Origin of the sequence: Phenylobacterium haematophilum, assembly GCF_014196295.1 — a bacterium.
In the GTDB taxonomy this organism is placed as follows: Bacteria; Pseudomonadota; Alphaproteobacteria; order Caulobacterales; family Caulobacteraceae; genus Phenylobacterium; species Phenylobacterium haematophilum.
In genome coordinates, this window is sequence record NZ_JACIDK010000004.1 from 1 (window position 1) to 109,732 (window position 109,732).

At 68.6% G+C, this 109,732-nt stretch carries 107 protein-coding genes and 1 tRNA gene (1 of these 108 cut by a window edge); 48 read left to right on the forward strand and 60 right to left on the reverse strand.

What is annotated here, in order from left to right; all coding sequences use genetic code 11:
• From GGQ61_RS14105 to GGQ61_RS14125, 5 genes are all read left to right on the forward strand, one after another.
• A partial coding sequence (locus tag GGQ61_RS14105) for a carboxyl transferase domain-containing protein (protein WP_281372635.1) occupies nt 1-165 on the forward strand: 165 nt, incomplete at its 5' end.
• 10 nt (nt 166-175) lie between these two features.
• The gene (locus GGQ61_RS14110; RefSeq protein WP_183773880.1) at nt 176-2,152 is read left to right on the forward strand and encodes an acetyl-CoA carboxylase biotin carboxylase subunit; all 1,977 of its coding nucleotides are present in this window, start codon (nt 176-178) and stop codon (nt 2,150-2,152) included.
• Nucleotides 2,149-2,547 carry a MerR family transcriptional regulator gene (locus tag GGQ61_RS14115; RefSeq protein WP_183773882.1) on the forward strand — a complete coding sequence of 133 codons (399 nt, stop codon included), beginning with the start codon at nt 2,149-2,151 and terminating at the stop codon, nt 2,545-2,547. Before GGQ61_RS14110 ends, GGQ61_RS14115 begins: the two co-directional genes overlap by 4 nt.
• On the forward strand, nt 2,544-3,578 hold the full coding sequence (gene bioB, locus GGQ61_RS14120; RefSeq protein ID WP_183773884.1) for a biotin synthase BioB: 1,035 nt from the start codon (nt 2,544-2,546) through the stop codon (nt 3,576-3,578). The genes GGQ61_RS14115 and bioB overlap by 4 nt, the downstream gene beginning before the upstream one ends.
• A gap of 184 nt (nt 3,579-3,762) precedes the next feature.
• On the forward strand, nt 3,763-4,809 hold the full coding sequence (locus tag GGQ61_RS14125) for a LacI family DNA-binding transcriptional regulator (protein WP_183773886.1): 1,047 nt from the start codon (nt 3,763-3,765) through the stop codon (nt 4,807-4,809).
• Here the strand turns inward: GGQ61_RS14125 and GGQ61_RS14130 are convergent.
• A complete protein-coding gene (locus GGQ61_RS14130) occupies nt 4,772-5,779 on the reverse strand; it encodes a LacI family DNA-binding transcriptional regulator (protein ID WP_343056145.1) in 1,008 nt (335 codons plus the stop codon). The two genes, GGQ61_RS14125 and GGQ61_RS14130, sit on opposite strands and share 38 nt — an antisense overlap.
• 331 nt (nt 5,780-6,110) lie before the next feature.
• Between GGQ61_RS14130 and GGQ61_RS14135 the strand changes: the two genes are divergently transcribed.
• Nucleotides 6,111-7,442, forward strand: a complete 1,332-nt coding sequence (locus tag GGQ61_RS14135) for a PQQ-dependent sugar dehydrogenase (protein WP_183773888.1) — start codon at nt 6,111-6,113, stop codon at nt 7,440-7,442.
• A gap of 79 nt (nt 7,443-7,521) precedes the next feature.
• Here GGQ61_RS14135 and GGQ61_RS14140 read toward each other — a convergent pair whose 3' ends face one another.
• Nucleotides 7,522-8,220, reverse strand: coding sequence for an SDR family NAD(P)-dependent oxidoreductase (locus tag GGQ61_RS14140; RefSeq protein WP_183773890.1), 699 nt, complete (start codon nt 8,218-8,220; stop codon nt 7,522-7,524).
• A gap of 51 nt (nt 8,221-8,271) precedes the next feature.
• Complete coding sequence (locus tag GGQ61_RS14145) at nt 8,272-9,444, reverse strand: acetyl-CoA C-acetyltransferase (protein ID WP_183773892.1); 1,173 nt, start codon at nt 9,442-9,444, stop codon at nt 8,272-8,274.
• Between the two features lie 137 nt (nt 9,445-9,581).
• On the opposite strand from GGQ61_RS14145, the gene GGQ61_RS14150 reads away from it, so the two are divergent.
• The gene (locus tag GGQ61_RS14150; RefSeq protein ID WP_183773894.1) at nt 9,582-10,160 is read left to right on the forward strand and encodes a pyridoxamine 5'-phosphate oxidase family protein; all 579 of its coding nucleotides are present in this window, start codon (nt 9,582-9,584) and stop codon (nt 10,158-10,160) included.
• Nucleotides 10,161-10,200: 40 nt separating this feature from the next.
• Here the strand turns inward: GGQ61_RS14150 and GGQ61_RS14155 are convergent, their stop codons facing one another.
• The 8 genes from GGQ61_RS14155 to GGQ61_RS14190 all read right to left on the reverse strand — a co-directional run bounded on the left by GGQ61_RS14155 (nt 10,201) and on the right by GGQ61_RS14190 (nt 17,230).
• On the reverse strand, nt 10,201-11,277 hold the full coding sequence (locus tag GGQ61_RS14155) for a phosphotransferase (RefSeq protein ID WP_183773896.1): 1,077 nt from the start codon (nt 11,275-11,277) through the stop codon (nt 10,201-10,203).
• Nucleotides 11,274-11,618 carry a nuclear transport factor 2 family protein gene (locus GGQ61_RS14160; RefSeq protein WP_183773898.1) on the reverse strand — a complete coding sequence of 115 codons (345 nt, stop codon included), beginning with the start codon at nt 11,616-11,618 and terminating at the stop codon, nt 11,274-11,276. Before GGQ61_RS14160 ends, GGQ61_RS14155 begins: the two co-directional genes overlap by 4 nt.
• The gene (locus GGQ61_RS14165; RefSeq protein ID WP_183773900.1) at nt 11,619-12,851 is read right to left on the reverse strand and encodes an FAD-dependent oxidoreductase; all 1,233 of its coding nucleotides are present in this window, start codon (nt 12,849-12,851) and stop codon (nt 11,619-11,621) included.
• A gap of 89 nt (nt 12,852-12,940) precedes the next feature.
• On the reverse strand, nt 12,941-13,609 hold the full coding sequence (locus tag GGQ61_RS14170) for a class I SAM-dependent methyltransferase (protein ID WP_183773902.1): 669 nt from the start codon (nt 13,607-13,609) through the stop codon (nt 12,941-12,943).
• Between the two features lie 66 nt (nt 13,610-13,675).
• Nucleotides 13,676-14,587: a hypothetical protein gene (locus GGQ61_RS14175; RefSeq protein WP_183774923.1), complete on the reverse strand. Its 912-nt coding sequence runs from the start codon at nt 14,585-14,587 to the stop codon at nt 13,676-13,678.
• Complete coding sequence (locus GGQ61_RS14180; protein WP_183773903.1) at nt 14,584-15,516, reverse strand: glycosyltransferase family 2 protein; 933 nt, start codon at nt 15,514-15,516, stop codon at nt 14,584-14,586. Before GGQ61_RS14180 ends, GGQ61_RS14175 begins: the two co-directional genes overlap by 4 nt.
• A gap of 4 nt (nt 15,517-15,520) precedes the next feature.
• Nucleotides 15,521-16,666: a GNAT family N-acetyltransferase gene (locus GGQ61_RS14185; protein ID WP_183774839.1), complete on the reverse strand. Its 1,146-nt coding sequence runs from the start codon at nt 16,664-16,666 to the stop codon at nt 15,521-15,523.
• Between the two features lie 66 nt (nt 16,667-16,732).
• On the reverse strand, nt 16,733-17,230 hold the full coding sequence (locus GGQ61_RS14190; protein ID WP_183773904.1) for a GAF domain-containing protein: 498 nt from the start codon (nt 17,228-17,230) through the stop codon (nt 16,733-16,735).
• Nucleotides 17,231-17,298: 68 nt separating this feature from the next.
• Between GGQ61_RS14190 and GGQ61_RS14195 the strand changes: the two genes are divergently transcribed.
• From GGQ61_RS14195 to trhA, 4 genes are all read left to right on the forward strand, one after another.
• Nucleotides 17,299-18,501, forward strand: a complete 1,203-nt coding sequence (locus tag GGQ61_RS14195; RefSeq protein WP_183773905.1) for a M24 family metallopeptidase — start codon at nt 17,299-17,301, stop codon at nt 18,499-18,501.
• 155 nt (nt 18,502-18,656) lie between these two features.
• Complete coding sequence (locus tag GGQ61_RS14200; RefSeq protein ID WP_183773906.1) at nt 18,657-21,377, forward strand: TonB-dependent receptor; 2,721 nt, start codon at nt 18,657-18,659, stop codon at nt 21,375-21,377.
• A gap of 58 nt (nt 21,378-21,435) precedes the next feature.
• The gene (locus GGQ61_RS14205) at nt 21,436-21,819 is read left to right on the forward strand and encodes a DUF3597 family protein (protein WP_183773907.1); all 384 of its coding nucleotides are present in this window, start codon (nt 21,436-21,438) and stop codon (nt 21,817-21,819) included.
• Between the two features lie 268 nt (nt 21,820-22,087).
• On the forward strand, nt 22,088-22,750 hold the full coding sequence (gene trhA / locus GGQ61_RS14210; protein WP_183773909.1) for a PAQR family membrane homeostasis protein TrhA: 663 nt from the start codon (nt 22,088-22,090) through the stop codon (nt 22,748-22,750).
• Between the two features lies 1 nt (nt 22,751).
• Here trhA and GGQ61_RS14215 read toward each other — a convergent pair whose 3' ends face one another.
• Complete coding sequence (locus tag GGQ61_RS14215; RefSeq protein ID WP_183773910.1) at nt 22,752-24,308, reverse strand: PAS domain-containing protein; 1,557 nt, start codon at nt 24,306-24,308, stop codon at nt 22,752-22,754.
• 185 nt (nt 24,309-24,493) lie between these two features.
• Here GGQ61_RS14215 and GGQ61_RS14220 point away from each other — a divergent pair, with 185 nt between their 5' ends.
• The 5 genes from GGQ61_RS14220 (at nt 24,494) to GGQ61_RS14240 (ending at nt 29,123) form a co-directional block, all read left to right on the forward strand.
• On the forward strand, nt 24,494-25,129 hold the full coding sequence (locus GGQ61_RS14220; protein WP_183773911.1) for a response regulator: 636 nt from the start codon (nt 24,494-24,496) through the stop codon (nt 25,127-25,129).
• 96 nt (nt 25,130-25,225) lie between these two features.
• Complete coding sequence (locus GGQ61_RS14225; RefSeq protein WP_183773912.1) at nt 25,226-26,521, forward strand: DUF1254 domain-containing protein; 1,296 nt, start codon at nt 25,226-25,228, stop codon at nt 26,519-26,521.
• Complete coding sequence (locus GGQ61_RS14230; protein WP_183773913.1) at nt 26,518-27,294, forward strand: DUF2092 domain-containing protein; 777 nt, start codon at nt 26,518-26,520, stop codon at nt 27,292-27,294. Before GGQ61_RS14225 ends, GGQ61_RS14230 begins: the two co-directional genes overlap by 4 nt.
• A 10-nt stretch (nt 27,295-27,304) precedes the next feature.
• Complete coding sequence (locus tag GGQ61_RS14235; protein WP_183773914.1) at nt 27,305-27,871, forward strand: hypothetical protein; 567 nt, start codon at nt 27,305-27,307, stop codon at nt 27,869-27,871.
• Nucleotides 27,872-28,178: 307 nt separating this feature from the next.
• Nucleotides 28,179-29,123, forward strand: a complete 945-nt coding sequence (locus tag GGQ61_RS14240; protein ID WP_221221049.1) for a formylglycine-generating enzyme family protein — start codon at nt 28,179-28,181, stop codon at nt 29,121-29,123.
• On the opposite strand, the gene GGQ61_RS14245 is transcribed toward GGQ61_RS14240, so the two are convergent.
• Nucleotides 29,120-29,902, reverse strand: coding sequence for a hypothetical protein (locus GGQ61_RS14245; protein ID WP_183773915.1), 783 nt, complete (start codon nt 29,900-29,902; stop codon nt 29,120-29,122). The genes GGQ61_RS14240 and GGQ61_RS14245 overlap by 4 nt on opposite strands.
• 256 nt (nt 29,903-30,158) lie before the next feature.
• On the opposite strand from GGQ61_RS14245, the gene GGQ61_RS14250 reads away from it, so the two are divergent.
• The 5 genes from GGQ61_RS14250 to GGQ61_RS14270 all read left to right on the forward strand — a co-directional run bounded on the left by GGQ61_RS14250 (nt 30,159) and on the right by GGQ61_RS14270 (nt 33,409).
• Nucleotides 30,159-30,587, forward strand: a complete 429-nt coding sequence (locus tag GGQ61_RS14250) for an EF-hand domain-containing protein (RefSeq protein ID WP_183773916.1) — start codon at nt 30,159-30,161, stop codon at nt 30,585-30,587.
• Between the two features lie 19 nt (nt 30,588-30,606).
• Complete coding sequence (locus tag GGQ61_RS14255; protein WP_183773919.1) at nt 30,607-30,969, forward strand: DUF1622 domain-containing protein; 363 nt, start codon at nt 30,607-30,609, stop codon at nt 30,967-30,969.
• Between the two features lie 140 nt (nt 30,970-31,109).
• Nucleotides 31,110-31,712 (forward strand): DUF4136 domain-containing protein, encoded by a 603-nt coding sequence (locus tag GGQ61_RS14260; protein WP_183773922.1) that lies wholly within the window; start codon nt 31,110-31,112, stop codon nt 31,710-31,712.
• 27 nt (nt 31,713-31,739) lie between these two features.
• Entirely contained in the window at nt 31,740-32,603 is an 864-nt protein-coding gene (locus tag GGQ61_RS14265; RefSeq protein ID WP_183773925.1) for a bile acid:sodium symporter family protein, read from the forward strand.
• A 101-nt stretch (nt 32,604-32,704) separates the two neighbouring features.
• Nucleotides 32,705-33,409, forward strand: coding sequence for a DUF3313 family protein (locus GGQ61_RS14270; protein ID WP_183773928.1), 705 nt, complete (start codon nt 32,705-32,707; stop codon nt 33,407-33,409).
• On the opposite strand, the gene GGQ61_RS14275 is transcribed toward GGQ61_RS14270, so the two are convergent.
• From GGQ61_RS14275 to GGQ61_RS14305, 7 genes are all read right to left on the reverse strand, one after another.
• Entirely contained in the window at nt 33,410-33,970 is a 561-nt protein-coding gene (locus tag GGQ61_RS14275) for a gluconate 2-dehydrogenase subunit 3 family protein (RefSeq protein ID WP_183773931.1), read from the reverse strand.
• A complete protein-coding gene (locus tag GGQ61_RS14280) occupies nt 33,970-35,700 on the reverse strand; it encodes a GMC oxidoreductase (RefSeq protein WP_183773934.1) in 1,731 nt (576 codons plus the stop codon). The genes GGQ61_RS14275 and GGQ61_RS14280 overlap by 1 nt, the downstream gene beginning before the upstream one ends.
• A 334-nt stretch (nt 35,701-36,034) precedes the next feature.
• A complete protein-coding gene (locus GGQ61_RS14285) occupies nt 36,035-36,391 on the reverse strand; it encodes a c-type cytochrome (RefSeq protein WP_183773937.1) in 357 nt (118 codons plus the stop codon).
• An 18-nt stretch (nt 36,392-36,409) separates the two neighbouring features.
• The gene (locus GGQ61_RS14290) at nt 36,410-37,465 is read right to left on the reverse strand and encodes a sugar phosphate isomerase/epimerase family protein (RefSeq protein WP_183773940.1); all 1,056 of its coding nucleotides are present in this window, start codon (nt 37,463-37,465) and stop codon (nt 36,410-36,412) included.
• Entirely contained in the window at nt 37,462-38,607 is a 1,146-nt protein-coding gene (locus GGQ61_RS14295; RefSeq protein WP_183773943.1) for a Gfo/Idh/MocA family protein, read from the reverse strand. The genes GGQ61_RS14290 and GGQ61_RS14295 overlap by 4 nt, the downstream gene beginning before the upstream one ends.
• Nucleotides 38,607-39,515, reverse strand: coding sequence for a sugar phosphate isomerase/epimerase family protein (locus GGQ61_RS14300; protein ID WP_246370929.1), 909 nt, complete (start codon nt 39,513-39,515; stop codon nt 38,607-38,609). Before GGQ61_RS14300 ends, GGQ61_RS14295 begins: the two co-directional genes overlap by 1 nt.
• Before the next feature lie 85 nt (nt 39,516-39,600).
• The gene (locus tag GGQ61_RS14305; RefSeq protein ID WP_183773949.1) at nt 39,601-40,881 is read right to left on the reverse strand and encodes an MFS transporter; all 1,281 of its coding nucleotides are present in this window, start codon (nt 40,879-40,881) and stop codon (nt 39,601-39,603) included.
• Between the two features lie 185 nt (nt 40,882-41,066).
• On the opposite strand from GGQ61_RS14305, the gene GGQ61_RS14310 reads away from it, so the two are divergent.
• On the forward strand, nt 41,067-42,074 hold the full coding sequence (locus GGQ61_RS14310; protein WP_183773952.1) for a LacI family DNA-binding transcriptional regulator: 1,008 nt from the start codon (nt 41,067-41,069) through the stop codon (nt 42,072-42,074).
• Between the two features lie 22 nt (nt 42,075-42,096).
• Here the strand turns inward: GGQ61_RS14310 and GGQ61_RS14315 are convergent, their stop codons facing one another.
• A complete protein-coding gene (locus tag GGQ61_RS14315; RefSeq protein WP_183773955.1) occupies nt 42,097-42,762 on the reverse strand; it encodes a nucleotide-binding protein in 666 nt (221 codons plus the stop codon).
• A 265-nt stretch (nt 42,763-43,027) separates the two neighbouring features.
• Between GGQ61_RS14315 and GGQ61_RS14320 the strand changes: the two genes are divergently transcribed.
• Nucleotides 43,028-43,513: a 2TM domain-containing protein gene (locus GGQ61_RS14320; protein WP_183773958.1), complete on the forward strand. Its 486-nt coding sequence runs from the start codon at nt 43,028-43,030 to the stop codon at nt 43,511-43,513.
• Between the two features lie 168 nt (nt 43,514-43,681).
• The gene (locus tag GGQ61_RS14325) at nt 43,682-44,170 is read left to right on the forward strand and encodes a globin (RefSeq protein WP_183773961.1); all 489 of its coding nucleotides are present in this window, start codon (nt 43,682-43,684) and stop codon (nt 44,168-44,170) included.
• A 102-nt stretch (nt 44,171-44,272) separates the two neighbouring features.
• Here the strand turns inward: GGQ61_RS14325 and GGQ61_RS14330 are convergent, their stop codons facing one another.
• Complete coding sequence (locus tag GGQ61_RS14330; protein WP_183773964.1) at nt 44,273-45,061, reverse strand: SDR family oxidoreductase; 789 nt, start codon at nt 45,059-45,061, stop codon at nt 44,273-44,275.
• On the reverse strand, nt 45,058-45,387 hold the full coding sequence (locus GGQ61_RS14335) for a nuclear transport factor 2 family protein (RefSeq protein WP_183773967.1): 330 nt from the start codon (nt 45,385-45,387) through the stop codon (nt 45,058-45,060). The genes GGQ61_RS14330 and GGQ61_RS14335 overlap by 4 nt, the downstream gene beginning before the upstream one ends.
• A 99-nt stretch (nt 45,388-45,486) precedes the next feature.
• Between GGQ61_RS14335 and GGQ61_RS14340 the strand changes: the two genes are divergently transcribed.
• The 3 genes from GGQ61_RS14340 to dmeF all read left to right on the forward strand — a co-directional run bounded on the left by GGQ61_RS14340 (nt 45,487) and on the right by dmeF (nt 47,788).
• A complete protein-coding gene (locus tag GGQ61_RS14340; RefSeq protein ID WP_246370931.1) occupies nt 45,487-46,467 on the forward strand; it encodes a LysR family transcriptional regulator in 981 nt (326 codons plus the stop codon).
• A gap of 98 nt (nt 46,468-46,565) precedes the next feature.
• On the forward strand, nt 46,566-46,841 hold the full coding sequence (locus GGQ61_RS14345) for a metal/formaldehyde-sensitive transcriptional repressor (RefSeq protein ID WP_183773970.1): 276 nt from the start codon (nt 46,566-46,568) through the stop codon (nt 46,839-46,841).
• Nucleotides 46,842-46,849: 8 nt separating this feature from the next.
• A complete protein-coding gene (dmeF, locus tag GGQ61_RS14350) occupies nt 46,850-47,788 on the forward strand; it encodes a CDF family Co(II)/Ni(II) efflux transporter DmeF (protein ID WP_183773974.1) in 939 nt (312 codons plus the stop codon).
• Nucleotides 47,789-47,852: 64 nt separating this feature from the next.
• Here dmeF and GGQ61_RS14355 read toward each other — a convergent pair whose 3' ends face one another.
• Entirely contained in the window at nt 47,853-48,632 is a 780-nt protein-coding gene (locus GGQ61_RS14355; RefSeq protein WP_183773977.1) for a 3-keto-disaccharide hydrolase, read from the reverse strand.
• 161 nt (nt 48,633-48,793) lie between these two features.
• Complete coding sequence (locus tag GGQ61_RS14360; protein ID WP_183773980.1) at nt 48,794-49,291, reverse strand: phosphate-starvation-inducible PsiE family protein; 498 nt, start codon at nt 49,289-49,291, stop codon at nt 48,794-48,796.
• A 255-nt stretch (nt 49,292-49,546) separates the two neighbouring features.
• Between GGQ61_RS14360 and GGQ61_RS14365 the strand changes: the two genes are divergently transcribed.
• Nucleotides 49,547-49,822 carry a hypothetical protein gene (locus tag GGQ61_RS14365; protein ID WP_183773982.1) on the forward strand — a complete coding sequence of 92 codons (276 nt, stop codon included), beginning with the start codon at nt 49,547-49,549 and terminating at the stop codon, nt 49,820-49,822.
• Here the strand turns inward: GGQ61_RS14365 and GGQ61_RS22725 are convergent.
• The 3 genes from GGQ61_RS22725 to GGQ61_RS14380 all read right to left on the reverse strand — a co-directional run bounded on the left by GGQ61_RS22725 (nt 49,819) and on the right by GGQ61_RS14380 (nt 54,062).
• Nucleotides 49,819-50,394 carry a YkvA family protein gene (locus GGQ61_RS22725; protein WP_183773985.1) on the reverse strand — a complete coding sequence of 192 codons (576 nt, stop codon included), beginning with the start codon at nt 50,392-50,394 and terminating at the stop codon, nt 49,819-49,821. The two genes, GGQ61_RS14365 and GGQ61_RS22725, sit on opposite strands and share 4 nt — an antisense overlap.
• 79 nt (nt 50,395-50,473) lie before the next feature.
• Entirely contained in the window at nt 50,474-52,501 is a 2,028-nt protein-coding gene (locus tag GGQ61_RS14375) for an amidohydrolase family protein (RefSeq protein WP_183773988.1), read from the reverse strand.
• A gap of 91 nt (nt 52,502-52,592) precedes the next feature.
• Nucleotides 52,593-54,062 carry a S10 family peptidase gene (locus GGQ61_RS14380; RefSeq protein ID WP_183773991.1) on the reverse strand — a complete coding sequence of 490 codons (1,470 nt, stop codon included), beginning with the start codon at nt 54,060-54,062 and terminating at the stop codon, nt 52,593-52,595.
• A 335-nt stretch (nt 54,063-54,397) separates the two neighbouring features.
• Here GGQ61_RS14380 and GGQ61_RS14385 point away from each other — a divergent pair, with 335 nt between their 5' ends.
• Entirely contained in the window at nt 54,398-55,885 is a 1,488-nt protein-coding gene (locus tag GGQ61_RS14385; RefSeq protein ID WP_183773994.1) for a S10 family serine carboxypeptidase-like protein, read from the forward strand.
• A 15-nt stretch (nt 55,886-55,900) separates the two neighbouring features.
• On the opposite strand, the gene GGQ61_RS14390 is transcribed toward GGQ61_RS14385, so the two are convergent.
• From GGQ61_RS14390 to GGQ61_RS14415, 6 genes are all read right to left on the reverse strand, one after another.
• Entirely contained in the window at nt 55,901-57,589 is a 1,689-nt protein-coding gene (locus GGQ61_RS14390; protein ID WP_183773997.1) for a M61 family metallopeptidase, read from the reverse strand.
• Nucleotides 57,589-58,539 (reverse strand): ornithine cyclodeaminase family protein, encoded by a 951-nt coding sequence (locus tag GGQ61_RS14395; RefSeq protein WP_183774000.1) that lies wholly within the window; start codon nt 58,537-58,539, stop codon nt 57,589-57,591. Before GGQ61_RS14395 ends, GGQ61_RS14390 begins: the two co-directional genes overlap by 1 nt.
• A complete protein-coding gene (locus tag GGQ61_RS14400; protein WP_183774004.1) occupies nt 58,539-59,846 on the reverse strand; it encodes an APC family permease in 1,308 nt (435 codons plus the stop codon). The genes GGQ61_RS14395 and GGQ61_RS14400 overlap by 1 nt, the downstream gene beginning before the upstream one ends.
• A complete protein-coding gene (locus GGQ61_RS14405) occupies nt 59,843-60,820 on the reverse strand; it encodes an ornithine cyclodeaminase family protein (protein WP_183774006.1) in 978 nt (325 codons plus the stop codon). Before GGQ61_RS14405 ends, GGQ61_RS14400 begins: the two co-directional genes overlap by 4 nt.
• 106 nt (nt 60,821-60,926) lie before the next feature.
• Entirely contained in the window at nt 60,927-63,899 is a 2,973-nt protein-coding gene (locus GGQ61_RS14410) for a TonB-dependent receptor domain-containing protein (protein ID WP_183774009.1), read from the reverse strand.
• Nucleotides 63,900-64,142: 243 nt separating this feature from the next.
• Nucleotides 64,143-65,297, reverse strand: a complete 1,155-nt coding sequence (locus GGQ61_RS14415) for a pyridoxal phosphate-dependent aminotransferase (protein ID WP_183774012.1) — start codon at nt 65,295-65,297, stop codon at nt 64,143-64,145.
• A 163-nt stretch (nt 65,298-65,460) separates the two neighbouring features.
• Between GGQ61_RS14415 and GGQ61_RS14420 the strand changes: the two genes are divergently transcribed.
• From GGQ61_RS14420 to GGQ61_RS14435, 4 genes are all read left to right on the forward strand, one after another.
• On the forward strand, nt 65,461-65,943 hold the full coding sequence (locus tag GGQ61_RS14420; RefSeq protein ID WP_183774014.1) for an Lrp/AsnC family transcriptional regulator: 483 nt from the start codon (nt 65,461-65,463) through the stop codon (nt 65,941-65,943).
• Between the two features lie 160 nt (nt 65,944-66,103).
• Nucleotides 66,104-67,357, forward strand: coding sequence for an aminotransferase class V-fold PLP-dependent enzyme (locus tag GGQ61_RS14425; protein WP_221221050.1), 1,254 nt, complete (start codon nt 66,104-66,106; stop codon nt 67,355-67,357).
• Entirely contained in the window at nt 67,357-69,072 is a 1,716-nt protein-coding gene (locus tag GGQ61_RS14430; RefSeq protein WP_183774016.1) for a M61 metallopeptidase family protein, read from the forward strand. Before GGQ61_RS14425 ends, GGQ61_RS14430 begins: the two co-directional genes overlap by 1 nt.
• Entirely contained in the window at nt 69,060-70,562 is a 1,503-nt protein-coding gene (locus GGQ61_RS14435; RefSeq protein WP_183774018.1) for a S10 family peptidase, read from the forward strand. The genes GGQ61_RS14430 and GGQ61_RS14435 overlap by 13 nt, the downstream gene beginning before the upstream one ends.
• Here the strand turns inward: GGQ61_RS14435 and GGQ61_RS14440 are convergent.
• The 3 genes from GGQ61_RS14440 to GGQ61_RS14450 are packed head-to-tail and all read right to left on the reverse strand — an operon-like array spanning nt 70,559 to nt 73,315.
• On the reverse strand, nt 70,559-71,128 hold the full coding sequence (locus GGQ61_RS14440) for a TetR/AcrR family transcriptional regulator (RefSeq protein WP_183774019.1): 570 nt from the start codon (nt 71,126-71,128) through the stop codon (nt 70,559-70,561). The genes GGQ61_RS14435 and GGQ61_RS14440 overlap by 4 nt on opposite strands.
• 48 nt (nt 71,129-71,176) lie before the next feature.
• Nucleotides 71,177-72,208 carry a glutathione S-transferase family protein gene (locus GGQ61_RS14445; RefSeq protein WP_183774021.1) on the reverse strand — a complete coding sequence of 344 codons (1,032 nt, stop codon included), beginning with the start codon at nt 72,206-72,208 and terminating at the stop codon, nt 71,177-71,179.
• 12 nt (nt 72,209-72,220) lie between these two features.
• Entirely contained in the window at nt 72,221-73,315 is a 1,095-nt protein-coding gene (locus GGQ61_RS14450; RefSeq protein ID WP_183774023.1) for an MBL fold metallo-hydrolase, read from the reverse strand.
• Between the two features lie 87 nt (nt 73,316-73,402).
• On the opposite strand from GGQ61_RS14450, the gene GGQ61_RS14455 reads away from it, so the two are divergent.
• Nucleotides 73,403-74,305, forward strand: a complete 903-nt coding sequence (locus GGQ61_RS14455) for a haloalkane dehalogenase (protein WP_183774026.1) — start codon at nt 73,403-73,405, stop codon at nt 74,303-74,305.
• 10 nt (nt 74,306-74,315) lie between these two features.
• Nucleotides 74,316-74,732: a DUF1330 domain-containing protein gene (locus GGQ61_RS14460; protein ID WP_183774029.1), complete on the forward strand. Its 417-nt coding sequence runs from the start codon at nt 74,316-74,318 to the stop codon at nt 74,730-74,732.
• Here the strand turns inward: GGQ61_RS14460 and GGQ61_RS14465 are convergent.
• The 7 genes from GGQ61_RS14465 to GGQ61_RS14495 all read right to left on the reverse strand — a co-directional run bounded on the left by GGQ61_RS14465 (nt 74,729) and on the right by GGQ61_RS14495 (nt 84,509).
• The gene (locus tag GGQ61_RS14465; RefSeq protein WP_221221051.1) at nt 74,729-75,160 is read right to left on the reverse strand and encodes a hypothetical protein; all 432 of its coding nucleotides are present in this window, start codon (nt 75,158-75,160) and stop codon (nt 74,729-74,731) included. The genes GGQ61_RS14460 and GGQ61_RS14465 overlap by 4 nt on opposite strands.
• Nucleotides 75,161-75,162: 2 nt before the next feature.
• Nucleotides 75,163-76,845 carry a sulfatase-like hydrolase/transferase gene (locus GGQ61_RS14470; protein ID WP_246370933.1) on the reverse strand — a complete coding sequence of 561 codons (1,683 nt, stop codon included), beginning with the start codon at nt 76,843-76,845 and terminating at the stop codon, nt 75,163-75,165.
• 76 nt (nt 76,846-76,921) lie between these two features.
• Nucleotides 76,922-78,631 carry a gamma-glutamyltransferase gene (gene ggt / locus GGQ61_RS14475; protein ID WP_183774032.1) on the reverse strand — a complete coding sequence of 570 codons (1,710 nt, stop codon included), beginning with the start codon at nt 78,629-78,631 and terminating at the stop codon, nt 76,922-76,924.
• 58 nt (nt 78,632-78,689) lie between these two features.
• Nucleotides 78,690-81,860 (reverse strand): TonB-dependent receptor, encoded by a 3,171-nt coding sequence (locus tag GGQ61_RS14480; RefSeq protein WP_183774035.1) that lies wholly within the window; start codon nt 81,858-81,860, stop codon nt 78,690-78,692.
• Between the two features lie 71 nt (nt 81,861-81,931).
• A complete protein-coding gene (locus tag GGQ61_RS14485; protein ID WP_183774038.1) occupies nt 81,932-82,948 on the reverse strand; it encodes a FecR family protein in 1,017 nt (338 codons plus the stop codon).
• On the reverse strand, nt 82,945-83,451 hold the full coding sequence (locus tag GGQ61_RS14490) for an RNA polymerase sigma factor (protein ID WP_183774041.1): 507 nt from the start codon (nt 83,449-83,451) through the stop codon (nt 82,945-82,947). Before GGQ61_RS14490 ends, GGQ61_RS14485 begins: the two co-directional genes overlap by 4 nt.
• Before the next feature lie 737 nt (nt 83,452-84,188).
• The gene (locus GGQ61_RS14495) at nt 84,189-84,509 is read right to left on the reverse strand and encodes a LytR/AlgR family response regulator transcription factor (RefSeq protein WP_343056146.1); all 321 of its coding nucleotides are present in this window, start codon (nt 84,507-84,509) and stop codon (nt 84,189-84,191) included.
• Nucleotides 84,510-84,610: 101 nt separating this feature from the next.
• On the opposite strand from GGQ61_RS14495, the gene GGQ61_RS22035 reads away from it, so the two are divergent.
• The 3 genes from GGQ61_RS22035 to GGQ61_RS22045 are packed head-to-tail and all read left to right on the forward strand — an operon-like array spanning nt 84,611 to nt 85,784.
• Nucleotides 84,611-84,814: a hypothetical protein gene (locus tag GGQ61_RS22035; protein WP_221221052.1), complete on the forward strand. Its 204-nt coding sequence runs from the start codon at nt 84,611-84,613 to the stop codon at nt 84,812-84,814.
• The gene (locus GGQ61_RS22040) at nt 84,814-85,119 is read left to right on the forward strand and encodes an amidohydrolase family protein (protein ID WP_221221053.1); all 306 of its coding nucleotides are present in this window, start codon (nt 84,814-84,816) and stop codon (nt 85,117-85,119) included. Before GGQ61_RS22035 ends, GGQ61_RS22040 begins: the two co-directional genes overlap by 1 nt.
• Nucleotides 85,116-85,784: an amidohydrolase family protein gene (locus GGQ61_RS22045; protein WP_221221054.1), complete on the forward strand. Its 669-nt coding sequence runs from the start codon at nt 85,116-85,118 to the stop codon at nt 85,782-85,784. Before GGQ61_RS22040 ends, GGQ61_RS22045 begins: the two co-directional genes overlap by 4 nt.
• Nucleotides 85,785-86,139: 355 nt before the next feature.
• On the opposite strand, the gene GGQ61_RS14505 is transcribed toward GGQ61_RS22045, so the two are convergent.
• A tRNA-Ile gene (locus tag GGQ61_RS14505) sits at nt 86,140-86,215 on the reverse strand.
• A 151-nt stretch (nt 86,216-86,366) separates the two neighbouring features.
• Here GGQ61_RS14505 and GGQ61_RS14510 point away from each other — a divergent pair.
• Entirely contained in the window at nt 86,367-87,107 is a 741-nt protein-coding gene (locus GGQ61_RS14510) for an SIMPL domain-containing protein (RefSeq protein WP_183774047.1), read from the forward strand.
• Nucleotides 87,108-87,137: 30 nt separating this feature from the next.
• On the opposite strand, the gene GGQ61_RS14515 is transcribed toward GGQ61_RS14510, so the two are convergent.
• From GGQ61_RS14515 to GGQ61_RS14525, 3 genes are all read right to left on the reverse strand, one after another.
• Nucleotides 87,138-87,596, reverse strand: coding sequence for a hypothetical protein (locus tag GGQ61_RS14515; protein WP_183774050.1), 459 nt, complete (start codon nt 87,594-87,596; stop codon nt 87,138-87,140).
• Nucleotides 87,596-87,952 carry an aspartate 1-decarboxylase gene (panD, locus tag GGQ61_RS14520; RefSeq protein WP_056025476.1) on the reverse strand — a complete coding sequence of 119 codons (357 nt, stop codon included), beginning with the start codon at nt 87,950-87,952 and terminating at the stop codon, nt 87,596-87,598. Before panD ends, GGQ61_RS14515 begins: the two co-directional genes overlap by 1 nt.
• A gap of 230 nt (nt 87,953-88,182) precedes the next feature.
• Nucleotides 88,183-89,019 (reverse strand): alpha/beta hydrolase, encoded by an 837-nt coding sequence (locus tag GGQ61_RS14525; RefSeq protein WP_246370936.1) that lies wholly within the window; start codon nt 89,017-89,019, stop codon nt 88,183-88,185.
• A 125-nt stretch (nt 89,020-89,144) separates the two neighbouring features.
• Here GGQ61_RS14525 and GGQ61_RS14530 point away from each other — a divergent pair, with 125 nt between their 5' ends.
• Together GGQ61_RS14530 and GGQ61_RS14535 are read left to right on the forward strand one after the other, a co-directional pair.
• Complete coding sequence (locus tag GGQ61_RS14530; protein ID WP_183774055.1) at nt 89,145-89,690, forward strand: YbhB/YbcL family Raf kinase inhibitor-like protein; 546 nt, start codon at nt 89,145-89,147, stop codon at nt 89,688-89,690.
• A gap of 98 nt (nt 89,691-89,788) precedes the next feature.
• Complete coding sequence (locus GGQ61_RS14535; protein WP_183774058.1) at nt 89,789-91,045, forward strand: serine hydrolase domain-containing protein; 1,257 nt, start codon at nt 89,789-89,791, stop codon at nt 91,043-91,045.
• Here GGQ61_RS14535 and GGQ61_RS14540 read toward each other — a convergent pair.
• The gene (locus tag GGQ61_RS14540) at nt 91,042-91,401 is read right to left on the reverse strand and encodes a hypothetical protein (RefSeq protein WP_183774061.1); all 360 of its coding nucleotides are present in this window, start codon (nt 91,399-91,401) and stop codon (nt 91,042-91,044) included. The genes GGQ61_RS14535 and GGQ61_RS14540 overlap by 4 nt on opposite strands.
• Before the next feature lie 146 nt (nt 91,402-91,547).
• On the opposite strand from GGQ61_RS14540, the gene GGQ61_RS14545 reads away from it, so the two are divergent.
• Nucleotides 91,548-91,769 (forward strand): flagellar basal body rod C-terminal domain-containing protein, encoded by a 222-nt coding sequence (locus GGQ61_RS14545; protein ID WP_183774064.1) that lies wholly within the window; start codon nt 91,548-91,550, stop codon nt 91,767-91,769.
• A 37-nt stretch (nt 91,770-91,806) separates the two neighbouring features.
• Nucleotides 91,807-92,427 (forward strand): TIGR02466 family protein, encoded by a 621-nt coding sequence (locus tag GGQ61_RS14550; protein WP_183774067.1) that lies wholly within the window; start codon nt 91,807-91,809, stop codon nt 92,425-92,427.
• On the opposite strand, the gene GGQ61_RS14555 is transcribed toward GGQ61_RS14550, so the two are convergent.
• The 4 genes from GGQ61_RS14555 to GGQ61_RS14570 all read right to left on the reverse strand — a co-directional run bounded on the left by GGQ61_RS14555 (nt 92,424) and on the right by GGQ61_RS14570 (nt 97,565).
• Complete coding sequence (locus GGQ61_RS14555; protein WP_183774069.1) at nt 92,424-93,344, reverse strand: hypothetical protein; 921 nt, start codon at nt 93,342-93,344, stop codon at nt 92,424-92,426. The two genes, GGQ61_RS14550 and GGQ61_RS14555, sit on opposite strands and share 4 nt — an antisense overlap.
• 108 nt (nt 93,345-93,452) lie before the next feature.
• Nucleotides 93,453-95,390, reverse strand: a complete 1,938-nt coding sequence (gene rpoD, locus GGQ61_RS14560) for an RNA polymerase sigma factor RpoD (protein WP_183774072.1) — start codon at nt 95,388-95,390, stop codon at nt 93,453-93,455.
• Nucleotides 95,391-95,469: 79 nt separating this feature from the next.
• A complete protein-coding gene (gene dnaG, locus GGQ61_RS14565; RefSeq protein WP_183774074.1) occupies nt 95,470-97,371 on the reverse strand; it encodes a DNA primase in 1,902 nt (633 codons plus the stop codon).
• A 44-nt stretch (nt 97,372-97,415) separates the two neighbouring features.
• Nucleotides 97,416-97,565, reverse strand: coding sequence for a hypothetical protein (locus GGQ61_RS14570; protein ID WP_183774076.1), 150 nt, complete (start codon nt 97,563-97,565; stop codon nt 97,416-97,418).
• Between the two features lie 120 nt (nt 97,566-97,685).
• Between GGQ61_RS14570 and GGQ61_RS14575 the strand changes: the two genes are divergently transcribed.
• Complete coding sequence (locus GGQ61_RS14575; protein WP_183774079.1) at nt 97,686-98,621, forward strand: DUF808 domain-containing protein; 936 nt, start codon at nt 97,686-97,688, stop codon at nt 98,619-98,621.
• Here the strand turns inward: GGQ61_RS14575 and sigJ are convergent.
• The 4 genes from sigJ to GGQ61_RS14595 form a co-directional block, all read right to left on the reverse strand.
• Nucleotides 98,615-99,487, reverse strand: a complete 873-nt coding sequence (gene sigJ, locus GGQ61_RS14580) for an RNA polymerase sigma factor SigJ (RefSeq protein WP_183774082.1) — start codon at nt 99,485-99,487, stop codon at nt 98,615-98,617. The two genes, GGQ61_RS14575 and sigJ, sit on opposite strands and share 7 nt — an antisense overlap.
• An 11-nt stretch (nt 99,488-99,498) precedes the next feature.
• A complete protein-coding gene (locus GGQ61_RS14585; protein WP_246370937.1) occupies nt 99,499-100,050 on the reverse strand; it encodes a hypothetical protein in 552 nt (183 codons plus the stop codon).
• Nucleotides 100,050-100,442: a hypothetical protein gene (locus GGQ61_RS14590; RefSeq protein ID WP_183774085.1), complete on the reverse strand. Its 393-nt coding sequence runs from the start codon at nt 100,440-100,442 to the stop codon at nt 100,050-100,052. The genes GGQ61_RS14585 and GGQ61_RS14590 overlap by 1 nt, the downstream gene beginning before the upstream one ends.
• A 72-nt stretch (nt 100,443-100,514) precedes the next feature.
• Nucleotides 100,515-101,210, reverse strand: coding sequence for an HAD family hydrolase (locus GGQ61_RS14595; RefSeq protein ID WP_183774089.1), 696 nt, complete (start codon nt 101,208-101,210; stop codon nt 100,515-100,517).
• 220 nt (nt 101,211-101,430) lie between these two features.
• Here GGQ61_RS14595 and GGQ61_RS14600 point away from each other — a divergent pair, with 220 nt between their 5' ends.
• Both GGQ61_RS14600 and carA read left to right on the forward strand, forming a co-directional pair.
• Nucleotides 101,431-102,564, forward strand: a complete 1,134-nt coding sequence (locus GGQ61_RS14600) for a response regulator (protein WP_183774091.1) — start codon at nt 101,431-101,433, stop codon at nt 102,562-102,564.
• A 157-nt stretch (nt 102,565-102,721) separates the two neighbouring features.
• Nucleotides 102,722-103,903, forward strand: coding sequence for a glutamine-hydrolyzing carbamoyl-phosphate synthase small subunit (gene carA / locus GGQ61_RS14605; protein ID WP_183774092.1), 1,182 nt, complete (start codon nt 102,722-102,724; stop codon nt 103,901-103,903).
• A gap of 37 nt (nt 103,904-103,940) precedes the next feature.
• Here the strand turns inward: carA and GGQ61_RS14610 are convergent, their stop codons facing one another.
• The 3 genes from GGQ61_RS14610 to GGQ61_RS14620 form a co-directional block, all read right to left on the reverse strand.
• On the reverse strand, nt 103,941-104,411 hold the full coding sequence (locus GGQ61_RS14610) for a YbjN domain-containing protein (protein WP_183774095.1): 471 nt from the start codon (nt 104,409-104,411) through the stop codon (nt 103,941-103,943).
• Between the two features lie 67 nt (nt 104,412-104,478).
• Complete coding sequence (locus tag GGQ61_RS14615; protein ID WP_183774096.1) at nt 104,479-105,204, reverse strand: anti-sigma factor; 726 nt, start codon at nt 105,202-105,204, stop codon at nt 104,479-104,481.
• Nucleotides 105,201-105,716 (reverse strand): sigma-70 family RNA polymerase sigma factor, encoded by a 516-nt coding sequence (locus GGQ61_RS14620; RefSeq protein ID WP_183774099.1) that lies wholly within the window; start codon nt 105,714-105,716, stop codon nt 105,201-105,203. Before GGQ61_RS14620 ends, GGQ61_RS14615 begins: the two co-directional genes overlap by 4 nt.
• Nucleotides 105,717-106,095: 379 nt before the next feature.
• Here GGQ61_RS14620 and GGQ61_RS14625 point away from each other — a divergent pair, with 379 nt between their 5' ends.
• Entirely contained in the window at nt 106,096-106,302 is a 207-nt protein-coding gene (locus GGQ61_RS14625) for a cold-shock protein (protein ID WP_183774102.1), read from the forward strand.
• 237 nt (nt 106,303-106,539) lie between these two features.
• Nucleotides 106,540-109,732 carry the 5' portion of a carbamoyl-phosphate synthase large subunit gene (gene carB, locus GGQ61_RS14630; RefSeq protein ID WP_183774105.1) on the forward strand. The gene runs 98 nt beyond the window's last position, so only the first 3,193 of its 3,291 coding nucleotides appear in the window; its start codon is at nt 106,540-106,542; its stop codon lies beyond the right edge, outside the window.

The window sequence follows — 109,732 nt, forward strand, 5'->3', positions numbered from 1 at the left end:
TACAAGCAGCGCTTCGCCAATCCGTTCGTCGCCGCTTCCCGCGGCTACATCGACGATGTCATCATGCCGCACTCCACTCGCCGGCGCATCGCCAATGCGCTGAAGAACCTCCAGGGAAAGCAACTCGCCAATCCCTGGAAGAAACACGACAACATCCCGCTGTAGGTCGCGCTTTATGTTCACGAAAATCCTGATCGCCAACCGCGGCGAGATCGCGGTTCGCATCATCAAGACCTGCCGCCGGATGGGCATCGCCACGGTCGTCGTCTACTCCGAGGCCGACGCAGACTCGATGGCCGTCGAGATGGCCGACGAGAGCGTCTTCATCGGCGGCTCGCCCGCCGCCGAGAGCTATCTGGTCGCCGACAAGATCGTCGCCGCCTGCCGCGCCACCGGCGCCCAGGCTGTGCACCCGGGCTTCGGCTTCCTTTCCGAGAACGCCGGCTTCGCCAAGCGGCTGGCCGACGAGGGCATTGTCTTCATCGGTCCCAACCCCAAGGCCATCGAGGCCATGGGCGATAAGATCGAGAGCAAGAAGTTCGCAGCCAAGGCCGGCGTCTCCACGGTCCCCGGACATGTCGGCGAGATCGACGACGTCGCCCACGCCCTCAAGATAGCCGCCGACATCGGCTATCCGGTGATGATCAAGGCCAGCGCCGGCGGGGGCGGCAAGGGCATCCGCGTCGCCTGGAACCAGCAGGACGTGGAAGAAGGCTTCCCGGCCGTCCGCGCCGAGGCCAAGGCCAGCTTCGGCGACGACCGGATCTTCATCGAGAAGTTCATCGAGAGCCCGCGCCACATCGAGATCCAGGTCCTCGGCGACAAGCACGGGAACGTGGTCCACCTGTTCGAGCGCGAATGCTCGATCCAGCGCCGTAATCAGAAGGTCATCGAGGAGGCCCCCTCCCCGCTGCTGGACGAGGCCACCCGCGCCGCGATGGGCGCGCAGGCCGTCGCCCTGGCCCAGGCCGTCAACTACGACAGCGCCGGCACCGTCGAGTTCGTCGCCGGTCAGGACAAGAGCTTCTTCTTCTTGGAGATGAACACTCGCCTGCAGGTCGAACATCCGGTCACCGAACTGATCACCGGCGTCGACCTGGTCGAGCAGATGATCCGCGTGGCCTACGGCGAGAAGCTCGCCTTCCAGCAGTCGGACCTCTCGATCAACGGCTGGGCCATCGAAAGCCGCATCTACGCCGAAGACCCCTATCGCGGCTTCCTGCCGTCGATCGGCCGCCTGGTCCGCTACTCGCCGCCGCATGAGGGCGAGGCCGGCGCCGCCAAGGTCCGCAATGACGCGGGCGTGCGCGAAGGCGACGAGATCTCGATGTTCTACGATCCGATGATCTCCAAGCTCTCGACCTGGGGGCCGGACCGCAAGGGCGCCATCGCCGCCATGGGCCGCGCGCTTGAGGACTTCCACATCGAGGGCCTGGGCCAGAACATCCCGTTCCTGGCCGCGGTCATGGACCAGGAGCGGTTCGTCTCCGGCAAGCTCTCGACCAACTACATCAAGGACGAGTTCCCCGACGGATTCCACGGCGTCGAGCCGACGGCCGCGCAGCGCGACCTTATGGCCGCGACGGCCTGCGCCATGCACCGCCGCCTCACCGCCCGCTCCGCGCCCCAGCTGGTGCGCGAGGAATGGGTGGTGATCGCCGGCCCCGACCATCGCAAGGTCCGCGTCACCAACGGCGGCGACCACGTCACGGTCGCCTTCGAGGACGGCCGGGCCCTCCAGCTCACCGAGATCAACTGGCGTCCGGGCCTGCCCCTCTTCAAGGCAAAGCTCGACGGTCGCCCCTTCACCGCCAGCGTCAAGCCGGCGGCCGAGGGCTTCATGATCCGCCACCGGGCCGCTCTCGCCCACGTGCTGGTGCTGACCCCGCGCTCGGCCGAGTTGCACCAGAAGCTGCCGCCCAAGCAGGCGGCCGACACGTCCAAGATGATCCTCTCGCCGATGCCCGGCCTCGTCGTCAGCCTCGACGTCGAACCGGGCCAGACTGTCCAGGCCGGCCAGGCCGTCGCCGTCGTCGAAGCCATGAAGATGCAGAACATCATCCGGGCCGAGCGCGAGGGCGTGGTCAAGACGGTCGGTCCCAAGGCCGGCGACTCCGTCGCCGCCGACGAAGTCCTCGTGGAGTTCGCATGATGCAGCCCCCCAGCCACGCCCACAGCATTCCGCTCGGCGAAGTGATGCGCCGCCTCGACCTCACGGCCCGGGCGATCCGCTATTATGAGGAGCTCGGCCTGGTCCAGGCCGGCCGCGACCAGCTCAACCGCCGCCGCTACGACGAGGACGCGCTCGCGCGGCTCGGCGCCATCGCCGAGTTCCGGCGTGCGGGCCTGTCGCTCGACGACATCGCCGCCATCCTAAGCCGTCAGGACGCCGGCGGCGACCGTAGCGCCCACATCGACTACGCCGTCTCACGCCTGTCGGAACGCCTGAAGGTGCTGGAACAGGAACGCCGCGAGGCAGAGGCCGCGCTCAGCGCCCTGCTCGTGCACCGCCAGACCGCCCCCTGGCCGCAGGAGATGCGGGCATGAGGTTCGATCCCGCAGAGCCGCGCCACGACTGGACGCTGTCCGAGGTCGAGGGTCTGTTCGAGCTGCCGTTCATGGAGCTGGTGTTCGAGGCGGCGGCGGTGCACCGGACCTGGTTCGACCCGAGCGAGGTGCAGCTGTCGCAGCTGCTCAGCGTCAAGACCGGCGGCTGCGCCGAGAACTGCGGCTACTGCAGCCAGAGCCAGCACTTCGACACCGGCGTGAAGGCCGGCAAGCTGATGGACGCCACGACCGTCATCGCCGCGGCGATGGAGGCCAAGGCCGGCGGGGCCCAGCGCTTCTGCATGGGCGCGGCCTGGCGCGACCTGAAGGACCGCGACGTGCCGAAGGTGGCGGCGATGATCTCGGGCGTGAAGGCGCTGGGTCTGGAGACCTGCGCCACGCTCGGCATGCTGACCCGCGACCAGGCCCAGTCGCTGAAGGACGCCGGCCTCGACTACTACAACCACAACCTCGACACCGGCCCCGACTACTACGACCAGGTGGTCACCACCCGCACCTACCAGGACCGGCTCGACACCCTGGAGGCCGTGCGCTCGGTGGGCATGAACACCTGCTGCGGCGGCATCGTCGGCATGGGCGAGACCCGCACCGACCGCGCCGGCCTGCTGCACGCCCTGGCCACCCTGCCCGAGCATCCGAACTCGCTGCCCATCAACGACCTGATGCCGATCCCCGGCACCCCGCTGGGAAACTCCGAGGCGGTCGATCCGCTGGAGTTCGTGCGGATGATCGCCGTGGCCCGCATCGTCTGCCCCAAGACCGTGGTCCGGCTCTCGGCCGGCCGCGAGCACATGTCCAGAGAACTGCAGGCGCTCTGCTTCCTGGCCGGCGCCAACTCGATGTTCATCGGCGGCAAGCTGCTCACCACCGCCAACCCCGACAAGGACACCGACGCGGCTCTGATGGCCGACCTCGGCCTGCGCCCCATGACGATGGGCGAGCCGCGCCAGCGCGTCGACCTGTCGGAAGCTAGGCATGGCCTAGTCGGCGCCGACGCCGACATCGCCTGACAAAGTGCGGCGGGTCCCGGGGGCATCCGGGACCCGCCAGTTTTTGCGCGGGTTGGCGCGCGGCGTAGACACACGGTTCTGATAACGTTGTCAATCACAACCTAAGAGCGCCGCTCGACAACACCGGCTTGTCGCCGAATGCAAAGCGCGCGAGAGCTTTCCTTCCGTTCGGCTGGAGATTGGCTTGTCCCGGCAACCGACGATCAAGGACGTCGCCACCAAGGCCGAGGTGTCCTTCAAGACGGTCTCGCGGGTGCTGAACCGCGAGCCCCACGTCCGCAAGGAGGTTCGCGATCGCGTGCTGGCCGCGGCCGCCGCCCTCGATTACCGGCCCAACAACGCCGCCCGCGGCCTGACCGGCGGCCGCTCGCGCCTGATCGGCTTTCTCTACGACAATCCGAACTACAGCTACGTGACCCAAGGCGAGGCCGGCGCCCTGCTCCGTTGCCGCGAGGCCGGCTATCATCTGGTCGTGGAACCGATCGACTCCCAGGCCGACGTCGCCCGGCAGATCGAGCAGATTATCTCCAGCCTACGCCTCGACGGCGTCATCCTCACCCCGCCGATCAGCGATGCCCCAGCCGCCCTGGCGACGCTCGACAGGCTCGGCGTCGCCCATGTCCGCATCGCCCCCAGCGCGGCGCGCGAGGCCGCCCCCTGCGTCTTCATCGACGACGAGGCCGCCGCTTACGCCCTCACCCGCCACCTGATCGAGCTCGGCCATAAGGCGATCGGATTCGTGCAGGGCCACCCCGATCATGGCGCTTCGCGGCAGCGCCAGGCGGGCTTCGAACGAGCGATGGCGCAGGCCGGACTCGCCATTCCTGCTCAGCTCATCGCCCAGGGCTACTTCACCTTCGAGTCCGGCATGGCGGCCGGAGAAGCGCTGCTCTCGCAGCGTGAGCGTCCGACCGCCGTCTTCGCCGCCAATGACAAGATGGCGCTCGGCGTCCTGGCCGCCGCCCGCCGGCTGGGACTATCGGCGCCCGCCGATCTCGCCCTCGCGGGCTTCGACGACAATCGCGTCTCACGTCTCAGTTCGCCGCAGCTCACCACCGCCCACCAGCCGGTCGACGTCATGTGCGCGGCCGCCGCCGACATGCTGGTCGCGCTCGCTGGAGGGGAGACGCTGGACCAGCCCACGCTGCAACTACCGTTCGAGATCGAGGTCCGCGCATCGAGCGCGGCGCCGCCTAGAGCGCCGCTGTCGAGCCCCGCATCAGCAGTGTGAAGTCGAGTTGCTGGGAACGGGCGGTCAGCTCGCCGGTCTCCACCATGTCGATGATCGCGGCGGCCGCGGCCGCGCCCATCGCCCGCACCGGTTGGCGCACCGTCGTCAGTTGCGGCCAGGCCAGTTCGGCGATCTCGCCCCCATCGAAGCCGGCCACCGAGAGGTTCCCCGGCGCCGACAGCCCCAGCCGCTGGGCCGCGGCCATCACCCCCAGCGCCATGTCGTCGTTGCCAGCGAAGATCGCGCTCGGCGGCTCAGCCAGGCGCAGCAGAGCTTCACCCGCCGCCTCGCCGCTCTCGAACATGAAATCGCCGCCAGCCTCCAGCTCGGGATCGTTGGCCACGCCGCGCTCGGCCAGCGCCCGGCGATAGCCGGCGAGCCGCCAGGCCGACGCTCCGTGGCCGGCCGGGCCGCCGACAAAGCCGATGCGACGATGTCCGAGATCCAGCAACGCCGCTGTCATCGCCCGGGCCGCCTCCATCTCGTCGATCGCCACGCACGCGCCGCGTGCGGGCTCGACGCTCGGCGCCAGCCGCGCATAGGGCGTGCGGGCGCGCTCCAGCGCGTCCAACGCCGCCAGGTTGTCGCTCATCGGCGGCGCCAGCAGAAAGCCGTCCGGCCGCAACGCCGCCAGCGCCGACGTCACCGGCGCGTCGGTCACTTCGTCGCCCTCGTCGTAGGGCTGAACGACCAGGTGATACCCCGCCGCCCGGCAGCGCTCGACCGCTCCCTGCTGCACCTCGGCGAGATAGTCCGAGATCAACTCAGGCGCCGGCATGCAGATCAGGAACGAACGCGCGCCCGGCAGGCCGCGGGCGAAAACGTTGCGCCGATAGCCCAGCGCCTCGATCGCCGCCTGGACCTTCTCGCGGGCCTGGGCGCTGACGTGACGCTCGCCGTTCAGCACGCGCGACACCGTCATCACCGACAGCCCTGCGCGCGCCGCCACGTCCTTGATCGTCGTCGTCACGCTGGCTCGCCCTTCATCCGCGCAGATATAACGTGGATTCTCGCAGGCGGCCGCTTCCTGCGCCCTCGCGCCGTCATTGCTTGAGGACCGCGACGCCCCGGTCGGGCGGCAACTTGCGCAACGCCGCCAGGGCCGCAGCGTCCTCGCCTTCGATCCCGACGCTCTTGGCGAACGCCAGGCCGCCCTGCTCACCCCGGATTGATATTGCCGCCGCTCCCCCGGACTCGATGCGTCCGCACACCCGTCAGCGTCGTTAGACGGTGTAGTCGCCGCGCTGGCGCGAGCCTTCGCCAAGTGGTCAAGTAATCTCGTTCCGTCAAAGGCCTCCGTCATGATCCCGCTGAAGTCCGCCCTGAGCCGCGTCGGCCCGCCGCTGGCCGCCCTTGCCCTCGCCGCTTGTGGGCAGGGCTCGGCGGATCCGTTCGCGGGCTTCGGCGCCACGCCGCAGTTGCCGCCGCCGAAGTCGAGCCTGATCCCGACGCTGAACGCCCGCCAGGCGGTGGGCTGGCCGCCGGGCGCCGCGCCGGTCGCGCCCGCGGGCTTCACCGTCACCCGGTACGCCGGCGACCTGACGCATCCGCGATGGCTGCTGGTGATGCCTAACGGGGACGTGCTGGTGTCCGAAGCGTCGTCAGAGCCGGCGAAGGACAAGGGCGTCACCGCCATGATCGCCAATCTGCTGCAGAAGAAGGCCGGCGCGATCATGGAGAGCCCCAACCGGATCACCCTGCTGCGCGACAGCGACGGCGACGGCGTCGCCGAGGTGCGTTCCACCTTCGCCGAGGGTCTGAAGCGGCCGTTCGGCATGACCCTGACCGGCGGAAAGCTCTATGTCGCCAACGACGACGCCGTCGTGGCCTTTCCTTATGTCGACGGTCAGACCCAGATCACCGGCGTCGGCGAGAAGGTCTTCGACCTGCCCGGCGGCCCCATCAACCACCACTGGACCAAGAACGTCGTCGCCAGTCCGGACGGGACCAAGCTCTACGCGACCGTCGGCTCGAACTCCAACGTGGGCGAGAACGGCATCGAAAACGAGATCAACCGCGCCGCGGTGATCGTCTATCCCCTGCCCGCCGGTCCCGCGCGGGTGTTCGCCTCGGGCCTGCGCAACCCCAACGGCCTGGACTTCGAGCCGACCACCGGCACGCCTTGGACCGCGGTCAACGAGCGCGACATGCTCGGCGACGACCTGGTCCCCGACTACATGACCAGCCTGCAGGACGGCGGCTTCTACGGCTGGCCCTACAGCTATTTCGGCCAGCACGTGGACGCACGGGTGAAGCCCCAGCGCCCCGACCTCGTCGCCAAGGCCATCGTCCCCGACTACGCCCTGGGCTCGCACACCGCCTCGCTGGGGCTCGCCTTCTATAAAGCCGACGCCTTCCCGGCCCGTTACAAGGGCGGTGTGTTCATCGGCCAGCACGGCTCGTGGAACCGCAAGCCGCCCAGCGGCTATCGCGTGGTCTTCGTTCCCTTTGCTAACGGCAAGCCCAGCGGCCCGCCCGAAGCCTTCCTGACCGGCTTCCTCGACGCCAAGGACCATGCGCAGGGCCGGCCCGTCGGCGTCGCCGTCGACAAGACCGGAGCCCTGCTGGTCGCCGACGATGTCGGCAAGGCGGTGTGGCGCGTGGCCCCGTCCCCTACTGGAACGTCCAGGTAAGGCCGACGCCCACACACGTGGGTGTTAAGCTTGGCCGCGAAGGCGGTCAGTTGGTCGTAAGCACCCGCCCTGCGCGGCGTCAGACCCGGCCGGTCACCGGCAGCAGCGCGCCGGTCACCGCCCTCGCCTCTTCCGAAGCCAGGAACAGGATCGCCGCGGCCAGGTCGGCTGGCGTGACCCAGGCGCTGAAGTCGGCGTCCGGCATGTCGGCGCGGTTGGTCGGGGTGTCGATGATCGAGGGCAGCACGGCGTTGACGGTCACGCCGTCGGCCTTCAGCTCCTCGGCCAGGGCCTCGGTCAGCTTGTGGACCCCGGCTTTGGAGGCCGCGTAGGCGCCCATGCCCATCGAGGCCTTCAGCGCGCCGTTGGCGCCGACATTGACGATGCGGCCGCTGGCGCTGCGCTTGAGGTGCGGAATGGCCGCGCGGCTGGCGTTGGTCGCTGTCAGTACGTTCATCCGGAACAACTGATGCCAGGTCTCCCAGGAGCCCTCTTCCAGCGTTTCCCAGCGGAAACCGCCGGCGACGTTGACCAGGACGTCAAGCCGGCCGAAGTGCCGGTCGACCGCATCGACCGCCGCGCCCGCGGCCGCCGCGTCGGTCAGATCGACCCCGCCGAGGATCATGCCCTCGGGACCGCAATCGTCCCCCAGGCCCTCGGGCGGGATCTTCGCATAGTCGATGAGCGCGACCCGCGCGCCTTTGGCCGCAGCGGCGCGCGCCACAGCCGAGCCCAGCACGCCGAACGCGCCCGTGATTGCATAGACGCGTCCGGCCATGAGGGTTCTCCTGGAACTGCGACCCGGCTCCGTCCGGAACCGGGACAGGCCTTAGAGTCGCTCGACGATGGTGACGTTCGCCATACCACCGCCCTCGCACATCGTCTGCAGGCCGTAACGGCCGCCGCGCTGTTCCAGAGCGTTCAGCAGGGTCGCCATCAGCTTGGTGCCCGAGGCGCCCAGCGGGTGGCCCAGAGCGATCGCGCCGCCGTTGACGTTGATCTTGTCGCGCGCGACTCCCAGCTGCTTCATGTAGGCCACCGGCACCGAGCCGAAGGCTTCGTTGACTTCGAACAGGTCGATGTCGTCGACGCTCATGCCCGCGCGCTTAAGGGCGCGTTCCGAGGCCGGCAGCGGCGCTTCCAGCATGATCACCGGGTCGTGGCCCAGCAGCGACAGGTGGTGGATGCGGGCCAGCGGCTTCACGCCCAGTTCCTTCAGGCCCTTTTCCGACACGACCATCACCGCCGAGGCGCCGTCGCAGATCTGGCTGGACGAGGCCGCGGTCAGCGCCCCGCCTTCGGCGAGCAGCTTCACGCCGCGGATGCCGTCCAGGCTGGCGTCGAAGCGGATGCCTTCATCGACGGTGTGGAGGGTCTTGTTGCCCTCGGGGTCAACGACTTCAACGCCGACGATCTCGTTCTTGAAGTTGCCGGCCTGGGTGGCGGCGATCGCCCGCTGGTGGGATTCGTAGCTGTACTGGTCGATCTCTTCCTTGGTCAGCCCGTACTTCTTGGCGACCATCTCGGCGCCCATGAACTGGCTGAACTGGATGTTCGGATAACGCTCCTTCATCCGCGGGCTCATGTAGTTGCCAAAGCCGTTCTGAGCCGGCAGCGCGGCCGACAGGCCCATCGGCACGCGGGTCATGCTTTCCACGCCCGCGGCGATCACCACGTCCATGGTGCCGCTCATCACCGCCTGTGCGGCGAACTGCAGGGCCTGTTGCGACGAGCCGCACTGGCGGTCGACGCTGGTCGCGGGCACGCTTTCCGGCAGTTTCGAAGCCAACACCGCATTGCGCGCGACATTGATCGCCTGCTCGCCGACCTGACCGACGCAGCCCATGACCACGTCTTCCACAAGAGCCGGATCGGCGCCGGTGCGCTCGATGATGTCGTTAAGCACCACGGCGCCCAGATCGACTGGATGCCAATCCTTCAGCTTGCCGCCCTTGCGTCCGCCGGCCGTCCGCGTCGCTGCGACGATGTAGGCTTCGCCCATTGTTCCGCTCCCGATAAATGCGCGTCCGCCGCGCGTCGGGGAGTCATTTAGGAGCGCGACGTCACGTAAGCCAATGGGGTTTACGCGCACCGGCCGGCGGCGTTTTCGTGCTAGCTTCGCTCGAAAAGGGAGGCCGCATGTATCATTCGGGCCAGCGCGGGCTGCAGGCCGAGTTCGAGAGCGAGGCCCTCGCCGACCGGCTCTACGAGCGGCTGCGCCACGACCGCTTCACCGACGCCGACAAGGCCTTCATCGAGGGGCTGCCGTTCTTCTTCCTGGCCACGGCCGACGCGGAAGGACGTCCCGACTGTTCCTACAAGGGCGGCGATCCCGGCTTCGTCCGTATCCTCGCGCCCGACCGGCTGGTGTTTCCCGACTACGACGGCAATGGCATGTTCCGCAGCCTCGGCAACGTCGAGGTCAATCCGCACGTCGGCCTGCTCTTCCTGAGCGTCGGCGCCAAGCCCGCCCGGCTGCGGGTCAACGGCGCGGCCCGGGTGCTGCGCAACGATCCGCAGATGACGCAGTGGCCGGGCGCCCAACTGCTGGTCGAGGTGACGCCCAGCGACATCTTCCCAAACTGTCCGCGCTACATTCCCGAGCTGGCGCAGAAGGCCCCCTCGACCTACGTGCCCCAGGCCGAGACGCCGCCGGTCGAACCGGCGTGGAAGAGCTTTTCGATCTTCAGCGACGTGGTTCCGCCGCGTCGCGCCTGAAGTTCTGGACCAGCGCCTCTCAGCGCGCACGCCCCTTCGTCTATCCGACCGCCACTCCATGATCGCATAGATGGTCGCTGGCGGCGCCGATCATCTGAAGGAACATCTCGTCGCCGCGATCGGTCTGGGTGACGATCATCGCGGCGAAGAAAGCGGTGGCGAACAAAAGGTAGGCGCCGCGGCCGTAGAGCGGTTTCAGGTCTTCCATCCCGAACCCCCGCACGCCGTTCGCCGCCAGGGTGTCGAGATAGAGCTGCAGCAGCGCCGGCTCGTGGGCGCGGCGGACGTCGGGCGCCAGCGCCCCGGCCAGGAAGTAGGCCAGATCCGTCGGGCCGCACCCATAGGCGTAGGACTGCCAGTCCAGCACCGCCACCGGATAGCCGCCGGCCGGCGTGCCGAACATCATGTTGTCGGGCCGAAAGTCGTTGTGGGTCAGGCAGCGCGGGCCGTCCTCGGTCCGCGCGAACTGCGCAAAGCGCGGGGCCAGCCAGTCACCCACCCGGGTCCACTGCGGCTTCATCCGCGCGCCGTAGCGCATCTTGAAGCCGGCCCAGAGCGCGGAGACCATCTCCTCGTTGGCGGCGCTGGCCGGCGCGGCCTTGGAGCCCGAGACCCACGGCAACTCGTCCAGGCCCTGGTCGCCCCAATGCGAGGCGTGCAGCCGCGCCGCCTGCTCGACCACCAGCCGCGCCTGCTCCAGGCTGACGCCGGTCAGCTGGTCGCCCTGCACCGCCGGGGCCAGGTCCTCCATCATCAGCACGAAGTTGCTGGTCGCCTCGTCGACGTCGGTGAAGTAGCAGCGCGGCGTCTGCACCAGGGCCGTGGGCGCGAGCTGCTGGTAGAAGCGGACCTCGCGCACGTAGTTGCCCAGCATTATCCCTGTGGCCCGGCTCTCGGCGCCGGCGGCCGGGAATTTGCCGACGATCGCGGCGGGCGCGTCGTCGCCGCCGCGGTCATAGGTCAGCCGAAAGCGGACGCTGTCGCCGATCTGGCCGGTGCCGACCGGTTTGGCCTCGAAGCTGCGGACCGAGGCGTCGACGCCGCCGGCGGCCAGCACGGCCGAGAGCCAGGCCGCGTCGATCTCGCCCGGCTCGCGGATGTCGGGACGAGCGCTCATGCCGGCAGCTGGTGCACATAGACCTCGTTCAGCGTGATCTTGTCGCCGTCGAGGATCACCAGGTCGAAGCCGCGCATCCGCCCGCCGCCGGCGATGTCGCAATACCAGCGGCCGCAAAACCCGCCGGGGATCGGCCAGGTCTCGTCGGGCGTGTAGGTCATGGCCGGGGTCGCCGCGAACAGCCCGGTCAGATAGGCGCGCAAGGCCGCCTGCCCCGTCAGTCCGCCGGCCGTCTGCGGATCCTTGTAGACGACGTCCTGCGCGTAGAAGCCGCACAGGGCGTCGACATCCTTGGCGGTCCAGGCCGCCAGCCAGCGGGCGTTGTAGTCGGCGATGTCCACTCAGTCCTCCAGCACGCGGGCGCGGTGCGCCTCAGTGAAAATCTCGGCCGGCGCGGCCTCCGGCCCGGCCATCACCGCCAAGCTGTGCATCTTCAGGCTGGGATCGGCTGCGGCGCGCTCGAAATGGCGGCGGCGGCGCGCCCGGGCTTCTTCGCCGAACTCCATGTCGATGGCCGCCTGGAGCTTGGCGGCGAAGCGCAGCCGGCGCATGCGCTCGGCGCGTTCGGTCCCGTACGGTTCGAAATCGAGCTGCTCCCAGTTGTCGGTCGCCTTCAGCAGCTCGGAGACGATCCGAACGTCGCGATAGGTGATCGACAGCCCCAGGCCGATGATCGGGTCGTTCCAGCCGGCCGCGTCGCCGACCAGCACCACGCCCTGGCGATAGGGCTCGTCGGTCCAGCTGTCGGCGTTGACGTAGGAAAACAGCGGCCCGGCCGGCGCGCCCGCGGTCAGGCAGCGGTTGGCCGGGCTGCAGCCAAGATCGAAGGCGTCGAGGAATCGGCGCGCGCCGTCGGGCCCCTTGAACCGCTGCGCCTGATCCAGCGCATACCCGCCATAGACCCGCACCATCCCGCCGCCCTGCGGGAAGGCCAGGAACCCGAAATCGCCTTCGGTGCCGATCGCCTGCAGCTGCGGGTCCCAGCCCAGCACGTCCTTGACCAGCAAGCCCCCGAACCAGTGATGGGGCTTGTCCTGGTTGATCGCGATCCCCACCGCCTGGCGCACCTGCGAGGCGCGCCCGTCGGCGCCGACCAGCAGCCGGGCCGTGGCTTCATGCACCTGGCCGTCGTGTTCGTAGACGACGCGCGGCCTTCCTCCCGGCTCCACCGCCCCCACGATCACTCCGCGCAGGGCCGTCGCCCCCGCCGCCTTGGCCGCATCGAACAGCGTCTGGCAGTGCAGCGGGTGGCGCAGGCAGAGCGGCCCCGGAACGCCTTCCCGGAAGATGCTAAGCGGCAGGGCCCTGGCCTCGGCGGCGCTGGGATCGATCGACTCATCGAAGGTGACGTGACGGGTGATGTGATGACCGCCGGCGTCCAACAGCAGGTCGTAGAGACCGAGCCGATGCACCTCGGCCACGCCCCAGGGCGCGATCCATTCGCCGCGGACCTTGTCCTCGTACACCTCGCTCTGCTCGAGCAGCAGCACCGAGCGCCCGGCCTCGGCCATGACGGCCGCCAGCGCCGACCCGCCGATGCCGCCGCCGACGACGATGAGATCGTAAGACTGCATGTCGGGGCGCTCCCGTACCCACGTTCTTGCCCGCAAGTACGCGCCCGCCCGGCGCTCCGTGTCCAGACTGACGTCCCGTCAGCCGCCAGTCAGGCCGTTGCGACCCAGCCGCGGAAGCTGAAGCCGGCATAGAACAGCTCGACGTCGCTGAACCCCGCTTCTTCCAGCAGCGCCGTATCGCGCTCGGGCGACAGCGTCGGCAGTTGCTCGTCTATCGCCCTGATCGCGCGCTCGGCGTCGGGCGCAGGCACGCCCGACGAGACGGCGAAGGCGGCGTAGCGCTTCAGCCAAGTCGCCTTGTGGGCGCCTTGCGGAAAGCTGTGGTGCGCGACGACCAGGCGCGCGCCGGGCGTTAGACGGCGATGGATCTGCGACAGCGTCCGGCGCCGCTCGTCCTCTGGAATGAAGTGCAGGGTCAGCAGGCAGGCTGCGCCGTCGAACGGCCCTGTCGGCGCATCGTCGATGTAACCCTGGTGCAGCCGAGCCCGCGCGGCGAACGGCCCCAAGGTCTGCGCCGCCAGCTTCAGCATCTCCGCCGACGGGTCGACGCCGTCGAAGCTCCAGCCGGCGTAGCGCTCGGAAAACGCCTTCAGCTCCAGGCCGCCGCCTGCCCCCAGCACCAGAATGCGGGCGTCGGCGGGCGCGCGCTCGGCCAGCAGCAGGCCGGCCATGCGTTGCAGGTCGAGGAAGCCGGGCACCAGCCTCAGCGGGCCCTCGGCATAGCGCGCGACGGCTTCGGGATCGGAAAAGGCGGACATGGCGCTCCTTCGGGTTGTTAGACCCGCGGAGCCTATATCGTAACTATCGAGATTACATGCAACCTATCAGGCCGGCAGCAGCGTCCCCGGCTGGCCGGCGTCCAGCTTGAAGGTCACCGGCAGCATCCGCTCGTGCGGGGTCTGCAGCTTCAGGGCCTTGGCGGCGCGCGCCACGGCGACCTTGCCCAGGCCGACCGGCGTGAAGCCGTCCTGCACCCGCGGCCGCGCGCCCAGCCGGCGGCGCATGACGCCGTTGGCGTAGATCACGTTGGCGCGCATCAGCGCCTGCGGGGTCATGAACTCGATCGACAGCGAGACGTTCAGCATCGGGCCGTTCTCGATCCGGTGCGGCGCGTTCTGGGCCCAGGTGACCATGGTCCCGGGGGTCAGGTCATAGGCCTGCGCGCCAGCGTCCCAGGCGGGATCGAAGGTAAACTGCTCGGCGGTTTCCTTCAGGACGATGCGCTCCAGCACCTCCTGGCCGACATAAGGGTCGGCGACCGGATAGACCCAGACCTTCTTCCGCCCGCGCAGCTGCCACAGCGACACCAGCGGCACGTCGAGATGGTAGAACACCTGCGCATTGGCCGAGGAGATCAGCATCCCCAGGTCGCGCTTCATGGTCCGTACGCCGGTTTGCGTCTGCTTCTCGGCGAAGATCTCTTCGCCCAGCGCCGCGTATTCCGGCAGGTACTCGTTGGTCGCCCGCAGGTTCAGCCAGATGCGCCCGGCCTGCGCCGCCTCCAGCAGCTTCGAGCCGCTCAAGCCCCCGGCCGAGCCCTTGCGCCAGGTGGTCCAGGCCACCGGGTCCTCGCCCATGGTGAAGACGCCCAGCTTCTCGCGCGGATAGCGGTCGAGCAGTTCCTCCAGGCCGGCATCGTCGAACATCGGCCGCTCGTGCAGGCCGTGCTGGAAGACCAGGTTCTGTTTGGTGAAGCTGCGCGCCTTGTCGGGCGTCCAGTCGCGAATAATGCTCATGCCCCTGCCCTCAACCCGTAGAACTGGATCTTGAACGGCCCCCACCAGAGGGTCTTGCCCAGGCCGCGCGCGGCCCGATCCAGGGTGAATGCGAAGTCCGGCGCCCGGACCAGCCACTTGCAGCCGGCCAGCAGCCCGAACACCCCGGCCTGCACCAGGCCTTGCGTCATCCATCTGGCCAGGCCCACGCGGTCCGGCGGGCTGGCGGCGGCGCAGGCGGCCGACGGCCCCTGGCCGTAGGCGAAGGCGCGTGGGATCGTGTAGCGCAGCGTCAGGCGCGAGGGGACCGGATCTTCCCAGACCCAGGCCGCCGGCTCCCAGGCGAAGACGGCGCCCGCCGTCTGCATCTGGCCGAACAGCAGGTCGTCCTCGCCGCCGATGTGGTTGCGGATCGGCGAGAACGGACGCTTAGGGTCCGGCAGCGCCGCGCGGCGGATCAGGCTGTCGCCGCAGCCGTAGTAGTGGTCGAGCAACCCGGCCTGCGCCGGTCCCTCGCGGGAGAAGAAGCGCTCGAGATAGCTGCGGTGGCGTGTCACGCTGTCCGGCGCGCGGCCGCGCACGGGGCCGAACACCACGTCGGCGGCGAACCGCTGCTGGGCGGCCAGCAGCGCCGCCAGCCAGCCCTCCGGCGCCTCCTCGTCGTCGTCGAGAAAGGCGATGAAGTCGCCGCTCGCCTGCTCCAGCGCCGCATTGCGGGCGTTGGCTACGCCCGGCTCCGGCTCGTGGACATAGATCACCGGGAACGGCGCCTCGGCGGCGAGGGCCGTGGTCAGCGGCTGGGCTGAGGGTGTCTGGTCGTTGTCGACGACGACCAATTCAATTCCTGCAAAATCGACGCCTAGCTGGCGAAACGTCGAGCGCGCGGCGACGCCCAGACCGTCGAGACGACGTTGGGTCGGGATCACCAGGCTGACGCGCGGCGCGTCCATCGGTTCAGGCCGCCTCCGCCGAGGACGCGCCGGGACGCAGGGCTCGGGCGGCGATGGCGCCGGCGAGACCCTTGGCCCGGCCCGAGAACGACAGTTCGGTCGTGGCGATCATGTCGAGGCGCCGGCGCAGGCGCCCGACCGGGCCGTTGCGGTGCGCCCCGGCAAGCGTCCAGGCCCGTTCCGAGGCGTCGGCAGCCCGACCGCGCGGCCCGGCGGCGGCCATCAGCCCTTCGCCGATCTGCTTGGTCTTCAGCGCATAGGGCCGCTTGTAGTGGTCGTGGCCGGGGCCGAGGTCGTAGGTCTTCAGCCCCAACCCCGGCATGGCGGCGATCGCCCGCAGCAGGAACAGCTGGCCCGGCGACCAGGCGCCCATCTCCGGATCGGTCGAGGCGATCCACGGGTGATAGACCTCGCCCACCCGTACGCCGATGTGGCCGGCCAGCAGCTTGTCGCCGCAGTAAAGGTTGATCATCAGCCCCTGGAAATGGCCCTCGCGCATGTCGAGGAACGAGGCTAGCAGGTCGCGGGTCCAGTCGGGGGCCAGGAAGTCGTGCGCTCCGGTGCGCAGCAGCTGCTCCCGCTTCCAGGCCAGCAGCTGGTCGAAGGCGGTGCGGTCGTGGTCCGGCGCCCGCAGGGTCAGGGCGCCGACCTCGCGGTCCAGCTTGCCGTCCAGCCGGCGGTAGTTCTTGAAGCGCTTGGCGCTCGCCGCGCGCAGGGTCTCCAGATAGGCCTCGGCCGAGCGGTCCAGCTCGATCACATAGGCCTCGTTCGTGCCGGCGACCGCCGGGGCGAAGTCGCCGTCCGGGTCGACCAGCCCGGTGAACCTGAATGCCGACAGGCCGAACTCGGCCAGGTCCTGGCGCACGTCCAGCGGCCGGTCCGCGACCAACCCGTGATAGTCCGAAAGCGGCGCGCCGATGGGGCGGGCCATGCCGCCGGGCCGGTGGTGATAGGCCAAGAAGCCGATCGCCGTCTCGCCCTCACGCCAGACGGCGACCCGCGCGTCGTCGCGCACCGCGCCGACAGCGATCGCGAAGTCGGGCCCCAGCAGGGGATTGCGGAAATGCGGGCGGGCCGCGCACAGGGCGCGCCAGGCGCCGATGTCGGCGTCCGACAGCTCAGACGGGCGAAGAACTTCCAGGCGCAGCATCTCGAACACGGTAGCGTCTCCCGGTTAGGGAATGGTGCATCCGTGGCTGCAAGACCCGGGCCGACCTTAGGCCGCGAAAGTGTCGCGCACGATCTTCTCCAGCCAGAGCGCGTCGATCTCGTCGAAGGCGGCGGGTTGGTCGGAGTCGACGTCCAGCACCGCGATCAGCGCGCCGGCGGCGTCGAACACCGGGACGACGACCTCGCTCTGCGAGCGTCCGTCGCAGGCGATGTGTCCCGGAAAGGCGTGCACGTCCGGCACAAGCTGGGTCTCACCGCTCGCCGCGGCCGCGCCGCAGACGCCCCGCCCGAAGGCGATGCGCAGGCAACCCAGCGTGCCCTGGTAGGGACCGACCACCAGCTCGCGCGCCTTGTCCGGGTCGACCACGTAGAAGCCGGTCCAGAAGAAGGTCTCGAAGGTGGCCGCCAGCATCGAGGCGACCGTCGCCATGCGGGCGGTGCGGTTCGGCTCGCCGTCGAGCACCGCGGCGATCTCCTCGGCGAGGGCGGCGTAGCGTTCGGCCTTCTCGGCCGGCAGGGTGAGTTCGTTGAAGGCTTCGGCCATGGCCGCGTATATACGGGCGCGCCTGCATCGCCGCCAGCGCGCGGCGCACACCAGTACCGGAGCGTGACATGACCAACGGCATCGGCGGTTCGACTGCGCAAGCCGAACTTGCGGACCTCGCGCCCTGGCCCAACCCAGCGCCGGCCATCACCCGCCAGGAGCGGCTGGCCCGCATCGCCCGCGCCCGCGAGCTGATGGACGAGATCGGCGCCCAGGCGCTGATCATCGGCGCCGGCTCCAGCCTGCGCTACTTCACCGGCGTCGCCTGGGGCGCCACCGAGCGGCTGGTCGCGATGGTCCTGCCGCGCGAGGGCGAGCTGCGCATGATCTGCCCGCGCTTCGAACTCGGCTCGCTGGAGGCGGCGCTCGGCGTCGACGCCGAGCTTCTGCTCTGGGAAGAACACGAGAGCCCCTACGAGCTGACCGCCCGCGCATTGAACGGGGCCGCCTCGCTGGCCATCGACCCCGCACTGCCCTTCTTCGTGTTCAACGGTATCGCCAAGGCCGCGCCGCAGGTGAAGCTGCTGGACGGCGCCCCGGTCGTCGACGGCTGCCGGATGATCAAGTCGCCGGCCGAGCTGGCCCTGATGTCCCAGGCCAAGGCCATGACGCTCGAGGTCCAGCGCCGCGCCGCGCGCATCCTGGCGCCGGGGATCACCACCGGCGAGGTCCGCCGCTTCATCGATCAGGCCCACCGCGCCCTCGGCGCAGACAACGGCTCCTACTTCTGCGCCGTCCAGTTCGGCCTGGCCAGCGCCTACCCGCACGGCCTGCCCGGCGAGCAGGCGCTCGAGGACGGCCAGATCGTGCTGATCGACACCGGCTGCCAGGTCCAGGGCTACCACTCCGACATCACCCGCACCTATGTGTTCGGCGAGGCCTCGCCCGAACAGCGCAAGATCTGGGAGCTGGAAAAACAGGCTCAGGCCGCCGCCTTCGCCGCGGTGAAGCCGGGCGTCCTCTGCGAGGAGATCGACGCCGTCGCGCGCCGGGTGCTGGCGGCCGCCGGCCTCAGCGCCGACTACGACCTGCCCGGCCTGCCGCACCGCACCGGGCACGGCATCGGCCTGTCCATCCACGAAGCGCCCTACCTCGTCCGCGGAGACAAGACCCCGCTTGCGCCCGGCATGTGCTTCTCAAACGAGCCGATGATCGTGATCCCGGATTCGTTCGGCGTTCGGTTGGAAGATCACTTCCACGTCACGGCCGATGGCGCGGCCTGGTTCACCGAGCCGCAACCCAGCCTAGAGAAGCCATTCGGCGAAGCTTGAACATTCGCAGCACAACCCCTCCGGGCGAACTGTAATCATAAGTCGTTTGACGCTGCGTAATTTACAGCCTTAGCTCCCAGTTCTGAACGGCCACGCTCGACGATGGCCGTCGATAATAAGAGCCCCGTCATGAACTGGGGGCTAGGGAGGGAAGAATGAGCAAAGCCTTGCTGGCTTCTGCGTCTGCGCTCGCGCTTGTCTGGTCGACGCCCGTATGGGCCCAGTCATCGGGCGGCGGAACCGTAATCGAAGAACTGATCGTCACCGCCCAGAAACGGGAAGAGTCCGTGCAGGACGTCCCGATCGCGGTCTCGGCCTTCAGCGAACAGGCCTTGAGGTCCCGCGGCATCGACACCGCCGGCAACCTGGTCCAGTCGGTCCCGAACCTCACCTTCACGCGCCGCGCCCTGCGCACGAATTTCCAGATCCGCGGGGTCGGCGCCCAGCTTGTGTCAACCGGCGGCGACGACGGCGTCGGCATCCACCACAACAACGTGCCCTTGACCTCCAACCGCCTGGCGGACGCCGAGTTCTACGACGTTGAGCGGGTCGAGGTGCTGCGCGGCCCGCAGGGCACTCTTTTCGGCCGCAACGCCACCGGCGGCGTGGTCAACGTCATCACCAACAAGCCGACCGACGTCTTCGACGCCTCGGTCACCGCCGAGTTTGGCAATTTCAACAGCATCAAGCTGCAGGGCTTCGTGAATGTGCCGCTCGGCGACATGTTCCAGCTGCGCGCGGCCGGCTTCGCCCTGCAACGCGACGGCTACACCGACAACACCCTGAACGGTCAGGACATCGACGACCGCGAGATCTGGGCCGCCCGCGTCACTCTCGGCTTCACGCCGACCGACAACTTCCGCGGCTACATCCTCTGGGACAATTTCTCGGAGGACGACACCCGCGGCGCGCGCAAGCAGCTCTGCCAGAAGGACCTCGGCCTCACCAACGTGCTCGGCGTGCCGACCGGCGCGGCGCAGGCCGCCTTCACCCAGGGCTGCTTGCCGGCCTCGGTCTACGGCGACAACGTCTACGGTACGACCAACCAGCTCTCGACCTTCACCGGCATCATCGCCCGGCAGATCGGCCTGCAGACCACCGACGCCTTCGCCGGCAAGACCATCTCGCGCGACCTGCGCGAGATCGAGGTCTATGGGCGCCCGACCTACCGGCCGCGCACCGACCTCTATGAGCTGAACCTGGAATGGGACGTCACCCCGCAGCTCACCGCCACCTCGCTGACCAGCTATAACGAGAACGAGAACTACACCCGCGGCGACTCCACGGGCGGTTACTCCTCTGTCCCGTTCGGGATCACGGCCTTCACTCCGACTGGTGTGCTCAACGACCCTCAATTCGGCGTCACCGACCGCCTGATGAGCGAGTCCGGCGGGACCAGCCACAACGAGCAATGGACCCAGGAACTGCGGCTGCAGTCGAACTTCGACGGCCCGCTGAACTTCAACGTCGGCGGCATCTACCTCGACTACAAGGCGACCAGCATCACCTACGTCGCCACCAACGCGGCCACCGCCGCCGTGCGCGTGGTCCAGCCGCTGGCCTATGTCGACCCGTTGCGCGATCCCGACTTCACCGGCCACAACTACTACATCAGCCTCAGCGAATATGAGCTGAAGTCGAAGGCCGCGTTCGGCGAGCTCTACTGGCAGGCGACCGACGACTTCAAGGTCACGCTTGGCCTGCGCTACACCGACGACAAGAAGTGGACGCGCGGAAGCGGCTCGACCCTGTTCACGCCTGGGCGCGGCCCCAGCTTCACCGCCGACCAGAGCGTCCAGTTCAAGGAGACCACCGGCCGCCTGAACGTCGACTGGTCGCCGGACCTGTCGTTCACCGACGACACCTTGCTCTACGCGTCGTACTCGAAGGGCTACAAAGGCGGCGGCTTCAACCCGCCGGGCGTCGTGGCGCTGGGCCTGAACCCCAGCTACGAGCCTGAATTCGTCAACGCCTTCGAGGTCGGGGCCAAGAACACCCTGGCCGACGGCCGGCTCCTGCTGAACCTGACCGCCTTCTACTACGACTACCAGGGCTACCAGATCGGCCGCAGCGTGAACCGCTCGGTCTACAACGAGAACATCGACGCCAAGATCTGGGGCGTGGAGATGGAGTCGATCTGGGAGCCGATCGACAACCTGCGGCTCAACGCCAACATCGGCTATCTGAACACCGAGATCGAACAAGGCCAGGTCGTCGACACCTTCAACCGCACCCAGGGCGACTCGGCCTACATCTATGCCAACTCCACCAACGGCGGCTGCATTCTCAACGCTCAGGGTGTGGCCAACCTGCTGCAGGTCCCGGGCGGCTCGACCCTGCTGGCCAACTTCGCCTGCGGCGGCACCGGTTCGGGAACCTCGACGATCCGCGGACGGCTGCTCGCCGCCGGCGTCCCGGCCGCCACCGCCGACGCCCTGACCAACGGCGTCTACAACTACGGCCCGGGCGTCTCGCGCTTCGCCAACGGGGCCGGCGAAGGGGTGATCCAGGATCTCTCGGGCAACGACCTGCCCAACGCCCCGGAATGGACCGTCTCGCTCGGCGCCCAGTACCGCTGGGAGCTGCCCAACGGCTGGAACGCCACCCTGCGCGGCGACTACTACCGCCAGTCCGAGAGCTACATGCGCTACAACAACGCCTTCTTCGACAACATCGAGGCGTGGGAGAACGTCAACGCCAGCTTGATCGTCGCCAATCCCGACATCGACCTGAGCGTCCAGCTCTTCGTGAAGAACCTGCTCGACGACGACACTATCGTCGGCTTCGACATCGCCGACGAGAACCTGGGCGCCACGCGCAGCGTGTTCCTGCTCGATCCGCGGCTCTACGGCATCTCGATCACCAAGGGGTTCTGACGGGAACTCCTGTCATGGCCGAGCTTTAATAGGAGGCGATCCAACAGGGAGACGGCGCATGGGCATCTTCAGCTCGATCATGGACAAGGTTTTTCACCGCAAGAAACCCGAGGCCGCTCCGGCTGCCCCTGCCCCGGCTCCGGCCGCAGCGCCCGCCGCTGCGGCCCCGCCTCCTCCGCCTGAACCGGTCAATGTCGAGGCGGTGCTCGTTCAGATCGCCGAGCTCAAGGGCGGCGGCGGCAACTGGCGCACCTCGATCGTCGACCTGTTGAAGCTGCTCGACCTCGACTCCAGCCTCGACGCCCGCAAGGAACTGGCGGGCGAACTGGGCGTGAACGCCGGCCCGCACGGCAGCGCCGAACAGAACATCGCCTTGCAAAAGGCGGTCTGGGACGCCCTGGCCAAGAACGGCGGCGTGGTGCCGGCCAGCCTGCGCGACTGATCATAGCGGCGGAGCGGCGCCGGCGCCCAGAGCACCGGGGCCGCCTCGCGCCAGGACTGTCCAGCCGTTTGCCGGTCTCCTTCCAGCCAGTCGGCCCCGCCATCAACGCGCGGCCCTCTTCGACGGCCAGTATTTCGCGCCCGTCTCGGGGCGCTCTCCCTTGACGCGAGATCACGTCGGAGCCTCGTGTTTGACCGAGGCGCTCCGCCGCTCGCGCCACGCCGCGAAACTGCTATCGTCCGCCGACGCCTGGATCTGGAGACGCCCTATGAGCCCGCCTGCGGTTCCGCCCCGCCACTATCCGACCCCCAGCGCCAAGTGCGCCGATCTCGTCGTGCACGTTGTCGGCCTGACCCTGGCCCTGGTCGGCGGGATCGTGCTCCTCACCCTGGCGGTGCGCGCGCAGTCGCTCAGCATGGCCTTCGCCGTGGGCATCTATGCGCTGGGTCTGCTCGCCATGCTCGGCTTCTCGACCGCCTACAACTTCGCCAAACCGCGGTTCCGGCCGGCCCTGCGGCGGCTCGATCACGCCGGGATCTTCCTGATGATCGCCGGTTCCTACACCCCGTTCACGACCCAGACCCTGACCGGCGCCTGGGCCTGGGGCATGACCGCGGCGGTGTGGTCGGTGGCGGCCTTCGGCGCGTTGGGTAAGGTGCTGCTGCCAGGCGTCGGCCGCCGTGTATGGGTCGCGGCCTATCTGCTGCTCGGCTGGATCGTTCTGGTGGCGCTCAAGCCCCTGCTCGCCAACGCCACCAGCCTGACGATGCTGCTGCTGGCCATCGGCGGCCTGCTCTATTCCAGCGGCGTCGCCTTCTATCTGAACAAGAAGCTGCGGTTCGCGCGGGCGATCTGGCACGGCCACGTCGTGGCCGGCGCAGGGGTCCACTGGGCCGCCGTCCTGCTCGGCGTCGTGCTGACCGCCCGTTAGGTCACGCCAGTCCGGGGGGCGCGCGTCCGGCGTCCAGGCCCAGCCGGCGCGGCGCGAACGAGCGCACCTCGCCGTTGCCGGCCGGTTCACGACGCAGGACCCTGATCTCGTTCTGCCGCGCCAGCAACGGCAGCTGCGCTTTGAGCCGCATGCCGCCGGCGCCCGGCTCCAGCTCCAGGCGTCCGCCCAGTTCGATCAGCCGCCCGCGCATGCTGCTGATGCCGACTCCGGTCTCGTCGTCGACCGTCGGCACATGCCCGTTGGGCGGCCGGCCGCCGTCGTCCTCGATCAGAAGCGAGACCTCCGCGCCGACATAGTTCAGCACCGCCCGGACCGAGCGCGCGGCCGTATGCCTGTGCACGTTCATGAGGGCTTCCTGAAATATCCGGAACAGCGTCCCGTCCTGAGCGCTGGACGTGGCGCGAGGGCGGCCGGCGACTTCGACCGAAATCCGCAGCGAGGCGCGCCGACCGAAGCCGTCAGCAAAGGCGCGGAGGCGCTCGACGAGCTCGCGCCCGCGCGCCTGCGGCGGATGCAGCATGAACGAGAAGGTGCGGATCTCCCGATGCGCCGCTGAGATCGCGTTGCGGATGTCGCGCAGGATCGCCTGGTGGCTGTCGTCGAACGCCGCACGCCGTTCAAGCGCGGCCAGGGACAGCCCGATGGCCACCAGGTGCTGGGCCGTGGAGTCGTGCAATTCGCGCCCGATCCGCCGGCGCTCGTCCAGTTCGGCCCGCGCGACGTCCTCTTGCGCCCGCGCCAGCGCCTTGGCCTGGGCCACGGCGGCGGTGACGTCGGACGCCACACCGATCACACGGCGCACCGCGCCCTCGGGCGTGCGCGAGAACACCCGGGCGCGCGACTGAACGATCCGCCAGTCGCCCTCGGCGCCGCGCAGCCGTAGCTGCGTCTCGCAAACCTCCTGGTCCTTCAGCGCCGCCATCGTCTCCAGGTGACGCTGCAGAGCCGTGCGGTCGCCGGGGTGAAGGCGATCCTGCACCTCGGACAGACCCGCGCCCGTCGGCGACAGCCCCAGGCTCTCGGCGAGCTCGGGGTGGATGTACCGCGTCCGACGCTGGATCACGTCGTAGACGTAGAGCATCCCCGAGCTGATCGGCCCCAGGTGATCGAACAGAGTCTCGTTGCGAGCGGTCAGATGATGGGTGCGCGCGGCGGGCGGCATGGCCAGGATCACCTGCTCGGCCTCGGACCCGCCCCAGTCGACCGGAAACGCCGAGACCCGGCTGCCCGTCGGATACGTATCCGAGCGCAGCGCCCGGTCGATGCGTCCGGGTCGCCGATCCTGCGCGCATTGTTCGACGAGCGCGCTTAGCCGCCGGGCGTCGGAGGGACTGCAGACCTCGTCCAGGCCACGGCCGGCCAGGTCTTCGGACAACCCGAGCCGGGCTGCGAAGGTGGGGCTCGCCGATATGAACTTGATGCGCCCAGCGCGGAGTTCGGCCAGGGCCGTCGCCACGCCAGAATGGTCACGCTCTAGGTCGCTTCCCGACAGGCATCGCGCGTCCGCCGCGCTTGCGTCGGTGTGGGCTAACGCCATCGTCCGTCTCCCGCTTCCCAGGTCGAACGACCTCAGGAAGTCCCAAACAGCGGCGCCCGTTCCCCCGACGGAAGGAACACCCTTCCAGAATACATGCCCGAGACCAAACGTATATGGGTGATCTTACTAATGCACGAACTAATCCGATGGGTGTATTACCTAGGCATTCATACCTGGGGTGTTGAATGCTGAGAATTCTGATCGCCGACGACCATGAGATCGTCAGGCGGGGGATAAGGGATATCGTTGAAAGCCACCCAGGTTGGGAGGTGTGCGGCGAAGCTTCCGACGGCCAGGCGGCGGTCGAGCTCGCCACCGTCCAGCAGCCCGATGTCGCGGTGATCGACGTCTCGCTGCCGCTGATGAACGGCCTGGCCGTCACCCGGCGGTTGCGCCAGGACTCCCCTCAGACCAACGTCCTCCTGTTCACCATGCACGACGACGACGAGACGGTCAGCGGCGGCCTGGCGGCGGGGGCCCGCGGCTACCTGCTCAAGAGCGAGAGCGAACAGCACCTGGAGGCGGCCATCTCGGCGCTGGGGGCCAACCGGCCCTACTTCTCCTCCTCGGTGTCTGAACTCCTGCTGGAGGCGGCGGTCAGCGAACGCAAACGTTCGCGGCTCGAAAGCTTCACCATGCGCGAGCTAGAGGTCGCTCAACTCATCGCCGAGGGCAATTCCAACAAGCAGATCGCCCGCCAACTGCAGATCAGCGTCAAGACCGTCGAAAGCCACCGGGCCGCGGCGATGCGCAAGGCAGGGGTGCGAACTGCCGCCGAGTTCGTCCGTTTCGGCATAAAACACAATCTTATCCAGCCCTAAGTCCCTTACCGAATGCCCCCGATATCGGGTTTGACCCGATGGCGGCGCTAGGCGCGCGCTGGGACGCTTCTCCTTAAAAAGGAGGCGTCCACGCCCATGGCGTCGCAACTACAGACGAATCCGTTTGAGCTCCGGCGCGCCGCCGCTGACGGGGTCGTTCTCGGGTTCCCCTTGCTGCTGGTCGACGCCGTACGTCGGACCCATCCGGTCGGCATGAACCAGGTTCTCGCGCTGCCAAGCGACTGCAGCGTCATCGCCCCCGGCCTGAGTGACGACGACGACCTGATCGTGCGCGCCAGCGCCTGGATCGATCTCAGCGACGGGCCGATGGTGCTGGCCCTGCCCGATCTGGGCGGCCGCTACTGGGCCATTTCCCTGTTCGACGCCTGGGGCCGCCGCATCGGCCGCGTTGATCCGCGCACCCATCGACACGGGCTGCATCTCCTTCTGGCCGGTCCCGGCTGGCGCGGCGAGGCGCCTAAGGACGCCGTCGCCCGGCGCGCGCCCACGGACCTGGTTTGGGCGGTCGTACGGATCGCCGCCCGCTCGCCGGAGGACATGGACGCCACCCGCGCCCTGGCTGGAAAACTCGCGCTTGGACCAGCCGGGCCCGCCCAAGCGCGCCTGCGCCCGCTCGCCGGCCAAGTCGACGCGCCGCTACAGCCGGCCCTCGACGCCCTCACCACGCTCTCGCCCCATCGCCTGTTCCACCACCTCGCCCGTCTGTTGGCCCGCTACCCGGTCGACGAGCTCGACCTATCTGCCCTGGCAGGCATCGGCCTGGCCCCCGGCAAGGCCTTCCACCTGCCCGACGAGACCGCCCTGCGCGACGCCCTGGCTCTAGGAACTTCCGATGGTTTCGCCCGGGTGATCCACGACCAGGATCCGGCCGAGGGCGCGACCTGGCGCACAGTCCCCGCCGGATCGGACGGCTCCGCCTCGGCGTTATTGGCCAGTCTCGGCTCGGCCGCGCCCGAGGACATGCAGCAGTGGCTCTGCGACAGCGACGCCGACGGACGCCCGTTGATCGGCTCAGAGCCCTACATCGTCCGGTTCGCGCCGGGCGCAGCGCCCCCCGTCGACGGATTCTGGACGCTGGGATTGGCCGCCCGTGCGCCCAGCGGCGCTCTGCGCGCGGGCGCCCGGCTTCTCGACAGCCGCGACGCCCTCGCCCTTGATCCGGACGGAGCGCTGACCGTGCGCATCGACCACCAGCCGGCCGGCGCCCCCAACTGGCTTCCCGCGCCGGCCGGACGGCTGCGCCTACGCCTGAAGCTCTACTGGCCCAAGGCCGCCGCGCTTGGCGGCGGCTGGCGCCCGCCGCCTCCCGAACGGATCGGTGGTTCGCATCGATCGTCCACCCCCCAGCCTGAACACCGGGAGTCCCCATGATCAGATCAGCGCCCTGGCTCTCGGCCGCAGCGCTCGCCGCAGGGCTCGCCTCAGCCGCGCTCGCCCAGCCAGCCCCGTCCCCAGCGGCCTCGGCCGCCGCCGACAGCGACATCGACCCCGAGGCGATGGAGGCGATGAAGCGGATGAGCGCTTACCTCGCCGCCCACACCAGCTTCGAACTCAAGACCACGGGGGCCTTCGACCTCGTGCTGGACGACGGCCAACGCCTCCAGTTCGGCGACAACGCCACCTTCAAGGTGCGTCGTCCCGACCGGTTCGTCATCGAGCGGGTGGGCGACTACAAGGACCGCCGTTTCACCTATGACGGCAAGCAACTGACGGTGTCTTCGCCGCGCACGTCCTACTACGCCCAGGTCGACGCTCCGCCGACCATTCGCGAGACGCTGACCCTCGCCAGCCAGCGCTACGGCATCGAGTTGCCGCTGACCGATCTCTTCCGCTGGAGCGAACCCGGAGGCGGCCGCGCCGACGAGGTCAAGGAGGCGCTCTATGTCGGCCCCGCCGTCATCGACGGGACCCCCACCGACCACTTCGCCTTCCGCGAGGACGAGGTCGACTGGCAGATCTGGATCGCCCAAGGCGACGCCCCGGTCCCGCGCAAGATCGTCATCACCGACCGCACCGATCCCAGTTCCCCGCAGTACACGGCCACCCTGTCCTGGAACTTCCGACCGGTCTTCGACGCCCAGACCTTCGCCTTCAAGGCCCCGGCGGGAGCCCTGCCGATCCGCCTGACCGCCCTCACCCAGTAGGAGTCACCGCATGTGGAAGTTCCATAGCCTGTCCCTGACCGCGGCGGCGCTTGCGGCGGCGCTGTTCCCCGTCCTCGCCGAGGCCCGCCCCGCCGGCGGGGGCGGCGGGCACCAGGTCCGCGGCGGCGCGCGCTCCAGCGTCCAGGGCGCCCGGCCGGCCGCCTCGCGCGCGACGCCTCCGCCGCGCCAGAACGTCAGCGCCAACGCCGGCGCACGCAACGCCGCCGTCTCCAACCGCCAGGCCAACGTCAATCGCGGCGCGAACGTCAATCGCAGCGGCAATCGCGTCAACACCGGCAACGTCAACGTCGGCAACAACGTCAACATCGACGTCGATCACGACAACGGCTGGGGCTGGGGCGACCGCGACTATCATCCGGTCGCCGCCGGCGTGGCGGTTGGGACAGCGGCCGCGGTGACCTCCGCCGCCCTTGGCTCGCGCTACTACTCGCTGCCGCCAGCCTGCGCGCCCTACCCTTATTCCGGCTACACCTACTACTCCTGCGGCGGCGTCTACTACGCGCCCCAGTACGAAGGCGACACGGTCGTCTATGTGGTCGTCGATCGCCCGGGCTAGGACCGGCGCCTAGACCTTCCGGCCTCGGGGTATTCCACGCCCCGCCTGAGGCGCCGACCTGATCACCGTGCCTAACCGCGGGTGCTGTGATGGCGGCGTCGGAACGCTCCTTCCCCTCCCCCCGGGGACCGCTCCGTCAGTCGGGCATCGGACCCGACCTCCTGGACAGGCCCCGCGCCGCTCTCGAGGGCGCGGGGTCTAACCCTGGGCGGCTTCCGCTCCGGATTTCGCCGGATCGCCAAGCGTTCCCGCCGGTGGTCAGATCGCCTACAACCAACGCTGATCGAGGACTCATCGGATGCCCCAAATGCAGCATCAGCTTCGCGCACCCGACCAGCGCCCGGGCATGGTGTGGATTCCAGGCGGCGGCTTCCGCATGGGCTCGGACATCCACTATCCGGAGGAGGCGCCCATCCGGCAGGTCGAAGTCGAAGGCTTCTGGATCGACGCCCGCCCGGTCAGCAACCGCGACTTCGCCGCCTTCGTCGAGGCCACCGGCTGGGTCACCAACGCCGAGAAGCCGGCGGATCCGGCCGACTATCCGGGCGCCGATCCGGCCATGCTTGTCCCCTCCTCGCTGGTCTTCATCCCCACCGCCGGCCCCGTGCCGCTGAACGACATTCGCGCCTGGTGGCATTACGTGGCCGGCGCCGACTGGCGCCATCCCTATGGCCCCGACAGCTCGCTCGATGGGCTCGAGGATCATCCGGTGGTCCACGTCTCCTGGGCCGACGTCGAGGCTTACGCCGCCTGGGCCGGGGCCGAGCTGCCGACCGAGGCCGAGTGGGAGTACGCCGCGCGCGGCGGGCTGGACGGCAAGATCTACGCCTGGGGCGACGCCTTCGAACCCGGCGGCAAGCCGATGGCCAAGACCTGGCATGGCCGCTTCCCGTTCGAGAACCTCGACAAGACCGGCTGGCCGCGCACCTCGCCGATCGGCTCGTATCCGCCGAACGGCTACGGCCTGTTCGACATGATCGGCAACACCTGGGAATGGACCGCCGACTGGTGGTCGACCGCCTCGGCCGAACCGTTCAAGGGCTGCTGCGCGACCAGCCGCTCCCAAGCGGCGATGGAAGCCAGCTACGATCCCAACCAGCCGGAGATCCGCATCCCGCGCAAGGTCCTGAAGGGCGGCTCGCACCTATGCGCGCCATCCTACTGCCGCCGCTACCGGCCGGCTGCGCGCCACGCCCAGCCGGTCGACACCTCGACCAGCCACGTCGGCTTCCGCGTGATCGTGCGCCCCTAGGACGGGATCAGGAACGTCAGCACGAAGCGCAGGCCCCAGTCGGGCCCGCCGCTCGGGCTGTCGAAGTAGTAGCGGCCGAAGATCCCGGCCTGCACCTTCTGGTTTCCCGCCACCTTGTACATGTGGGTGACGCCGACGTTCATCGGCACCGTCCACTGCTCGCGGGTCCAATCGTAGGTGCTCTCGAAATTGACCACGACCCCCGTCGTGTTCGGGAAGGTGTAGTTGAAGAACGGCTGCAGCAGCGTGGTGTTGACCTCCTGCGGATGGCTGGTGTCCACCGCCCACAGCTGCGTCGCCAGCAGGCCGTAGGTCATGTGCCCGTCCTGCTTCAGCACCAGCCCGGCCGGCCCTGCCGCCCACTGATGGGCGCTGAAGCCGTCCGTGCCGGTCGGGTAAGAAATGGCCGGCCCGACGCCCAGGACGATCCCTTCGATTTTCGGCGAGAAGAAGAAGGTCTGCAGCGTGTCGCCGAACCCCATCTGTTCTCCGACGCCTGGCGCGGACTCGGTCTGGGAGATCACCGGCACGATGGTGCGGATGATCAGGTTCCAGTCCTCGTTCAGGTGCAGCGGCACCACCGGCTGGACATTGAGCGTCACCCGCTCCCCGTCCGAGGGGCCGTAGCAGCAGTCGTAGTTGAACTGGAACGGCAGGCTCACCAGGTCCGAGACCGGGTTGGCGAGCTTCTTGGCCAGTTCGAGATCGGACTCCTGAGCGCTCGCCAAGGCCGGAGCAGCCGCCATCGCCGCTGCGCCAAAAACTGAAACCAATCTCATGCCTTAGCGCCTTCCACTGATGCGCCGCCCGAGAATGGGCTGCAGCGCGGACCTGGCCCGCGCCGCCGCGCCCGTGCTCCAGACGGACGGTTCCATCCGCGCCCTCTCGCGCCTATCGGGTGCAACCCTGACGGCGGTTGCGGGAATGGCGCATCAGGCCCATCGCCCATCGCACCTCAGGTGGACGCCCAATGGTTCGGGCCAGCGGGAAGCGGGAGCATCCTGCCGACACCCGTCCCGACGAAAGGCCGCCGTCATGAACCGTCTCGTCCTCGCCGCCGCAGCCCTCTCGCTGATCGCCACCAGCGCCGCAGCCCAGACAATGCTCGCCGACGCCAACAGGGACGGCAAGATCACCCCCAAGGAGTACCAGGACTCCCGCCGCACCTTCCTGATGCGCGCCGACACCGACAAGAACGGCCAGATCACGCCCAAGGAATGGGACCGCGCCGCAGCCAGCACCCGCATGGAGCTTGAGGAACGCGGCGTCGACCGCGCCGGCCTGGTCGGCAAGGGCGGCTGGTTCCAGGCCATGGACGCCAACAAGGACAACGCCGTCACCCCGGCCGAGATCGACGCCTACACGGCCGCGCGCTTCAAGGCCAAGGATCCCAACGGCGACGGCGTGATCACCCGCGGCGAGGCGGCCCAGCTCGAAAAGACCGCAGCCAAGAAGATCAACTAGACCCCTCGCCGTAACCCCGATGGAATCCGTTCTCCAAGAACTGGCGACCTACGTCGCGCTGATCGCCGAGTTGGTCTGCGTGCTTTGCATCGCCATCGGGGTCATCGAGGGCGTCTATCTGGCCGGGCGCTACATGGTGATGCCCTCGGGACATCCGGCGCTCACCCGCCGGCAGGTTTGGACCCGCTTCGCGCGCTGGATCATCCTGGCGCTGGAGTTCGCCCTCGCCGCCGACATCGCCCGCACCGCCATCGCTCCCACCTGGGACGACATCGGCCAGCTCGCCGCCATCGCGGTCATCCGCACCGCGCTCAACTACTTCCTCGAACGTGACCTCGAGGCCTTCAGTCGCCCGCTGGGCGCCCCTGAGGCCGAGAAGTAGTCGCGCTCTTCCGGCGCCCGGCGTCAGCCGCACCTCAGCCCGGGTCGAGGGTTTGACCCGATTGCTGGTCTCCATACGCCGCCGGACATTTCGCAGCACAGCCGCGGCGAGCGGCCTGCAACCAAGATTGGAACGTCACCATGCGCAGCCGCGTCCTGAAGTCCCTGGTCTTCACCTCGGCCCTCGCGGCCGCTTCCCTCGGCGTGACCGCCTGCGGAACCTCCGGCGGCAACGTCTCGGTGCTGAAGAGCAGCACCGTCGCGGTCGCGCCCGGCTCGACCTGGGCCTGGGCGCCCGGTGCGCAACCGGGTTCGGGCGACAAGCGCATCGACAACGACATCATCCAGGGCCGCATCAAGGCCGCGGTCGAAGGCGCCCTGGCCGGCCGCGGCTATCGCCAGGTTTTCGACCCGTCGGCGGCCAACCTGCTGGTGCAGTACCATATCGGCCTGCAGAACCGGACCGAGACCCGGGTCGACACCTTCGGCGGTCCGATGGGCCCCGCCGCCTGCGGCATCCGCGGCTGCATCGGCGGCTTCGGCTGGGGCATGTACGGCCCGCCGATGGACGTCGACGTCCGCAACATCAACTACGTCGAGGGCACCGTGATGCTCGATCTCATCGATCGGGCCAGCGGCCAGCTCGCCTGGCGCGCCACGTCCCAGAAGCGGCTCGACCAGAGCGACGCCGACCAAGCTGGCGTGAACGCCATCTTCGCCGACATGGTCAAGACCCTGCCCTGACGCGCCCGCCGCGGAGGCGGCAAGATCATGGAAGCCCTCAAGCAGATCCTGCCGCTGCTGCTGACGCTCAGCCTCGCCGGCCTCGTGATGACGGTCGGCCTCAAGGCCGGGCACGGCGACCTGCTCTATGTGCTGCGGCGGCCGGGCCTGCTGATCAGGGCGATCCTGGCGGTCGAGGTCATCCCCCCGATCGCCGCCGCCGCCATGGTCTGGGTTCTGCCGCTCGAGCCTGCGGTGAAGGCCGGCATCATGCTGATGGCGATCTCGCCGGTGCCGCCGCTGGTGCCCGGCAAGCAGCTCAGTATCGGCGCGCGCAAGGAGTACGCCTACGGCGTCTATCTCGCCATGGCGCTGCTGACCATCATCGCCGTGCCGCTGGTCTTCGACCTCGCCGCGCGGCTGTTCGGCCAACCGCGGACCCTGCCCTTCCACACCATCGCCGCCACCGTCGCCACCGGCGTTCTGATCCCGCTCGGGCTCGGCATGCTCGTCCGCCGCATCGCGCCGGACTTCGCCGAGCGCATCGTTCCCTGGGTCTACCGGCTCAGCATGCTGCTGGTGCTGCTGGTGTTCTTCCCGATCCTGGCGACCATCTGGCCGGCGATCCGGTCCCTGATCGGCGACGGCGCGGTGATCGCCATGGCCGCCCTCACCCTCGTCACCCTGATCGGCGGGCACATGCTGGGGGGGCCGGCCGACTACGACCGCGCCACCCTGGCGGTGGCCAGCTCCGTGCGCCATCCCGGCATCGCCATGTTGATCGCCAACACCACCTTCGCCGACAAGCGCGTCACGGCCGCGGTGCTGCTCTATCTGCTGGTCAGCATGATCATGGGCGCGCTCTACCAGGCCTGGTTCAAGCACCGCTATCCCGCCGCCCGGCCGGCCTGAGCGCCTCGCGGTTCCCCGACCGGGCTTTGCGGGTTTCCCCTGATTTCTGCCCCCGGGCGCGGGGCGCAAGGTGACGCTGACCTTCCGTAGGGAGCCACACCATGACCCGCCGCGCCGTCGTCACCGCGCTCGCCGCCCTCTGCCTGCTGGGAAGCGCCGCGCCCCAGGCGTTCGCCGCCGAGCCGCCCGCCAGTTGGGACGGCCTCACCAACGTGAAATCCAAGCGCTTCGACGCCGCCTACGTGCTGCCGGGCGCCGACTTCCGCGGCTACACCAAGGTCATGCTCGACCCCACCGACGTGGCGTTCCGCAAGAACTGGCTGCGCGACTACAACAACGAGGCGATGGACCTCTCGCAGCGCATCTCCAAGGAAGACGCCCAGAAGATGCTCAACGCGGTCAGCACCGGCTTCGAGGAGGTGTTCACCAAGGCCTACAACGACGCCGGCTACCAGGTGGTGACCACGCCCGGTCCCGACGTTCTGCGCCTGCGCACCGGCGTCGCCAACCTCTACGTCACCGCCCCGGACCGGCCGACCGCCGGCCGCTCGCGCACCTTCAGCGAGGACGCCGGCTCAGCCACCGTGGTGATCGAGGCGCGCGACTCCGAGACCGGCGCCTTGCTCGGCCGGGCCATCGACACGCGCGAAGCCGGCGACACCGGCCCCTACATGCGCAACAGCGTCACCAACCGCTCGGACTTCACCATGCTGTTCAAGCGCTGGGCCAAGATCAGCCTCGACGCCATGGCCGAGCTCAAGGCGATGTCGCCGATCCCCGAGAACCCGGTGGCCCAGCGGCGCTGACTACAGCGCCCAGGCCTTCCCGACCTCGGCCAGCGGAATGCAGCCGTGGTACTCGCCGGGCACCGGCTCGTATCGCAGCGCCAGCGTCGCGCCGGGCTCCGAGGTGAAGTAGCCGATGGTCACGTACTCCTTCAGCAACGAGAAGAAGTGCCGCGGCTTCCACGCCTTGCGGGCGGCGGCCGCCTCCTGGTCGTAGCGGGTCAGCAGCGCGGCCTGCTGGGCCGCCGTCAGGTCGGCGAAGGCCTTGCCGTGCCCGGCCCGCGCATCGGCGTTCATCTGTGTCAGGCCGCTCTTCAACAGCTCGGCCTGGGGTTGCTGCAGATAGGTGGCGATGGCGCGGTCGACGAACTGCGGCGCCTTGGCCTCGCGGGCGCCGGGGGTGTCGGTCGTCGGCACGATCAGCTCGGCCGCGGCGTCCAGCGCCCGGGCCTGCTCGGCGTCGAGGGCGGTCGGCGACCAGGAGAGCGGCGGCAGGGCGGCGGCGACCGGGCCGGCGAAGCCGACCGACACCATGCCCATGGTCAGGGCCAGGCCCCGGAACGCGTCGCGACGGTTCAGCATCACAGGTCCCCCTTGCGCTTGGCCTGCACCGCGTGGTCGACGGCCCGCGCGGTCAGCGCCATGTAGGTCAGCGACGGGTTCACGCAGGAGGCCGAGGTCATGGCCGCGCCGTCGGTGACGTAGACGTTCGTGCACTCGTGCACCTGGTTGTGGGCGTTCAGCACCGAGGTCTTCGGGTCGCGGCCCATCCGCGCCGTGCCCATCTCGTGGATGCCGAGGCCGGGCGCGTAGCCGAGATCGGCGGCCTGCACGTTCTTGAAGCCCGCGGCCTCCAGCATCTCCACGGCCGCGGCCTGCATGTCCTTGCGCATGGCCTTTTCGTTCTCGCGGATCGTCACCTTGGCCGACAGGGTCGGCAGGCCGTACTTGTCTTTGACCGCGTGGTTCAGGGTCACGCGGTTGTCCTCGTAGGGCAGGATCTCGCCGAACGCGCCGAGTTGCATCGTCCACGGGCCGGGCTGGCTCAGCGCGCTCTTGCGCTCGGCGCCAAAGCCCTCGCCCGCCAGATCACGGTCCCAGCCGGGACGCGAGGCCCCGCCCTGGTAACCGTAGCCGCGCAGGAAGTCCTTCTTGGTCGCCGCATCGCCCAGGTTGCGGAAGCGCGGGATGTAGATGCCGTTCGGCCGGCGGCCGGAGTAGTACTTGTCGGCGAACTCCGTAACGTCGGCCTTGGCCCCGACGCGGAAGTGGTGGTCCATGACGTTGCGGCCCAGTTGGTCGCTGCCGTTGCCGAAGCCGTTCTCGAACCGTGAGCTGGTCGAGTTCAGCAGGATCCAGGTCGAGTTCAGGGTCGAGGCGCAGAGGAAGATCACCTCGGCGTAGTATTCCTCTTCCTGCATTGTCTCGGAATCGAGGATCCGCACGCCGCTCGCCTTGCCGGCCCTGCCGTCATAGATCAGCGAGGTGACGATCGCGTTCGGCCGCAGGTTCAGGTTGCCTGTCCGCTCGGCCGCCACCAGCGTCGCCGAGTTGGAGCTGAAGTAGCCGCCGAACGGGCATCCGCGCATGCACATGTTGCGATGCTGGCACTTGCTGCGCCCCAGGCTCAGCTGCTCCTCGGTCGGCTCGGTCAGGTGCGCGGCCCGGCCCATGGTGATCCGGCGCTCGCCGAACTTGCCCTCGACCCTCGACTTGAAGGCCTTCTCGACGCAGTTCATCTCCATCGGCGGCTGGAACTGGCCGTCGGGCAGATGCGGCAGGCCCTCGTTCTGGCCGGAGACGCCGATGAAGCGCTCCACATAGTCGTACCAGGGCGCCAGGTCCGCGTAGCGGATCGGCCAGTCGACCCCGATCCCCTCGCGGGCGTTGGCCTCGAAGTCCATCGGGCTGTGGCGATAGCTCTGGCGGCCCCAGGTCAGCGAGCGCCCGCCCACCTGATAGCTGCGGATCCAGTCGAAGCGCTCTTCCTCGGTGTAGGGGTTTTCGTCGTCCCGGACGAAGAAGTGCTTGGTGTATTCGGTGACCGTGTAGCCGGTGCGCGACTGCACCGGATATTGCGCCTTCAGCTGGTCGGCTGGCAGCTTGCCCTGCGGGTACTTGGTGTCCCAGGGATCGGTCATCGCGGTCGGATAGTCTTCCAGGTGGCGGACCATCGGCCCGCGCTCCAGCACCAGGGTCTTCAGACCCTTCTGCGTCAGCTCCTTGGCGGCCCAGCCTCCGCTGATCCCGCTGCCGACGACGATGGCGTCATAGGTGTTTTCCTGGCGCGAACGGCCGTTCAGATTGGCCATCATTCCCCCCGGTCTCAGTTCGTCGGCGCGATCCGCCTGGTTCTTTCGGCGCGTCGGCGGCGGACGCGAATCCGCCTTCACGCCGACCTGCGCTTTGCGGATCCCAGGTTTCATGAAATGGGTTACATTGCAAGCACACAAGGGAACGCCGAAACGCGCGGCCTGCAGGAGCTGCGGTCGTTTCCATGTCATCCCGGTTTGGGCCGCAGGCCGAAGACCGGGCCCCATGAACACCCGGCGCCGCGAAGCTCACCTTGGTCGCGCCCGTTCCACCTGCACGGTGCGAATGGGTCCCGGTCCTGCTGCGCAAACCCGGATGACGCATTGCGCCGACCTAGTTCTTCATCGTCCCCAGATACTGCACCAGCGCCGCGCGCTGCTCGGCGTCGGGCGCGCCGACCAGCATCTTGGTGCCCGGCACGCTCTTGGCCGGCGCCTTCAGGTAGGTGTCGAGGGTGGCCGCGTCCCAGACCAGCTTCGAGCCCTTCATCGCGCTGCTGTAGGCGTAGCCCGGCAGCGTCCCGGCCTTGCGCCCGATGACGCCCGCCAGCGGCGGCCCCATCTTGCCGGGGGCCGGCGCAATCGAGTGGCAGACCGCGCAGCGCTGCTTGAACACCGCCTCGCCCGAGGGCGCGGCCGACGCCGAGCCGGCCGCCGCCAGGCTCGCGGCCAGGATGATCGCGAACTTCATACTGAGAAACTCCAGGCTTTAGAGGCCGAGCAGCCGCCGGTTGCGGCCGGCGTCCGGCGCGCTGCCGACGAAGTCGTCGAAGGCGTGCTCGGTGACGCGGATGATGTGGTCGCGGATGAACTGGGCGCCCTCGCGCGCGCCGTCCTCGGGATGCTTCAGAGCGCACTCCCACTCCAGCACCGCCCAGCCGTCGTAGTCGTACTGCGCCATCTTCGAGAAGATCGCCCTGAAGTCGACCTGGCCGTCGCCGAGCGAGCGGAACCGGCCCGGCCGCTCGACCCAGCCCTGGTAGCCGCCATAGACGCCCGAACGCGCATCCGGCCGAAACTCGGCGTCCTTCACGTGGAAGGCGCGGATGCGCTCATGATAGCGGTCGATGTAGCCGAGATAGTCCAGCTGCTGCAGGATCAGGTGGCTCGGGTCGTAGAGGATGTTGGCCCGCTTGTGCCCGCCGACCTCGTCCAGGAACCGCTCGAAGGTCGCCCCGTCGTGCAGGTCCTCCCCCGGATGGATCTCGTAGCAGACGTCGACGCCCTGCTCCTCGAAGGCGTCGAGGATCGGCCGCCAGCGGCGGCCCAGCTCGGCGAAGGCTTCCTCCACCAGGCCCGCCGGCCGCTGCGGCCACGGATAGAAATACGGCCAGGCCAGCGCGCCCGAGAACGTCGCATGCGCCTTCAGCCCCAGCCGCCGGCTGGCGACCGCGCCGGCCTTCACCTGCTCGACCGCCCAGGCCTGGCGCTCGGCCGGCTTGCCGCGCAGCTCCAGCGGCGCAAAGCCGTCGAACAGCTCGTCATAGGCCGGATGCACGGCGACCAGCTGGCCCTGTAGGTGGGTCGAGAGCTCGGTGATCACCAGGCCGTGCTCGGCCAGCACCCCTGCGACCTCGTCGCAATAGGTCTGGCTCTCGGCGGCGCGCGCCAGGTCGAAGAACGAGTCCGCTCCGCCGGTCGGCATCTGCACGCCGACATAGCCCATCGAGGCGACCCACTTGGCCATCGTCTCCAGCTTGTCGAACGGCGGCTCGGCGCCGATGAACTGGGCCAGGAAGATCCCGGGGCCTTTGAGCGTCTTCATGCTGCGCCTCCTAGCGCCACCCAGCCCTCGCCCGCGGCGCTGGCGCTGACCGCGCGCTCGACGAAGGCCATGCTGCGCACGCCCTCGGCGATGTCGGGGACCAGGCCCGCATCGGCGCGGCCCGCGGCCGCCGCCTCGGCGAAGTCTCGGTAGATGTTGGCGAAGGCCTCGATGAAGCCCTCGGGGTGGCCGGTCGGAATGCGCGAGCCGGCCCGCGCGACCGGGCTCAGGTAGCCCGAGGCCGCGTGCAGGATCTGGGTCGGGCCGTCCAGCCAGTCGACGACAAGCTCGGTATGGCGCTCGTGCGACCAGGTCAGGCCGCCCTTCTCGCCATAGACCTTGATGGTCAGGCCGTTGCGGGCCCCGGCCGAGATCTGCGAGGCGATCAGCACGCCGCGCGCGCCGCCGGAAAAGCGCAGCAGCACGTTGCAGTCGTCGTCCAGCGTGCGGCCCGGCACCACGGCGGCGAGGTCGGCGCACAGCCGCTCGACCCGCACGCCGCTCACGAACTCGGCGATATTGAACGCGTGCACGCCGATGTCGCCGATGGCCCCGCCGATCCCGGCCTGGGCCGGATCGGCCCGCCAGCCGGCCTGCTTGTCGCCATCGCGCTCGATCGGCCGCGACAGCCAGCCTTGCGAGTACTCGACGATCACCTTGCGCACCGCGCCCAGGTCGCCGCGGGCGATGATCTCGCGCGCCTCGCGGACCATCGGATAGCCGGTGTAGACGAAGGTCAGGCCATAGAGCTTGCCCGCCGCCGCCACCACCCCGGCCAGGTCCTGCGCCTGCGCCAGGTTCAAGGTCGCCGGCTTGTCGCTGATCACGTGCATCCCGGCCTGCAGCGCCGCGGCCGCGACCTCGAAGTGCAGGTGGTTGGGCGTCACCACCGCCACCAGCTGCGCCCCGTCCGTCCGCGCCGCTTCCGCCGCCAGCATCTGGCGATAGTCGCCATAGGCCCGGTCGCCCGCCACGCCCCAGGCCTGGGCGGCCTGGGCGTTCTTCTGCGCATCGCGGCTGAACGCGCCCGCGACCAGTTCGATGGCGCCGTCCAACTCCGCCGCCATCCGATGCACCGGCCCGATGAACGAGCCAGGTCCGCCGCCGACCATGGCCAGCCGCAGGGGAACTCCACGCGTCATCAGGCGGCCACGCTCGCCAGGTAGTCGTGGCTGATCTTCGTGGCCTCGATGCGCGGACGCGCGAACGGCGGCTCCTGCTCGACGAAGAACCCGCGCACGCCGGACTCGTAGGCCGCCGGCAGCAGCTTCTTCCAGTCGATCATGCCGCTGCCGACCTCGGTCGGATCCTGCTTCAGCACGAAGTTCGACGTGGTGGTCGGCTTGATGTCCTTCACGTGCATCAGGGTGAAGCGGCCCTTGTGCTCCTTGAGCAGCGCGAACGGGTCATGCCCAGCGGCGGTCACCCAGCCGGCGTCCATCTCGAAGGTCACCAGCGACGGGTCGGTCTCCTTCAGCAGGACGTCCATGCCCGTCGTGCCGTCGATCGGGGCGAACTCGTTGTTGTGGTTGTGATAGCCGACAGTGATGCCGGCGCTCTTCAGGGCCCGGCCCTTCTGGTTCAGGAAGTCGGCGTTCCACTTCCAGTCGTCCAGAGTCATCTGCCCGGCCATCCGGCTCAGGAACGCCGGACCGTCCTCGCCCAGGTTCGGCTTCAGCTCGAAGCGGTCGGGAATGTAGAACAGCGGCATCACCGCCGACTTCACGCCCAGCACGTTGAGGTCGTCGGCCAGCTTGGAAAGATCGCCGCTGAAGCTCTGCGAGCCCATCGCCCGGCCCTGGATGTGGGCGCTGGTGCAGGTCAGGCCCGCGCGGTCCATCGCCGCCTTCATTTCCGGGGCGGTCTTGCCCAGCAGGCCGGCCAGCTCGATGTTGCGGTAGCCGATCTTGGCGACCTGGGCGAGCGTGCCGTCGAGGTCCTTGGCTGCGTCCGAGCCCAGCGTATAGAGCTGCAGCCCGATCGGCAGGCCGTGGCGCTGGAAGAACAACTTACCGCCCGCCGCATTGGCGTTCGTCGCAAATCCCGTCATGGCCGCTCCCATTCCTGCCAATCCCGCCAGCACACTGCGCCGCTGAAATCCTGGTGTCATCTCGGGTCTCCTTCTCGCGCAGCCGTCAGTGCGGCGCGGCGACGCTGGGGGTCAGGGGCTGGTCGCTCGCCTGTTCGTCGGCCGCGACGGGGCCGCGGGTCGGCGGACGGAAGAACAGGGCCAGCAGCAGCACCGCGCCCAGCGCCAGGCCGGTCGGGACCATGAACAGGGCCGGATAGTCGACGACGGTGCGCGCCACGCCGTCGGCGCCGGCGACGCTGGTCGTCAGGCGTCCCATCAGCGCCGGGAACAGGAAGCTCGCCACCACATTGCCGACCCCGAGGATCAGCAGGTTGAACAGCCCCTGGGCGCTCGAGCGCACGTCCTTGGGGAACACCGCGTCGACGAAGATGTACACGGTGGCGAAGAAGAAAGCGTAGCAGATCCCGTGCAGCAGCTGCACGGCCACGATCACCGGGATGCTGTCGGCGAAGAAGGCGAACACCGCGAACCGCGCCGCATGGCCCAGGATGCCGACGATCATCGTCGCCTTCCAACCCAGCCGGATCAGCACCCGCCCCAGCAGGAACATGGTCAGGATCTCGGCCACCTGGCCCAGGCTCAGCACCACCATCGACAGGTTGCCGGCGATGCCGACGCGGTCGGTCAGGAAGGCGTCCGAGACCACGAAGTAGCCGTTGTGGATCACGGAATCGATGAAGGTGACGATGAACAGCACCAGCACGAACGGCGTGCCCAGCAGGGTCAGCGCCCGGCGCCAGGCAAGCTTGTCGATGCCGGCCGCTTCCTTGCGCGGCGGGGTGTGCGGCAGGGTCAGCGAATAGCCGGCGGCGGCGAACGAGATCAGCGCCGCGACCAGGAAGATCCAGCGCACCTGTTCGGCCGTCGCGTGCGCGCCCAGCAGGAACACGAACGGCCAGCTGACCATCACCCAGCCGACCGTGCCGCCCATCCGCACGGCCCCGAAGTCGGCCGCCGGGTCGCGCAGGTTGGCGAAGGCGATCGAGTTCGACACAGACAGGGTCGGCACATAAAGCAGGCTGTAGATCAGGTAGCAGGCGAAGAACGGCCAGAAGCTGGTCGAGAACGCCACGCCCACCAGCGCCAGGCCGCCGATCAGGTGGCTGGCGGCCAGGAAGCGCTCGGCTGAGAAATTGCGGTCGGCGAACTGGTTGGAGAAGAAGATCCCGACCAAGGCGGCCACGCCCCACGAACTGCCGACCAGCGACTGCTGCCAGGCCTCGAAGCCCAGCATGGTCATGTACGGGAACAGCTTGGGCGCCCAGGCGCCCCAGATGGCCAGCTGCAGCACCATCATCAGGAATAGCCGAACGTTCGTCGTCATCTTCCTGGCCCTCCCCGACCGGCTTCCGAGGCGGCGTCTAAAGCCCTGAATCGGCCCGCGCTCGCGCTGATGTAATCGAAATCATCCGTAACAGCCGCCCTATCGCGCGGCAACTGCATTGTGGGGCCCGGCCCCGGCGCACCTGCGCCTTGTAATGACAGGCGCTTCTCGCCAGTGTCGCGCCGATGCCTACCATTCAAGATGTCGCGCGCGACGCGGGGGTCTCCACCGCGACGGTTTCACGGGTGTTCAGCGCCCCCGACCTCGTATTGGAAGGCACCCGGCAGAAGGTCATGGAGGCGGTCGCCCGCCTCGGCTACGAGCCGAACTTCGCGGCCAAGAGCCTTCGCACCCTGCGCACCGAGAAGATCCTGGTCACCGTGCCGGACATCTCCAACCCGTTCTTCTCGCGGGTCATCCGCGGCGTCGAGGAGGCCGCGCACGCGGCCGGCTATTCGGTGCTGCTCGGCGACACCCGCCACCAGGAGGAGCGCGAGGAGCAGTACGCCACCATGCTCCGCCGCAAGGAGGCCGACGGCCTGATCTTCCTCGGCCACCGCCTGCCCGACACCCTGGTCGACATGGTCGCGGCGATGGGCCCGCGCACGCCCATAGTAAACGGCTGCGAGTTCGCGCCCGACCTCGGCGTCGCCAGCGCCCACATCGACAATACCGCCGCCGCACAGGAGGTGATGGACCACCTCTATGGCCTGGGGCACGTCCGCGTGGGGGTGATCACCGGCCCGCTGGCCAGCCCGCTGAGCGCCGACCGCCTGGCCGGCGTCCGCGCCGCCGCCGAGCGCCACGGCCAGACCGCGGCCCTCCAGGTCATCACCGGCGACTTCAGCATCGAGTCTGGCCTGCATCAGGCGGCCGCCCTGCTGGAGGGCGAGAACCGCCCGACCGCGATCTTCTGCTTCAGCGACGAGATGGCCATGGGCGCGCTGGAGGCGATCCGCCGCGCCGGTCTCATCTGCCCGCGCGACGTCTCCCTGGTCGGCTTCGACGACATCCGCTTCGCCGAGTACCTGGCCCCGCAGCTCACCACGGTCAGCCAGCCGATGGACGCCATCGGCCACGAGGTCGTGCGCCTGCTGCTCGACATCCTCAAGGGCCGCGCCACGACCCTGCAGCAGGTGACCCTGCCCCACCGCCTGGTCGTCCGGGCCAGCACCGCCCCACCGCCCCGCTAGGGCCTATGCCTGCTGCGCGCGGTCAGGCGCTGAGCCCATCCCGGGACGGCGCCGGCAGGGCGCGCAGCCTCGCGTCGACGAAGTCCCACAGCGCGGCGATCTCGCCGGCTGCGGCGCGGTCGGGCGACTCCTCGGCCGAGCGGCCCCGCTCCAGCGCCGTCTGGTAGATCGAGCGCGAGCGCAGGATCGCCGGGGCGACCTCGGCGCGCATGTAGTCCAGGCCCTTCATCGCCCGTTTGACCAGCGGCGCCTCGACATTGCCGCGCGCCACCGGGGCCTGGTTCATCACCACCACCGACGGCTTGCCGATCTTGCGCACCAGGCTCAGCGTCCGCGCCAGGCCCGACAGGTCGATCAGCGTCGGGCGCGCCACCAGCAGCGCGAAGTCGGCCAGCACCACCGCCTCGCCGACCGACTCCACCGCCCCGGCGGCGGTGTCGATGATCAGCAGGTCCTTGCCCTGCGACAGCGCCCCGAACTGCGCGGCCAGCACGTTGCGCGCGGCGGCGCTCACCACCTGCGGCCCGCCGCCTTCGCGCGTCTCCAGGATGTCCCGCGCCGAGTTCTGCGGATCGGTGTCGACCACCAGCGCCTGCCGCCCGCGCAAATGCGCCGCCAGCGCCAGGTGCGTCGCCACCGTGGTCTTGCCCGAGCCCCCCTTCAGGGCGATGACCGCCAACGTCTTCAAACTCACCTCGCGCGAACCGATCCCCGGCGGTTCTGGCCCCCAATTTGGGCGCCGCCGCGGCGGGCGAAGCGCCGCCCGCATGGCTCAAGGTCTGACCCGCTGCAGCAGCCTTGTCCAGGGTCGCGACAAGTTGGCGCGGCGGCCCGCTCGGCCTAGTCTGTCGGGGTTATGTCGCCCTGTTGGCGGGCGGCTGGCGGGTTGCTGACGTGGAGCCGACAGGCCTTGATCCTTCACGGTCGGGGCGATCTCCGACGAGGACTTGGACATGCTGATCCAGAAGCTGCGACTGCAAAGAGGCTGGTCCCAGGAACAGCTCGCAGAAGTATCGGGCCTCAGCGTCCGCACGGTTCAACGGCTCGAGCGCGGCCAGCCCGGCAGCCTCGAGACGATGAACGCCCTCGCGGCGGTCTTCGAAACAGACCTCGACCGCTTGAAGGAGCCGTCCATGGACGCCACCCGCCCCGACAACGTCAGGCCGGACGACGTCAGGCCCGACGAAGCCCTGGCCCTCGCCCACGTGCGCAAGGTCAAGGGCTTCTATGTCCACCTGACCCAGTACCTGATTGTCATTCCGATCCTCGCCCTCATCAACCTGATGAGCTACGCGCACTATCTGTGGTTCGTCTGGCCGGCGCTCGGCTGGGGCCTCGGCCTCCTGGCTCACGGCGCCAGCGTGTTCAACTTCGTCCCGTTCCTCGACGGCGCGTGGGAACGGCGCCAGGTCGAGAAGCACCTCGGCCGCAAGCTCTAGGCCGCCAATCCTAGGCGGGCAGTTGCGCGGCGGCGCGGGCCAGCAGCCCCACGCCGCTGCGAGGCCCCTATGCGGTTATGTCTCGAATTCCAACATCTGCCGTTTCCAGCGCCCGCCCGCCGGTCTAGGCTCCCGTCCAAGGTCCTTAGAGACCCATGGGAGAAGCAGATGTCGACAGCCCCCGCCTTCGCGCGCGCCGCGGAAATCGAGGCCAGCCTGGAACAGCTGGCCGAACTCTGCGAGGACCCGACCCCCATCGTCTACAAGCGCCTCTTTGAGCTCCAGCCGCAGATGGAGCCCTACTTCTGGCGCGACACCACCGACGCCATCAAGGGCGAGATGCTCTCGCGCACCTTCGCCGCCATCCTCGATTTCATCGGCGAGCGCCGCTACGCCGACCACATGATCGAGACCGAGATCATCACCCACGAGGGCTATGACGTCCCGCGCGAGGTGTTCGCGACCTTCTTCGCGGTCGTCCGCGACGCGGTGCGCGAGGTCCTCGGCCCGGCGTTCACCCCGCAGCTCGCGCAGGCCTGGGACGCCCTGCTCGCCGAGATCGACGTCTACGTCCAGGCCACCCCGCGCCACGACGTGGTCAGCGCCTACCACGCCCCCCGCGTCACCGCCTTCCAGCGCGGCGAACCGCTCGGCTAGCCGGCCCACGGCGCGGTCGTCGCGCCCGGCGATCGATCAACCACGGCATCCGTAAAGCGCGTCTGCCCTCAATAGAGAGCCGAGCCGGGCACGCTCATGGATTCAGACGGTGGGAACTGTTCCACCGTCGATGACAAACTCAGCGCCATGGATCGCGGCGGCGCGATCCGAAGCCAGGTAGGCGATTAGGTCGGCCACCTCGCAGGGTTCGGCGCCACGGCCGATGGCGATGCCCCCCAGACCGTCGAGAACAGCCTGCCGCGCCTCCTCGATGGTGCCGCCGTTGGCGGCCTGCAGACGTTTCAGAAAGTCGGCGGTCGCTTCGGTCATAATCCAGCCGGGGGAGACGACGTTGACCCGTACGCCCTTCGGCCCGAGCTCCTTGGAGATCGACTTGCTGTAAGTCCTGAGCGCGGCCTTGGCGGCGGCGTAGGCCGTGGTCGATTCCGGCAGCGGCAGGACCGACTGGATGGAGGCGACATGCACCACGGCGCCGGCGCCGCGCTCGATCATCTGCGGGATCAGAAGCCGATCCAGACGAACCGTGGCCAGAAGATTCAGGTTCAGTTCGGCCAGCCAGTGATCGTCTGTCAGGGCTGAGAAGCCGCCGCCCGGCGTCGTCGAGCCGCCGATGACGTGAGCCAGGATGTCGACGCCGCCCAGGCGTTCCAGCGCCGCCTTCGCGAAGGCTTCCCCGCCCTCAGCCGTCGTTAGGTCCGCCTGGACGAATTCGACGCCGTCGATGGGCTCCAAGTTTGCGCGGGCGGAAGTGATCACCCGAGCCCCGCCAGCCAGGAACCGATCGACGGTGGCGCGGCCGAGACCCTTCGTGCCGCCGCTGATGAGCACCCGCTTGCCGGCGAACTCGGTTGGGTCAGACTTGCCGGTCATGCCGTGATCTCCAGCGCCTTGATGGCGTCGCCTTCGAGAGTGAAGCGGTAGGTGAAGCGGATAGGGCTTCCCGGAAAGTCGCCATGGGCGGGGCCTTCGACGACGACCTGAACGCCGTCCTGGCGCGCGGCGTCCGGTGCGAAGATCGCCTTTACGGGAACGACCGCCTCTTCGAGCAGACGGCGGATTTCAGCGTGGCCCCTGAAGACCGCGCCGTTGTCGCGGAGGACGGCGTCCGCCGCGAATGGCTGGAGCATGCCGTCGACATCGAGCTGAGCGTTGGCCTTCACATAGGCGGCGATCGGAGGTGGAAGTTCGAGCGGCATCTGTCCTGTCCTGTTTGCGGCGCTGGCCGCCGTGGGCGGCGGCGGGTGCGATTGCCAGCCAAGTTAGGCGTGGACAGGTCGCCGCATAATCGGGACAAATTGGAACGACTCATCACGGAAAACGGGACAATGGTTCAACATGCCCTGACCGAGCTGGACGCCGTTCTCATGGTCGCCCGGCGGGGAAAATTCCGTGCAGCGGCGGTCGAGCTCGGGGTCTCGACCACGGCCCTGAGCAACGCGGTCGGAAAGCTGGAGCGCGCGCTCGGCGTGCGACTTTTCAACCGCACGACGCGAAGCGTGTCCCTTACCGAGGCCGGTCAGCGGTTCATCGAGCAGGTCGCTCCCGCCGTTCGCGACATTCATGAGGCGATGGAGGCGGCTCGCTCTCAGCAGGCCACCCCGTCGGGCACGCTGCGCATCAACGCCTTTCCCACGGCGGCGCGGGAGATCTTTTCCTCGCTCGTCCTGCCGTTCCAGCGCCTGCACCCCCAGGTCCACATCGACATCGTCACGGAGGGGCGTCTTGTCGACATCGTGGCTGGCGGCTTCGATCTTGGCGTGCGCAGCGAAGATCTGGTGCCTGTCGACATGATCGCCCTGCCGCTGGGCGGCCCCCGGCGCAATGTGGTGGTCGGCGCGCCGAGTTATCTGGAGTCGCGCGGGACGCCGAAGATCCCGCAGGACCTCGCCGCGCATACCTGCCTCCGCGTGCGGCTTCCCAATGGCGCGATCTACCGCTGGCCGTTCGAGAAGGATGGGCAGTCGATCCATGTCGACGTGGAAGGCGGCCTTACCCTCGATGAAGCGGGCCTTGCTCGCACCGCGGCGCTGGCGTCCGTTGGTCTCACTCTGGCGATGGAGTCCGACGTGCGGGACGACATCGACGCGGGCCGTCTTGTCCGTGTGCTGGAGGACTGGACGCCTACGCTGCCGCCTTTGAGCCTGTATTATCCTAGCCGGCGCAACCCGACCGCCGCGTTCAAGGCGTTCATCGACTTCGCGCGTCGCCATGGCGGGCCCTCGGTCGCCGACGACGATGGGTTAGATGCAGCAAGCCGGCCCTCGCTCGCACGATAAACGGCGCCAGGCCTGCGACGCCCTTTGACGCCGGCCAGCCACGCCGCCGATCCTCAGCCGCTTGTCAGGACGCCTAATATACCATAGGGGGGTATCCTATGGCCCACCTCTCCTCCCAGAATGACGCGCTGCTCAAGCGCGTCCGCCGCATCGCCGGCCAGGTCGAGGCGATCGAGCGTTCGATCGCCGGCCACGCCGCCTGCGCCGACACCCTGCACCTGGTCGCCGCTACTCGCGGCGCGATCAACGGCCTGCTGGACGAGGTGGTCGAAGCCCACCTGCGCGAGCACGTCGCCGCGCCCGGTCTCGACGACGCGGCGCGCGCCCAGGCCGCCGAGGAAGTCATCGAAGCCATCCGCCGCTATTCGAAGTGAACCGCCCCATGACGACGTCCGCCGACCTCGAAGACCTCGCCCACGACCATGTGTTCCTCGGCGCGGCGCATGACGACCACGCCCGCCGCACGCTCTGGGTCGTGGGCCTCACCGCCGTGATGATGGTCGCCGAGATCATCGCCGGCTACTGGACCGGTTCGATGGCGCTGCTGGCCGACGGCTTCCACATGGCCACCCACGCCGGCGCGCTCGGCGTCGCCGCCGCGGCCTACGCCTACGCCCGCAAGCACGCGCGCAGCGACAGGTTCAGCTTCGGCACCGGCAAGGTCGGCGACCTGGCCGGCTTCGCCTCGGCGCTGGTGCTGGGCATGGTCGCCATCGGCATCGGGGTCGAGTCCGTCAAGCGGCTGCTCGAGCCGACCACCGTCGCCTTCGGCGAAGCCACCATCGTCGCCGTCGTCGGCCTGGCGGTGAACCTGGTCAGCGCCCTGCTGCTGGGCGCCGGTCACGATCACCACGCCCATGACCATCACGGCCATGACCATCACCACGACCACAGCCACCACGGCGTCCACGACAGCGGCGACAACAACCTGCGCTCGGCCTACATGCATGTGCTCGCCGACGCCCTGACCTCGGTGCTGGCGATCGTCGCGCTGCTGGCCGGGCGGCTACTCGGCTGGGTGTGGCTCGATCCGGTCATGGGCATTGTCGGCGCCCTGGTGATCGGCCGCTGGTCCTGGACCCTGATGCGCGACACCGCCGGCGTGCTGCTCGACGCCACCGACGCGCACGTCGCCGCCGAGGTCCGCGAGCTGCTGGAAGGTCCCGGCGACGCGCGCATCTGCGATCTGCATGTCTGGCGCGTCGGGCCCCAGGCGCACGCGGCCATCGTCAGCGTGGTCGGCGGCCTCGACGCCGCCGAGGTCCGCCGCCGCCTGATCCCGGTCCACGAATTGGCGCACCTCACCGTCGAGACGCGCTAGAAGTCCCGGCCGTCCATCCGCACGTCCGCTTGCTCAACGTCGTCAGCACCGCCGGCGCATCGCCCTACGTCGCCGGCGCCAGCTCCCGCACCCAGATGTTGCGGAAGCTGATCGGCTCGCTCGGATCGCGGTGCGCCTGCAGCTTGATCGGCGACTTGCCGTGCGCCTTGTACTTAGGCTGGCCGATGAACACCGTCTCGCCGGTCAGCTCGACATTGTCCTGCACCAGCACCCCATTGTGCAGCAGCGTGACCCGCGCCGGCTTCACCAACGCGCCGTCCGCGCCGAACACCGGCGCGCGCCAGATGACGTCGTAGGTCTGCCACTCGCCCGGCTTGCGCATGGCGTTGGCCAGCGGCGGGCGCTGCTTGTAGATGCTGGCGGCCTGGCCGTTGACGTAGGTCGGGTTCTCGAAGGAGTCGAGAATCTGGATCTCGTAGCCGGCGTCGCCGCCGCCGGTCGAGGCGAGGAACAGCCCGCTGTTGCCGCGCGCCTGGCCCTCGCCGGTGATGGTCGCCGGAACGCGCCACTCGATGTGCAGCTGGTAATCGCCGAAGCTCTGCCTGGTCTCGATGTTGCCGGCCGCCTTGTTCACGGTCAGCACGCCGCCCTCCACCGTCCAGCCGGCCGGCGCCTTGTCCTTGACCGCCACCCATTGCGACAGGTCCGTGCCGTCGAACAGCACCAGCGCGTCGCTTGGCGCGCCGCCGACTTGCGCGCCCGGTGCGACCACCGGCGGCACAGGCGTCCAGACTTCGGTGTCCTTGGGCAACAGTTGCGCTCCGCAGGCGGTCCCCACCGACAGCGCGGCCAGCGCGGTCAGCGCCGCGAACCTTATCTTCATGGCTAGCGTCCTCCCAGCGCTGTCTTTCTTGGACCGCGCCGCCGCGCCTCGTCCAGGGCCGCCCGCGCGATGGGAGGCGTGACGCCGCCGCCGGCGCGGTTGCGCCCGCTGGTCGGCCGCTTCGTCACCGAAGGCGTCATCGTCCCCCAGGCGGCCGGCGGCTAGCCGCCGCCGTCGACGCCGTTCTTCTTGGCGTTGACCGCGCTCAGCCGCACGAGCGCGTAGCTGATCGCCAGGGCCAGGACCAGCGCGGCCGCGCCGACCAGCGTAGTCCATGGCGCGTGCTCCAGGTCGATCAGCATCACGTGCCGCACGACCGCGATCATCGCCACCACCACGATAATCTCGACCTGGACGTGGAAGCCGGTGAAGAAGCTCGTCAGGCTCTTGAGCAGCTCCAGCCCCAGCATGAGCAGCAGCACGCCGGCGAACACGTGCTCGACCGCCGACTGCACCTCGCCCAGCGTGTCTATCGACCCCAGCGATCCGACCACCCGCTCGGTGAAAAGCGCATAGAGCAGCCAGGTCGCGACCAGGATCGACGCCACTACCAGCAGTTCGGCCGCCAGGATGACGATCGCCTGGCACAGGTGCACGACGCGCTCGCTGACCGCCCACAGGCCATGCAGCCGTCTTTCATCCTTCGAGCCGACGCCCATGCGAGCAATCCGTAACTGGCGGCTGCGCCCTCTTGCCCGGTCAGCTAAGCATCGCCGCCCCTAGGTCCGGCATCGGGTCGAACCCTCAGGCCAGGCCATGACATTGCGCAGCGCCGCCGTCAGAGCTTGCGGCAGGCGCCCGTACGGAAGCGCAGCCTGATCTCCTACGGCCGGCCTCGCCGACGTCGCCGGAAACGCGCCTTTGCGCCTGCCGGATCCGGGTCTAGACTTGCCGCCAGCCTAGGAAAAGAAGCCATGAGTGACGCTGTCGGCCCTGGCGATCTCGTTCTCTGCGTCAACGCCGCCCCCAACCATGTCACCGGACGCCCCGTGCCCCTCCAGGCCGGCGAGACCTACCGCGTGTTCGGGGTCATGGAGTTCGCCTGCCCCTGCGGCCGCTCCGACGCCCTGCTCGACGTCGGCATCGACTACGCCTGGTGCCAGACTCGCTTTCGCCTGCTCCCCAAGCCGAAAGCCCAGGCCAAGACCCGCAAGGTCTCCGCGCCGAAGGAGACGGAAGTGGTCGGTTAGCCGCGCATCGCCTGCACCGCACAGAGCCCCGCGAGCGCCGCAGCGCCGATCCACACCGCCGCTATGATCGCCGCCGCCGCTAGGCTCCTCGGGCGATCGAGCCGCTGCAAGGCCTGGGCCCGGAACTCCGCCATCAGGGCGCCCGGGATAAGGCGGATCACCAGCGCGATGCCCGCCGGAACGATCAGCAGGTCGTCCAGATAGCCGAGCACGGGCACGAAATCGGGGATCAGGTCGATCGGGCTCAGCGCATAGGCCGCAACCGCGCCGGCGAGCAGCTTGGCCGCCAGCGGCGTGCGTCCGTCACGCGCCGCCAGCCACAGCGCGACCACGTCCCGCCCCACCGCCCCCTGCGCGATCCAGAAGCGCCCCTGATTATAGAACACCAGGAGCGCCCAATTGTGAGCTGGATCCCGCCAGAGCGGCTGATCGAAGGCGACGAAGTCCGCGCCCTCGTCCGTGACCGGCTTGCGCTGCTTCTTCAGCAGTCGCTTCACGCGCCGAAGCGCCGCCTCGTTCGAGGGGCCGCCGTCCAGAGCGACCGACCCGCGCAGATGCCAGAGGAACGTCATCAACTAGCTTGAGTATGGCGTCTCGCACCGGCAGGCAACGCGCGAACCGCCCTTCTCCCGCAAGGGGAGGAGGAAGCCCCTACTTCACCACGCTCACTGGCGGCGGGGCGCTGAACGGCTTGACGTTCAGGTGCTCGTAGATCTCGGCCGGGTAGTAGGCGACGCCGCCGCGCATGGTCATGCGGATCTTGCGCACGTTGCTGATGTCGGCGGTGGGATCGCCCTCGACCAGGAAGAAGTCGGCCAGCTTGCCGCGCTCGATCGAGCCCAGCTGGTGGTCGCGGCCGAAGTACTTTTCGCTGTCCAGCGTCGCCAGCCGCAGCGCCTTGCCCGGCGAGATGCCGGCCTGCACATAGATCTCCAGTTCGCGCAGCAGCGAGAAGCCGGTGCCGTCGTCGGTGCCCGGCAGCAGCTGGACGCCGCGGTCGTCGAGCAGCTTCAGGGTCTCCAGCACCTTGGCGTAGCCCGCGTGATAGTCGGCGTCCTGCTGCGGATCGGCGATGGTGACGAAATTGCGCTTGCGGTAGCGCTGATAGCCGACCGGCACGTGGTCGATATAGGGCGCGTCGCCCGCCTGCACCTGGCCCGAGCGCGACAGCATCAGCCGCTCGAGGATCATCGCCGTGGTGTCCAGCGCCACGCCCTTTTCCTTCATCAGGGCGATCGTCGCCTGCACGTTCGGGCCGTTCAGGTCGAGATCCTTGGCCCGCGCCATGCCGGTCAGCCGCAGCGGCGTGCGGGTGTCTTCCTTCGGATCGAGGATCCAGCCCAGCATCAGCTGGTTGATGTGGGCGATGTCGTTGTAGCCGTCCCTGATCACCCGGTCGGGCGACGAGAAGGCCGGCACGTGGCCGGTCACGCCCATGCCCAGGCGGTGCGCCTCGGCGGCGATCGGGGCTACCCAGTCGGGGTTCATCGAGTTGTAGATCTTGATCTGCCAGTAGCCGTGGTCGGCGTACCAGCGCACGTCCTTCAGCGCCCCTTCCAGGCTGTCGGCGATGAAGCCGTGACGGGCCGAATAGGGGCTGCGGCCTTCGAGGAAGCCGTTTCGGACGATGCGCGGGCCGGCCAGCTTGCCGGTCTCCAGCCCGTCGATCCAGCCCAGCAGTTCCTCGTTGTAGTTGCCCTGGTCGCGGACCGCGGTGACCCCCGCCGCGAGGTTGAACAGGTTCGACTGCAGAGTGGTGTGCGAGTGCATGTCGTGCAGGCCGGGCACCAGCGTGCCGCCCTGCCCGTCGATCACCGTCTCCCCCTTCGGGACCGGACGGCTCGCGTCTTCCGGCTCGACGCTGGTGATCTGGTCCTTGAACACCGTCACGGTCGAAAGCCCGCCGACCTTCATGGTCTTGGGATCGAACACCTTGACGTTGCGGATCCGCACCGGGGTCTCGAAGCGGTGCGCCAGCTTGGCCTGGGCCTCGACGGCCGCCTGCAGGTCGACCTCGCGGCTGACCTTCTGCAGCTGCGGGATATTGGCCTCGGCCCCCTCGCGGATCAGGCCGCCATCGAGCGTCCCGTAGAGCTCGCCCTTCTTGTCGATCAGCACATAGCTCGGCGATAGGTCGATGCCCGACAGCTCATAGACCGTGACCGGAACCGCGGCCTTCCCCTCGCCCAGGGTCAGCTTGCGCACCTCCTTCAGCCGCATCTCGCCCGACGGCGCCAGCGGCAGGGTCTTGGTCGGCGACTTCAACAGCGCCTTCACATAGACGCCCAGCATCCACGGGCTGGCGTCGTTGGCGGCGTAGAGGATCGGCTTGGCCGCGGCGATCTGCCCCTTGTCGGCCTGGCTGGTCCATTCGGCCTGGCCCGCGCTCCAGGCGAAGCGCTCCTGCACCGGGCTGCCGAACAGCGACGAGCCGTCGATCGACCAGTTCACCGGCACGCCCGAGGCGTCCAGCTCGATCGCCTCCTTGGCCTTCGGACCGCGGCCGTTGTTGCTGACCGCATAGTCCACCGCGACCTTGCGGCCCTGCACGTCGGCGGTCAGGTGGCCGACCTTCTCGCCGTTGGCGATGACCACGAAGTTCTGCACCTCCGCAGCGGCCGGACCGGCGAGACCGGCGGCCAGCGCCAGGGCGAGAAACGAAACGCGAGTGGGGAGCATCGACTGAACGGTCCTTGAAGTCGTCCTTCTCCCCTTGCGGGAGAAGGTGGCAGGCGAAGCCTGACGGATGAGGGGTGTTGGGCGAGCCAGCCTATGGCCGGACGAACTTGCGCACGGCCGCGCTCAGCGCCGCGTGGTTGCCGGGGTCGGTGAACACCGAGTGGCCGCCGTCGAAATAGGCCGCGGTCAGCCGCTCGCCCGGCACGCCGGCCTGGTCGAGGGCGTAGCGCGCGCCATAGGGCGGCGTGGTGACGTCGAAATAGCCGGCGGCCCAGAACAGCCGCATCTTCGGGCTGGCCTGCATCGCCTTGCCGAGCAGGCCGTTGACGTCGGCCATGCCCTGGTGGTCCCAGGCCGAATTCACGTCGAGGTTCAGCGAATTGTAGGTCTCGGCGGTGCGGAACTTCAGGGTGTCCTTGTAGTAGGACTCCAGCGCGCTCATGCCCTTGGCGATCTTCAGCGCCCCCGTCGGCGCCGGCCCCGGCGCGCGCGGCGCGGCGTAGTTCATGCCCGGATCGTCATAGGGCGGCTGCTTGGCCGGCGCGTCGAGCCGCGCCGTCGCCCGCCCGTCCAACTGGCCGGTGCGCAGCCCCTGGTCCTTGAGCAGGTTGAATATGAAGTCCTCACGGCTCAGCCGCAGATCCTTGGCGAGGATGAACTCGGCCGGCAGCCCTATCAGCGCCGACATCTTCTCGGCCACGGCGCGCTTCTCGGCCGCCGGCAGACTCGCGCCCTTGATCAGGGCGGTGACATAGGCCGTGCGGGCGAACTCGACCGCCTCGTCGTGCACCTGCTGCACGCTTCGCCCGGCCCGGTCGACCTTGCCGTGATGCCAGGCCGTGGTCGCGAAGGTCGGCAGGGTGGTCACGAACGGCATCTCGCGCCCGGGCGGATAGCCGACCAGCGCGAACAGCAGCACCCCGTCGAGCTTGAGGTCCGCCCCGATGTCGGCGACCAGCGCCGCGCGGGTGGTGCCATAGCTCTGGCCGAGCATGTAGCGCGGCGAGGCCTCGCGGCCGTTGGCCTTCAGCCACTGGGCCATCACCGTCTTGACCGAGGCGGCGTCGCCGTCCCGGCTCCAGAACCGCTTGCCGTCGACGCCGGGCAGCGCGCGGCTGTAGCCGGTGCCGATCGGGTCGATGAACACCAGGTCGACCGCGTCGAGGATGCTGTCGGGGTTGTCGACCATCAGTTGGTTGGGGCCGTCCTCGGTGCGCTTCTTGGGCCCGAACGCCCCGAAGTGCAGCGGCGTGGTCGAGGCCCCCGGCCCGCCGTTGAACAGGAACAGCACCGGCCGCTCGGCGGCCGCGACGCCCTCGCGGACATAGGCGGTGGTCACCAGCGATCCGGTTTGCGCGCCGGCCGAGTCGGTCAGCAGGGTCTCGGCGACAATGGCCTTGTAGGCGACCTTCTGGCCGTTGAAGGTCCCGACATGCTTGGTCACGGCGACGACCGGCGCGCGGGCGGCGCTCGCGGCCGCCGGCTCGGCGTAAGCGGTTCCGCCGACGCTGATCGCGGTCAGACAGGCTCCCAAGAACATGGCCCGCAGGCTGGCGCGCATATCCGTTCCCCCGGTGATCTCGACATAGGATAGCCGTATCGCGCAGAATATCTTTTCGAACTGTCGGGCCCGGCCCCTTGGCCGCACATAGGCTAGTCAGGTTCCTGCAAGTGCGCCGAATAGCTTATGCCGCCGCGCCGATAGCTGCCGAAAGCGAAACTGGGCCTTGGATAGCTTGATTGCCGAGCGCCTCCAGGTCGCATGGACCATGCGCGGCCAACCTCGGCCGCTGCATAAAGCCCCCGCCCCGGCCGGACGCTTGCCTGAACATCGGCAAGATAATGCGACGCCCGCCGCCTAACCTGCCGGTAGACTCGCCATCGGAGCCCGTCAAAGTGCCGTTGAAGCCCGCAGCCCTCGCCCTCCTCCTCCTCTGCGCCGGCGCCCCGCAGGCCTACGCTCAGGCCGCCCCCGCCCCGGCTGCCGCCGCCGCCGCCGAGAGCTTCGTCACCCGTCACACCGGGACCTTCAACGGCCAGAAGGTGAAGTACGTCGCCACCGTCGGTGAGACGGCGCTGCGCAACGCCGCGGGCGAGCCGACGATCCGCTTCGTGACCACCTCCTATGTCCGCGAAGGCTTGAAGGACAAGGCCTCGCGGCCGGTGATCTTCCTGTTCAACGGCGGCCCCAGCTCGGCCTCGGCCTGGCTGCACATGGGCGCCTTCGGGCCGCGCCGGATCTCCCCGCCGCAGGACGTGACCGCCGAAGTTCCCAAGCCCTACAAGGTCGTGGACAACGCCTACTCGCTGCTCGACGTCGCCGATCTGGTGTTCGTCGACCCGGCCGAGACCGGCTTCACCCGCGTCCAGTCGGCCGGCAAGCGCGCCGACTTCTACCAGGTCGACGGCGACGCCAAGTCGGTTTCGGGCTTCGTCGAGGCCTGGCTCAAGGCCAACGGCCGCGAAGCCTCGCCGAAGTACGTGCTGGGCGAGAGCTACGGCACGATCCGCGCCGCGGTGATGGCCGGCCAGCTTGCCAAGACCACCCCGCTCGACGGCGTGATCCTGATGGGCCAGGCGGTAAATATGATCGAGACCAGCCAGCGTCCCGGCAACGCCGTCTCGTTCGCGACCAACATCACCGCCCTGGCCGCCGTCGCCGCCTATCACGGCCGCGCCGACACCGGCGGCAAGACCATTCCGACCTTCGTCGATGAGGCCTATGCCTTTGGAATGAATGAATATCTCCCGGCGCTCGTGAAGGGCCAGGACCTGCCGGACGCCGAGCGCCAGGCCATCGCCCGCAAGCTCCAGGCCTTCACCGGCATCGGCGCCGACTACTACCTGACCCACGACCTGATCATCTCCAAGGTCGACTTCGTCAGCGAGCTGCTCAAGGACAAGGGCCAGGTGCTGGGCATGTACGACGCCCGCTACGCCGGCCCCGCCCCCGCCCCCGGGGCGCGTCCGGCCGACCCGTTCGGCAAAGTCTCCGACATGGTCAAGCCCAGCCTCGACGCCTACATGGCCGACCAACTCAAGGTGACCTGGCCGATGGCCGAGTACCGCTCCTTCGCGCCCGACACGCTCGGCTGGGGCTGGTCGCCGACCAGCGGCATCGGCGGTCCGTTCAACGACTTTGATTATCAAGCCAATTTCGGCTTGGCGCTGAAGGCCAAGCCGACCTTCCGGCTGATGATCGGCACCGGCTACTACGACACCACGACCACCATCGGTCCGGCCCGCTATCTCAAGGCCCACGGCGCCCTGCCGGCCGACCGCGTGGTGCTGCACGACTACGAAGGCGGCCACATGGCCTATACCAACGAGGACGCGCTCAAGGCGTTCAGCAACGACGTGCGGGCGTTCGTGACGGGGCGCTAAGCGCCCCGTCCTGCGTCACCGTCCGCAGGCGGTGTCCGGCACCCCGGGCACGCGCTTCCACTGATAGATCTCGACCTCTTCGGCCCGCGGCAAGTAGCTGATCGGGAAGGACTTTCTGTCGCGGGTCACCTGCAGGGTCAGCTGCAGCTGCGGATCGCCCTGCAGGGCGTCCAGCGCCTGGCCGTAGGTCACCACGTCGCCGTCGCGCAGGCCGGCCTCGGCCGCCTCGCTGCCCGGCTGCAGGTCGCGGATCGTCTTGACGTCGCCGACCAGGGACTTGGGCTCGAAGCCCAGTTCGAAGCGGCGGACCTTGCCGGTCGTACGCGTGAAGCAGGGCCCGAAGCCGTCGGACTCCGGCAGCATCAGCCCGCCCGCCAGCATCGCCGCGTGGGTCTTGGCCCCGGCCGCGCCGAGTTCCTCGTCCAGCAGCGCCAGCCAATCGGCCTCACCCGTGGTCTGGCCGCGGCGCTCGCGCTCGACCATCTCGATCACCAGGTCGTCCACCGAGCGCTTGCCGCCCGAAGCCTTGCGGATCTGGCCGTCCAGCACCGCGAAGTACATCGCGCCCCGATCATAGGGCAGCACGCGGACGCGGGTGTCCTCCCAGAAGCGCGGGGCGATCTGGTCGTTGGGGGTGTCGTTCAGCGGGTTGGAGTAGTATCGCCGCGCCGTCTCGTTGATGTCGGCCAGATAGTCGTCTGGCGTGATCAGGCCCGCGCGCAGCGGCAGAAGCGCTTGATAGAAAACGGCGTTTCCTTCGCCGAACCACTGCCCCGGCCCGTCCACCGCCGTCCACGTGTGGATCATCTCGTGGGCCAGGGTGCCCTTCAGCGCCTCGCCCGAGCCGGTCTTGCCATAGGTGGTCAGGAACGAGTTGGTCAGCGCCGCCCCGCCCCCGGCGTTGATCGGGTTGTAGCGCAGGAACACCCGATACGGCGGCTCGCTGGGATCGCGGAAGAACTTGATCATCCAGCTGTGCAGCTGCTGGGTCCAGTCCATGACCGGCCCCGGCTCGAACGGCGGGGTCCCCAGCCAGACGGCCGAGAAGCCGCCCTTGGGGACCTGCGGATAGCGGTGCATCGGCCCGGCCATGAACACCGTCGACATCAGCCGCCCGGCCGGCCCGACGCCCAGCGAGACGTCGCCGTCGCCATAGCTCGAGGTCGCGGCCGATCCCGGCAGCTTCGACAGGTCCCAGCGCAGGCTGACGTCGTAGGGCTGCTGGCCCGCGGGGATCAGGATGAAGGTGTTGCCGACGCCCGACAGCCCGCCGCCCTCGGTGCGCAGCTGGTAGGGCGGCCCCGCCCCGCGCTTGGGCGGAGTGTTGTCGATCGGCGCGCGATAGCTGACCGTCAGGTCGCCCTTCACAGCGCGGCCCGGGATCCAGTGACGCGCATAGGCCATGGCGACCGGATCGTCCTTGAAGGTCAGCGGCACTTCGCCGGCGGCGTCGCGCGCGCGCAGGTCCTGCAGGGTCGTAGCCACGGTGGCGGTGTTGGCGATCACCACCGGCAAGGTCAGCAGCGGCTGGCCGGCGGCGGCGTCCACGCCCGAGAGCTTCAGGGTGACGTCCAGGTGGCCCTGCTCGGCGTCGGCGGCCAGCGGTCCCGGGGTCAGCGTCACCTCGAAGCGCTGCTGCGCCTGGGCCATCGTGGCGAGGCTCACTGAAGCGAGCAGCGCGGCGGCGAACAAGCCCTTACGCATCAAGCTGTCTCCGAAGTCTTGTAAAGCGCCCAGGCGCTGGCGAGGTCCTGCACCACGTGGCCAAGCGACTTGTAGATCGTCACCTGGAACGGGTTCTGGCGGCCCTCGATCTGGCCGGCGAACACCTGGCCGATCTCGCCGACCACGTGGCTCTCGTCGATCAGGCCGGCCTCCTTGGCCTTCAGATATTCCGCGCCCTGGGCCAGCACCCCGTCGCGGCTGTCGGCGATGAAGCGGGCGCGGACCACCAGCTCGTCGTCGATCTCCACAGGCCCGGCATAGCTCGAGCCCACGACGTTCACGTGCGTCCCCGGCGCCACCCAGGCGCCCTTGAGGATCGGCTCCTTCGCGGCGCTGACCGTGCAGATGATCTCAGCTTCCGCGACCGCGTCCTTGGCTTCGGCGAAGGCCGTCCCTGGGACGCCCAGCTCCTCGCCGATGCTCGCGGCGAACGCCTGCGCGCGGTCCAGCGAGCGGCCCCAGACGGTGATCTGTTCCAGCGGCCGCACCTTGGCGATCGCCCGGGCGTGGGTCGCGGCCTGCTCGCCATAGCCCAGCAGCGCCAGGCGGCGCGCCTCGGGACGGGCCAGGGCGTCGGTGGCTGCGGCGCTGGCCGCGGCGGTGCGGATCGCCGTCACCTCGCCGGCGTGGACCACGCAGGCCGGCGCGCCAGTTTCCGGATCGAACAGCACGATCAGCCCCTGGTGCGACTGGCGGCCATTGGCGAAGTTCTCGGGATAGACGCTGATCACCTTGGCCCCGAACGGCGCGTCGGCGCCCATCGCGCCAGGCATCAGGCCGAACATCCGACCCTCGGCCAGCGGGATGATCGAGCGCAGCAGCTGGCGCGTCTGGCCGGTCGAGAACGCGATCATCGCCTCGCGCACGATCGGGATAGCGAGCTCGTAGGTCAGCCGCTGGGCGACTTCCTCGCGGTCGATGATCCGCATCAGGCCGCCGCCGCCCGTTGGCGTCCCGACACCGCATAGTAGGCGACGCCGATCGCCGCCCAGACCGCCAGCGCCGCATAGGGCGTCCAGTCGGCCGAGAAGCCCAGCACCGCCACCACGAGCGAGGCCACGCAGCCGGCATAGGCCCAGCCGACCGTCGCGCCCTTGGACAGCTTGAAGCGCGCGCCATCGTAGATCTCGGGATGCTTGCGCACCACCACGGTCGCGGCGATGCAGGTCGCGGCGTACTTGAGCAGCGTCGGGATATTCACCGCCAGGAACAGGCTGGTCAGGTTCATCGGCGCCAGCAGGCCCAGGCACGTGGCGCCCAGGATCGTCGCCAGGGCGAAGTGGGGGGTGCCGTGCTTCTCGTGCACCTTGGCCAGCGCGGCCGGCAGCATGCCCTCGCGGGCCATGGCGAACAGGCTGCGCGAGAAGCCGAGGTAGAGCGAGTTGATCGACTTGGCGATGGCGATGACTGCGGCGCAGACGATCAGCGGCTTGGCGACCGGGCCCATGAACGGGGTCGCCGCGTCGAGCAGCGGGGTCTCGCTTTTGGCCAGCGCCTCGGGGCCGATGACGCCCATCGCGACCGCCCCGACCATCAGGTAGAGCACGACCGCCGTCAGGATCGACAGGCCGATGCCGAGCGGGATGGTCTTCTTGCTGTCCTTGACCTCGTCGCCGATCTCGGTCGCCGCCTCGATGCCGAAGAAGAGGCCGATCAGCAGCGGGATGGCCGCCAGCATCCCCGCCGTGCCGTTGGGCAGGAACGGCTCGAACTGCGTGGCCTGCACGTGCGGCGCGCCCCAGGCGGAAAAGACGATGAACAGCACGACCAGCGCGCCCATCAGGATCACCTGCAGCCGCGCGGCCAGCCCGACGCCGAAGTAGTTGGCCAGAAAGAAGATCACGAAGGCCGCCAGCATGGTCGGCTTGGTCGGAAGCGGGATGACCATCGAAAGGTAGCGGACCATGACCAGGGCCAGGATCAGCATCGCCCCGACGTTGGACACGATCCGCATCCAGGCGATCAGGTAGCCGACGAACGGATGCACGAACCGCCGCGACCACTCGAACGACGCGCCCGAGGTCGGCAGCGCCGAGCCCATGAAGGCGTAGGTCATGGCGATGACGAACATCGGGACGGCGGCGACGACGACCGCCAGCAGCATGCCCGGCCCGGCCAGCGCCGTCGCCGGCGCGATGACCGAGAAGATGGCGACGCCGACGGCGGTGCCGAGGCCGAGGGCGACCACTGCCCACAAGTCGACGCCCTTGTGCATGCGGGCGGTCTGATCGGTCATAGGGTCTTCCCGGTAGCGTCTTGGTAGAGCCAGGCCGCCACGGCCAGATCCTGGGCGGCGTGGCCGAGCGACTTGTAGAGGGTGATATCGTCGGGCGACGTGCGGCCCGGCCGCGCACCGGCCAGCACCTCGCCGATCTCGGCGGCGATGTGGTCGTCGCCGACCAGCCCCGCGGCCTTGGCGCGCAGGAACTCCCCGCCATGCGCCAGGACGTGTTCGCGATGGTCAACGACGAAGCGGCCGGCGGCGACGAGGTCGGCGGCGATCTCGGCCTGAGCCGGCCCGCTCGAGCCGACGACGTTGATATGGGTTCCGGTCCCGACCTGGGCCGCCGAAAGGATCGGATCGGCCGCGGCGGTCACCGTGCAGACGATGTCGGCGCCGGCCAGCGCCTCGTCCATCGGCACGGCGAGCGCCTCGATCCCGGACGTGGCGGCGATGTCTGCGGCCAGCGCCCGGGCCTGCCCCTCGGCACGGGCCCAGACACGCACCTGGCGCAGGGCGCGAACCTTGGCGATCGCCTGGGCGTGAGCCGCAGCCTGCTTGCCGGCGCCCAGCAGGGTCAGGACCGCGGCGTCCGACCGGGCCAGGGCGTCGGTCGCCACGGCGCTGGCCGCGGCGGTGCGGATGGCGGTGATCTCTCCCGCGTCGGCCAAGCAGACCGGCGCGCCGCTCTGCGGATCGAACAGCAGCACCACGCCCTCATGGGCCTTGGCGCCATCGGGACGCTTGAAGACGCTGACCAGCTTGGCCCCGAACACGCCGTCTGCGGACATCGCCGCCGGCATAATGGCGAAGGTCTTACCCTCGCCCCACGGCACGAAGCTGCGCAGCTGCTGGCGGACCCGCCCGTCGGAGAGCGCGATCATCGCCTCGCGGACGACCGCGGTCGCCGCCTCATAGCTCAGCCGGGCGCGGACGGCGGCGGCGTCCAGCACGATCAGGTCGCCGAGATCATCCTTCGCCAAGCTCATGTCCTTACGCCCCCCGAAATGCGTGACGGCGCCGGCCCGTGGGTCAGACCGGCGCCGCCTGCCGCGCGCGGACGAGAGTGATCCGCGCGACGGTTACAGCGTGTCCCTAGAACCGAGCGTTCAGGCCGACATAGTACCGGCGGCCGAGGATGTCGCCGTAGTTCCGGGTCGGGAACGAGGGCTGCTCGTCGGTCAGATTGATGACGCCCGCGCGGACCGTGTACTTGTCGAAGGCGTACTGCGCCGAAATGTTGTGGCGGTAGTTTTCCTTGATCTCGGGGGTCGGCGTGCTCTCGATGGTGTCGAAGCTGTTGATCTTGGCTTCCGGCAGGTAGTGCAGCGAGTAGTAGAGCCGCAGCGGTCCGTTCGAGTAGGTCGCGTCGAAGTCGACCACCCAGTCGGGCTGGCGGGTGGTGCCGTCGTAGCGGTTCACGTCGAAGCCGGTGACCGACTGCTCGTAGCGGGTGGTGTGGGTCGCGTCGACCGCCAGCTCCAGCTCGCCATAGTCCGCATCGTTGAAGAAGCGGCCGATCGGGAAGCGATAGTTGACGTTGTAGGTCTCGCCCCGGAACGCCACGGTGCCGGCGTTGAAGGTCGTCGACAGCGCCGTCGCGATGGCGCCGGTCGAGTCACGAGTGAATGTGCCGCAGATCTCGGCCGACGGGCTGGTCGAGTCGTAGCAGGCGGCCATGAAATCCTGCGGTGTGAACGGCGAAAGGCCGTCCGTCAGGTCCACGTCGATGCGGTCGACCACGATGGTCAGGCCGGGCACGAAGGTCGGCTGATAGATGAAGCCGATGGTCTTGGTGTCCGAGAGCTCGTTGCGCAGGTTCGGGTTGCCGCCCGAGGTGACCAGGGTGTTCGAGAAGTTCTCCGACGGGTTCTGGAACGTCGCCAGCGGGCCGAAGCTTGGATTGGCGGCGAACAACGCCTGGCAGTTGGCCAGACGCACGGCCGGGTTCGGGCCCGAGTTGATGCGGTCGGCGTCGCAGGGGTCCCAGCCGGCGTTGGACAGGTCCGTGCGCGACGGCGCGGCCAGCTGGTCCAGGGTCGGCGCCCGGAAGTTGCGGCTGCGCGAGCCGCGGATGGTCAGGCCTTCGAAGACTTCCCAGCGCAGACCCGCGCCCCAGATGTTCTCCGAGCCGGCGATCGAGTGCTTCACGCGGCGATAGGCGCCGTCGAACTCCAGCGAGCGGACGCCCGGCAGGGTGAAGTCGCCGCCGAAGATCGGCACCAGCAGTTCGCCCGAGAACTCGTCGGTGTTGTAGGCGGCCTTGGTGGCCTGCGAGGCCACCTGCGAACCGACGATGCCCCGCTGATTGGCGACGAACGGCGTGTACTTGGCCTCTTCGCGGCGGTGCTCGTAGGCGGCGCTGAACTTCACCGCGCCGGCCGGCAGGTTGAAGATGTCGCCGCCGATGGTCGCCAGGTAGTCGTCCTGGGTGTTCAGGTAGTCCTGGCCGATCGGCGCGGTCAGGTACAGGCGGTTGGCCTGGCTGACGTTGCCGACGCCGAACGGGTTCAGCGGCGTACAGGCCGGATCGTCGTTGGCGGTCGAGGCGTCGGCGTTGATCGCGCAGACGATCGCGCCCGAGCTATTGCGCACCGCGTTCACAGCGTTGTTGAAGCGCGAGGTGATCACGCCCCAGCCGGTGCTCTCGCCGTCGGTCTCGGCGCGGCTGGCCGACACGCTCCAGTAGAAGTTGCGCTCGGCGAAGTCGAAGTCGCCATCCAGCGAGACCACCGCGCGGGCGGTGTTCGTGGTGCTGACGTTCTCACGCGTCGGCAGCAGGTCGGTCCAGAACTTGGAGACGAACAGCGGCGGGCCGCCCGCGCCCAGCGCGGCCGACATGGCCGGGGTCAGGAATGGGTTGGTGCGCGACAGGGCGATGGGTCCGGCGCCGGACGCGGCGTTGTTCAGCACCGTGTTGCTGGCCTGCTGGCCGTAGGGATCGCGCCCTTCGACCTTGGCGTACATGAACTCGCCCGACAGCCGGATGCGGTCGGTCAGGTCGACGTGGCCGATGACGTTGCCGACCCAGCGCTCGATGCCGACCTGCAGGGCGGCCAGCTCCTGATACGGCAGGCCGTCGCCGCCGCTGGTGAAGGGCGGAACGTTCGGGTTGACCAGCGTGCCGACGTTGTAGGGGATGAAGGCGTCGCCCGTGGCGTTGCTCTGGATCGGCTGGCCGGCGACGGCGCCGATCTGGCTGGCGAAGGGCGGGCCGGCGCGCGAGATCACGCCGTTGGCGTTGAAGGTGACGAAGCGGGTGTTGAGGTTCTCGACCAGCGAGGGGATGCCGTCGGTCGGCGTCCGGTTGGCCGGGTTCGACACGGTCACGCGGCCGAGGTTGGTGCGCGGCCGGTCGTAGTCGAGCAACGAGTCCGTCTTCGACCATTCCAGGTTCGCGGCGATGTTGGCGCGGCCGTCCAGGAAGTTCTTGCCCGCGGTCGCCCGCAGCGCCTGGGTCGGATAGTCGTCGCGCGACGAGATGCCGTACTGGGCGTCGAGCTCCAGGCCCTCGAAACTGTCCTTCAGCACGTAGTTGACCACGCCGGCGATGGCGTCCGAGCCGTAGACCGCCGCGCCGCCCGCCTGGACCACGTCGATGCGTTGGATCAGGCCGGTCGGGATGATGTTGGTGTCGACCACCCGGTCGCCCAGTCCGTCCACGCCGCTGACCGCCCGCGACTGCGAGGTGGTGACCATGCGGCGGCCGTTGACCAGCGTCAGGGTGCGCCCGGCGCCCAGGCCGAACAGGTTCGGGAAGGTCTGGCCGCTGCCGGCCTCGTTGCCCGTGCCGTCAGCCATCGCGAACGAAGGCGCGTTGGAGCTGATCTGGTTCAGCATGTCGCCGACCTGGACCACGCCGCGGTCGGTCAGGGTCTCCGCAGTGACGACCGAGACTGGCGCCGAGGTTTCGGTCTCGACCCGGCGGATCCGCGAGCCGGTGACGACGATTTCTTCGACCGCGACGCTGTCCTGAGCGAAGGCCGGCTCGGCGGCCATCGCCGCCGCGATCGCCAGACCGCCCATCATGCTGGTGGCGAGCATGCGCCCGCGAACTGACTGACCCATCTTATATCCCCCTTCTGTGGCGGAGCCCCTCCGGCTCCGACGCGACCCGCCGCTCCCCGATAGGGGCGGGCCGTAAAGTCCGCTTTTGCGTTGTGGCGCTTGTGGAAAACCTAGGCGCCGCAACGCGGTTTTTCTTTTCGTTCTTCAAACCGACGCTGAAGCGTCGCAGATTGTTTATGCGCTCGCCGACCGCGCCCTGCATGGTCGATGCGGCGCAGGCAGACGAGACGCACAAGGCCGCCATCAGGACGGCCGATAGCGGCGCAGCGCGTCGGCGAAGCGCCCCAGCGCCCGGTCCAGCTGCTCGGCGTCGCCGCCGAAGCCGATCCGCACATGCCCCGGCAGGCCGAAGAATTCGCCCGGCGCGACGGCCACGCGATGATCGCGCCAGAGCCACTCAGCCAAGGCGTAGGTGTCGGCGACGCCGACGACGCGCGGGAAATACATGCAGCCCTGCGCCGGCACGTCCCCAGCCAGCAGGCCCTCGGCGATCATCGCGCCGGCGTGCCGCTCAAGCACCGGGCGGGCGCGCGCCAGCAGCCCGCGCCAATAGTCGTCGAACGGAGCCATGTCCTCGAGCACCCGGGCGGCGACCGCGTGCGAGAGCTTGGAGACCCCGAGATCCCCCTGCTCGCTGGCCGCCAGGATCGCCTCGACCTTATCGGGAGCGGCGATCGCCCAGCCGCACTTGAGCGCGAACAGGCCCTGGACCTTGGTCAGGCTGCCGACGCTGATGATCTCCGGCGAATAGGTGGCGGCGGCCGGACGCGGCCCGGCGAAGTCGCCATAGACCTCGTCGATGACGATGCGCACGCCGCTCTTGCCGGCCAGCGCGGCCAGCGCCAGCAGCGTCCCCTGCCCCAGCGCCGCCCCGGACGGATTGTGCAGGTCGGTCAGCAGCACCAGCCGGGTCTCCGGCTGGATCAGGCTTTCCAGTTCGGCGGTGTCGATGGCGAAGTCCGGAGCGCGGCGCGGCAGATAGCTGATGCTCGCGCCGGCCGCCGCGGCCAAGCCTGGCAGCAGGTCGAAGCACGGCGTCTCGACGATGATGTGGTCGCCGGGCCGCACGAAGGCGCGGATCGCCAGCCCCATCGCGCTGGTGGCGCCCGTGGTGCAGAGCACGTTGGCCGGCTGCACGCCGTAGCGACCCGCGACGGCGGCGGCCACGAAGCGGTTGCCGTTGGCGAAGACGCTTTCGTAGCGATCGGTGATCTCGCCGCCGAACGCCCCGCGCACGACCTGCGCCAGCAACTCGGTCGGCTCGCGGATGGTGGAGTCGTAGAGCACCGCCGCGTCGGGTGCGGCGGCGATGTTGCGCATCATCGTCCGCACCCAGTTGGAATAGTCCTCTGGCGGCGGCACGTGCGTCCCCTCAGCCTTGGGCGACTTACTCGGCATATTCACTTCGTCGCCCCCAAGGCGCTGCCTGCGCCGTGCGGCGACAGTTGCTGACTATGGAGTGAGCCTATTCCGCCACACGGGATTATCTTGCCTTACTCGGCCTTGACATCAGCGATACCCGCATCCGCTATGCGCACATATCGAACCAAGGACATAAGCTATGCCCGCCGAGCTCGACGCCATCGACATGAAGATCCTGGAGCTGATGCAACGCGACGCATCGCTCTCGACCGCTGAGCTCGCCGAACGCGTGGGCCTGTCGCAGTCGCCCTGCTGGCGCCGCATCCAGCGCATGCGCGAGGAGGGCTACATCAAGGCCCAGGTGGTGATCGTCGACCGCGAGAAGCTCGGCTTCAAGATGCAGATCTTCGCTCAGGTGAAGATGACGACGCTCAGCGACGAGGACCGGGCCAAGTTCCACAAGGCCATCAACGACATTCCCGAAATCCTTGAATGCTATACGGTTTTCGGCGAGATGGACGCCATGCTCAAGATCCTGGCGCCGGACGTCATCTGGTATCAGGACTTCATCTTCTCGACGCTGTTGAAGCTGCCGGGCGTCGTCGACGTCCGCTCGATCGTGACCCTGACGGAGTCCAAGAGCACCACCGCCATCCCGATGCGCGCGCGCAAGTTCCGCTGATCGCCCCGAAGGCGCATGAGTAATGCAGGTCGGGAGCCCGGCCCCGCATAATCCTCGCCGCGGCGGCGACCTTCGCCGGGGAGAACGACAAGAAAATCCGCCCGGCGGCTCATAGCGTTTCGAGCACGGCCGGACCTGGCCGCAAGAGTGCGAGATCACCATGAAGCTGACGCGCCGCGCCCTCGTCGCCGCCGCCGCCACCAGCGGGGCGCTGGCCCAGTCGGCCGCCGCCGCGGCCCAGGCTTCGCCGGCCTCGCCCCGCCTGCCGGCCAAGGCCGATTTCGCCAAGATGCCGTTCACCTACCTGGACGCCGGCTCGACCCACCCGATGCCGCTGGGCGCCCGCGCGGCGCTGGAGGAGTACCTCCGCTACAAGACCCAGGACGGCACGGTCTCGAACTACAGCGTCGGCGCCAAGGAAACCGCGATGATCGCCAAGTTCGGCGAGCTGGTCGGCGCCGCGCCCGACGAGCTGTCGCTGATCCAGTCCACGACCATGGGCGAGAACCTGGTGATCCGCGCCCTCGGCATTCCCGAGAGCGGCGGGCGCATCGTCACCGACGCCCTGCACTTCTTCGGCTCGTTCTACACCTACGGCGAACTGGGCAAGGCCGGCATGGACGTCGTCACCCTGCCGATGACCCAGGACGGCCGCATCGACATGGGCCAGATGGCCGCTGCGGTGAACGACCGCACCAAGCTGGTCTCGATCAGCGCGGTCTCGACCACCAACGGCTTCCAGCACGACCTCAAGGCGGTCTGCGATCTGGCCCACGCTCACGGCGCCTATGTCTATGTCGACATGGTCCACGCCGTCGGGGTGACCCCGATCGACCTGCGCGCAGCCGGCGTCGATTTCGCCGCCTCGTCTTCCTACAAGTGGCTGATGGGCGACTTCGGCCTGGGCTTCCTCTATGTGCGCAAGGAAATCCAGGACAAGGTGAAGCGGCCGTGGTGGGGCTACCACCAAATCAACGCCTTCAAGTCCCACGTCTTTCCCTATGACGAGCCGGGCCCCGGCGCGGCCACCTACGGCATGTCGCCCGACGCGGCCGGCACGTTCGCCATGGGCACGACGTCCTGGACCGGCGTCGTCCAGCTCGACTACTCGCTGGGTCTGATCAAGGACCTCGGGGTCCCCGCCATCGAGGCCGCCCGCCAACCGCTGATCAAGGCCGTCCAGACCGAACTGCGCGGCCGCGGCTACCAGCCGATGACTCCGCCGGACTCGCGCACCGCCCTCGTCGCCTTCGCGCTCAAGGACGCCCGCGCCAAGCTCGGCGACCTGATGAAGGCCGCCAACATCCGCATGACCGTCTCGCAGAACCGCTTCAGGGTCTCGCTGGCGGTGTTCAACGACATGAACGACGTCGACCGCCTGCTGTCGGCCCTGCCACGGACCCCGCCCGCCTGATGAAGACCAAGACCCTGCTGGCCGCCGTCGCGGCCGCCCTGGCGCTCGCCACAAGCGCCGGCGCCCAGAACGCGCCCCCGGCCCTGAACGTGACCCTCGCCCCGCACCAGAGCGACGGCGCGGTCGACAAGGTCGGCGTCACCCTCAAGCTGCAAGCGCCAGGCGCCCAGCCGGGCGAGCCCTTCCTGCGTCTGCCGATGGTCTTCGCCTCGGTGGAGACCCAGCGCTACGAAGCCGCCCAGATCGAGGTGACCGACGCCAAGGGCGCGGTGCCGCTGGTCCAGAAGGACGACCCGGTCGACCAGGCCAACTTCATGTACTTTCGCCGCTGGCAGGTCGCGCGCCCGACGCAGGGCGACGTCACCGTCCGCTACACGGCGAACGCCGCCGCCTTCCGGCCGAAGCTCGGCTCGGGCCCGCCCTTCGACCTGCGCCCGGAAGCCGGCGGCCTCAACGGCGCGGGCGTGACCTTCCTGGCCCTGCCCGACAACAGCCGCCCCTACAGCCTCTCCCTCGACTGGGACCTGGCCGCCATGCCGGCCGGATCGCGCGGGGCCCAGAGCCTGGGCGAAGGCCAGCTGAAGCTGGTCGGCCCCGTCGATCTGCTGGCCCACACCTTCTACATGGCCGGTCCGATGAACAGCTATCCCGAGGCTTCGAGCGGTCAGCCGTTCGCGATCTACTGGCTCGGAACCCCGCCGTTCGACGTCCCGGCCGTGGCCAGCTGGACCGAGAAGGCGCGGACCGCGATCGCCACCTTCTTCGGCGAGCCGAACAAGCCCTATCGCGTGTTCTTCCGCCACAACCCCTATCCGGGCACGGGCGGCGCCGGGCTGATCAACTCGTTCATGTCCGGCTTCGGCGACGATCCGCCGCCGACCGTCGACGGCATGCGCCATCACCTGGCGCACGAGATCGTCCACAACTGGCCCGGCAGCCTGAATGGCCCGAACGGCGTCGTCTCCTGGTACGGCGAAGGGCTGGCGGAGTTCTACTCCGCGACCATCCCCTGGCGCTCGGGGCTGATCTCGACCGACGACTTCCTGGCGCAGATCAACGAGCGGGCGCAGAGCTACTACGGCAACCCGGTGCGGACCGCCCCGGCCAGCGAGATCGCCGCCAAGTTCTGGAGCGACACCCGTGTCCGCAAGCTGCCCTACGACCGTGGCGCCTTCTACATGGCCATGGTCGACGCCCAGGTCCGCGACAAGTCGGGCGGCAAGCGCCGGCTGGACGACCTGGTCAAGGCGATGATCGCCCGGCGCGAGGCCGGCCAGTCCCACGACACCGAGGCCTGGCTGGACATGGTCGCCGCCGAACTCGGCCCGCAGGCGCGTGACGAGCACGCCGCGATGATGGCCGGCGCCTTGCTGGTCCCGGCGTCGGACGCCTATGGCCCCTGCTTCAAGCGCGAGGCCGCCAGCTTCCGCGCCTTCGAGCTCGGCTTCGACAGCGCCTCGCTGACCGCCAGCCCGCGGATCGTGCAGGGCCTGGTCGCCGGCTCTCAAGCCGCCATCGCCGGGGTTCGCGACGGCGACGAGGTCACCGAGGCCGTGGTGCTGGACGCCGTGCAGGCCAAGGCCGACCAGACCATCACCCTGAAGATCCGCCGCGACGGCAAGGATCTGACGATCACCTACCTGCCCCGCGGCCAAGCCCAGGACGGCTACCGCTGGGCCCGCACGCAAGTCCCGGACAGCCAATGCGCCATCTGATGTCGGCCGGTCTTGCGGCCCTGCTCCTCGCCTCGGCCGCGGCGCCGACGGCCCAGGCCGCGCAGGATCCCGTTCCCGTGGCCGCCGCGCCCCGCGTATTCGCCAGCGACCACGCCGGCGTCTTCATGGGCAAGAAGGTCGCCTACCGCACGACCCTGCAGGAGACGATCCTCAAGGGCTCGGGCGGCCAGCCCGCCGCCAGCCTGTTCAGCCTCTCCTACGTCGCCAAGGGCGCGAAAACCGACCGCCCCGTCGTGTTCGTGTTCAACGGCGGTCCCGGCTCGTCCTCGATCTGGCTGCACATGGGCATGCTCGGCCCACGCCGCATCGCCATGTCCGACCCGGTCAAGCCGCCGACGGTCCCGCCCTTCGCGCTGGAGGACAATCCCTACTCGCTGCTCGACGTCGCCGACCTGGTGTTCATCGACCCCATCGGCACCGGCTACAGCCGCCTGCTGCCGGGCGGCAAGGCCGAGGACTTCTACGGCGTCGCACAGGACGCCCGCGCCACCAGCGAGTTCATCCAGGGCTGGCTGACCGCCAACGGCCGCTGGAACTCGCCCAAGTTCCTGATGGGCGAGAGCTACGGCACCGTCCGCGCCTCGGTGGTCGCCACCAACCTGATGGGCGGGCCGATGTCGCCGGCCGGCGCGCTGGGCGCCACCACGCTGAACGGCGTCATCATCCTGGGTCCGGCGTTCGACATGAACCGCGGCGGCGGGGCCGGCGACGACCGCAGCGCGCTCGCCAGCCTGCCGACCATGGCCGCCACCGCCTGGGTCCACGGCAAGTCCGCCGGCGCGTCGGCGGAAAGCGCCGCAGACGCGGCCCGCGCCTTCGCCCGCGACATTTACCTGCCCGCCCTCTACGCCGGTGAAGAGCTGCCCGTCGCCGACAAGGCCAAGGTCGCCGAAGGTCTCGCATCGCTGACCGGGCTTTCGGCCCAGACCTGGATCGACGCAGACCTGCGCATCTCGCTGTCGAAATTCGGCGAGCTGCTGCTGAAGGACAAGGGCCTGCAGATCGGCGCCTATGATGGCCGCTACACCCTGCCGCTGGCCGCCAGCGGCGGCGACCCCGTCGCCGACGACCCGGCCATGGGCCAGTACACGCCCTCGTTCGTCGCCGGCCTCAATCAGTACGTCGAGCAGGACCTGAAGGTGAAAGCGCCCTCGACCTATCAATCGATCGCCTTCGCCGACGTCAACTCGCGCTGGAACTGGGGCGCGGGCCCGCGCAATTACGCCGAGGACCTCGCCACCGCCATGCGCCGCAACCCGGCCCTTGGGGTGTTCGTCGGCTCGGGTTACTACGACCTCGTCACCACCTTCGGCGCGGCCGAGAACGTCGCCCGCCACTCCGGGCTCGCGCGTGATCGGCTGACCATGAAGGTCTATCCGTCCGGCCACATGCCGTATCTCGGCGATGACAGCGCCCGGCTGCTGGCCGCCGACATCCGCGCCTTCCTGGCCGACCGCTCGCGGCCCTAGGCGAGCAGCCTCCGAACGGAGGTTTCCAGCACCTCGCGTGCGCGGGCGGGGTCGAGCCCCTGCTCGCGCCGCAACCGCGCCCAGCTTTCCCAGCTCAGCAGCAGGTCCAAGGTCTCGACGGTGATCGGCTCCACGCCGGCCGGCAACTCGCGCACCAGGATCGCGCGCAGCGCCGCCACCAGCCGTTCGCTCCCGGCCTCCAGAAACCGCGAGCGGTGCCGCAGCACGTCGGAGGCCCGCTTGAACGGCGCGATCTTCTCGAACACCGCCGCGCGCCGGGCGACCAGCTCGACGACGCGTTCACGCGGGTCGGCCGACTTGAAGGGCGCGTCGACCGCGGCCTGCATCTCGCGCTCGATCTCCTCGGACATTTCCGAATAGAGGCTGTCCATATCGGTGAAGTGCCGGAACACGGTGCGCAGGCCCACGTCGGCGCGTTCGGCGACCTGCTCGGCGCTCGGCGAAACCTCGCCCTCCTGGATGATCTCCAGCATGGCCGCGACGATGCGGGCGCGGTTGTCCTCGCCGCGCCGCCGCCGTCCGTCCACCGACCGTTCCCGACTCAAGCGCCCCGCCCCGCAACTTCCTTGAGCCCTGACTAAGCCCTGCGGGGATCAAGCTCCAGGGGCGAACAGCGCTTCGCAGCCCGTCCCGGCCAGCAGGGCGTCGACCGCGCGGCGCGCGCCGGCGTCGAGCCGCCCGTGGGCCTCGCGCAGCCAGCGCAGGCACTTGGCCTGATAGGGGAACGGCTGCTGGGTCCAGGGCGCTCCCTCGACCACCGCCTCGACCTGCTCGGCGCCGGCCATGACCGCCCGCGCATTGGCCAGCATGACCGGGACGTAGCCCCGCCCGATCTCGGCCAGCAGCGGCGCCAGGGTCGGCGGCGGCGCGGCTGGCGATATCCAGTCGCCCTCGCCCGGCTCCAGCCCCGACAGGTCCTCCATCAGCCCGACCCAGGCGGCGACGCGCGGCGCGGCGCGCAGGGTGAGCGCCATCGGCGTCGGGTCGAATGCCGCCAGCTGGGTCAGTTGTCCGAACACCGCGAAGTCGCCCGCCCCCGGCCGGCGGCCGAGCAGATAGGGTTGGTGACGCAGATGGGCCTCGAACGCCTCGAGGAACCGCTGGTAGCTCGCTTCGATCAGCGGCCCGGTCACCTCGTTGGAGCCGACATAGCGCAGGCGCCCGATCTGCCGCTCGGCGAACTGCCGGCCGCGTTCCGCCAGCTCCTCGTCGGGCACGCAGAACCCGCGCCAACATGGCAGGATCGCCGCCGACTTGGCGATGTCGGGCTCGTAGGCCCAGCGGTAGTGGAACATGGCCTTGGTCAGCCACTCGTCGGCGAAGTCCTCGATCAGCTCGTCAAGGAAGGCCAGAGCCGGGTCGTCCGGGATCAGGCTGCGGCCGACATGCTCGCGCTCCAGCCGGCGGATGATCGGGCTGGAGTCGGTGACCGCCGCCAGCTCGCCGTTCTCGTCGGGCAGGTAGAAGGTCGGCAGCAGCGAGACCTTCGGCTGCGGCAGCCCCGCCAGCGCGGGCCCCGACGGCGGCAGGAAGCGGTACGGAATGCGCCGGTAGCGCAGCACCGCCAGCATCTTGCGGGTGTAGGGCGAACCGGGCGCGCCCGACAGCGCGATGGGGTCCTTCATCTCGAACGCCTCCTATTGGAAGATCGTCAGGCGGTTAGTGTAACGGATGTCGTCGGTCCCGGCCGGCAGGCTGATCAGGTCGCCGTCGTGGCCGACCCTCAGCTGGCCCGAATAGAGCTTGCGCGAGTCGCCCAGGAACGGCCCCTCCAGCGCCCTGACCGGCAGCGGCGGAATGATGTGGGTCAGCAGCAGGTAGCGCGCGCCCGACCGCTGCGCGATCCGCGCCGCGTCCTCCGGGGCCGTGTGGTACGACAGGATGTCGTGGGTGATCGCCGCTAGGTTGGCGCGCCCGTGCTGGGTCGCGGCCCTGTTCTGGATCGCGACCAGGTTCGGGGCCAGGGCCTCGTGCACCAGCACGTCGACGTCTTTCGAGGCCGCCTCGACCCGCGCCGAGACCGCGGTGTCGCCGCTGACCACGACGCTGCGGCCCTTGTAGACGAACTTGTAGCCGACCGCCGGTTCAACCGGCGCGTGCTCGACCGGGAAGGCGGTGACCTTCAGGTCGGGCGTCTCGATCAGCACCACGTCGGGGCCGTTGCGCGGCGCCTCGAACGGTCGGGCGATCCCGCCGAAGCCGCTCGGCGGGGTGACCTTCTCGCCGTGGTGGGCGATGCGGTAGCCGCGGTCGATCAGATAGGCGTCCTGGAACCCGGCCACGACCTTGTCGACGCCCAGCGGGCCATAGATCGGGACCGGCGCATCGCGCCCGCCGCCGGCCCAGCGTTGCAGCATCAGTTCGCCCAGATCGTCGATGTGGTCGGAATGCAGATGGCTCAGCAGCACCGCGTCGACCATCCCCGGCGGCAGGTTCATCAGGGCGAGGTTCTTCGTCCCCCCCGCCCCGGCGTCGATGACGAACAGCTGACGACCGGCCAGCACCACCGTGCAGGGTCCCGCACGCCCCGGATCGGGCATCGGCGAGCCCGAGCCGCAGAGCCCGACATGCAGACCGTCGGGCAGATCCGCATAGGGATCGGGGGCCATGGCCTTGTCGAAGATGCGCTCCATCGCCGCCACCGCGATCTGCCCGCGCAGGGCGAACGCTGCGCCCCCCGCGACCACCACCGCCGCCAATACGGCCAGACCGATCTTCCACCCACGCGCCATCGCTTCCCTCCCCGGCTTGACCGCCTCGGATTATAATGACACGCATAGTGTCATTAGTTTCAACGACTGACTAGCCCCGAGGCCCCGATGCAGATCCTGCGCACTCCGGACGAGCGTTTCGCCGCCCTGCCCGACTGGCCCTATGCGCCGCGCTATCACCAGCTTGCCGACGCCGACGGAACGTCCCTGCGGCTGCACTATGTCGACGAGGGCCCGCGCGACGGCGCGCAGGTCCTGCTTCTGCACGGCGAGCCGTCCTGGGCCTTTCTCTATCGCAAGGTCATCGCCGGCCTGGTCGCCAAGGGCTGCCGGGTGATCGCGCCGGACCTGATCGGCTTTGGCCGCTCCGACAAGCCGGCCGACCGCGGCGACTACACCTACGAGCGTCACGTGGCCTGGATGAGCCAGTGGCTGACCGAGCTCGACCTGAAGGGCCTCACCCTGTTCTGCCAGGACTGGGGCGGGCTGATCGGGCTGCGGCTGGTCGCGGCCTTCCCCGAGCGCTTCGCCGGCGTGGTCGTCGCCAACACCGGGCTGCCGACGGGCGGCGGCATGACCGACGGCTTCAAGGCATGGCTCAACTTCAGCCAGTCGGTCCCGCAGATGCCGATCGGGATGCTGATCAACGGCGGCACAATGCGCGACCTGTCGCCCGAAGAGGTCGCCGCCTACGACGCACCCTTCCCGGACGAGAGTTACAAGGAAGGCGCCCGCCAGTTCCCGGCCCTGGTGCCGGTGACGCCCGAGCACGCCTCGGTCGCGCAGAACCTGCAGGCCTGGACCGTGCTGGAGCGCTTCGAGCGTCCGCTGGTCACCGCCTTCAGCGACGGCGACCCGATCACCAAGGGCGGCGAGGCCCCGTTCCAGGCCCGCGTGCCCGGCGCCCAGGGCCAGCCGCATGTCACCCTGCACGGCGGCCACTTCCTGCAGGAGGACAGCCCCGACGCCATCGTCGAGGTGATCTCCGACCTCATCACACGCCGCGGTTAGGGAACCCGACATGAACGTCGTCAACGCCGTCTACCCGCCGCACGAACAGGCGATGGAGTTCTTCGGGGGCGCCGAGGACGGCCCCTTCGTCATGGTCAACCTGCTGAAGTTCAAGCCGAAGGCGCAATACGCCGACGGCGCCGACGCCCACCTGAGCGGAGCGGAGGCCTACGCCCGCTACGCCGAGGAGGTGCGCAAGCTGGTCGAGGGCCTGGGCGGCAAGGTCCGCTACGGCGGCCACGTCACCGGCCTGCTGATCGGCGAGGTCGAGGAGCTCTGGGACATGGTCGCCCTGGCCGAATACCCCTCGCTCGCCGCCTTCCAGCAGATGGCGATGTCGCCGCAGATGCACGCCATCGAGCACCACCGCATCGCCGGCCTGGCCGGCCAGCTCAACATTCGCACCAAGCCTGGCGCGGGCTTCTAGTCCCGCGCCCGCAGCGACAGCGCCAGTAAGGCCAGGGCGAGCCCGGCGGTGACCAGGCTTGCATAGTGCTCGGGCGGATGGTGACCGCCGACCGGCGCGCGCAGCCACCAGCCCTGCAGCGCCATCAGTCCGCGCTCGAGCAGCAACAGGCAGAGCATGAGCGGCGTAAGGTTCTGGTAGCGGATAGCGACCGCCAGCATGGCCAGGCCGAAGGCGATCTGCGTGGCGCCCTGCCAGGCGAAGACGCCGACCACCAGGTCGCGGCGATCGCCCAGGTCGAGGCCGGCGATCGAAACCGCGCCGCCGTCGGGCAGGAAGCTGTGGATCAGGCCGGGCCCGAGGGTCAGCAACGCCGCCAGGCCCAGCGCCCAGACCGAGACGCGGGCGCCCCGGTACTGATCATTGGTCGACGGCGGCAGCAGCGCCATCGTCAGTTGTCCCACAGGATGTATTCGTCGCCGGCCTTCTGAGGAACGCCGCCCGGCTTGTCGATGAACACCGGCCCTTGCAGCAGTGAGGGCCAGATTGGCTTGACGCTCTGGGCGTCCTGGCGGGCGATCAACTCCTTCAGCGCCTTGACCCTCTCCGGCTGGGCGGCGGACTGGTCGCGCTGCTCGGTCGGGTCGCTGGCCAGGTCATAGAGCCAGACCTTGTCGCGCGCGCCGTTGACCTGCAGCTTCCAGTCGCCGTCGAGCACGGCCTTGTACTGGCCCGAGCGCCAGAACAGCGTCTGGTGCGGCCGCGCCGGGTTCTTGCCCTGCACGTGCGGCAGCAGGTCGACCCCGTCGATCGGCCGGTCGGTCGGCAGTCCCGCCCCGCCCGCCGCCGCCGCGGTGGCGAAGATGTCTATGTGCCCGACCGGATATCCGTAGGTCGATCCGGGCTGGATCACGCCCGGCCAGCGCATGAAGAACGGCGTGCGCACCCCGCCCTCGAAGAAGGTCGACTTGAAGCCGCGATACGGCTTGTTGACGTCCGGCAGCCCGACATAGCCGGCCCCGCCGTTGTCGCTGGAGAAGATCACAAGGGTGTTCTCGTCCAGCCCCTCGTCCTTCAGCGCCTGCAGGATGCGCCCGATATTGGCGTCGAGGTTTCGGGCCATCGCACCATAGACGCGGGTCCGGTGATCCTTGATCTGCGGCAGGGCGTCGTAGTCGGCCTTGGTCGCCTGCAGCGGCGTATGGATGGCGTTGGGCGCGTAGTAGAGGAAGAACGGCCGGTTGCGGTTGGCCTTGATCGCCTTCACCGCTTCGTCGGTCAGATAGTCGGTCATGTAGCCCTTGGGCTTGAACAGCGACGATCCGTTGAACTGAACGGCGTACGGCAGGTTCGGCCACAGGAAGCGGTCGATGGCGTCCCAGTCCTGCTTGGAGTTGACGACGTTCGGGTCCTTGGCGGGCAGGAACATCGAGCCGCCGGCGATGAAGCCCAGGCTCTCGTCGAAGCCCTGATCCTCGGGCCGCGAACCCTTCTTGCCGCCCAGGTGCCACTTGCCCAGGTGGACGGTGTGATAGCCCTTGGCCTTCAGCACTTCGGCGATGGTGATCTCGCTGGACGGCATGCTGAGTTCGTTGACCGCCGCCGGATTGCGCGCGGTGCTGCCCGGCGGCATGTCCTTGATGCGGTCGGGGAAGAATTTCGGCTTCACGATCGCGCCGGGCTCGGCCTCGGTGCCGACCATGCGCGCGAACGCGACCGGGGCGGGGGTGAACTCGAAGCCGAAGCGGGTCGGATAGCGGCCGGTCATGATCGCCGCCCGTGACGGCGCGCAGGTGGCGTTGCCGGCATAGCCTGCGGCGAACACCACCCCCTCCTTGCCTATGGCGTCGATGTTGGGGGTCGGCACAGCGCCGTTCGCCACCCCGCCGCCATTGATGGTGATGTCGTTGTAGCCGAGGTCGTCGGCCAGGATGAACACGACGTTCGGCGGCCGCTCACCCTCAGCCGGGGTCTGCGGCCCCTGCGCCCAATTAACCGCCCGGTTGTCCTCGACCGGCGGCATCTGCGCGCGGGCGATCATCGAGAGGATCGTCGTGCGGTTCGCCGCCGCCAGCCCGGCCCCCGCCGCCAACACCAGCACGGACGCGCCCAGCCACTTCCAGCGCCGCTTCATCCTCGCCTCCCCGATCTTGTATTGACACGAAGCGTGCCACTACATCGATCGGGGGGCAACCCCTGGCGTGCAACCCCTAGTCGACGGGAACCGCAGCGGCGTCCGGGCGACGGCTGTCGGCCCCGCCCTCGAACACCCCGTTCTCGATCATGATCGACTGGGTCGAGCCCATGGTCAGGCTGGTGCGGGTCTCGTGACCCTTGGCCTCCATCAGCTTCAGCATGTCGATCGGGAAGCCCGGCTCGAACTCGACCGGGGTGTCGCTGGCGGCCTGGAAGATCCGCGGCCGCTGCGTCGCCTCGGCGACGTTCAGCTTGTGGTCGACGACGTTGCTCAGCAGCTGGGCCATGGCCGGGATGATCCGCGTGCCGCCCGGCGTGCCGGCGACCAGCCAGGGCTTGTCGTCCTTGAAGGCGATCAGCGGGGTGATGGTCGAGATCACCCGCTTGCCGGGCTCGGGCGCATTGGCCGGCTCGTCGCCGCCCCAGGCGAAGTTGGCCATGGCGTCGTTGAGGAAGAAGCCGGTGCCGGCCGCCATGACGTGCGCGCCGAACGACGAGCCCAGGGTGAAGGTGTTGCTGACCACGTTCCCCTCGGCGTCGGCCACCGAATAGTGGGTGGTGTCGCGGCTCTCGAACAGCAGCGGGTCGCCCGGCGAAACCTTCTGGTCCATCGCCTTGCCCAGGTCGATCAGCTTGGCGCGCTCGGCCGCATAGGCCTTGCTCGACAGCCCGCCGACCGGCGGCTGGTGTTGCGGCCAGCCGCCCATGAACTTGGCGCGGTCGGCGAACACCAGCTTCATCGCCTCGGCGGTCACATGCAGCGACTGGACGCTGTTCTGGCCGTACTCGGCCATCGGATAGCGCTCGACGATGTTCATCAGCTCGCACAGCAGCACCCCGGCGGCCGGCGGCGGCATGTAGGCCACCGGCGTGCCGCGGTAGTCGCACCACAGCGGCTCGGAGATGCGGATCTGGTAGCCGGCCAGGTCTTCCTGGGTCAGCACCCCGCCCCCGGCCTGAACGCCGGCCACGACGCGCCGCCCCAGCTCGCCGCGATAGAAGGCGTCGGCGCCGCCGTCGCGGATCTGGCGCAGCGACCAGGCCAGGTCCGGCTGCTTGAGCCGCTCGCCCGGCGCATAGGTCGCCCCGCCCGCCTTGTAGAGCGCCTTGGCCGACGGCGCGTCGGCCAGCAGGCCGTCGCGGTAGACGTCCAGCGCATAGGTCATGTCGTCGGTCAGGATCAGGCCGTCGGTCGCCAGCTTCACCGCAGGCTCGACCAGCTTCTTCCAGGGCAGCTTGCCGTACTGGCGATGCACCTCGTAGAGGCCCTTCACGGTGCCGGGCACGGCGACCGCCCGGTGTGAGTAGCGCTTGGCCGGATCCATCTTGCCGTTCGCGCCGGCCAGCAGCGCCGCGTCGGTCGCCGCCGGGGCCTGGCCGTAATAGTCGACGGCCAGGGTCCTCTTCTCCTTAGCCAGATGCACCAGCATGAAGCCGCCGCCGCCAAGGTTGCCCGCGCGCGGTAGGGTGACCGCCAGCGCCAACCCCGTGGCAACGGCCGCATCCACCGCATTGCCGCCCTGGCGCAGGATGTCGGCGCCGACCTGCGAGGCGACCTCGTTCTGGCTGACCACCATCCCCTTGCGGCCCATCACCGGGTGATGGATCGCGTCGTAGTCGAGGATGTACTCGGCCGCGCCCTTGGCGGCCTGGGCCTGGGCGGCGTGGGGCGCAGCGAGGCTGGCGGCCGCCAGGATGGCGGCGAGGGTCGCGGTCAGGCGCATGGGGTCTCCGGAAAAGCAGATCGGCCCGCGGCTTTCGCCGCGGGCCCGTACTGGGTCGTTAGAAGTTCTTGGTCACCTGGGCGAACCAGTAGCGCCCGCGGTTGCTGTAGAGCTTCGTGAAGTAGCCGAAGGTCTCGTCGGCCAGCGGCGGATCCTCGTCGGTCAGGTTGTTGACCCCGACCCGGAAGCTCATCCCGGCCAGCGCGCCCTCGTCGGCCGCATAGCCGACCGCGGCGTTGAATGTCAGCCAGTCGTCGCCCTTGTAGAGCAGCGCCGAACTATCCTTCACCCCGCCGACATAGCGGGCATAGCCGGAGACCTCCCACGGACCCGACGTCCAGGTCGCATAGGCCTGGCCGCGGGTGCGCGGGTTGTCGTCCTGCTCGATCAGCGAGCCGCCGGCGCTGGCCGGCAGGCCGGCCGCCAGCAGGGCCGCGGACTCGGCCGACGGCGTCTGGTCGAACTTCTGCAGCAGGGACACGTCCACCCCCAGGCGGAAGTCGCCGAACTGGGTGGCGTCGATCCGCCAGGTGGCGCTGAGGTCGATGCCCTCGATGGTGCGAGAGTCGAGGTTCAGGAACTGGTTGGCGATCCGGATCGGCTCGCCCAGCGTGTTGCGGGTCAGGGCCGGGTTCGGGCCCGAGCCGCCCAGGCGGCCGATGGCGTCGAGGTTCAGGTGATCCTGCGACTCGAACACGCCCACCACGCCGTCCTGCTCGATCCGCCACCAGTCGATGGAGAACATCAGGTCCGGGGTCGGCGTGAACACCACGCCTGCGCTGAAGTTGTCGCTGGTCTCGGACTTCAGGTCCTTGTTGCCGGCGCGCACGTCCTCGACGTTGTAGCGGTAGGCCGAGCAGCCCGCGCGGTTCAGCTGCGAGAACTGCGGCACGCCCTGCGCCACGGCGCAGCTGTAGTAGTCGGTCAGGTTCTCCTGCACCCGGCGGATCTCGGAGGCGTTGACAGTCTCCAGGTTCGGCGCGCGGAAGCCCTGCGAATAGGCGGCGCGGACCAGGACGTAGTCGTTCAGCCGCCAGCCGAGGGCGACCTTCGGCTTCAGCACCTGCTCGTTGATGTCCGAATAGTCCTCGAAGCGCGCGGCGAGCTGCAGGTCCAGGCTCTGGACCAGCGGAATGTCCGCGCCTTCCGGGATCAGCGAGGTCTGCAGTTCGGCGAAGGCCGAGAACACCTTGCGCGAGCCGGAGGTGTCGGGCGTCGGGCTCGAACCCATCGCGTCGCTGGTCGGACCGCCGGCGGTGGCGAAAGCGACCGTGCCGTCGATCAGTGGGTCGCGGTCGTCCTTGAAGGTCTCACGCCGCCACTCGGCGCCGAAGGCCAGGCCGACGTTGCGGTCCAGCACGCTGAACGCGTTCGGGTTGCTGATCTTGGCGTCCCACAGCGCCAGGCTGGTGGTGCCGTCGCGTGAGATGCTGACCCGCAGCGGATCGACGACCGAGGCCGGATTCGAGGTGGCGTCGAAGCCGCCGACATTGCTTAGGTCCCCCCCGTTGAACGGGTTGTAGGCGCGGGTCGGGTCGCTGCTGTTCAGCGCCGCCTGCAGGGCGGTGTTGCTGACGCGGTTGCTTTCGACGTCCTTGGTGCGGGCGTGCGAGTAGAGCAGCGCGCTCTCCCACGACCAGTCGCCGAGGTCGCCGCGCAGACCGCTGAGCAGCCGGTAGGCGTCGGAGTCGACGTCGATGCGGCGGCGGCCGACATCGTCCACCCGCAGGCCGACGACGGTGATCGCCTGGGCCGGGCCCGTGTAGCCGGCGAGGCGGCCGGGCCCCGAGCCGAAGGGGTTGTAGGGGTTGTTGGCGCCGATGGTCAGCGGAGCCGACGTCAGATTGGTGGTGCCGCCGCGCACCGAGCTGGACGTCGCCCCGTAGTAGAGCGCCTGGCCGAACCACTCGACGGGGCCGAAGTCGTGGCTGGCCACGGCCATCAGGCTGTAGCGCTCCGAGCTCGGCGACATGGTGCGTTCCGGAGCCTCGTCGGTGCGCAGCGAGGTGTCGAGCGTCGCCGAGCCGCCGTCGATGCAGACCCCGCCGCCGACCTGGGCGTCAGAGCCGGTGTACGAGCACGGCTGCATGTGGAAGGCGGTGAAGGACGGGCCGAAGTTGGTCACCGCGGTCCCGACCCGGCCGGTCAGCCAGGGCGTCAGGCTCGAGCGGTTGTCGAAGTTGCCGGCGTACCGCGACGGAACGCGGCTGCCGAGGTTGTCGGTCGAGGCGTAATCGCGGTCGCTGGCCGGCATCGCCGTGCGGTCGAAGTACTCGCCGAAAAGGGCGACGTGCGTTGCGCCGTCGTTGAAGTCGCGGCCCCACTTCGCGCCCAGCGAGGTTTCGGCCAGCTTGGTGCCTTCCGAGCCGCCGTAGCGGGCGACGATCTGGCCGCCGACATACTGGTCGTCGAGCACGTTGTTCAGCACGCCGGCCACCGCGTCGGAGCCGTAGATGGCCGCGCCGCCGTCACGCAGCACTTCGACGCGCTTCAGGGCGGTGGCGGGAATGGTGTTCAGGTTGACGACCTGGACGGGGACGGAACCTTCCTGCTGGGTGCCGGGGTGCCCTACCATCCGGCGGCCGTCCAGCAGCACCAGGGTGTTGCCCGAGCCGAGCCCGCGCAGGTTGGCCGAGGCGACGTCGCCGCGCGCCTGGTTCGGACCTTGCTGCTCGTTGTTGAAGGCCTGGCCGCCCGACTGCGGCAGGGCCGCGATCATCTCGCCGGCAGTGACTGCGCCGGTCATCTCAAGCTCGCGGCGGTCGACGACCGAGACCGGCAGCAGGCCGCGCTCGGTGACGCCGGCCAGGTTCGAACCGACGACGATGATCTCTTCGACCTCGGCGACTTCCGCTGGCTCGCTCGCGGCGACCAGCGGACCGGCCGTCGAGGCCTTGCTCACGCTGGCCGCGGCCGGCGCGCGTTCGATGATGATGGTGCGGCCGCTTTCGCGCGAACGCAGCCCCTGCCCGACCAGCAGCCGCTGGACCGCCGAGGAGACCGCCATATCGCCGCGCACGGCCGGGGCCCGCAGCCCGTCGACCACCGCCGGGTCGAACAGCACTTCGCGGCCCGCCTGCACGCCCAGGCTGCGCAGCGCAGCGCCCAGGTCCTGCGCCGGAATGTCGAACTGCGCCCGCGCCGGGGCTTGCGCCCAGGCCGCCGAGCCGACCAGAGCCACGGCCGCCGACGTGGCGAACGCCATGGCCTTGAGATGATTGAACGACATACGCGCTCCCTTCTAACCCCGCCCCGCGAACTGCGGGTTTCCAGGCGAAGACGCCAGGGCGCGCGGGCGCCTCACTTCAAAGATGAAGTTTTTTTGTCGCGGACCGGTCCGATGCGCACGGCGTCGCCCCCGACCTGCACCGACACCGGATGTGTCAGCGGCAAGGCGTCGAGGAACCCGCTGTTCTCGCCGGAATAGAACACCCCGCTGACCCGCATCCGCGCCACGGCTGGATCGGTGACCACGATCGGCGTACGTCGATAACGGTTCATCTCGGCCGCGGCCTCGGCCAGTGTCACCGAGGCGAACTCGATCCGCCCCTCGCGCCAGTCGCCGGCCACCGGTCCTGAGGGACGCAGCACCGCCGCGCGGCCCTCGACGTCGATGCGCTCGCCGGCCTTGACCTCCGAGACCCGGCCGCGGCCGACGGCGTCGACCGCCACCTTGCCCTCGACCACGGCCACACGCAGCCCGGCCTTCTCCAGGCGCACGTCGAACGAGGTGCCGACCGCCGTGACCGTGTGCTCGCCCGCGCCGACCACGAACGGCCGCGAGGCGTCCTTGGCGACGTCAAACCAGGCCTCGCCCGAAACCAGCTGCAGGCCGCGGCGCTTGGCCGAATAGTCGACCCGCACCTCGCTGGCGGTGTTAAGCAGCAGCTGCGAGCCGTCCGCAAGGGTGACCGTCGCCCGCTCACCGACGGCGGTGCGGTAGACTTGCGCCTGGCGCTCGGCCGCCGGGGCCAGCAGGCCTTCGCGTTGGGTCAGCAGCCCGACCCCGACGCCCGCGACCACCACCGCCAGCGACGCAGCCATCGCCGCGAAGCTGCGCACCGGCCAGCGCCGCCCCTGCGGCTGCGCGGCCAGCGCCTCGGCCCGCATCGCGCGCACGGCCGGGCTGCCGGCGCCCTCGCCGGCCGCCCCCCACATGCGCTCGACGCCTTCGAAGCAAACGCGATGCAACGGCGCGGCCTCAAGCCAGGCGGCCAGCTCGCGCGCGTCGGCCTCGCTCCAGTCGCCCGAGCGGCGCCGCAGGAACAGCTCGGCGGCGACCTCGTCCGGATCACGGTTCAGCAGGGCCCGGCTCATGAGCGCCTCCCCCGCTTGGTCAGGTGCGCCAGCGCCTTGATCATGTGCTTTTCGATCGCGCTCACCGACACCTGCAGCCGCCGCGCGATCTGCGCGTAGCTCATCTCCTCGTAGCGATGCAGGACGAAGACCACCCGCGTGCGCTCCGGCAACTCGTGCAGCGCCGTCTCGACGACCCGCAGTTGCTCGCGGCCCAGATAAACCCGTTCGGGCGAGAAATCCTCCTCGGCATGCAGCCGCTCGTCGAACAGCTGGTGCGCGCCGCCGCGCCGAGCCGCCCGCCGGAAGCTGTCGTTCAGCACGCTGGCCGCCACCGTGAACAGGTAGTTCTCGGGCGCCTCGAGCGTCCCGCCCTCACGCCGCGCCGCCAGCCGCAGGAACACCTCCTGGACCATGTCGTCGATGTCCGCAGCCGAACGCACACGCGCGCGGAAATAACGCGCCAGCGGAACCGCATAGCGACGCGCCATCTCGTCCATTTCGACGCGGCTCGTCTGCGTCATGCCCGGTCGCGCGGTCCTCTTTCGTTTCGACGTCCGTATAAAGACGCCGCGCGCGCCTAGCACCTCAGCACGCCGCGACATTCTCTTAGTTCGCTCAAAGTCGCGATTACGCAAAGATCCCCATTGCCGGGCGCGTTGCTCAGATCAGCCCCGGATCTCCGAAATCGGAGTGTCGCCCATCGGCGGGCCGCCCGGGTGGGCCAGATCGTTCGGATGGTCCTCGGCCTCGACCATGTCCAGCGCCTGAGCGCCCTAGCCAACTCCGACGTCAGGTCGTCGGCCTGGACCAGGCGCCTGGCGATCTCGGCGGCGAGGTGACGGCAGGCCCGGCCCGCCCGATCATTGTTAGCCTGTGGCGGCACCACTTGGCTCAGTATCGCTCAGCTGCCGAACTCTCAGAGCGCTGGGGCGGCCAGATCGCCCCGAAGACGCCGCGGAAGCCGATAGAGCGGGATTTCGGCGGGCATTAGGCGCCCGGTCGAGCCTGGCCATGGCCGATGAGCGGCCTCTAGCCGCTCGGACGGGCGTCACGGTCTGACAAGGATAGGCGCTGGTGACGACGAGTTTCAGAAAGGCGCAGACCGGGATAGCGACGAGGCGCTCGACTCGCCAAGTCCGGCGCTGGTCCTGATCGACCCTCCGCCTGCGCAGGGCTAGCGCCGTAGGGGAAGGCCAGTTGGGCCGACGCAACGCTGGGACCTGCACGGAGGCCGTCCAACATTTGGCAGGCAGGGTTCTCACACCCCGCCCTTCGAACGGCGCCGGGCGCTCGGTATCCCGAGCCGCCGCTCGACCTCCTCGACATACTTTTTCCCCACCGCGAGCTTCCTGCCGCTCTCTAGGGTCAAAACGAGCCCCGCCCTCTTGCGGCGGACTTCAACTGCGCGGTCAAGTCGGGCGAATGTGGAGCGGTGAACTCGGGTCAGTTCTCGTGGGTCGAGCCTGGCTTGCAGTTCACACATCCTCGCCCGGTAGATATGCGAGCGCGTATCAGTGTGGAGGAACACATAGTCCTTCGCGGCCTCTATCCATTCGATATGTTCGACCTGCACGCGCACGTCGCGGTCACGTCCGCGAACCCAAAAACGAGTTTCTGTTTCGAAATGTGCGAGTCTCTAACGGACGGTCCACCCGCTTATCGGGTCTCACGGACGTGCTGGTGCGCGGCAACAGAATTGCAGCGGTCGGGGACGGGCTCGCCAGCACAGCCAGAACCATCGAGGGCCGGGAACGCACCCTGATTCCAGGACTGATCGACGTCCACGCGCACCTGGAGTTCTACAACCTTCCTGCGCTCGATTTCAGCAGCGCGGACCCGGACTATCTCCAAGCCGCCAAGCGGCCGCCGCCGGGGATTTCCTGATGACGGGCTTCACTTCCGTCAGGGACGCAGGTGGACCCACGTTTGGCCTCAAGCGGGCCATCGATGAGCGCCTGATGCCCGGACCGCGGATATGGCCCTCAGGCGCGATCCTCTCCCAGACCTCGGGCCATGCCGAATCCCGGCCGATCAACGCCCTGCCCTCGCCTCGGAATCGCGAACTCACGCCGCACGAGCGAGCGCGCTATCTGGCCGTTGTGGACGGCGTTCCAGAGGTACTGGAAAAGGTGCGCGAACAGCTTTTCCAGGGGGCAAGCCAGATCAAGCTGGCGGTGAGTGGCGGGTGAGCTCGAACTTCGATCCCCTCGACGTCACCCAGTTCAGCCCCGAGGAAATCCGCGCCGCAGTCGGAGCCGCCGAGGACTGGGGCACCTATGTCATGGTGCATGGCTATACGCCGCGCGCCATCAATCGCGCGATCGACTGCGGCGTCAAATGCATCGAGCACGGCCAACTACTCGATGAACCAACGCTGCGACGGATGGCCGACGAGAAGATCTGGCTCAGCCTTCAACCTTTCCTGCAGGACGAGGACGCCATTCCGACGGCGCCCGGCTCGGCGAACGAGCGAAAGTACCGGCAGGTCACCGAGGGCACTGATCGCGCCTACAGCCTGGCCAAGCAGTTGGGTCTCAAGGTCGCGTTCGGCACGGACATCCAGCTCAATCCGAACGGGGCGACCCGACAGTCTCATTATCTGCCAAAGCTGCTTCGCTGGTACAGCGGAGGCGAAGCGCTCAAGATGGCCACGCACGACAATGCAGCTCTGTTGGCTCTGTCGGGCCCGCGCACCCCCTACGCAGGTCAGCTCGGCGTCATCGAACAGAACGCCCTAGCCGACCTCTTATTGGTGAACGGGGATCCGGTGACCGATCTCAACCTGCTCGCAGATCCAGCGACCAATCTCGCTATCATCATGAAAGACGGCATGATTTTCAAGGACGCCGCCTAGAAGGCATCAACAGGGCGCCTTTTCCAGCCTCTCAGCTCCTCCCGTTTTCAGTGGGGTCGGCGCCCCCCCATTGCGGCCATTCAAAAGGCTCCATTTCAAGACTTATCAGCGTGACGTAAGGGGGACGCCGCCCTTGGGTCGCACCCGGCGCGCGCCTTGAGCGCACGCAGCGCGACGCCTGAAAGTGGCATGTCGTTGGTATTTGATGCCACGTCGTTGGCTTCCAGCCTAAAACGTACCAACAGAATTTCCGGCTGCAGCCGAGCGATCCGAGACGCAACCGGAAACATATTATTGTTTTATAATGACTATTTACGACTTATCGGACGTGCTTGGACGTCCTCGCATGCATCGCTGGTGGGCCCGGTAGGACTCGAACCTACAACCAGACCGTTATGAGCGGTCGGCTCTAACCATTGAGCTACAGGCCCCTGCAGCGATGCAGGTCTGCGGGTTACCACGACCTGCACGCGCCTTAAAGCTGCCGTTCAGCTTGGCTTTGTCAGAACTGCAACCTCCACCGTCATCCGACGTTTGGAGGCCTCGATCCCGCCCTAACCCCGGGCGTTTGTGGAGATTTCGATGAAGACCTTCGTCCGCGCCGGCGCCATGGCCCTGCTGCTCGCCGCCGCCGCCGCGCCCGCCGCCTTCGCTCAAACGGCGCAACCCTCGGCAGGTTCGATGTTCCAGACGACCACGCTCAACCTTTCGGCTTACGGCGAGACCCGTGTCGCCCCCGACAAAGCGACCATCAACCTCGGCGTCGTGACCGAGGCCCCGACCGCCGCCGGCGCCCTGGCCGCCAACAACGAGAAGATGAACTCGGTGATCGCCGCCCTGCACAAGGCCGGTATCGCCGAGAAGGACATCCAGACCTCGGGCCTTAACCTCAACGCCCAATACGATTACGTCCAGAACGAGCCGCCGAAGCTGCGCGGCTACCAGGCCTCAAACCAGGTGACGATCACCGTAAACGACCTGGCCAAACTGGGCGCGGCCGTCGACGCCACGGTCAAGGCGGGAGCCAATCAGGTGAATGGCATCTCCTTCGGCCTGAAGGACCCCAGCGCGGCCGAGAACGCCGCCCGCCAGGAAGCGGTCAAGGCGCTGGCCGCCAAGGCCGACCTCTACGCGCGGGCCACCGGTCACCGCGTCAACCGGCTGGTCAATCTCAGCGAAGGCGGCAGCTACATGCCCTCTCCGCCGCCGGCGCCGATGATGGCCTATGCCCGTAAGGAAATGGCCGATGGCGGCGCGCCGATCTCCGCCGGCGAACTGAACGTCCGGGTGGACATCACCGGTCTCTACGAACTGTCGCGGTAAGCGAAACGGCCCTCCCCTCCGGGGGAGGGTTTATTTCGGGCCGAGTCCGGCCCGTGCAAAAGCCGAGGTCAGCTTGTCGGCGATGACGATGCCGGGCGGGGCCTCGTTGGCTTCCATCACCGCGGCATAGGTCATGCCTGGCCGACCCTCGACCGGACCGCTGGCCCACGCGACGATGCGGGTGCCTTCGGGGTTGCTGCGGCAGCTGGCGGTCTTACGGTCGCCCGTGGCCGGCGTCGCCTTCAGCAACTGCTCCAGTGTCTGGGCCCCCTGCCCGTCGCAGGTCGGCAGCGAGCGGCCGCAGACCATGTGCGTCCCGTATTGGTAAACGGTCCTGCCGCCTTCGGCGATCAGCACGCAGGTGCCCGGATCGCCGATGGCGCGGGATACAGCCTCGTCGAGGATGGCCTTGTCTACACCCTTCGGAGCGCCGGGCGAGCAGGCGGCGAGGACCGCGGCGGCCAGACCCAACGCGGCCAGGGCGCGCATCAGGCGGCCTGCTTGATCTCGTTGCCGTCGTCCAGCAGCACGACGCTCGGGGAGTAGTTGCGGGCTTCCTCAGCCGGCAGCATGCCGTAGGTGACCACGATCACCTTATCGCCCTTTTGGACGAGACGGGCGGCCGCGCCGTTGACGCCGATCACCTTGGATCCGCGCGGCGCTTCGATGGCGTAGGTGGTGAACCGCGCGCCGGTGGTGATGTTCAGGACGTCGACTTGCTCGTGGGGGAGGATGCCCGAGGCGTCCAGCAGATCGCGATCGATCGCGATCGAGCCTTCATACTCGAGATCGGCCTGAGTCACCGTGGCGCGGTGAAGCTTGGCCTTCATCAGGGTCACCAGCATGGGCGGTCCTTCCAACTGCGGCGCACAAACCTTCGAAACGAAGGGCCGCTGGATATAGCGTCGAATGGGGAACACTACAATTGCGGCGGCGCAGCAAGGTTGACCTAACGGCAATATGCCGCGCCCGAGCGCCGATCTTCGAAGGAAAATTATTTCCTTAGATTCTTTTACTTACCGTCGATTTTTCGCTCGCTGGGTCAGGGGCTTCAGCCGGTGACGAACACGTGAGCTCACGGAGCGTCCGTGACCCGCTCCATGAACCCGGTGATGTCGCTGAGCACGCTCGCCCGGTCTCGGAAGGGACGCGACATCGCCGCCATGATCTCGTTGTGGCCTACGCCTGGATAGCTGCGAGCCTCGACCTGAGCGCCGGCCGCGCGCAGGGCCGCGCCTAGGGAAGCGGTCTCCCGCGGATCGACGATCGTGTCGGCCGAACCGGTGACCAGCAGCATCGGCGGCGCATCGGCCCGCACGAGTTTCACAGGCTGTGTGGCGGCTGGATCGCCGACACCGAACACGTCGGCCATGTGCCCTTTCAGCGGCAGGAAATCATAGGGTCCGGCGATGCCGACCACCCCGACGATGCGGGCTGGATCGACGCCGGCGTGCTGCAGATAGCTCGGCGCCAATCCCAGCATCACTGCATTATAGGCGCCGGCGGAATGCCCCAGCAGCACGACGCGTGAGGGATCTCCTCCGTAAGCTGCGGCGTGATCTACGGCCCACCTCACGGCCTGGGCGCTGTCGTTGAGGAACTCCGGGAACCGGACCTGCGGATACAGCCGGTAGTCCGGCAACACCACGACGTAGCCGCGCGCGGCCAGGGCCTGCGCGACCCAACCGTAGTCCCACTTGCGTCCCCGCTCCCAGCCGCCCCCGTAGAGAAACACCGCCACCGGCCGGGCCGTGTCCATCCGCCGCGGGGCGTAGACGTCGAGGCTCTGGCGGCCGCCGGGGCCATAAGGCTGGTCATGGGCGGTCAGGATCGCAGGGTCGCGCGGGGTGAAGGTCGCGAACACGCCCAGCGGCGTACAGGCCGCGCAAGCCGCCGCCAGAACGGAAAGCAAGGCAAGGCGAACCGTAGCAGACACGCGACGCGGGATCATGTCTTACCGGCTAGGGCCTTTTCCCGATCGCCGCAACCAAGCCTTCGGCGGCGCGCTTCTTTCCGGGGAGCGCAAGGAGCCACACAATGTCCAGCCCCGCCCATTCCGGCGAAACCATCACCATCTTCAAGGTCGAGCCTCGAGACGAAAGCGGCCTAGTCGTGATGTCGCCGTCGCAGGCCCCCGACGGGCGCCTGGCCGACCGCCATTCGGCCTACCACGAGAACCTCTCCCCGCCGATCACCTGGACCGAAGTCGAGGGCGCCGAATGCTACGCCCTGATCGTCGAGGACCCCGACGCGCCGATGGAGAAGCCGTTCGTTCACTGGATGATCTGGAACATTCCGGCCGAAGCGGGCGGCCTGCCCGAGGGCGTGCCCCAGGCGCAGTATATCGATCCGCCGCACCCGATCATTCAAGGTCGCAACGACGCCGACGACTACGGCTGGTTCGGACCGCGGCCGCCGGCGGGCCACGGCGTGCACCGCTACTATTTCCAGGTCTTCGCACTCGACCAGCGCCTGGAGGTCGGGCCGGACACGCCGCTGCATGAGTTGCTCAACATCCTCAAGGGGCACACCATCGCCCAGGGCGAAATGATGGCGACCTACGAGGCGCCGCGCCGCCAATAATTCGAATGAAAAGTATGTTGACGGGCTCCACGTCATCCAGGGCATAGCTGGGAGAACGCCGAGGCATGTGACCTCGGCGGTTCATCTGGCGAGGCGACATGGACGGCGATCTGGCCCTGGGCGGCTTTTCTTCCAACGGTCTGGCGGCGATCCCCGCCGCTCTACAGCCGATCGTCGACGCCGGCGATCTCTCGGGCTTCGTGACCCTGCTCTGGCGCAAGGGCGAGGTCGCCCAGGTCAACACGCTCGGCTACCGCGACGTGGCCGGCAAGGCGCCGATGACCCGCGACACCCTGTTCCGCATCGCCTCGATGACCAAGCCGATCACCTCGATCGCTGCACTAATGCTGATGGAGGAGGGCAAGCTCCGGCTCGACGACCCGATCACCAAGTGGATGCCGGAGTTCAAGGACATGCGGGTCCTGAAGTCGGCTGCAGGCCCGGTCGACGACACTGTGCCGGCCGCGCGCGAGATCACCGTCGACGACCTGATGACCCATCGCTCGGGCCTGGCCTACGCCTTCACCTCGGTCGGGCCGATCGCTCATGCCCACGAAAAGGCGCTGGGCTCGCCGCTGGGCGGCCATCTCAGCCCAGACGAGTGGCTGAAGGCGCTGGGGCAGTTGCCGCTTTCCTACCAGCCGGGCGATCGCTTCCACTACAGCCACGCCACCGACGTGCTCGGCTTCCTGGTGGGCCGGGTGTCTGGCCGGGGCTATCGCGAGTTCATCATGGAGCGGATCCTGCAGCCGCTCGGCATGAACGACACCGACTTCTGGTGCCCGCCGGAGAAGCGCGACCGCATGGCCAAGCTCTACCGCATCAACCCCAAGACAGATGCGATGGAGGACATCTCCTTCCCACACCTGCCCGGTCCGCCGGAATTCTGCGCCGGCGGCGGCGGCCTGATCTCGACCGCCGACGACTACCTGCGTTTCGCCCGGATGATGCTGAACGACGGCGAGCTGGACGGGGTTCGCTACGTCAAGCGCGAGACGCTGGAGGCGATGCGCGAGAACCGCCTGACGCCCGAGCAGCGCCAGGTCCCGTTCATGGGCATCCCGTTCTGGATGGGCCAGGGCTTCGGCCTCGGCGTCTCGGTGATAACCGACCCGGAGAAGCAGGCCTGGATGGGCGCGGGCTCGGAGGGCTCGTTTGGCTGGCCGGGCGCCTTCGGCACCTGGTGGCAGGCCGACCCGGTTGAGGACATGGTGATGATCTACCTGATCCAGAACTCGATCCCGCTGGAGCCGGAGGCCGCCTCGCAGCTGGCCACCGGACAGCGGATGGGCGGGCGCGCCGCCCTGCCCGTGTTCCAGAAGCTGACCTACGCCGCGCTCGGAAAGCCGCTCTAGAAGGTGTTGCGGCCCATCACGCACATGGGCTGACCTTCATAGGTCGCGCCGATCAGGCTGCCGTTCTTGACGGCGGCCTTGCGGGCCTTTTCGTAGGCGCGGTTCTCGGCCGGGGCCTTCACCCCGTCCGGGCAGATCGAAATGTCGACCTGCGTTCCGGTGCGGCAGGTGCAGAAATCCTCGCGCTTGTCGAGGCGGCTGGCCGGCACCTTGCAGGACACCGGCAGGGTCTGACCGTTCACGTCCAGGCAGATGATGGTCTGGGTGGGCGGGTTCTGCGACAGCGGCGCCTGGGCGGAGGCGGCGCTGGCGCAGGCGAGGAGCGCGGCGGCGGCGATCAGGGCTGTGCGGATCATCGGACTAACCTCCAGTTCGACTTGACCATAACACGCCGCAAGTGCGGCGGGTTTCAGGCGCTGCATGGTGACCGGCGCGTTCATCCTGTCGCTGCGCGAAGGCTTAACCGCGCATCGGCGATGTTCGACGCTGGAAGGGGCTCCCGATGGATCCGATCGCCGCCGCACAATACGGAATGCTCGCCGCCAGCCGTCGCTTCGACGCCTCGGCCAGCCGCACAGCTCGCATGGGCGTCGAAGGGGAAGCCGTCGACCTGCCGGCCGAGATCGTCGATCAGATCACCGCAAAGACCGCCTTCGCCGCCAACGCCGCGGTGATCCGCAGCGCCCAGGAGATGACCGGCAAACTGCTGGACGTGCTCGCCTAGCTTTGACATCCGGCCCGTGGGGCTTTAGCGCCGGACCATGAGCCTGCGCCCTCTCTTCGTCACCCAGGTCTATAAAGCCAGCCTCTCCGGCGAGCGCGGCTTTGCGGACTTCAACGCCGAGCTTGAAGACGCCTGCCGCATGCTGGCCGACGAGGACGTGGCCGGCCAGGCCTGGTGCCGCGAGCACGGCTACGGCGGTTACACCTCATACGCCTCGCTCGACGACCTCCCGATGCGGGCCAGCATCTTCGAGGACCTGAAGCGCAAGCTCGACAAGCATGCGGCCGCCTACGCCAAGGCCCTGCACCTGGACCTTGGCCGGCGGCGGCTGAAGATGGACAGCCTGTGGGTCAACATCCTGAAGCCCGGCGCGGCGCATTCGGGGCACATCCACCCGCACAGCGTGCTCTCGGGTACCGTCTATGTCGCGATCCCAAAAGGTGCGAGCGCGCTCAAGCTTGAAGACCCGCGCCTGCCGCTGATGATGGCGGCCCCGCCGCGGGAGGCCGACGCGCCGGAAGACGCCCGCAGCTTCGTCTATCTGCAGCCCGAGCCGGGCACGGTGCTGATGTGGGAGAGCTGGCTGCGCCACGAGGTGCCGGCCAATGCGGCGCGCAAAGAGCGGATCTCGGTCAGCTTCAACTACGCCTGGCGCTAACGCCGGGCGCAGGCGCCCGGCTGTTCTTCCTTCTGGCGGTGAACGGCGTAGGTCTTGCCGTTGTAGCGCACGACCGGGAAACAAAATCCTGGCCCGCCGAGCACGATGTCCGGCCAGCCGCCCGCGCCTTTGGTCGGCAGGAACTCCGGAATCCCTTGCGATTGGAAGAGCGTACGCCAGTCGCTTCCGGCCCGCTCCATGATGTAGAAACCCTGTCCAGTATGGCCGTAGCAGAAGCTTCCGCTTTCCGTGATGACCATCTCTGAGCGGCCGTCCCCGTTGAGGTCTCGGATATCGCTGGGCTCGATCACCGCCTCGCAGGCGCCCTCCCCGCCCAGCCATCGCCCGCCCTGGGAGACGAATCCCGCGGCCCGCATGGCGGCGGTGCGGTCGGCGGCCGTGACGCCGCTCGAGGCTTCGGTCTTTGCGAACGATGCCGGCGAGCAGGCGGCGGGGCGCTGATAGCCGTCGCCGGCATACTTCCAGTTTCGCACGCAGTCGGCTGTGACGCGCAGGTCCAGCCAGCCGTTCGTTCGTGAGGTTTCGAAGCCCAGGGCTCCACTATCTCGCGCGATAGCCCGCCAACGCCCGTCCTTGCCCTTGGCCAGCAGCGTGAACCACAGCCCGTCGCCGCCGTAGCAGGACGGGTTCTTGTCGACGGCGGCGGCCTCCAGGGCGCCGTCGCCGTTCAAGTCCATGAAAGCGAACTTCGGCTGCGAGGCCGTCCCGCAGACATTGATCGCCTTGCCGCCGGAGACCTTGAACCCCCCAGCCTCGAACAGTTGGACACCTTCGACCTGGCTCATCTTGGGCGGCGGGACCACCGCCTGCGCCTGCGCCCCCGCGGTGAGGGCCAGTCCCAAAGCGAACCCGAGCATCGTCCGGCGCATGTCGCCCACCTCATTCTGATGAGCCAAGCTTGCTCGCCTATCGGCGTTCTGTCACTGCTGCCGATTGGCGTACACGAAAACGCCCCCGACCGCTTCCGGTCGGGGGCGTCAGGGCGCTGCCAGCGCCGGATAGTCTTAGCTGTCGAGGAAGCTGCGCAGCTTCCGCGACCGCGACGGGTGCTTCAGCTTACGAAGCGCCTTGGCCTCGATCTGACGGATCCGTTCGCGGGTGACGCTGAACTGCTGGCCGACCTCTTCGAGGGTGTGGTCGGTGTTCATGCCGATCCCGAAGCGCATGCGCAGGACGCGCTCCTCGCGCGGCGTCAGCGACGCCAGCACGCGGGTGGTGGTCTCGCGCAGGTTCGACTGGATCGCCGCGTCGATCGGAAGGATCGCGTTCTTGTCCTCGATGAAGTCGCCCAGGTGGCTGTCTTCCTCGTCCCCGATCGGGGTTTCGAGCGAGATCGGCTCCTTGGCGATCTTCAGGACCTTCCGGACCTTTTCCAGCGGCATGGCCAGCTTTTCGGCCAGTTCCTCCGGGGTCGGCTCGCGGCCGATCTCGTGCAGCATCTGGCGGCTGGTGCGGACGATCTTGTTGATCGTCTCGATCATGTGCACCGGGATCCGGATGGTCCGGGCCTGGTCGGCGATAGAGCGGGTGATCGCCTGGCGGATCCACCAGGTCGCATAGGTCGAGAACTTGTAGCCGCGGCGGTATTCGAACTTATCGACCGCCTTCATCAGGCCGATGTTGCCTTCCTGGATCAGGTCCAGGAACTGCAGGCCGCGGTTGGTGTACTTTTTGGCGATGGAGATCACGAGGCGCAGGTTGGCCTCGACCATTTCCTTCTTGGCCTGACGGGCTTCGCGCTCGCCCTTCTGGACGGTCTGGACGATGCGGCGGTAATCGTCGATCGGCACGCCGGTCTCGGTCGCCAGGGCGGCGACCTCGGCGCGGATGTCGCCGATCTGGCCGGCGTCGTTCTCGACGAACTTGGTCCAGCGCACGCCCAGCGGCTTCACCTGCTCGGTCCAGTTCGGCGACAGTTCCTGACCGAAATAGGCCTTGAGGAATTCCGAGCGGGAAATGCCGTAGCTGTCGGCCAGGCGCAGCAGGCGGCCTTCCAGGCCCATCAGACGCTTGTTGATCGCATAGAGCTGCTCGACCAGCGCCTCGATGCGGTTGTTGTTCAGCTTCAGCGTCTTCAGGTGCTGGACGATGGCCAGCGAGGCGCTGGTGTAGGCCTTCCGGTCGGCGTCCGAGAGGTCTTCGCCCTTCAGGCGCTTGCCGACCAGCTTTTCCTGCAGCGAGCGGAACGAGTCGAACTCGGAGGCGATCGCGTCCAGGGTCGCCATGACCCCTTCGCGCAGTTCGCCTTCCATCGCGCTGATGGTCGGACCGGCGCCGTCGTCGAAGTCGTCGTCGTCGTCGGCGCCTTCGGCCTTGGCGACAGCCTCGCCGTCCTCGGTGGTCTCTTCTTCCTCGGCCTCGGCGCCGCCGGCCAGTTCGGCCGCCGCAGCGTTGGCGCCGCCATACGTCTGTTCAAGGTCGATGACCTCGCGCAGCAGGATGCGGCCGGAGCCGAGCTCCTCGCGCCAGACCATGATGGCTTCAAAGGTCAGCGCGCTTTCGCACAGCCCGCGGATCATGGTGTCGCGACCTGCCTCGATGCGCTTGGCGATGGCGATTTCGCCTTCGCGCGAGAGCAGCTCCACCGAACCCATTTCGCGCAGGTACATGCGCACCGGGTCGTCGGTGCGGTCGTAGGCCGGCTCCTTGGCCGTCTCGACCACGGCGGTCTCTTCACGGACGGCGACTTCACCGCCTTCGGCGTCTTCCTCGGCCTCGACGACGTTGACGCCCATCTCCGAAAGCATGGCGAGGGTGTCTTCGATGGCCTCGGAGGTGACTTCCTCAGAGGGCAAGACCTTGTTCAGCTCGTCCATCGTGACGTAGCCGCGGGCCTTGGCCTGCTTGATGAACTTCTTTACGCCGGCGTCGGTGAGGTCGAGCAGCGGACCATCGCCGCCAGTCGTTTCCGTGTTTTCCGCTTCAGCCGTGTTCGTGCTCATCTAGGTCTCCGGATTTCGGCCGCGCCATGGAAGGCGCGGGCCGAAGATGCTCCAATAGCGGATAGACGGTCGTACTCCCTTACGACCCTTCTCCCGCCCAAATCGTTCCCGTTCTGATCGCGCGTTTCAGCGTGTCGCGTTCGCCTTTCAGGCGCTCGAGAGCTTCCATATCGGAACGGCCGCTAAGGTTACCCTTTGCGGACGCAATAGCCTCGTCGAGCGCCACGAGCCGTGAAAGGCCCGCGAAAGCTTGCGACCACTGGGATCTAGCGACGTCGAGGGAGACATCCGGTTTCAAAATGGGCGCGCCCGATTTCGCAGCGGCCCGGTCGATGTCTGTCAGCAGCGCATTAAACCCGCAAGACGCCAGATGGCGTGCGAGAGTCGCGGTGTCAAGATGATCAGCATCCAATCTGAATCCGATGATCTCGCCCGTGAGCTTCGCTAGAGCTTCGACACCGAAGCCTTTGGCGAGGAACGAGTTCTCCAGATGTTCGTCCAGAACGCTAGGATCGCCGATGGCGTACTTGGCGAGCGCGGCGGCCACCGGGTCGATCGACACCGCCAGCCGCCGCGCCGCCGCGCGTCCCGCCTCGGTCGGCGCCGGGTCGATCCACTCGCGCCCGCCGCCCCGCCAACCTCTTGAACCGCCTGCATTTCCACGTTGCGGACGCGCGTTTTGCTCGGACGCCGCGCGCCCCTTCGGGCCGGTCGCATCGAAGCGCTCCATCAGCGCTTCGCGATAGGCCTGCTGCAGATCCTTGTCGGCGATCAGGCCCGCGGCGTTGCGCAGGCGGTTCTTGAAGCCCGCCCGCCGCTCAGGCGTATCCAGCGGCTCCAGATCGTGCTCACGGGTGAACAGCGCGTCTACGAAGGCTGTGGTCTGCGACAACTGAGCGCGGAGGGCGACGGCCCCCTGCTCGCGCAGCACCTCATCCGGGTCCTTGCCCCCCTCGACGATTGCGAACTTGAAGCTCTTGCCGGGCTTCAGCAGGGGCAGCGCGCGGTCGATCGAGCGCGAGGCCGCCTGCCGGCCGGCGCGGTCTCCATCGAACGACAGCGTCGGCTCGCCGTGCAGCCGCCAGAGCATCTCCATCTGTTCTTCGGTCAGCGCGGTGCCCAACGGCGCCACGGCGGCGATCCCTGCCCGCTGACAGGCGATCGCATCCATATAGCCTTCAACCACGACCAAGGGCGGCTTCTCGCCGCTGGGCGCGGCCCCGAGGATCTTGCGGGCCTCGCCGATCCCATAGAGCGTACGCCCCTTGTGGAAGAGAGGACTTTCCGGACCGTTCAGGTACTTGGCGCGGGCCTGCGGATCCATCGCCCGGCCGCCGAACGATAGGATCCGCCCACGGTGGTCGGAGATCGGAAAGATGATCCGGTCGCGGAAGCGGTCGTAGGGCGCGCCGCCCTCCTCCGGCGCGATCAGCAGGCCGGCCTCGACCAGTTCCCCAGGCCGCGCTCCCTTGGTCACCAGATAGTCCTTCAGCGCCGTGCGGCCCGGCGGCGAAAAGCCGAGACGGAACCGCGCCCATTCGGATTCGGGCAAACCGCGGCGCTCTAGATAGGCCCGCGCCTCCTTGCCTTCGGGCCTCCGCAGGGCGCCTTCGAACCACTGGGCGGCGGCGTCCATCCAGTCCGACAGCCCCTGGCGTTGGCGTTCCTGCTCAGCCGAGCGGGCGTCGACCTCAGGCATCGGCAGGCCGGCCTCGGCGGCCAATCGCTCGACCGCCTCCATGAAGGTCAGGCGCTCGGTCTCCTGCAGGAAGGTGATCAGGTCGCCGTTCTTGCCGGACGAGAAATCGAAGAACTGCCCTTTCTCGTCGTTCACATAGAACGAGGGCGTCTTTTCCTTGTTGAACGGCGACAGGCCTACATACTCGCGCCCCTGCTTGCGCAGCTTCACCGTCCGCCCGATCACGTCAGACGGCCGGAGGCGCGATTTGATTTCATCGAGGAAGTGTTCGTCGACCCGCACGGGCGCAATGATACAGGGCCGGAGGCTTTGGCGTAGCCCTTAGCTCACCGATCCAGCAATCCGTGCACAGGGGCGTCTACGTCGACCTCCACGCCTTCGACGCCGTAGCGCCGCATCACTGCGCCTTCCGGCGGCTTTCGCTCGTCGCCAGCCATGAATGGCGCGGGAGCCGCTTCCGTCTTGGGCCGTTGCATCTGACCCCGTTCCCATCCACAGGCAGCCTGGTACGGAAGAGCAGCGCGGCGCCCTGCTCGTGACTAGCTCCTCCCGCCCCGTGATATTGGCTCGAGTCTTTCAAACAGCAGAGGTTCCCGATGGCTTCCGGACTTGTCGCGCTGCTCGACGATGTCGCGGGCATCGCAAAGATGGCCGCCGCCTCGCTGGATGACGTGGCCGGAGCGGCCGGCAAGGCGGGAACCAAGGCGGTCGGGGTGGTCGTCGACGACACGGCCGTGACTCCCGGCTATGCCATGGGCTTCACGCCGGACCGGGAATTGCCGATCGTCCTGCGCATCGCCATCGGGTCGCTGCGCAACAAGCTGCTGTTCCTGCTTCCGGGGGCGCTGTTGCTCAGCGCCTTCGCGCCGTGGGGCGTAACGCCGCTGCTGATGGCCGGCGGCGCCTATCTCTGCTTCGAGGCCACCGAGAAGATCATCGAGGCGATCCGCGGCGAGGACGAGGCCGACGAACCTGAGGAGCTCGCGCTCAGCGCCGCGGAACTGGAGAACCAGAAGGTCAGCGGCGCGATCCGCACAGACCTCATTCTCTCCGCCGAGATCATGGCCATCGCGTTGGCCGACGTCGCCGATCGGCCGATCTTTGTCCAGGCCGGGGCGCTGGCGCTGGTCGGCGTGGCGATCACCGCCGCGGTCTACGGGGTGGTCGGCCTCATCGTGAAGATGGACGACATCGGCTTGCACATGGCCAAGCGCACGGCGCGCGCCTCCCAAGCCATCGGCCGGATGCTGGTCAGGGGCATGCCGGTGGTTATGAACTGGCTCACCGTCATCGGCACCGCGGCCATGCTGTGGGTCGGCGGCGGGATCATCGTCCACGGCCTGGAGCACTTCCACCTGACGCCGATACCGGTCTGGGTCGAGGGCGCCTCGCACTGGGCCTCGCAGGTTCCGGCGATCGGGGCGGTCACCGGCTGGCTCACCTTCGCGGTCGGTTCGGCGATCGTCGGGCTGGTGATCGGCGGGATCATCGCCGGCCTCCTGCACCTGCTGCCGCGCCGCAAGGCTCACTGATCCCGCAAGACCTGCCCCAGCTTATCGGGATTGCGGACAAGGTAGATGGCTGCGAGCTTGCCGTCCTCGCCGGGCTGGAACGCCACGGTCATCGGCCCGTCCTCGCGCTCCATCACCACGCCGGGATAGCCGTTGATGCGCACGGCGCGGAAGCTGATGGGCCAGAGCTGAGCCCCGCCCGAACGCCAGGCGATGCCCTCCAGCAGGCGGATGATGTCGTCACGCCCGATCATTGGCCGCAGCGCCGCAGTACGCTTGCCGCCGCCGTCGGAGATCAGCACCGCGTCTTCAGCCAACACTGAGGACAGCGCCTTCATGTCGCCCTGGGCCGCCGCCGCCATGAAGGCGGCAGCGAGCTTGGCCGCGTCCTCCTGGCTGACGGTAAAGCGCGGACGGTTGTCCTTTACGTGGGCGCGCGCCCGGGCGGCGAGCTGGCGCACCGCCGCCTCGTTGCGGCCAAGGGTTTCGGCGACCGATGCGTAGTCCTCGTCGAAAACGTCGTGCAGGAGGAACACCGCGCGCTCCAGCGGCGACAGTCGTTCCAGCGCCAACAGGAAGGCGACGGACACGTCCTCGGCCCGCTCCACCGGATCGATGCTCAGCTCCTCGATCAGCGGCTCGGGCAGCCAGGGGCCGCGATAGGCCTCGCGTTGAGCCTTGGCCGAGCGCAGCCGATCGATGCAGAGCCGGCTGGTCACCCGCACCAGCCAGCCGACCGGATCGCGCACATCTTCCTCAGTCCGCGTCCACCGCAGCCAGGCGTCTTGGACCACGTCCTCGGCCTCGGCGACGGAGCCCAGCATCCGGTAGGCGAGCCGGATGAGGCGCGGGCGCTGGGCCTCGAAGATGTCGATGTCGGCAGCCATGGTCGCGAACCTTATGCCGCCAGCGGGTTGTGGGCCACGGGGGCGGCGGCGCCCTCGACCATCACCCTCGAACAGGCTTTGCCGTATCCCAGGGCGTACTTGAGCGTCGGGTACATGCGCGCTGTGGTCAGGGCCATGCTGACCGCGACGAGGCCGGGGTCGCCCCAGCGGCCGACGATTTCATCGCGCAGCGGATCTGCGGCGGCCATATCGCGCGCAAGGCTGGCGCGGGCGAAGCGCCAAGCCAGCGCCGCCTCGGGCCCCATCGCCGCCTCGTTCCCCGCCAGGATTGCGCGCAGGACTTCGGGCGGGACGCCCTCGGCGCTGGCCATGTCGGTGACGATCTGGGTGCATGGGCCGCAATCCTCGGTCAGGGTCCCGGCCAGCTTGGCCGCGGCGATGGCGCCCGCTGGCGCGGCCTTGGCGTCGACCATCGAACTGACCAACCCGAAGCGCAGCAGCCCGCCCGGGCTGACGGCCAGCAGTCGGCGCATATAGCTGGCGTCGTAGCCCCAGCGGCGTTCCATCTTGTCGATCTGGCGTGCGAGCAGGGCTTTCAGCATCAGGCGGCTCCTGTCCTGACAGGACGGTTGAAGACAGCGATGGCGGCGGCGATCAGCGCCGGAGCGAATACGCCCGGCAGGTCGCGGATCAGATTGGCGACCGGATCGGCCGAGCAACTGGCGTCGAACACGTGGATCGCGGAATGCAGCACCAGGAAGCTCGCCCCGGCGACGAGGGCGGGCCATCCCTGGACCGGCCGCGCGGCGAACCAGCCCAGGCCGCCGGCCACGACCAGATAGGTCGCCCCGATGTCGCGAACGAAGTGCGGATTGTAGGGACCGGTGGCGATCACGCCCGGCACGGCGTTGTACCACCGGAACGAGGCCAGCAGCATGGCCAGGGCGTTCAGCCCCAGCAGCAGGCCGAGGGCGGCGGCGAGGATGCGCGACATCTGATTTCTCCGAACCATCGCCCCCAGGACGGATCGGCGCCCGCGGCTGTGACACGTCGCTCGGAAAAACCGTCAGTCCAGTGCGTCGATCCAGGCCGGCAGGTCGCGGATGCTGGCCAGTTCGGCGAACCGCGCGTGCCCTTCCGGCGCATCGGCCATCTCGTGCGCCCAGATCAACGGATAGGGGACGTAGGCGCCGTAGGCGCCGGCCTCGATCGCCGGCAGGATGTCCGAGCGCATCGAGTTGCCGCACATCACCGCCTGCTCCGCGCCGGTGCCATGGCGGGCGAAAACACGCGAATAGGTCGAGGCGTCCTTCTCGCTGACGATTTCGACGGCCGCGAACAGGTCGCCCAGCCCCGAGGCCGCCAGCTTCTGCTCCTGGTGCAGCAGGTCGCCCTTGGTGATCAGGACCAGCCGGTAGCGCTTGGATAGCTCGGCCAGGGTGCCGTCCACCCCGGGCAGCGGCTCGACCGGCTCGCTCAGCATCTCGCGCCCGACGGCCAGGATTTCGCGGATTACATGGCCGGGCGGCTCGCCGCCGGTCATCTCCATCGCGGTCTCGATCATCGACAGGGTGAAGCCCTTCACCCCATAGCCGTAGAGCCGCAGGTTGCGCTTCTCGACCTCGGCCAGGCGCTTCTCCAGCGTCTCCTTGTCCGCGACGCCGGACAGGAGTTCGCTGAACCGGTCGTGGGTGAGCCGGAAGATGGTCTCGTTGTGCCAGAGCGTGTCGTCGGCATCGAGGCCGACCGTCGTGATCGTCACTTGCGAGTCTCTTGCGCTGGTGGAGGCGCGCCATCTAGCAGACCCGCGCCGCGTGGCGAAGTCCGCGCAGCCGCCGAATTAGCCTGCCGGTCAGGCACAACGGGCGCAGACGCCCAATTGGTGGGCGCCGGACGCCTTTCACACGCCAGGCACGAAACGGCAGGGACCGACGCCGCCCGCAACGCGCGATCACAGGACAGATTGATCGTTGGAGTGGCGTATGCCGAAGGCTGGGCTTCGGGATTGGGTCGGCGCGCTGTCGCGTGGGCTGGCGCGCTTGCGCGGCGGGCGGGCGCTCGCCCATGCTCAGGCCCAGGCTGTCGTCGCCGGCCAACGCCTGCGCGAGGCGCTCGACCTGCTGCCCGAAGGCATCGTCTTCCTCGACGCGGACGGCCGCTATCTGCTCTGGAACAAGCGCTACGCTGAGATCTACCACCGCTCGGCCGACCTGTTTTCCTCGCAGGTCACCCTGGCCGACACGCTGCGCACGGGCGTGGCGCGCGGCGACTATCCGGACGCCATCGGCCGCGAGGAGGAATGGCTGGCCGCACGCCTGGACAAACTGAAGAACCCCACCGGCGAGCGGCACGAGCAGCGGCTCGCGGACGGCCGCTGGCTGATGATCGAGGAGCGGCGCACCGGCGACGGCGGTGTGATCGGCCTGCGCGTCGACATCACCCAAATGAAGCGCCAGGCAGCCGCCCTCGAAGACGCGCTCCACCGGGCCGAGATCGCTAGCCGCGCCAAGACAGAGTTCGTCGCCGACATGAGTCACGAGCTGCGCACGCCGCTGAACGGCGTGCTCGGCCTGATCGCGGCGCTTGAGCGCACCGCGCTTGACGATCACCAGCGCGCCCTGGTCGCCGACATCCAGGGATCGGCCCGACAACTTGACCGCCTGGTCGGCGGCCTGCTCGACTATGGCGACGCCGCGCATGAAGCGGACGCGGCCCAGGCGCCTATCCAGGACGGCGAGGCCCCGCCCCTTCGCATCCTGGCCGCCGATGACAATCCGACCAACCGCAAGGTGCTGGAGCTGATGTTGGGGGCAGCCGGCGCCGAGGTGACCAGCGTCGAGAACGGCGAGCAGGCGGTGGAGGCCTGGCGTCAGGGCGGCTTCGACCTGGTGTTGATGGACCTGCGCATGCCGGTGATGGACGGCCTGACCGCGATCCGCGCGATCCGCAAGGCCGAGGGAGCTGGTCTGCCCCGCGCGCCGATCATCGTCATCAGCGCCAACACCTCGCCGGACGACCTGAAGTCCTCAAGCGAGGCGGGGGCCGACCGCCATATCGGCAAGCCCGTGCGGGCCGACGCCCTGTTCGAGGCGATCTCCGGCGTGCTGACCAATTGAGGTGAGGCGGACGATTGCTGGCGCGCCGCATTGACCCGCCCGGCGCGAGTCAGTAGGTACGCGGCCGTTTGCCGAAACATGCGGACAGTTGAATAACGGGCGGGGTTCTCCCTGGCCCGTCTTTTTGCGAGCATGCCCCCTCAGATGGAGACGCCAGATGACTGTTGAACTGCTCCCGGGTGTCACGGGCGTTCTGGTTCTCGCCAATGGAACCGTATTGCAGGGCGTCGGCGTCGGCGCGACCGGCGACGCGGTCGGCGAGGTCTGCTTCAACACCGCGATGACCGGCTATCAGGAGATCCTGACGGATCCCTCCTACATGTCGCAGATCGTGGCCTTCACGTTCCCGCACATGGGCAATGTCGGCGTGAACGTCGAGGACATCGAGCAGATGTCCGGCTCGGCCGAAACCGCGGCGCGCGGCGCGATCTTCCGCGACGTGCCCACCGCTCCGGCCAACTGGCGTTCGGAGGGCGACCTCGACACCTGGATGAAGCGCCGCGGCGTCATCGGCCTGGCCGGCGTCGACACCCGCGCCCTCACCCGTTCGATCCGCGAGAACGGCATGCCGCACGGCGTCATCGCCCACTCGCCGACCGGGGAGTTCGACATTCCCGCCCTGATCGAAAAGGCTAAGGCCTGGGCCGGCCTCGAAGGCCTGGACCTCGCCAAGGACGCCTCGTGCCTGCAGCCGTTCGTCTATGACGAGGGTCTGTGGGACTGGCCGGAAGGCTACGCCAAGCCGGCTTCGGAGCCGAAGTACGAGGTCGTGGTCCTCGACTACGGCGTGAAGCGCAACATCCTGCGCGCCCTCACCTCGATCGGCGCGCGCGTCACCGTGGTTCCGGCCAAGACCACCGCCGAGGACGTCCTGGCCCGCAAGCCGGACGGCGTGCTGCTGTCCAACGGCCCGGGGGACCCGGCCGCGACCGGCGAATATGCCGTGCCGGAGATCAAGAAGCTGGTGGAAAGCGGCGTGCCGGTGTTCGGCATCTGCCTGGGCCACCAGATGATGGCCCGAGCCCTGGGCGCCAAGACCGTCAAGATGGACCAGGGCCACCACGGCGCGAACCACCCGGTCAAGGACGTGACCACCGGCAAGGTCGAGATCGTCTCGATGAACCACGGCTTTACGGTCGACCGCGACAGCCTGCCCGAGCCTGTAGTCGAAACCCACGTCTCGCTGTTCGACGGCACCAACGCCGGGATCGCCCTTAAGGACAAGCCGGTGTTCAGCGTCCAGCACCACCCGGAGGCCTCCCCGGGCCCGACGGACTCGCTCTACCTGTTCGAGCGCTTCGCCGGGTACATGGATGCGGCGAAGAAGTCGGCGGCATAGACGAAAGGCCGGCGCCCAGGCGCCGGCCTTTCTCGTTCTACCACCCGATGTGTTCCTTGATGTCGGGCAGGAAGCTCAGCCAGACGCTGAAGTTGTCGTCGAGCGCTGCGCGCGTGCCGCCTGGACTGACATTGATGTCATAGGTGAACCAGGGATCGCCCTCGTCGTCGATGTAGCAGTCGACATAGCGCTTGCCCGAGTTCCACTCGTTCGCCTTCTGGGCGTTGAGCTTCTCCTTCACGTTGAAGGCCGCGACCATCTGCATCGAGGCGCAGCGGCCTTCGCGGCAGTCATTGGGATAAACCTCGAAGCTGACGCCCTCGGCCGAACTGCTGATGTAGCCCTCGCCGTCGTCCTTCTTGAGCTCGGCCTTGTAGCCGCTCTCCAAAAGCCAGGACTGGATCTCCTTCAGGGTCATGCCGTCCTTGTGCAGATCGGGGGCCGCCGACGCCGCGCCGCCCGACAGGAGGAGGACCGCAGCACTCGCCGCAAGCAGACTCGTTCTCATGGACTAGAAACCTCTCAACTGGACGTGGAGCATAGGGCGCCTCGCCAGCGCCGCGCCAGTCGAGCCCTTAGAGGCGCGCCAGCTTGCCGACAGCGGCGACAGGTCCCGACGGTCGGTCCTGGTGCGAACCGCCGCGCGGCTCGACGGAGACGGCCAGCGAGACGCCCTCGGTGGTCATGTCCGCCATAGGCTCGGACATCGGCATCGTCTTGGACGCGCCCGGGTCGATCAGACCCAGCGAGCGCGGCTTGCCGTCGGCAGGGATCAACCACAGTTCGTGACTGTGGTCGGGGTCGGCGCCGGGCGGGACAAGCGAGGCCACGAGGATCGACTTCCGTTCGGGATCATAGGCGGCCAGGAACAGCGGCTGGCCGCCGTCGCTCATCAGCCGCGCATTCATCATCGGGCCCATCGGCTGACGCGGCTGGGTGATCACTTCCGGCGGGCGGGCGGCCAAGAACACGACGGCTGCGAGGCTGGCTGCGGTCATCGCCATCGAGCCGAGCGTCGCTGCGCGCCAGAAACGCAGCCGGCGCCGTACGCCCTGGACGTTGTCGTTGACCACCAGCATCTTCTCGATCCGCAGCCACAGCCCGCTCGGCGGCGTCACCGACGCGACCTCCTCGACCAACGGCGCCAACCGGGCGCGCCAGGCCAGGACGTCGGCCGCGAAGGCCGGATCGCGCGCCATCCGCTGCTCGGCGGCCGCCCGCTCGCGCGTAGTCAGCACGCCCAGCGCATGTTCCGCCGCCAGAGCGTCGTCGTCAGGCAAGTCGGGGCCGAGGTCGCTCATCGCTCCAGACAGCCCCTCAACTTCAGCAGGCCGCGGCGGATCCAGCTCTTCACAGTCCCCAGCGGCACGTCCTGACGACGAGCCAGGGCTTCATAGGTCAGTCCCTCGAAGAAAGCCGTTCGAATGGCGCCCCGGGTGCGCGCATCCAGTTCGTCGAGGCAGCGAGCCAGCTCCTGGCGGTCGTGCGCTGTCTCCAGCAGCGCTTCGGCCCGCGGAGCGTCGTCCTCGATCTGCAACTCATCGACCGGTTCGGCGTAGGCGAGCGGCCCACGGGCGCGCAGCCGGTCGATGGCGCGGTTGCGGGCGATGGTGGAGATCCAGGCCATGACGCTCGCCCGCTCAGCCTCATAGCGGTCGGCTCGTCGCCAGATGGTGAGGTAGACCTCCTGCAGCACGTCTTCGCTCTCGTCCTTGTCCGAAAGGATACGCAGGCAGACGCCGAATAGCTTCGCAGAGGTGGCGTCATAAAGCCGGCGCATCGCCGAGCGGTCGCCCGCTGCGATCTGCAGCATCAGGTGGGCCAAGGGGTCGGACGTGGCGATCGCAAACAGTCCTATAGCGTAGGGTTGCTGGAAGCTGCCGCACTTCGCGGGGCGGGAAAAGGGCCCATGACCGCGGCGAAGGACGGAAATCTCGTTGTTTCAATGCGGCTGCTCGGCGTCCCGGGACCGTTGCCAGGCCCCGGATAGGGCCGCAGAGCGCCGTTCCATGGATCGCCTTGCGGGTGGGCTGGAAGCGCGCTAGGCTCAAGATGTCAAACTCGTATGGTTCGGCTGATTTTCGACGCTCCACATTCCGGCGCACCGAACCTGCTCTCCGACCCTCCCGAAATTTGATGCGTGACTCAAAAGGCTTGGGTTGCGGAACGACTTACCCAAGGACGACACTTCTATGGCTACCGGCACTGTTAAATGGTTCAACGGAACCAAGGGCTATGGCTTCATCCAACCCGACGATGGCGGCGCGGACATTTTCGTTCACATCTCGGCCGTTGAACGCGCCGGACTCCGCAGCCTGAACGAAGGCCAAAAGATCACCTACGAACTCGAGCAGGACCGTCGCAGCGGCAAGATGGCCGCCGGCAACCTGCAAGTCTAAGCGGTTCCGCAAAAGGCCTTTTGGCCCTTGCATCGAAACGGCTGCGGGCCGGCGGAAACGCCGGCCCGTTTTCGTTGGAGCCTCCCCCCACGCTCCTCTGGCCGCCGCCTGCGGCGAGATTGCCGCCATCGCCGCTTGCGCGCGGGCGACTCCGTCTCTAAACGGCCCCCTTAACCTGCAGATTGACCGGGACCGGGCGCGCTTGAAGAGTGCGACCGCCCATGCGCGCGAGTGGACATGCCGAAACGCACAGACATCTCCTCGATCCTCATTATCGGCGCCGGGCCGATCGTGATCGGCCAGGCCTGTGAGTTCGACTACTCAGGCGTCCAGGCCTGCAAGGCGTTGCGCGCCGAAGGCTATCGCATCGTGCTGGTCAACTCGAACCCGGCCACGATCATGACCGACCCGGACGTGGCCGATGCGACATACATCGAGCCGATCACTCCCGAGATGGTCGAGAAGATCATCGCCAAGGAACGTCCCGACGCTCTGCTGCCGACCATGGGCGGCCAGACCGCGCTGAACACCGCCCTGGCGCTCGAAGAGCGCGGCGTGCTCGCCAAGTACGGGGTCGAGATGATCGGCGCCAAGGCCGAGGTCATCGACAAGGCCGAGGACCGTCAGAAGTTCCGCGACGCCATGGACAAGCTGGGTCTCGAAAGCCCGAAGTCCAAGGCCGCCCACTCGATGGACGAGGCTATGGAAGGCCTGGAGTTCGTCGGCCTGCCGGCGATCATCCGTCCGTCCTTCACCCTGGCCGGCACCGGCGGCGGCATCGCCTACAACGTCGAAGAATTCAAAGAGATCGTCGAGCGCGGTCTCGACCTGTCGCCGACCACCGAGGTCCTCATCGAGGAGAGCGTGCTGGGCTGGAAGGAGTATGAGATGGAGGTCGTCCGCGACAAGGCGGACAACTGCATCATCGTCTGCTCCATCGAAAATATCGACCCGATGGGCGTGCACACCGGCGACTCCATCACCGTCGCTCCTGCCCTGACCCTGACCGACAAGGAATACCAGCGCATGCGGGCGGCCTCGATCGCCGTGCTGCGTGAGATCGGCGTCGAGACCGGCGGCTCGAACGTGCAGTTCGCGGTGAACCCGGCCGACGGCCGCATGGTCGTCATCGAAATGAACCCGCGGGTGTCGCGCTCCTCGGCGCTGGCCTCGAAGGCCACCGGCTTCCCGATCGCCAAGGTCGCTGCGCGGCTGGCCGTCGGCTACACCCTCGACGAGCTGATGAACGACATCACCGGCGCCACGCCGGCCTCGTTCGAGCCCAGCATCGACTACGTCGTCACCAAGATCCCGCGCTTCGCGTTTGAAAAGTATCCAGGCTCGGAGCCGACCCTGACCACCGCCATGAAGTCGGTGGGTGAAGTCATGGCCATCGGCCGCACCTTCGCCGAGAGCCTGCAGAAGGCCCTGCGCGGCCTCGAGACCGGCCTGACCGGCCTGGACGAGGTCGAAATCGAAGGCGCCCACGACGCCGAGACCGGCCGCGCCGCGGTGATCCGCGCCCTGGGCCAGCCGACCCCGGACCGCCTGCTGGTCATCGCCCAGGCCTTCCGCCACGGCCTCAGCGTCGAGGAGGTCAACGCGGCCTGCTCGTACGAACCCTGGTTCCTGCGCCAGTTGCAGGCGCTGATCGCCGTCGAAGCGCAGATCCGCGACCGCGGCCTGCCCGGCACCGCCGCCGAGTTCCGCGCCGTGAAGGCCCAGGGCTTCTCCGACGCGCGCCTGGCCAAGCTGACCCACACCACCGAGGCGGAGGTCCGCGAACAGCGCCGCGCCCATGGCGTACGCCCGGTGTTCAAGCGCATCGACAGCTGCGCCGGCGAGTTCCGCGCGGCGACGCCTTACATGTATTCGACCTACGAGACCGGCGCCCTGGGCCAGATCCCCGAGTGCGAGAGCGAGCCGAGCGACCGCAAGAAGGCGATCATCCTCGGCGGCGGTCCGAACCGGATCGGCCAGGGCATCGAGTTCGACTACTGCTGCTGCCACGCGGCCTTCGCCCTCGCCGACATCGGCGTGGAGTCGATCATGGTCAACTGCAACCCCGAGACCGTCTCGACCGACTACGACACCTCCGACCGTCTGTACTTCGAGCCGCTGACGGCCGAGGACGTGCTGGAGCTGATCGCCGTCGAGCAGGCCCGCGGGACGCTGCTGGGCGTCATCGTCCAGTTCGGCGGCCAGACCCCGCTGAAGCTGGCCAAGCCGCTGGAAGACGCCGGCATCCCGATCCTCGGCACCTCGCCCGACGCCATCGACCTGGCCGAGGACCGCGAGCGCTTCCAGCAACTGCTGCACAAGCTGAAGATCGCACAGCCGGTCAACGCCATCGCCCGCTCGCGCGACGAGGCCTTCGCCGGCGCGCACAAGGTCGGCTACCCGATCGTCATCCGTCCGTCCTACGTGCTGGGCGGCCGGGCGATGGAGATCATTCGCGACGACGAGCAGCTCGAGCGCTACGTCAACACCGCCGTGCAGGTGTCGGGCGACAGCCCGGTGCTGATCGACCAATACCTGAGCCGCGCCACCGAGGTCGACGTCGACGCCCTGTGCGACGACGCCGGCCAGGTGTTCGTCGCCGGGGTGATGGAGCACATCGAGGAAGCCGGCGTGCACTCGGGCGACAGCGCCTGCTCGCTGCCGCCGTTCTCGCTGAAGCCGGAAACCATCGCCGAGCTGAAGCGCCAGACCGAGGCCATGGCCCGGGCCCTGGAAGTGCGCGGCCTGATGAACGTGCAGTTCGCGATCGAGGAGCCGCACTCCGACAATCCGCGCATCTACGTGTTGGAAGTGAACCCGCGCGCCAGCCGCACGGTGCCGTTCGTCGCCAAGACCATCGGCCAGCCGCTGGCCTCGATCGCCGCCAAGCTGATGGCCGGCGAGAAGCTCGCCAGCTTCAACCTGACCGAAAAGCCCTACGACCACATCGCGGTGAAGGAGGCGGTCTTCCCATTCGCCCGCTTCGCCGGCGTCGACACGGTGCTGGGCCCGGAAATGCGCTCGACCGGCGAGGTCATGGGCCTCGACTGGATCCGCCCCGGCGAAACCAGCGCTCCGGCCTTCGCCCGCGCCTTCGCCAAGAGCCAGCTCGGCGGCGGCGTGAAGCTGCCCAAGACCGGCAAGGTCTTCGTCTCCGTGAAAGACGCCGACAAGCCCTGGATCCTGGAGCCGGTGAAGCTGCTGCTGAGCCAAGGCTTCAAGGTTGTCGCCACGGCCGGCACGGGCGGCTACCTGGCCGAACAGGGCCTGGAAGTCGAGCAGGTGAAGAAGGTGCTGGAAGGCCGCCCGCACATCGTCGACGCGATGAAGAACGGCGAGATCCAACTGGTCTTCAACACCACCGAGGGCAAGCAGTCGCTGGCCGACAGCTTCGAAATCCGCCGCACGGCGCTGATGATGAAGACGCCCT

Excerpts from the sequence above, each read along its gene's own strand:
- GGQ61_RS14110 (WP_183773880.1), top strand. The coding sequence starts at position 176 with ATGTTCACGAAAATCCTGATCGCCAACCGCGGCGAGATCGCGGTTCGC.
- GGQ61_RS14115 (WP_183773882.1), top strand. The coding sequence starts at position 2,149 with ATGATGCAGCCCCCCAGCCACGCCCACAGCATTCCGCTCGGCGAAGTG.
- bioB (WP_183773884.1), top strand. The coding sequence starts at position 2,544 with ATGAGGTTCGATCCCGCAGAGCCGCGCCACGACTGGACGCTGTCCGAG.
- GGQ61_RS14135 (WP_183773888.1), top strand. The coding sequence starts at position 6,111 with ATGATCCCGCTGAAGTCCGCCCTGAGCCGCGTCGGCCCGCCGCTGGCC.
- GGQ61_RS14140 (WP_183773890.1), bottom strand. The coding sequence starts at position 8,220 with ATGGCCGGACGCGTCTATGCAATCACGGGCGCGTTCGGCGTGCTGGGC.
- GGQ61_RS14145 (WP_183773892.1), bottom strand. The coding sequence starts at position 9,444 with ATGGGCGAAGCCTACATCGTCGCAGCGACGCGGACGGCCGGCGGACGC.
- GGQ61_RS14150 (WP_183773894.1), top strand. The coding sequence starts at position 9,582 with ATGTATCATTCGGGCCAGCGCGGGCTGCAGGCCGAGTTCGAGAGCGAG.
- GGQ61_RS14155 (WP_183773896.1), bottom strand. The coding sequence starts at position 11,277 with ATGAGCGCTCGTCCCGACATCCGCGAGCCGGGCGAGATCGACGCGGCC.
- GGQ61_RS14165 (WP_183773900.1), bottom strand. The coding sequence starts at position 12,851 with ATGCAGTCTTACGATCTCATCGTCGTCGGCGGCGGCATCGGCGGGTCG.
- GGQ61_RS14170 (WP_183773902.1), bottom strand. The coding sequence starts at position 13,609 with ATGTCCGCCTTTTCCGATCCCGAAGCCGTCGCGCGCTATGCCGAGGGC.
- GGQ61_RS14175 (WP_183774923.1), bottom strand. The coding sequence starts at position 14,587 with ATGAGCATTATTCGCGACTGGACGCCCGACAAGGCGCGCAGCTTCACC.
- GGQ61_RS14180 (WP_183773903.1), bottom strand. The coding sequence starts at position 15,516 with ATGGACGCGCCGCGCGTCAGCCTGGTGATCCCGACCCAACGTCGTCTC.
- GGQ61_RS14185 (WP_183774839.1), bottom strand. The coding sequence starts at position 16,666 with ATGCTGCGCCTGGAAGTTCTTCGCCCGTCTGAGCTGTCGGACGCCGAC.
- GGQ61_RS14190 (WP_183773904.1), bottom strand. The coding sequence starts at position 17,230 with ATGGCCGAAGCCTTCAACGAACTCACCCTGCCGGCCGAGAAGGCCGAA.
- GGQ61_RS14195 (WP_183773905.1), top strand. The coding sequence starts at position 17,299 with ATGACCAACGGCATCGGCGGTTCGACTGCGCAAGCCGAACTTGCGGAC.
- GGQ61_RS14200 (WP_183773906.1), top strand. The coding sequence starts at position 18,657 with ATGAGCAAAGCCTTGCTGGCTTCTGCGTCTGCGCTCGCGCTTGTCTGG.
- GGQ61_RS14205 (WP_183773907.1), top strand. The coding sequence starts at position 21,436 with ATGGGCATCTTCAGCTCGATCATGGACAAGGTTTTTCACCGCAAGAAA.
- trhA (WP_183773909.1), top strand. The coding sequence starts at position 22,088 with ATGAGCCCGCCTGCGGTTCCGCCCCGCCACTATCCGACCCCCAGCGCC.
- GGQ61_RS14215 (WP_183773910.1), bottom strand. The coding sequence starts at position 24,308 with ATGGCGTTAGCCCACACCGACGCAAGCGCGGCGGACGCGCGATGCCTG.
- GGQ61_RS14220 (WP_183773911.1), top strand. The coding sequence starts at position 24,494 with ATGCTGAGAATTCTGATCGCCGACGACCATGAGATCGTCAGGCGGGGG.
- GGQ61_RS14225 (WP_183773912.1), top strand. The coding sequence starts at position 25,226 with ATGGCGTCGCAACTACAGACGAATCCGTTTGAGCTCCGGCGCGCCGCC.
- GGQ61_RS14230 (WP_183773913.1), top strand. The coding sequence starts at position 26,518 with ATGATCAGATCAGCGCCCTGGCTCTCGGCCGCAGCGCTCGCCGCAGGG.
- GGQ61_RS14235 (WP_183773914.1), top strand. The coding sequence starts at position 27,305 with ATGTGGAAGTTCCATAGCCTGTCCCTGACCGCGGCGGCGCTTGCGGCG.
- GGQ61_RS14240 (WP_221221049.1), top strand. The coding sequence starts at position 28,179 with ATGCAGCATCAGCTTCGCGCACCCGACCAGCGCCCGGGCATGGTGTGG.
- GGQ61_RS14245 (WP_183773915.1), bottom strand. The coding sequence starts at position 29,902 with ATGAGATTGGTTTCAGTTTTTGGCGCAGCGGCGATGGCGGCTGCTCCG.
- GGQ61_RS14250 (WP_183773916.1), top strand. The coding sequence starts at position 30,159 with ATGAACCGTCTCGTCCTCGCCGCCGCAGCCCTCTCGCTGATCGCCACC.
- GGQ61_RS14255 (WP_183773919.1), top strand. The coding sequence starts at position 30,607 with ATGGAATCCGTTCTCCAAGAACTGGCGACCTACGTCGCGCTGATCGCC.
- GGQ61_RS14260 (WP_183773922.1), top strand. The coding sequence starts at position 31,110 with ATGCGCAGCCGCGTCCTGAAGTCCCTGGTCTTCACCTCGGCCCTCGCG.
- GGQ61_RS14265 (WP_183773925.1), top strand. The coding sequence starts at position 31,740 with ATGGAAGCCCTCAAGCAGATCCTGCCGCTGCTGCTGACGCTCAGCCTC.
- GGQ61_RS14270 (WP_183773928.1), top strand. The coding sequence starts at position 32,705 with ATGACCCGCCGCGCCGTCGTCACCGCGCTCGCCGCCCTCTGCCTGCTG.
- GGQ61_RS14275 (WP_183773931.1), bottom strand. The coding sequence starts at position 33,970 with ATGCTGAACCGTCGCGACGCGTTCCGGGGCCTGGCCCTGACCATGGGC.
- GGQ61_RS14280 (WP_183773934.1), bottom strand. The coding sequence starts at position 35,700 with ATGGCCAATCTGAACGGCCGTTCGCGCCAGGAAAACACCTATGACGCC.
- GGQ61_RS14285 (WP_183773937.1), bottom strand. The coding sequence starts at position 36,391 with ATGAAGTTCGCGATCATCCTGGCCGCGAGCCTGGCGGCGGCCGGCTCG.
- GGQ61_RS14290 (WP_183773940.1), bottom strand. The coding sequence starts at position 37,465 with ATGAAGACGCTCAAAGGCCCCGGGATCTTCCTGGCCCAGTTCATCGGC.
- GGQ61_RS14295 (WP_183773943.1), bottom strand. The coding sequence starts at position 38,607 with ATGACGCGTGGAGTTCCCCTGCGGCTGGCCATGGTCGGCGGCGGACCT.
- GGQ61_RS14300 (WP_246370929.1), bottom strand. The coding sequence starts at position 39,515 with ATGACGGGATTTGCGACGAACGCCAATGCGGCGGGCGGTAAGTTGTTC.
- GGQ61_RS14305 (WP_183773949.1), bottom strand. The coding sequence starts at position 40,881 with ATGACGACGAACGTTCGGCTATTCCTGATGATGGTGCTGCAGCTGGCC.
- GGQ61_RS14310 (WP_183773952.1), top strand. The coding sequence starts at position 41,067 with ATGCCTACCATTCAAGATGTCGCGCGCGACGCGGGGGTCTCCACCGCG.
- GGQ61_RS14320 (WP_183773958.1), top strand. The coding sequence starts at position 43,028 with ATGCTGATCCAGAAGCTGCGACTGCAAAGAGGCTGGTCCCAGGAACAG.
- GGQ61_RS14325 (WP_183773961.1), top strand. The coding sequence starts at position 43,682 with ATGTCGACAGCCCCCGCCTTCGCGCGCGCCGCGGAAATCGAGGCCAGC.
- GGQ61_RS14330 (WP_183773964.1), bottom strand. The coding sequence starts at position 45,061 with ATGACCGGCAAGTCTGACCCAACCGAGTTCGCCGGCAAGCGGGTGCTC.
- GGQ61_RS14335 (WP_183773967.1), bottom strand. The coding sequence starts at position 45,387 with ATGCCGCTCGAACTTCCACCTCCGATCGCCGCCTATGTGAAGGCCAAC.
- GGQ61_RS14345 (WP_183773970.1), top strand. The coding sequence starts at position 46,566 with ATGGCCCACCTCTCCTCCCAGAATGACGCGCTGCTCAAGCGCGTCCGC.
- dmeF (WP_183773974.1), top strand. The coding sequence starts at position 46,850 with ATGACGACGTCCGCCGACCTCGAAGACCTCGCCCACGACCATGTGTTC.
- GGQ61_RS14355 (WP_183773977.1), bottom strand. The coding sequence starts at position 48,632 with ATGAAGATAAGGTTCGCGGCGCTGACCGCGCTGGCCGCGCTGTCGGTG.
- GGQ61_RS14360 (WP_183773980.1), bottom strand. The coding sequence starts at position 49,291 with ATGGGCGTCGGCTCGAAGGATGAAAGACGGCTGCATGGCCTGTGGGCG.
- GGQ61_RS14365 (WP_183773982.1), top strand. The coding sequence starts at position 49,547 with ATGAGTGACGCTGTCGGCCCTGGCGATCTCGTTCTCTGCGTCAACGCC.
- GGQ61_RS22725 (WP_183773985.1), bottom strand. The coding sequence starts at position 50,394 with ATGACGTTCCTCTGGCATCTGCGCGGGTCGGTCGCTCTGGACGGCGGC.
- GGQ61_RS14375 (WP_183773988.1), bottom strand. The coding sequence starts at position 52,501 with ATGCTCCCCACTCGCGTTTCGTTTCTCGCCCTGGCGCTGGCCGCCGGT.
- GGQ61_RS14380 (WP_183773991.1), bottom strand. The coding sequence starts at position 54,062 with ATGCGCGCCAGCCTGCGGGCCATGTTCTTGGGAGCCTGTCTGACCGCG.
- GGQ61_RS14390 (WP_183773997.1), bottom strand. The coding sequence starts at position 57,589 with ATGCGTAAGGGCTTGTTCGCCGCCGCGCTGCTCGCTTCAGTGAGCCTC.
- GGQ61_RS14395 (WP_183774000.1), bottom strand. The coding sequence starts at position 58,539 with ATGCGGATCATCGACCGCGAGGAAGTCGCCCAGCGGCTGACCTACGAG.
- GGQ61_RS14400 (WP_183774004.1), bottom strand. The coding sequence starts at position 59,846 with ATGACCGATCAGACCGCCCGCATGCACAAGGGCGTCGACTTGTGGGCA.
- GGQ61_RS14405 (WP_183774006.1), bottom strand. The coding sequence starts at position 60,820 with ATGAGCTTGGCGAAGGATGATCTCGGCGACCTGATCGTGCTGGACGCC.
- GGQ61_RS14410 (WP_183774009.1), bottom strand. The coding sequence starts at position 63,899 with ATGGGTCAGTCAGTTCGCGGGCGCATGCTCGCCACCAGCATGATGGGC.
- GGQ61_RS14415 (WP_183774012.1), bottom strand. The coding sequence starts at position 65,297 with ATGCCGAGTAAGTCGCCCAAGGCTGAGGGGACGCACGTGCCGCCGCCA.
- GGQ61_RS14420 (WP_183774014.1), top strand. The coding sequence starts at position 65,461 with ATGCCCGCCGAGCTCGACGCCATCGACATGAAGATCCTGGAGCTGATG.
- GGQ61_RS14425 (WP_221221050.1), top strand. The coding sequence starts at position 66,104 with ATGAAGCTGACGCGCCGCGCCCTCGTCGCCGCCGCCGCCACCAGCGGG.
- GGQ61_RS14430 (WP_183774016.1), top strand. The coding sequence starts at position 67,357 with ATGAAGACCAAGACCCTGCTGGCCGCCGTCGCGGCCGCCCTGGCGCTC.
- GGQ61_RS14435 (WP_183774018.1), top strand. The coding sequence starts at position 69,060 with ATGCGCCATCTGATGTCGGCCGGTCTTGCGGCCCTGCTCCTCGCCTCG.
- GGQ61_RS14445 (WP_183774021.1), bottom strand. The coding sequence starts at position 72,208 with ATGAAGGACCCCATCGCGCTGTCGGGCGCGCCCGGTTCGCCCTACACC.
- GGQ61_RS14450 (WP_183774023.1), bottom strand. The coding sequence starts at position 73,315 with ATGGCGCGTGGGTGGAAGATCGGTCTGGCCGTATTGGCGGCGGTGGTG.
- GGQ61_RS14455 (WP_183774026.1), top strand. The coding sequence starts at position 73,403 with ATGCAGATCCTGCGCACTCCGGACGAGCGTTTCGCCGCCCTGCCCGAC.
- GGQ61_RS14460 (WP_183774029.1), top strand. The coding sequence starts at position 74,316 with ATGAACGTCGTCAACGCCGTCTACCCGCCGCACGAACAGGCGATGGAG.
- GGQ61_RS14465 (WP_221221051.1), bottom strand. The coding sequence starts at position 75,160 with ATGGCGCTGCTGCCGCCGTCGACCAATGATCAGTACCGGGGCGCCCGC.
- GGQ61_RS14470 (WP_246370933.1), bottom strand. The coding sequence starts at position 76,845 with ATGAAGCGGCGCTGGAAGTGGCTGGGCGCGTCCGTGCTGGTGTTGGCG.
- ggt (WP_183774032.1), bottom strand. The coding sequence starts at position 78,631 with ATGCGCCTGACCGCGACCCTCGCCGCCATCCTGGCGGCCGCCAGCCTC.
- GGQ61_RS14480 (WP_183774035.1), bottom strand. The coding sequence starts at position 81,860 with ATGTCGTTCAATCATCTCAAGGCCATGGCGTTCGCCACGTCGGCGGCC.
- GGQ61_RS14485 (WP_183774038.1), bottom strand. The coding sequence starts at position 82,948 with ATGAGCCGGGCCCTGCTGAACCGTGATCCGGACGAGGTCGCCGCCGAG.
- GGQ61_RS14490 (WP_183774041.1), bottom strand. The coding sequence starts at position 83,451 with ATGACGCAGACGAGCCGCGTCGAAATGGACGAGATGGCGCGTCGCTAT.
- GGQ61_RS22040 (WP_221221053.1), top strand. The coding sequence starts at position 84,814 with ATGACGGGCTTCACTTCCGTCAGGGACGCAGGTGGACCCACGTTTGGC.
- GGQ61_RS14510 (WP_183774047.1), top strand. The coding sequence starts at position 86,367 with ATGAAGACCTTCGTCCGCGCCGGCGCCATGGCCCTGCTGCTCGCCGCC.
- GGQ61_RS14515 (WP_183774050.1), bottom strand. The coding sequence starts at position 87,596 with ATGCGCGCCCTGGCCGCGTTGGGTCTGGCCGCCGCGGTCCTCGCCGCC.
- panD (WP_056025476.1), bottom strand. The coding sequence starts at position 87,952 with ATGCTGGTGACCCTGATGAAGGCCAAGCTTCACCGCGCCACGGTGACT.
- GGQ61_RS14530 (WP_183774055.1), top strand. The coding sequence starts at position 89,145 with ATGTCCAGCCCCGCCCATTCCGGCGAAACCATCACCATCTTCAAGGTC.
- GGQ61_RS14535 (WP_183774058.1), top strand. The coding sequence starts at position 89,789 with ATGGACGGCGATCTGGCCCTGGGCGGCTTTTCTTCCAACGGTCTGGCG.
- GGQ61_RS14540 (WP_183774061.1), bottom strand. The coding sequence starts at position 91,401 with ATGATCCGCACAGCCCTGATCGCCGCCGCCGCGCTCCTCGCCTGCGCC.
- GGQ61_RS14545 (WP_183774064.1), top strand. The coding sequence starts at position 91,548 with ATGGATCCGATCGCCGCCGCACAATACGGAATGCTCGCCGCCAGCCGT.
- GGQ61_RS14550 (WP_183774067.1), top strand. The coding sequence starts at position 91,807 with ATGAGCCTGCGCCCTCTCTTCGTCACCCAGGTCTATAAAGCCAGCCTC.
- rpoD (WP_183774072.1), bottom strand. The coding sequence starts at position 95,390 with ATGAGCACGAACACGGCTGAAGCGGAAAACACGGAAACGACTGGCGGC.
- GGQ61_RS14570 (WP_183774076.1), bottom strand. The coding sequence starts at position 97,565 with ATGCAACGGCCCAAGACGGAAGCGGCTCCCGCGCCATTCATGGCTGGC.
- GGQ61_RS14575 (WP_183774079.1), top strand. The coding sequence starts at position 97,686 with ATGGCTTCCGGACTTGTCGCGCTGCTCGACGATGTCGCGGGCATCGCA.
- sigJ (WP_183774082.1), bottom strand. The coding sequence starts at position 99,487 with ATGGCTGCCGACATCGACATCTTCGAGGCCCAGCGCCCGCGCCTCATC.
- GGQ61_RS14585 (WP_246370937.1), bottom strand. The coding sequence starts at position 100,050 with ATGCTGAAAGCCCTGCTCGCACGCCAGATCGACAAGATGGAACGCCGC.
- GGQ61_RS14590 (WP_183774085.1), bottom strand. The coding sequence starts at position 100,442 with ATGTCGCGCATCCTCGCCGCCGCCCTCGGCCTGCTGCTGGGGCTGAAC.
- GGQ61_RS14600 (WP_183774091.1), top strand. The coding sequence starts at position 101,431 with ATGCCGAAGGCTGGGCTTCGGGATTGGGTCGGCGCGCTGTCGCGTGGG.
- carA (WP_183774092.1), top strand. The coding sequence starts at position 102,722 with ATGACTGTTGAACTGCTCCCGGGTGTCACGGGCGTTCTGGTTCTCGCC.
- GGQ61_RS14610 (WP_183774095.1), bottom strand. The coding sequence starts at position 104,411 with ATGAGAACGAGTCTGCTTGCGGCGAGTGCTGCGGTCCTCCTCCTGTCG.
- GGQ61_RS14615 (WP_183774096.1), bottom strand. The coding sequence starts at position 105,204 with ATGAGCGACCTCGGCCCCGACTTGCCTGACGACGACGCTCTGGCGGCG.
- GGQ61_RS14620 (WP_183774099.1), bottom strand. The coding sequence starts at position 105,716 with ATGCTGCAGATCGCAGCGGGCGACCGCTCGGCGATGCGCCGGCTTTAT.
- GGQ61_RS14625 (WP_183774102.1), top strand. The coding sequence starts at position 106,096 with ATGGCTACCGGCACTGTTAAATGGTTCAACGGAACCAAGGGCTATGGC.